The sequence below is a fragment of the Sebaldella termitidis ATCC 33386 genome (assembly GCF_000024405.1).
GTDB classification, from domain to species: domain Bacteria; phylum Fusobacteriota; class Fusobacteriia; order Fusobacteriales; family Leptotrichiaceae; genus Sebaldella; species Sebaldella termitidis.
In genome coordinates, this window is record NC_013517.1 from 576,714 (window position 1) to 692,056 (window position 115,343).

The 115,343-nt window shown below is 34.1% G+C and carries 117 protein-coding genes and 1 riboswitch (1 of these 118 only partly in view); of the genes, 85 read left to right on the forward strand and 32 right to left on the reverse strand.

Annotated features, from left to right (window positions below):
* The first annotated feature begins 139 nt into the window (after positions 1-139).
* Positions 140-574: an OsmC family protein gene (locus STERM_RS02590; RefSeq protein ID WP_012859997.1), complete on the forward strand. Its 435-nt coding sequence runs from the start codon at positions 140-142 to the stop codon at positions 572-574.
* A gap of 268 nt (positions 575-842) precedes the next feature.
* Here the strand turns inward: STERM_RS02590 and STERM_RS02595 are convergent, their stop codons facing one another.
* From STERM_RS02595 to STERM_RS02605, 3 genes are all read right to left on the reverse strand, one after another.
* Positions 843-2,360 (reverse strand): retropepsin-like aspartic protease, encoded by a 1,518-nt coding sequence (locus STERM_RS02595; protein ID WP_012859998.1) that lies wholly within the window; start codon positions 2,358-2,360, stop codon positions 843-845.
* A 76-nt stretch (positions 2,361-2,436) separates the two neighbouring features.
* Positions 2,437-3,714, reverse strand: coding sequence for a sensor histidine kinase (locus STERM_RS02600; RefSeq protein WP_012859999.1), 1,278 nt, complete (start codon positions 3,712-3,714; stop codon positions 2,437-2,439).
* Positions 3,708-4,400 carry a response regulator transcription factor gene (locus STERM_RS02605; protein WP_012860000.1) on the reverse strand — a complete coding sequence of 231 codons (693 nt, stop codon included), beginning with the start codon at positions 4,398-4,400 and terminating at the stop codon, positions 3,708-3,710. The genes STERM_RS02600 and STERM_RS02605 overlap by 7 nt, the downstream gene beginning before the upstream one ends.
* 345 nt (positions 4,401-4,745) lie before the next feature.
* Here STERM_RS02605 and STERM_RS02610 point away from each other — a divergent pair, with 345 nt between their 5' ends.
* Positions 4,746-5,975, forward strand: a complete 1,230-nt coding sequence (locus STERM_RS02610; RefSeq protein WP_012860001.1) for a DUF3829 domain-containing protein — start codon at positions 4,746-4,748, stop codon at positions 5,973-5,975.
* 55 nt (positions 5,976-6,030) lie between these two features.
* Entirely contained in the window at positions 6,031-6,387 is a 357-nt protein-coding gene (locus STERM_RS02615; RefSeq protein ID WP_012860002.1) for a hypothetical protein, read from the forward strand.
* 85 nt (positions 6,388-6,472) lie between these two features.
* Here STERM_RS02615 and STERM_RS02620 read toward each other — a convergent pair whose 3' ends face one another.
* Entirely contained in the window at positions 6,473-7,393 is a 921-nt protein-coding gene (locus tag STERM_RS02620; RefSeq protein ID WP_012860003.1) for a hypothetical protein, read from the reverse strand.
* A gap of 262 nt (positions 7,394-7,655) precedes the next feature.
* Between STERM_RS02620 and STERM_RS22625 the strand changes: the two genes are divergently transcribed.
* Positions 7,656-7,784 carry a hypothetical protein gene (locus tag STERM_RS22625; RefSeq protein WP_012860004.1) on the forward strand — a complete coding sequence of 43 codons (129 nt, stop codon included), beginning with the start codon at positions 7,656-7,658 and terminating at the stop codon, positions 7,782-7,784.
* Positions 7,785-7,993: 209 nt separating this feature from the next.
* Here STERM_RS22625 and STERM_RS02625 read toward each other — a convergent pair whose 3' ends face one another.
* Complete coding sequence (locus tag STERM_RS02625; protein WP_012860005.1) at positions 7,994-8,350, reverse strand: winged helix-turn-helix domain-containing protein; 357 nt, start codon at positions 8,348-8,350, stop codon at positions 7,994-7,996.
* Between the two features lie 251 nt (positions 8,351-8,601).
* On the opposite strand from STERM_RS02625, the gene STERM_RS02630 reads away from it, so the two are divergent.
* The 5 genes from STERM_RS02630 to yedE all read left to right on the forward strand — a co-directional run bounded on the left by STERM_RS02630 (position 8,602) and on the right by yedE (position 13,065).
* The gene (locus STERM_RS02630) at positions 8,602-9,588 is read left to right on the forward strand and encodes a methionine ABC transporter ATP-binding protein (RefSeq protein ID WP_012860006.1); all 987 of its coding nucleotides are present in this window, start codon (positions 8,602-8,604) and stop codon (positions 9,586-9,588) included.
* Positions 9,588-10,256, forward strand: coding sequence for a methionine ABC transporter permease (locus tag STERM_RS02635; protein ID WP_012860007.1), 669 nt, complete (start codon positions 9,588-9,590; stop codon positions 10,254-10,256). The genes STERM_RS02630 and STERM_RS02635 overlap by 1 nt, the downstream gene beginning before the upstream one ends.
* A gap of 11 nt (positions 10,257-10,267) precedes the next feature.
* The gene (locus STERM_RS02640; RefSeq protein ID WP_012860008.1) at positions 10,268-11,089 is read left to right on the forward strand and encodes a MetQ/NlpA family ABC transporter substrate-binding protein; all 822 of its coding nucleotides are present in this window, start codon (positions 10,268-10,270) and stop codon (positions 11,087-11,089) included.
* The gene (locus tag STERM_RS02645; RefSeq protein ID WP_012860009.1) at positions 11,079-11,897 is read left to right on the forward strand and encodes a DUF169 domain-containing protein; all 819 of its coding nucleotides are present in this window, start codon (positions 11,079-11,081) and stop codon (positions 11,895-11,897) included. The genes STERM_RS02640 and STERM_RS02645 overlap by 11 nt, the downstream gene beginning before the upstream one ends.
* Before the next feature lie 94 nt (positions 11,898-11,991).
* Complete coding sequence (gene yedE, locus STERM_RS02650) at positions 11,992-13,065, forward strand: YedE family putative selenium transporter (RefSeq protein WP_012860010.1); 1,074 nt, start codon at positions 11,992-11,994, stop codon at positions 13,063-13,065.
* Positions 13,066-13,139: 74 nt separating this feature from the next.
* Here the strand turns inward: yedE and STERM_RS02655 are convergent, their stop codons facing one another.
* Positions 13,140-13,475, reverse strand: a complete 336-nt coding sequence (locus STERM_RS02655) for a MerR family transcriptional regulator (RefSeq protein WP_012860011.1) — start codon at positions 13,473-13,475, stop codon at positions 13,140-13,142.
* Positions 13,476-13,665: 190 nt separating this feature from the next.
* Between STERM_RS02655 and STERM_RS22630 the strand changes: the two genes are divergently transcribed.
* From STERM_RS22630 to STERM_RS02665, 4 genes are all read left to right on the forward strand, one after another.
* The gene (locus tag STERM_RS22630; RefSeq protein ID WP_012860012.1) at positions 13,666-13,794 is read left to right on the forward strand and encodes a hypothetical protein; all 129 of its coding nucleotides are present in this window, start codon (positions 13,666-13,668) and stop codon (positions 13,792-13,794) included.
* A 52-nt stretch (positions 13,795-13,846) separates the two neighbouring features.
* Positions 13,847-13,975: a hypothetical protein gene (locus STERM_RS22635; protein ID WP_012860013.1), complete on the forward strand. Its 129-nt coding sequence runs from the start codon at positions 13,847-13,849 to the stop codon at positions 13,973-13,975.
* A 175-nt stretch (positions 13,976-14,150) separates the two neighbouring features.
* The gene (locus STERM_RS02660) at positions 14,151-14,438 is read left to right on the forward strand and encodes a DUF2316 family protein (protein ID WP_012860014.1); all 288 of its coding nucleotides are present in this window, start codon (positions 14,151-14,153) and stop codon (positions 14,436-14,438) included.
* Complete coding sequence (locus tag STERM_RS02665) at positions 14,435-15,226, forward strand: MBL fold metallo-hydrolase (RefSeq protein WP_012860015.1); 792 nt, start codon at positions 14,435-14,437, stop codon at positions 15,224-15,226. The genes STERM_RS02660 and STERM_RS02665 overlap by 4 nt, the downstream gene beginning before the upstream one ends.
* 180 nt (positions 15,227-15,406) lie before the next feature.
* Here STERM_RS02665 and STERM_RS02670 read toward each other — a convergent pair whose 3' ends face one another.
* Both STERM_RS02670 and STERM_RS02675 read right to left on the reverse strand, forming a co-directional pair.
* On the reverse strand, positions 15,407-16,153 hold the full coding sequence (locus tag STERM_RS02670) for a nucleoside phosphorylase (protein WP_012860016.1): 747 nt from the start codon (positions 16,151-16,153) through the stop codon (positions 15,407-15,409).
* A gap of 99 nt (positions 16,154-16,252) precedes the next feature.
* Positions 16,253-17,506: a voltage-gated chloride channel family protein gene (locus tag STERM_RS02675; protein WP_012860017.1), complete on the reverse strand. Its 1,254-nt coding sequence runs from the start codon at positions 17,504-17,506 to the stop codon at positions 16,253-16,255.
* 105 nt (positions 17,507-17,611) lie between these two features.
* Positions 17,612-17,690, reverse strand: a riboswitch (Fluoride riboswitch).
* A 365-nt stretch (positions 17,691-18,055) separates the two neighbouring features.
* Between STERM_RS02675 and STERM_RS02680 the strand changes: the two genes are divergently transcribed.
* From STERM_RS02680 to STERM_RS02695, 4 genes are all read left to right on the forward strand, one after another.
* Positions 18,056-18,613 (forward strand): nitroreductase family protein, encoded by a 558-nt coding sequence (locus tag STERM_RS02680; RefSeq protein WP_012860018.1) that lies wholly within the window; start codon positions 18,056-18,058, stop codon positions 18,611-18,613.
* Between the two features lie 261 nt (positions 18,614-18,874).
* The gene (locus STERM_RS02685; protein ID WP_012860019.1) at positions 18,875-20,254 is read left to right on the forward strand and encodes an MATE family efflux transporter; all 1,380 of its coding nucleotides are present in this window, start codon (positions 18,875-18,877) and stop codon (positions 20,252-20,254) included.
* Positions 20,255-20,483: 229 nt separating this feature from the next.
* Complete coding sequence (locus STERM_RS02690) at positions 20,484-21,485, forward strand: ROK family protein (protein ID WP_012860020.1); 1,002 nt, start codon at positions 20,484-20,486, stop codon at positions 21,483-21,485.
* A 58-nt stretch (positions 21,486-21,543) separates the two neighbouring features.
* Positions 21,544-22,386, forward strand: coding sequence for a Cof-type HAD-IIB family hydrolase (locus tag STERM_RS02695; RefSeq protein WP_012860021.1), 843 nt, complete (start codon positions 21,544-21,546; stop codon positions 22,384-22,386).
* Between the two features lie 150 nt (positions 22,387-22,536).
* On the opposite strand, the gene STERM_RS02700 is transcribed toward STERM_RS02695, so the two are convergent.
* The 4 genes from STERM_RS02700 to STERM_RS21020 are packed head-to-tail and all read right to left on the reverse strand — an operon-like array spanning position 22,537 to position 24,442.
* Complete coding sequence (locus STERM_RS02700; protein ID WP_012860022.1) at positions 22,537-22,806, reverse strand: hypothetical protein; 270 nt, start codon at positions 22,804-22,806, stop codon at positions 22,537-22,539.
* A gap of 35 nt (positions 22,807-22,841) precedes the next feature.
* Complete coding sequence (locus STERM_RS02705) at positions 22,842-23,210, reverse strand: hypothetical protein (protein ID WP_012860023.1); 369 nt, start codon at positions 23,208-23,210, stop codon at positions 22,842-22,844.
* Between the two features lie 25 nt (positions 23,211-23,235).
* On the reverse strand, positions 23,236-23,508 hold the full coding sequence (locus STERM_RS02710) for a hypothetical protein (protein WP_012860024.1): 273 nt from the start codon (positions 23,506-23,508) through the stop codon (positions 23,236-23,238).
* Between the two features lie 52 nt (positions 23,509-23,560).
* Positions 23,561-24,442 carry a lysozyme inhibitor LprI family protein gene (locus STERM_RS21020; protein WP_012860025.1) on the reverse strand — a complete coding sequence of 294 codons (882 nt, stop codon included), beginning with the start codon at positions 24,440-24,442 and terminating at the stop codon, positions 23,561-23,563.
* Positions 24,443-25,275: 833 nt separating this feature from the next.
* Here STERM_RS21020 and asrA point away from each other — a divergent pair.
* The 8 genes from asrA (at position 25,276) to STERM_RS02755 (ending at position 36,862) form a co-directional block, all read left to right on the forward strand.
* On the forward strand, positions 25,276-26,301 hold the full coding sequence (asrA, locus tag STERM_RS02720) for an anaerobic sulfite reductase subunit AsrA (RefSeq protein ID WP_012860026.1): 1,026 nt from the start codon (positions 25,276-25,278) through the stop codon (positions 26,299-26,301).
* Positions 26,294-27,094: an anaerobic sulfite reductase subunit AsrB gene (gene asrB / locus STERM_RS02725; RefSeq protein WP_012860027.1), complete on the forward strand. Its 801-nt coding sequence runs from the start codon at positions 26,294-26,296 to the stop codon at positions 27,092-27,094. Before asrA ends, asrB begins: the two co-directional genes overlap by 8 nt.
* A 9-nt stretch (positions 27,095-27,103) precedes the next feature.
* Positions 27,104-28,072: a sulfite reductase subunit C gene (asrC, locus tag STERM_RS02730; protein WP_012860028.1), complete on the forward strand. Its 969-nt coding sequence runs from the start codon at positions 27,104-27,106 to the stop codon at positions 28,070-28,072.
* 475 nt (positions 28,073-28,547) lie between these two features.
* On the forward strand, positions 28,548-28,754 hold the full coding sequence (locus STERM_RS02735; RefSeq protein WP_012859797.1) for a hypothetical protein: 207 nt from the start codon (positions 28,548-28,550) through the stop codon (positions 28,752-28,754).
* Positions 28,755-28,762: 8 nt separating this feature from the next.
* Positions 28,763-29,041, forward strand: coding sequence for a hypothetical protein (locus STERM_RS02740; protein WP_012860029.1), 279 nt, complete (start codon positions 28,763-28,765; stop codon positions 29,039-29,041).
* Positions 29,042-29,057: 16 nt separating this feature from the next.
* On the forward strand, positions 29,058-29,324 hold the full coding sequence (locus STERM_RS02745; protein ID WP_012859799.1) for a hypothetical protein: 267 nt from the start codon (positions 29,058-29,060) through the stop codon (positions 29,322-29,324).
* A gap of 12 nt (positions 29,325-29,336) precedes the next feature.
* On the forward strand, positions 29,337-36,179 hold the full coding sequence (locus tag STERM_RS02750; RefSeq protein WP_012860030.1) for an autotransporter domain-containing protein: 6,843 nt from the start codon (positions 29,337-29,339) through the stop codon (positions 36,177-36,179).
* 89 nt (positions 36,180-36,268) lie between these two features.
* Positions 36,269-36,862 (forward strand): TetR/AcrR family transcriptional regulator, encoded by a 594-nt coding sequence (locus STERM_RS02755; RefSeq protein WP_012860031.1) that lies wholly within the window; start codon positions 36,269-36,271, stop codon positions 36,860-36,862.
* Between the two features lie 218 nt (positions 36,863-37,080).
* On the opposite strand, the gene STERM_RS02760 is transcribed toward STERM_RS02755, so the two are convergent.
* Complete coding sequence (locus tag STERM_RS02760) at positions 37,081-37,377, reverse strand: hypothetical protein (protein WP_012860032.1); 297 nt, start codon at positions 37,375-37,377, stop codon at positions 37,081-37,083.
* A gap of 170 nt (positions 37,378-37,547) precedes the next feature.
* Positions 37,548-37,922: a winged helix-turn-helix transcriptional regulator gene (locus STERM_RS02765; protein ID WP_012860033.1), complete on the reverse strand. Its 375-nt coding sequence runs from the start codon at positions 37,920-37,922 to the stop codon at positions 37,548-37,550.
* Positions 37,923-38,365: 443 nt separating this feature from the next.
* Between STERM_RS02765 and STERM_RS02770 the strand changes: the two genes are divergently transcribed.
* Both STERM_RS02770 and STERM_RS02775 read left to right on the forward strand, forming a co-directional pair.
* The gene (locus STERM_RS02770) at positions 38,366-39,634 is read left to right on the forward strand and encodes an ammonium transporter (protein ID WP_012860034.1); all 1,269 of its coding nucleotides are present in this window, start codon (positions 38,366-38,368) and stop codon (positions 39,632-39,634) included.
* A gap of 11 nt (positions 39,635-39,645) precedes the next feature.
* On the forward strand, positions 39,646-39,981 hold the full coding sequence (locus tag STERM_RS02775) for a P-II family nitrogen regulator (RefSeq protein ID WP_012860035.1): 336 nt from the start codon (positions 39,646-39,648) through the stop codon (positions 39,979-39,981).
* 154 nt (positions 39,982-40,135) lie between these two features.
* Here the strand turns inward: STERM_RS02775 and STERM_RS02780 are convergent, their stop codons facing one another.
* Positions 40,136-41,305, reverse strand: coding sequence for a replication initiation protein (locus STERM_RS02780; protein ID WP_012860036.1), 1,170 nt, complete (start codon positions 41,303-41,305; stop codon positions 40,136-40,138).
* Positions 41,306-41,737: 432 nt separating this feature from the next.
* Here STERM_RS02780 and ptsG point away from each other — a divergent pair, with 432 nt between their 5' ends.
* Entirely contained in the window at positions 41,738-43,477 is a 1,740-nt protein-coding gene (gene ptsG / locus STERM_RS02785) for a glucose-specific PTS transporter subunit IIBC (RefSeq protein WP_012860037.1), read from the forward strand.
* A gap of 59 nt (positions 43,478-43,536) precedes the next feature.
* Here the strand turns inward: ptsG and STERM_RS02790 are convergent, their stop codons facing one another.
* Positions 43,537-44,352 carry a Cof-type HAD-IIB family hydrolase gene (locus tag STERM_RS02790; RefSeq protein WP_012860038.1) on the reverse strand — a complete coding sequence of 272 codons (816 nt, stop codon included), beginning with the start codon at positions 44,350-44,352 and terminating at the stop codon, positions 43,537-43,539.
* A 185-nt stretch (positions 44,353-44,537) separates the two neighbouring features.
* Here STERM_RS02790 and STERM_RS21025 point away from each other — a divergent pair, with 185 nt between their 5' ends.
* Positions 44,538-45,575, forward strand: a complete 1,038-nt coding sequence (locus STERM_RS21025) for an ROK family protein (protein WP_012860039.1) — start codon at positions 44,538-44,540, stop codon at positions 45,573-45,575.
* A 21-nt stretch (positions 45,576-45,596) separates the two neighbouring features.
* Positions 45,597-46,493, forward strand: coding sequence for a PHP domain-containing protein (locus tag STERM_RS02800; protein ID WP_012860040.1), 897 nt, complete (start codon positions 45,597-45,599; stop codon positions 46,491-46,493).
* A gap of 392 nt (positions 46,494-46,885) precedes the next feature.
* Here STERM_RS02800 and mgrA read toward each other — a convergent pair whose 3' ends face one another.
* Positions 46,886-47,896: an L-glyceraldehyde 3-phosphate reductase gene (gene mgrA / locus STERM_RS02805; RefSeq protein WP_280109823.1), complete on the reverse strand. Its 1,011-nt coding sequence runs from the start codon at positions 47,894-47,896 to the stop codon at positions 46,886-46,888.
* 164 nt (positions 47,897-48,060) lie between these two features.
* Positions 48,061-49,392, reverse strand: coding sequence for an alanine/glycine:cation symporter family protein (locus STERM_RS02810; protein WP_012860042.1), 1,332 nt, complete (start codon positions 49,390-49,392; stop codon positions 48,061-48,063).
* A gap of 182 nt (positions 49,393-49,574) precedes the next feature.
* Between STERM_RS02810 and STERM_RS02815 the strand changes: the two genes are divergently transcribed.
* Positions 49,575-50,354 (forward strand): class I SAM-dependent methyltransferase, encoded by a 780-nt coding sequence (locus tag STERM_RS02815; RefSeq protein WP_012860043.1) that lies wholly within the window; start codon positions 49,575-49,577, stop codon positions 50,352-50,354.
* 112 nt (positions 50,355-50,466) lie between these two features.
* On the opposite strand, the gene galT is transcribed toward STERM_RS02815, so the two are convergent.
* From galT to STERM_RS02840, 5 genes are all read right to left on the reverse strand, one after another.
* On the reverse strand, positions 50,467-51,996 hold the full coding sequence (gene galT, locus STERM_RS02820) for a UDP-glucose--hexose-1-phosphate uridylyltransferase (protein ID WP_012860044.1): 1,530 nt from the start codon (positions 51,994-51,996) through the stop codon (positions 50,467-50,469).
* Positions 51,997-52,005: 9 nt separating this feature from the next.
* Entirely contained in the window at positions 52,006-52,983 is a 978-nt protein-coding gene (galE, locus tag STERM_RS02825; protein ID WP_012860045.1) for a UDP-glucose 4-epimerase GalE, read from the reverse strand.
* 138 nt (positions 52,984-53,121) lie between these two features.
* A complete protein-coding gene (locus tag STERM_RS02830; RefSeq protein WP_012860046.1) occupies positions 53,122-54,114 on the reverse strand; it encodes an aldose epimerase family protein in 993 nt (330 codons plus the stop codon).
* 31 nt (positions 54,115-54,145) lie between these two features.
* Complete coding sequence (locus STERM_RS02835) at positions 54,146-55,312, reverse strand: galactokinase (RefSeq protein ID WP_012860047.1); 1,167 nt, start codon at positions 55,310-55,312, stop codon at positions 54,146-54,148.
* 407 nt (positions 55,313-55,719) lie between these two features.
* A complete protein-coding gene (locus STERM_RS02840) occupies positions 55,720-56,886 on the reverse strand; it encodes an ROK family transcriptional regulator (protein WP_012860048.1) in 1,167 nt (388 codons plus the stop codon).
* Between the two features lie 413 nt (positions 56,887-57,299).
* On the opposite strand from STERM_RS02840, the gene STERM_RS02845 reads away from it, so the two are divergent.
* The 11 genes from STERM_RS02845 to STERM_RS22015 all read left to right on the forward strand — a co-directional run bounded on the left by STERM_RS02845 (position 57,300) and on the right by STERM_RS22015 (position 66,837).
* Positions 57,300-58,007, forward strand: coding sequence for a MotA/TolQ/ExbB proton channel family protein (locus STERM_RS02845; protein ID WP_012860049.1), 708 nt, complete (start codon positions 57,300-57,302; stop codon positions 58,005-58,007).
* Positions 57,976-58,398: an ExbD/TolR family protein gene (locus STERM_RS02850; RefSeq protein ID WP_012860050.1), complete on the forward strand. Its 423-nt coding sequence runs from the start codon at positions 57,976-57,978 to the stop codon at positions 58,396-58,398. Before STERM_RS02845 ends, STERM_RS02850 begins: the two co-directional genes overlap by 32 nt.
* Before the next feature lie 23 nt (positions 58,399-58,421).
* Positions 58,422-60,416 (forward strand): TonB-dependent receptor, encoded by a 1,995-nt coding sequence (locus STERM_RS02855; RefSeq protein WP_012860051.1) that lies wholly within the window; start codon positions 58,422-58,424, stop codon positions 60,414-60,416.
* On the forward strand, positions 60,406-61,401 hold the full coding sequence (locus tag STERM_RS02860; RefSeq protein WP_012860052.1) for a FecCD family ABC transporter permease: 996 nt from the start codon (positions 60,406-60,408) through the stop codon (positions 61,399-61,401). Before STERM_RS02855 ends, STERM_RS02860 begins: the two co-directional genes overlap by 11 nt.
* Positions 61,402-61,403: 2 nt before the next feature.
* Positions 61,404-62,183 carry an ABC transporter ATP-binding protein gene (locus tag STERM_RS02865; protein WP_012860053.1) on the forward strand — a complete coding sequence of 260 codons (780 nt, stop codon included), beginning with the start codon at positions 61,404-61,406 and terminating at the stop codon, positions 62,181-62,183.
* Positions 62,184-62,242: 59 nt separating this feature from the next.
* The gene (locus tag STERM_RS02870) at positions 62,243-63,115 is read left to right on the forward strand and encodes an ABC transporter substrate-binding protein (protein WP_012860054.1); all 873 of its coding nucleotides are present in this window, start codon (positions 62,243-62,245) and stop codon (positions 63,113-63,115) included.
* A gap of 9 nt (positions 63,116-63,124) precedes the next feature.
* A complete protein-coding gene (locus STERM_RS02875) occupies positions 63,125-63,916 on the forward strand; it encodes a hypothetical protein (RefSeq protein WP_012860055.1) in 792 nt (263 codons plus the stop codon).
* A gap of 15 nt (positions 63,917-63,931) precedes the next feature.
* Positions 63,932-64,690, forward strand: coding sequence for a HugZ family heme oxygenase (locus STERM_RS02880; protein WP_012860056.1), 759 nt, complete (start codon positions 63,932-63,934; stop codon positions 64,688-64,690).
* 30 nt (positions 64,691-64,720) lie between these two features.
* Positions 64,721-65,968, forward strand: a complete 1,248-nt coding sequence (locus STERM_RS02885; protein ID WP_012860057.1) for a coproporphyrinogen-III oxidase family protein — start codon at positions 64,721-64,723, stop codon at positions 65,966-65,968.
* A 1-nt stretch (position 65,969) separates the two neighbouring features.
* Positions 65,970-66,470, forward strand: coding sequence for a flavodoxin family protein (locus STERM_RS02890; protein ID WP_012860058.1), 501 nt, complete (start codon positions 65,970-65,972; stop codon positions 66,468-66,470).
* 175 nt (positions 66,471-66,645) lie between these two features.
* Entirely contained in the window at positions 66,646-66,837 is a 192-nt protein-coding gene (locus STERM_RS22015; RefSeq protein ID WP_169305385.1) for a hypothetical protein, read from the forward strand.
* Here STERM_RS22015 and guaD read toward each other — a convergent pair.
* Both guaD and ligA read right to left on the reverse strand, forming a co-directional pair.
* Positions 66,834-68,117, reverse strand: a complete 1,284-nt coding sequence (gene guaD, locus STERM_RS02900; RefSeq protein WP_012860060.1) for a guanine deaminase — start codon at positions 68,115-68,117, stop codon at positions 66,834-66,836. The two genes, STERM_RS22015 and guaD, sit on opposite strands and share 4 nt — an antisense overlap.
* A 267-nt stretch (positions 68,118-68,384) precedes the next feature.
* The gene (gene ligA / locus STERM_RS02910) at positions 68,385-70,394 is read right to left on the reverse strand and encodes an NAD-dependent DNA ligase LigA (RefSeq protein WP_012860061.1); all 2,010 of its coding nucleotides are present in this window, start codon (positions 70,392-70,394) and stop codon (positions 68,385-68,387) included.
* Positions 70,395-70,599: 205 nt separating this feature from the next.
* Between ligA and STERM_RS02915 the strand changes: the two genes are divergently transcribed.
* The 4 genes from STERM_RS02915 (at position 70,600) to STERM_RS02930 (ending at position 72,844) form a co-directional block, all read left to right on the forward strand.
* Positions 70,600-70,917, forward strand: coding sequence for a hypothetical protein (locus STERM_RS02915; protein ID WP_012860062.1), 318 nt, complete (start codon positions 70,600-70,602; stop codon positions 70,915-70,917).
* Positions 70,918-71,055: 138 nt separating this feature from the next.
* Positions 71,056-71,499 carry a D-aminoacyl-tRNA deacylase gene (gene dtd, locus STERM_RS02920; protein ID WP_012860063.1) on the forward strand — a complete coding sequence of 148 codons (444 nt, stop codon included), beginning with the start codon at positions 71,056-71,058 and terminating at the stop codon, positions 71,497-71,499.
* Between the two features lie 17 nt (positions 71,500-71,516).
* On the forward strand, positions 71,517-72,122 hold the full coding sequence (locus tag STERM_RS02925) for a C40 family peptidase (RefSeq protein ID WP_012860064.1): 606 nt from the start codon (positions 71,517-71,519) through the stop codon (positions 72,120-72,122).
* 122 nt (positions 72,123-72,244) lie between these two features.
* On the forward strand, positions 72,245-72,844 hold the full coding sequence (locus tag STERM_RS02930) for a hypothetical protein (protein ID WP_012860065.1): 600 nt from the start codon (positions 72,245-72,247) through the stop codon (positions 72,842-72,844).
* 105 nt (positions 72,845-72,949) lie between these two features.
* Here the strand turns inward: STERM_RS02930 and STERM_RS22640 are convergent, their stop codons facing one another.
* From STERM_RS22640 to gpmA, 5 genes are all read right to left on the reverse strand, one after another.
* Complete coding sequence (locus STERM_RS22640) at positions 72,950-73,078, reverse strand: hypothetical protein (RefSeq protein WP_012860066.1); 129 nt, start codon at positions 73,076-73,078, stop codon at positions 72,950-72,952.
* A gap of 116 nt (positions 73,079-73,194) precedes the next feature.
* The gene (locus tag STERM_RS02935) at positions 73,195-73,686 is read right to left on the reverse strand and encodes an NUDIX hydrolase (RefSeq protein WP_012860067.1); all 492 of its coding nucleotides are present in this window, start codon (positions 73,684-73,686) and stop codon (positions 73,195-73,197) included.
* A 161-nt stretch (positions 73,687-73,847) separates the two neighbouring features.
* The gene (locus tag STERM_RS02940; protein ID WP_012860068.1) at positions 73,848-74,348 is read right to left on the reverse strand and encodes a nitroreductase family protein; all 501 of its coding nucleotides are present in this window, start codon (positions 74,346-74,348) and stop codon (positions 73,848-73,850) included.
* Between the two features lie 11 nt (positions 74,349-74,359).
* Positions 74,360-75,163 carry an aldo/keto reductase gene (locus STERM_RS02945; RefSeq protein WP_012860069.1) on the reverse strand — a complete coding sequence of 268 codons (804 nt, stop codon included), beginning with the start codon at positions 75,161-75,163 and terminating at the stop codon, positions 74,360-74,362.
* A gap of 94 nt (positions 75,164-75,257) precedes the next feature.
* A complete protein-coding gene (gpmA, locus tag STERM_RS02950) occupies positions 75,258-75,947 on the reverse strand; it encodes a 2,3-diphosphoglycerate-dependent phosphoglycerate mutase (RefSeq protein ID WP_012860070.1) in 690 nt (229 codons plus the stop codon).
* Positions 75,948-76,327: 380 nt separating this feature from the next.
* Here gpmA and STERM_RS02955 point away from each other — a divergent pair, with 380 nt between their 5' ends.
* From STERM_RS02955 to STERM_RS02970, 4 genes are all read left to right on the forward strand, one after another.
* Positions 76,328-76,735: a hypothetical protein gene (locus STERM_RS02955; RefSeq protein ID WP_012860071.1), complete on the forward strand. Its 408-nt coding sequence runs from the start codon at positions 76,328-76,330 to the stop codon at positions 76,733-76,735.
* A 157-nt stretch (positions 76,736-76,892) separates the two neighbouring features.
* The gene (locus tag STERM_RS02960) at positions 76,893-77,150 is read left to right on the forward strand and encodes a hypothetical protein (protein WP_012860072.1); all 258 of its coding nucleotides are present in this window, start codon (positions 76,893-76,895) and stop codon (positions 77,148-77,150) included.
* A 462-nt stretch (positions 77,151-77,612) separates the two neighbouring features.
* Positions 77,613-78,326: a YaaA family protein gene (locus tag STERM_RS02965; protein ID WP_012860073.1), complete on the forward strand. Its 714-nt coding sequence runs from the start codon at positions 77,613-77,615 to the stop codon at positions 78,324-78,326.
* 177 nt (positions 78,327-78,503) lie between these two features.
* On the forward strand, positions 78,504-79,127 hold the full coding sequence (locus STERM_RS02970) for a GyrI-like domain-containing protein (RefSeq protein WP_012860074.1): 624 nt from the start codon (positions 78,504-78,506) through the stop codon (positions 79,125-79,127).
* 74 nt (positions 79,128-79,201) lie between these two features.
* On the opposite strand, the gene STERM_RS02975 is transcribed toward STERM_RS02970, so the two are convergent.
* On the reverse strand, positions 79,202-80,413 hold the full coding sequence (locus STERM_RS02975; RefSeq protein WP_012860075.1) for a uracil-xanthine permease family protein: 1,212 nt from the start codon (positions 80,411-80,413) through the stop codon (positions 79,202-79,204).
* 172 nt (positions 80,414-80,585) lie between these two features.
* Between STERM_RS02975 and STERM_RS02980 the strand changes: the two genes are divergently transcribed.
* The 5 genes from STERM_RS02980 to STERM_RS22020 all read left to right on the forward strand — a co-directional run bounded on the left by STERM_RS02980 (position 80,586) and on the right by STERM_RS22020 (position 88,518).
* The gene (locus STERM_RS02980) at positions 80,586-84,170 is read left to right on the forward strand and encodes an LPS-assembly protein LptD (RefSeq protein ID WP_012860076.1); all 3,585 of its coding nucleotides are present in this window, start codon (positions 80,586-80,588) and stop codon (positions 84,168-84,170) included.
* Positions 84,171-84,187: 17 nt separating this feature from the next.
* Positions 84,188-86,092, forward strand: coding sequence for a threonine--tRNA ligase (gene thrS / locus STERM_RS02985; protein WP_012860077.1), 1,905 nt, complete (start codon positions 84,188-84,190; stop codon positions 86,090-86,092).
* 259 nt (positions 86,093-86,351) lie between these two features.
* Positions 86,352-87,674 (forward strand): PhoH family protein, encoded by a 1,323-nt coding sequence (locus STERM_RS02990; protein WP_012860078.1) that lies wholly within the window; start codon positions 86,352-86,354, stop codon positions 87,672-87,674.
* Between the two features lie 123 nt (positions 87,675-87,797).
* Entirely contained in the window at positions 87,798-88,283 is a 486-nt protein-coding gene (locus tag STERM_RS02995) for a hypothetical protein (protein WP_012860079.1), read from the forward strand.
* Between the two features lie 82 nt (positions 88,284-88,365).
* Positions 88,366-88,518, forward strand: coding sequence for a hypothetical protein (locus STERM_RS22020; protein WP_169305386.1), 153 nt, complete (start codon positions 88,366-88,368; stop codon positions 88,516-88,518).
* Positions 88,519-88,548: 30 nt separating this feature from the next.
* Here STERM_RS22020 and STERM_RS03000 read toward each other — a convergent pair whose 3' ends face one another.
* Complete coding sequence (locus tag STERM_RS03000; protein ID WP_169305387.1) at positions 88,549-89,109, reverse strand: hypothetical protein; 561 nt, start codon at positions 89,107-89,109, stop codon at positions 88,549-88,551.
* A 431-nt stretch (positions 89,110-89,540) separates the two neighbouring features.
* On the opposite strand from STERM_RS03000, the gene STERM_RS03005 reads away from it, so the two are divergent.
* The 30 genes from STERM_RS03005 to STERM_RS03145 form a co-directional block, all read left to right on the forward strand.
* The gene (locus tag STERM_RS03005; protein WP_012860081.1) at positions 89,541-89,891 is read left to right on the forward strand and encodes a hypothetical protein; all 351 of its coding nucleotides are present in this window, start codon (positions 89,541-89,543) and stop codon (positions 89,889-89,891) included.
* A 20-nt stretch (positions 89,892-89,911) separates the two neighbouring features.
* A complete protein-coding gene (locus STERM_RS03010) occupies positions 89,912-90,520 on the forward strand; it encodes a peptidylprolyl isomerase (protein ID WP_012860082.1) in 609 nt (202 codons plus the stop codon).
* Between the two features lie 335 nt (positions 90,521-90,855).
* Positions 90,856-91,098, forward strand: coding sequence for a type B 50S ribosomal protein L31 (locus tag STERM_RS03015; protein WP_012860083.1), 243 nt, complete (start codon positions 90,856-90,858; stop codon positions 91,096-91,098).
* A 76-nt stretch (positions 91,099-91,174) separates the two neighbouring features.
* Positions 91,175-91,798 carry a uracil phosphoribosyltransferase gene (gene upp / locus STERM_RS03020; protein WP_012860084.1) on the forward strand — a complete coding sequence of 208 codons (624 nt, stop codon included), beginning with the start codon at positions 91,175-91,177 and terminating at the stop codon, positions 91,796-91,798.
* A gap of 326 nt (positions 91,799-92,124) precedes the next feature.
* The gene (gene rfaE2, locus STERM_RS03025; RefSeq protein ID WP_012860085.1) at positions 92,125-92,616 is read left to right on the forward strand and encodes a D-glycero-beta-D-manno-heptose 1-phosphate adenylyltransferase; all 492 of its coding nucleotides are present in this window, start codon (positions 92,125-92,127) and stop codon (positions 92,614-92,616) included.
* On the forward strand, positions 92,606-93,058 hold the full coding sequence (gene tsaE / locus STERM_RS03030; RefSeq protein WP_012860086.1) for a tRNA (adenosine(37)-N6)-threonylcarbamoyltransferase complex ATPase subunit type 1 TsaE: 453 nt from the start codon (positions 92,606-92,608) through the stop codon (positions 93,056-93,058). The genes rfaE2 and tsaE overlap by 11 nt, the downstream gene beginning before the upstream one ends.
* Positions 93,039-93,728, forward strand: coding sequence for a tRNA (adenosine(37)-N6)-threonylcarbamoyltransferase complex dimerization subunit type 1 TsaB (tsaB, locus tag STERM_RS03035; protein WP_012860087.1), 690 nt, complete (start codon positions 93,039-93,041; stop codon positions 93,726-93,728). The genes tsaE and tsaB overlap by 20 nt, the downstream gene beginning before the upstream one ends.
* Positions 93,718-94,761, forward strand: coding sequence for a signal recognition particle-docking protein FtsY (gene ftsY / locus STERM_RS03040; RefSeq protein WP_012860088.1), 1,044 nt, complete (start codon positions 93,718-93,720; stop codon positions 94,759-94,761). Before tsaB ends, ftsY begins: the two co-directional genes overlap by 11 nt.
* 31 nt (positions 94,762-94,792) lie before the next feature.
* Positions 94,793-95,797, forward strand: a complete 1,005-nt coding sequence (pta, locus tag STERM_RS03045; RefSeq protein ID WP_012860089.1) for a phosphate acetyltransferase — start codon at positions 94,793-94,795, stop codon at positions 95,795-95,797.
* Between the two features lie 17 nt (positions 95,798-95,814).
* On the forward strand, positions 95,815-97,008 hold the full coding sequence (locus STERM_RS03050; RefSeq protein ID WP_012860090.1) for an acetate/propionate family kinase: 1,194 nt from the start codon (positions 95,815-95,817) through the stop codon (positions 97,006-97,008).
* A 188-nt stretch (positions 97,009-97,196) separates the two neighbouring features.
* A complete protein-coding gene (locus STERM_RS03055; RefSeq protein ID WP_012860091.1) occupies positions 97,197-98,063 on the forward strand; it encodes a transporter in 867 nt (288 codons plus the stop codon).
* Positions 98,064-98,678: 615 nt separating this feature from the next.
* Positions 98,679-99,155 (forward strand): NADH-quinone oxidoreductase subunit NuoE family protein, encoded by a 477-nt coding sequence (locus STERM_RS03060; RefSeq protein WP_012860092.1) that lies wholly within the window; start codon positions 98,679-98,681, stop codon positions 99,153-99,155.
* Positions 99,156-99,170: 15 nt separating this feature from the next.
* Complete coding sequence (gene nuoF / locus STERM_RS03065; protein WP_012860093.1) at positions 99,171-101,015, forward strand: NADH-quinone oxidoreductase subunit NuoF; 1,845 nt, start codon at positions 99,171-99,173, stop codon at positions 101,013-101,015.
* 24 nt (positions 101,016-101,039) lie between these two features.
* Positions 101,040-102,803 carry an NADH-dependent [FeFe] hydrogenase, group A6 gene (locus STERM_RS03070; protein ID WP_012860094.1) on the forward strand — a complete coding sequence of 588 codons (1,764 nt, stop codon included), beginning with the start codon at positions 101,040-101,042 and terminating at the stop codon, positions 102,801-102,803.
* Between the two features lie 205 nt (positions 102,804-103,008).
* Entirely contained in the window at positions 103,009-104,109 is a 1,101-nt protein-coding gene (locus STERM_RS21030; RefSeq protein ID WP_012860095.1) for an OmpA family protein, read from the forward strand.
* A gap of 64 nt (positions 104,110-104,173) precedes the next feature.
* A complete protein-coding gene (locus STERM_RS03080; RefSeq protein WP_012860096.1) occupies positions 104,174-104,599 on the forward strand; it encodes an adhesion protein FadA in 426 nt (141 codons plus the stop codon).
* A 34-nt stretch (positions 104,600-104,633) separates the two neighbouring features.
* Positions 104,634-105,017, forward strand: a complete 384-nt coding sequence (locus STERM_RS03085) for an adhesion protein FadA (protein ID WP_012860097.1) — start codon at positions 104,634-104,636, stop codon at positions 105,015-105,017.
* A 110-nt stretch (positions 105,018-105,127) separates the two neighbouring features.
* Complete coding sequence (locus STERM_RS03090; protein WP_012860098.1) at positions 105,128-105,976, forward strand: hypothetical protein; 849 nt, start codon at positions 105,128-105,130, stop codon at positions 105,974-105,976.
* A gap of 157 nt (positions 105,977-106,133) precedes the next feature.
* Entirely contained in the window at positions 106,134-106,343 is a 210-nt protein-coding gene (locus tag STERM_RS03095) for a hypothetical protein (RefSeq protein WP_012860099.1), read from the forward strand.
* 9 nt (positions 106,344-106,352) lie between these two features.
* Entirely contained in the window at positions 106,353-106,643 is a 291-nt protein-coding gene (locus STERM_RS03100; RefSeq protein WP_012860100.1) for a hypothetical protein, read from the forward strand.
* Positions 106,644-106,655: 12 nt separating this feature from the next.
* Entirely contained in the window at positions 106,656-106,925 is a 270-nt protein-coding gene (locus tag STERM_RS03105; RefSeq protein ID WP_012860101.1) for a hypothetical protein, read from the forward strand.
* A gap of 216 nt (positions 106,926-107,141) precedes the next feature.
* Positions 107,142-107,594: an NADH-quinone oxidoreductase subunit NuoE family protein gene (locus tag STERM_RS03110; protein ID WP_012860102.1), complete on the forward strand. Its 453-nt coding sequence runs from the start codon at positions 107,142-107,144 to the stop codon at positions 107,592-107,594.
* 72 nt (positions 107,595-107,666) lie between these two features.
* The gene (locus STERM_RS03115) at positions 107,667-108,227 is read left to right on the forward strand and encodes a tetratricopeptide repeat protein (protein ID WP_012860103.1); all 561 of its coding nucleotides are present in this window, start codon (positions 107,667-107,669) and stop codon (positions 108,225-108,227) included.
* Positions 108,228-108,359: 132 nt separating this feature from the next.
* Positions 108,360-109,190 carry a tRNA lysidine(34) synthetase gene (locus STERM_RS03120; protein WP_012860104.1) on the forward strand — a complete coding sequence of 277 codons (831 nt, stop codon included), beginning with the start codon at positions 108,360-108,362 and terminating at the stop codon, positions 109,188-109,190.
* A 317-nt stretch (positions 109,191-109,507) separates the two neighbouring features.
* Positions 109,508-109,723, forward strand: a complete 216-nt coding sequence (locus STERM_RS03125; protein WP_012860105.1) for a FeoA family protein — start codon at positions 109,508-109,510, stop codon at positions 109,721-109,723.
* 1 nt (position 109,724) lies between these two features.
* Entirely contained in the window at positions 109,725-111,944 is a 2,220-nt protein-coding gene (gene feoB, locus STERM_RS03130) for a ferrous iron transport protein B (RefSeq protein ID WP_012860106.1), read from the forward strand.
* Positions 111,945-111,963: 19 nt separating this feature from the next.
* The gene (locus STERM_RS21540) at positions 111,964-112,113 is read left to right on the forward strand and encodes a FeoB-associated Cys-rich membrane protein (protein WP_012860107.1); all 150 of its coding nucleotides are present in this window, start codon (positions 111,964-111,966) and stop codon (positions 112,111-112,113) included.
* 324 nt (positions 112,114-112,437) lie between these two features.
* Positions 112,438-113,781, forward strand: a complete 1,344-nt coding sequence (glmU, locus tag STERM_RS03135) for a bifunctional UDP-N-acetylglucosamine diphosphorylase/glucosamine-1-phosphate N-acetyltransferase GlmU (RefSeq protein WP_012860108.1) — start codon at positions 112,438-112,440, stop codon at positions 113,779-113,781.
* Positions 113,781-114,737 carry a ribose-phosphate diphosphokinase gene (locus STERM_RS03140; RefSeq protein ID WP_012860109.1) on the forward strand — a complete coding sequence of 319 codons (957 nt, stop codon included), beginning with the start codon at positions 113,781-113,783 and terminating at the stop codon, positions 114,735-114,737. Before glmU ends, STERM_RS03140 begins: the two co-directional genes overlap by 1 nt.
* Positions 114,730-115,343, forward strand: the 5' portion of a protein-coding gene (locus STERM_RS03145) for an L-threonylcarbamoyladenylate synthase (RefSeq protein ID WP_012860110.1). 16 nt of this gene lie beyond the right edge of the window; 614 of the gene's 630 nt are visible here — the first part of the coding sequence; it begins with the start codon at positions 114,730-114,732; the stop codon falls past the right edge of the window. Before STERM_RS03140 ends, STERM_RS03145 begins: the two co-directional genes overlap by 8 nt.

Sequence of the window (115,343 nt, forward strand, 5' to 3'; positions counted from 1 at the left end):
GGTATAACCAGATATCTGTTTATATTATAAACAATGTGGTAGGATATGTCCAGATGAAAGGAAGTGATTATAATGTAAGAAATTAGCAAAGAAATATAAAACATAAAATTTATTAACTGTAATAAGAAAGGAGCAAAAAATGAATGAGCATAAAACAGAAATAGAATTAAATCTGATAAATGATAAGGTAAAGTTTTTGGGGAAATCAGGAGAAAATCAGGATATAACAATTGATTATGTGCCGCCTTTTGGAGATGGAGAGGGATATACCGCATTAGAATTGTTTCTTATAAGTTTTGCTTCATGCCTTAGCACAACACTTCTGGCACTTATAAAAAAAGAGCTGCAAAAAAATGTAATTTCTATGAAAGTAAAGGGGTATGGTGAGAGAAGAAAAGAGCATCCTAAAAATTTTTCAAATATTTGTTTTAAATATCATATAGTTTCAAATGATTTGACAGAATCAGAGCTTAGAAAGTTAGTAACTTTATCTGAAACAAAATACTGTCCTGTCTGGTCAATGATAAATGAAAATGTTAAGACTAATGTTGAATTTATAATTGAAAAAGGTTAATCTATATATTTTAGGAGGAAATTTATGAAAATATTTTCTATTTGTAAAAAATTTTTTTGTAAAATTTTTAACAGATAAATATTACTTATATAAAAAGTGACTGTGACAGTCATAAGAAAATACACCTTTAATGGCTAGTCTGAACTAGCCTTTCGAGGTGCATTTTAATATACAGAATTGCTTAATTTTTACTCCGGTATTTTTTACATCTGTCTGTTTTATGTTCCTAAATATATCTTTGGCTTCTGTGATATACTCAAAAAAATTATTACTGTGAAAAAATCATTTTCATTCTGTCAAAATCAATTGTCCAGCTGTATTTTTTTAAGAAATTATGACTGACAAGACCGTCTATAATAAATCCTCTTGATTCCTCAAAATTAAAGGCAGCTTCTAAAGCACCGTGTTCAGCCCAAATATTTTTTTCAGCCGGAAGGTCGCCTAGTCTGAACTGATTAATCCTGAATTCGCTTACTTCAAAATCACTGCCGCCCAATCCGCCGACATTATCTAAATCATCCGGCTTTTTTTGAGCTTTCAGCATAGGAATTCCGGTAAATGACATTGTTTGTTCCAATAGGATAAGTCCTGTTTTTTCACTTGCCAGCCCGGAATCCATAAAGAAGTTTAACGATTCCTTTCCGTTAATAGACCCCTTGGCAGTCATAAAATGAGATGTTGCAAGAGTAAACGGAACGTCTTTCGTTTTTTTATACTTAGATGTATATTGCTGTAAAAGAGTACGTCCGGCTTGATTTCTCGGTCTTAAAATAAGTCTGCTGTTTGGATAATCCATTGTTGCTAAAAATTGTTTCAGGACAGCTGTTGTTATAATACCGTCAATTTCAATTTCATTATTATAAATGGCTGAAAATTGTTTAATGGGTGCTAATATAACAGGAACAGATTTTATTGTAACTCCGTTCAGTGATATGGAATCCAGCTTTCCATATCCGGTTTCGACAGATATTCCGCCTGCATATGTTCCTTTGACAGTAGAAATAGTTTTTATATTCAGGGAAGATGCAACGGTTTCATCAAGATAAAATATATCTCCTCCTGTGTCGATTATTGCATTGATTTTTCGTCCGTTCACTTCCATCGAAACAGCCGGAAGATATTCATCGGCAATAAACGGGACGACTGCTTCTGATTTACCGTTCCAATTAATATTATACGGCTTAGTTTCCTTAAAAGCCTCCATGACTTCTTTTAATGGTTTGTCACCGTCTTCTTCCAGAGCAGCGGTGAGATTTTTGGCTTTATTAAACTGGTTTGTCTGATAGTAAGTATATAATAAACCTGTTTCAGCTTTTAAATAATAATCCTTAAAGTTTCTCATTCTTAATTTATTAAATAAATCTTCTGCCCCTTTATAATTGCCGGTAATATATTCTATCTGTCCTGAAAGATAAACAGCCTCCGGTATGATTTCATTTCCTTTGAGCATTGGAGAAATAATTTTCTTTGATTCGGAAAAATCTCCCAGCTGAAAAAGTTTTCTGGCATATGAAAGCCTTGTTTCATTGTCATCAGGATTTTTAGTGAGTCTGTTTTTCAGTCCGTCTGTTTGAGCCAGAATATTTTGCCGGGTAAGTGCTTCCGGCGATTCAGCCTTTGGATGTTTGGACAGACTGAACATGTCAGATTCAAAAAAACGGGTATCTGCTGTCTTACCTTCAGATGTATCTGATTTTAAAGATTGACAGTTTACCATTGTACTGATTATAAAAGAACAGCATAAAAGCCGAAACAGGTATTTTTTTAATATAATATTTTTATTCATTCTCATTCTCCTTAAAAAGTTTTTATACTGTGATATTATCATATGAACCTTTAGGAAACCTTGAATGAATATAAAATCAAACAGGTATTTTGACTGTGAATATTGTTTTTTTATTTTCTATGCTGATAACTTCTATACTGCCGCCAAGTTTTTCTATGCCGGTTTTTGCTATGGACAGCCCCAGACCATGTCCGCCGTCTGTTCTGGATGTATCAGAACGGAAAAAACGATCGAAAATTTTTGGCAGATCATATTCTGATATGCCGCGTCCGCTGTTTTCTATTTTTAGCAAAACAATGGATTTTGTTTTATCCAGTAAAATATTAATTGTTCCGTTTCGGGGTGTATACCGGACAGCATTGTCAATAAGAATATGAATGCATTGTTCTATCAAGGCAGGATAGGTAAAGGCAGTTACTTCCGCAGGAATATGTCGTTCAATAGTAATATTTTTATCATCAGCAGTGATTTGGAATAAACTGACTGTATTATTCAAAATATTGCCTATATTAACAGCGGATTTATTTAGCAGTGTATTTTCTGTTTCTGCTTTGGAAAGTGCGAGCATGCTTTGCACCAGACCGGACATTCTCTTCACTCCTTTAGAGGCATAATCAATCCATTTCAACTGACTGGCAATTGTTTCATCTTTATTTGCATATAAGACATCAAGATTTGCACTGATAATACTCAGAGGAGTTTTTAGCTCATGTGAAGCATCCGCTATAAAACGCTGTTGGTTTTCCCATGTTTCTTTCATAGGCTTTATGGCACGGTTGGAAAAATAGACACTCATAATATAAAATGCGGCAAGTAAGACACTTCCCATTAATAACAAAGTATTTCTCAGAATTATTAAGCTTTTTTTTGCTTCGGTCACATCAACAAAGCGGATTTGATAAGTTTCACCGTTTGACACAGATTCATTATCCAAAATAAGCAGAGCTGAAGCAGGAGTTATTTTATACTGCCACAATCTTCCGCTGATTTTTACAGTTTTATTTTTATGCTCTTTCCATGCTCTGCGGGCAGCCAGTTCGTAATCTTCAAGGGGCAATTTTAATGCGGAATCTATTACCAGTACTTTTCCTTCTTCATTTGTAAGCAGGTTAAAGTAGATTCCTCTGTCCGGAAATATTCTGTTGATAATAACAGCATCTGTTTTTTCACTGCCTAATGCGACACTGCCTGCAGCCATAACCTCCAGCTCTTCATGAAAGTTTAGTTTGTCATTTATCTCAGAAGCAGTTTTGAAATATGAAATAGCGTAAACAGCAAGAAACGCAGTGATGAGGGCAGTACTGGTAAGTCCGAACATCAGGAACAAAAATTTATTTCTAAGCTTTATCAGCAAGCTGATTCCTCCTCCGGGTATTTTATAATATATCCTATTCCTCTGATTGCCTTTATTAAAAGCACGCTGCCTGCCTGCTTCAGTTTTTTGCGTAATAAGGATATATGAATTTCTGCATGATTATCTTCTGCTTCAGAGTCATAGCCCCATAATTTTTCTATGATAGTTTCTTTAGAAACAGCAGTATTTTTATTTGTAATAAGTAATTCCAAAGCCTGTGATTCCTTTAATGTAAGGTTTATTTTATTATCCCGGCAGGAAAGCAGCAGCAGATGAGGATTCAGACTTATATCCCCGAATTTCATGATTCCGTCAAAAATCAGTTCTCCTTTTCTTCTCGTTAATGCTCTTAGTCTTGCTAAAAGCTCCTCCATTTGAAAAGGCTTTTCCAGATAATCATCTGCTCCGAAATCCAGACCCTGTACCTTGTCTTCTGTCTGGCTTTTGGCAGTCAGTAAAATGACAGGAACAGGTATCTTAGACTCTCTTAATAATTTCAGTACACTAAGACCGTCTCTTTTGGGAAGCATTATATCAAGAATCACTGCATCATATATTCCTGATAAAGCACAATCCAGACCATCTTCCCCGTCAGCTGCTATGTCAACACTGTAATTATTTTTTCTGAGAACCTGTGCAACAGCCTCTGCAATCATAATCTCGTCTTCTACTATAAGTATTTTCATATCGAACCCTTTCTTTAGAGTATATTTTTAGGATTTATCTGAACATAATTACTCATATCCGTTAATAATTAACATTAAAAAAATTTATCTTTCGACCATTATAGCATTCTCTTTTCTTATATATCAACCGGTTTTTATAATAAGGAAAATGGACTATTATGTCTTCTCTTCTTTTTATCTTTTAGTCTATATTAATTCTGTTAAGATTTTATGTATTTTTCAAATATTATGATATAATTAATAAATAAAATGAAAAACGGCTGTTTTATTATATAATATTTGCCGGGGAAATTTGGGAAACAGCTGAAAACTGACTAGTGCAAAATAAATGGAGTGTAGAATTTAATGGGGATATTCGATTTTTTTAAGAGAAAAACAGATATAGAAGAATATTATGAAAAAAGGGAAAAAGAAAAGAGAAGGGAAAGATACAGAAATTTTAATAATTATACAGAAATACCAAGAAAAAATACAAAGCTTTACGAAAGAAACGAGACTGATAAAATCAGCAGGAGCTTTAAGAAGAAAAGGCTAATAGCATTTTTAATAATTACAGGTATAGCCTTATTTCTTTTAAATACTTTCAGGTATGAAAGTTATTACGCTGAAGATTATGATTTTGTGTTAATGGAGCAAGGGAAAACCTGTAAGCTGAATGATAATATTTATATGGGGAAGGACAGGCTGACCGGCAGAGTGTACATAAATGCAGATGAACTCTGGAAAATTTTTAAAATAGAAGAATTTGAATATGAAGCTGTCAGAGACAAAGATTTTAAATGGGAGTATTTTGATGAAGAACCTGTGAGGATAACAGTAAGCAGTAATAAAAAGAAAGCAACACTAAACTATATCAGCAAGAGAAAAATTCTTTATGCAGATCAAAAAATATTTTCTGTCTGGAGCTGTCCGGATATAACTGATATTAATAATTGTAGAATACAGAAAAGATACGGCGTATCTTATAATGAACTGAAAAAAGAATTTTATATGACTTTGGATATAAAAGCGGATAAAAAGAAAAAAATAATTTATTTTATAAAAAATGATAATGGTTCTTGGAAAAAAGCAAATAAAGAGATGGAAAAAATGAGAAAGAAAAAGGCAGCTGAGGAGAAAAAATATAATAATTATATTCGTTTATATGACCGGCTGGAGTTTTATTCCGAGGATTTTGATTACTATTTTTCTGGTGCCGGCAGAGAAGAAAAGTTTACAGATAAATATAAAAGAATCAGGTTCAGATTAGATCAAAACTATATAAATAAACTGGAGAATACAGTAAAAGAAGAACCTGAAATACCGGAGGCAGATATTGCAGCCAAAAATCTGGTCTTAGTTTTGAATGAATTATTAATTCTTTTTGATAAAACAAAAAGTTATTATAAAAATGCGGAATATTTGAATGACGGGTATGAGGGGGCACAGAAACTGCATACGGAAATTTTAGAAGGATCAGAAAGGTATAAAGCATCTGTCTGCGATTTTCGAAGAATTTTAGAAAAAAATGGAATGCAGGAGGTAACAGAGAGCTGGTATAATAATGTGGAGGAGTATAAAATAGACTGTTATTGAGAATAAACCTGTAAATAAATTTCAAAATAAAAAAATATCAAAATGGAGGGAAAAAATGAAAATACCAATTTCACTGATAATAATCAGTGTATTAATTATTATAACGGGGGTCTTAAGAATTTTTGTAGGAATATTCGGAATGGCGTATATTGAAAACCCCGGAATGTATCTTACTGTGGCTTTTTATTTAGACAATTTATTATTCGGAATTTTGGCTGTTGTATCAGGTGTTTTGATACTGCTGAGTAAAAAGCAGGGTATGATAATTTATACTATATCTGTTGTTTTATTATTCATATTTTATTTAGCTGTTTCAGGAATATTAAGAGCAATAAATTATACAATACTTCCGGTAATACTTTTGATTATATTAATAATAATAGTGAGAGTAACAGGATATTTTAAAAAATAAATACCGCGCTCAAAGCAATGGAATTTATTAAAATAATTCCGGAAAATCCGGCTGTTATTACAATTATTTCTGCTTATTTTTAGGATTATAATTTTCCAAATCCTTGAAGATAAAGCATATTAGCAATAATTAAGCCGGATTTCCACCAATTTTTACTGACTGCCCATTCCTGCGGAAAATCTTTCCATTTCCATGGAATATCCCATGAACCGTCTTCTAACTGAGTTTTGATGATATATTCACATTCATACTCCGCAATATCTTCATTATTGATGTAAAAAATACTGTTACTTGAGTTAAAAAACTGAGACGGCTTACAAATATATGAAGTTTTCCATTCTGTAGTATCTCTTGTAAGTAAATTATTAACCTGTTCTGTTAGTTTATTTTCAAGTGCCTGCAAATTGATGATTTCATTTGTTTTTGTCTCTGTGCAGTATTGCAGGAATCGGATATAGCAGGATATTGTGTGCATATCATTTTTTCTTTCATCAGACAAAAGCTGTGCAGCAGCTTCTTTTGCTATCCGGCAGCCCAATTGAAAAAGTCTGCTGTTTTTATCTGCAAAGCGAATTATGAAACCGGCCAGACAGACAGTAGGATTATAATTAGTACAAGTAATATTATTATCATCTTTGGCATACCACCATTGTGCATGCGGGAAATCATTGTTGCTTTTTACGATATTATACCAAAAGTGTCCGTCAAAATCTCGGCCGCTTTGAAGATAATCCAGTATTCCTTTTATAATTTTGTGATTACTGTCAGAAAAATTAATTTTTTTCAAAATTTCTGTAGCAGCCCATGTTTGAACAGGCGAAGAATTTGGATTCCATGAATCTGCCTCCAGAGCATGACCAAAGCCCCCGTCTTTATTTTGATAGAAGGATAGTACCGCCAAAACATTTTCTTTGCTGCCATTTTCAAAATGATACTGCCATTGTGCTAATTCAAGAGGGCGTGCATTTCGATAGATAAATTCTCTTGCTTTTTCCATAACTGACATAGCATTTCTCCTTTCTTTCAAATTTTAAGTTATCCTTTGATTAAGAGTTTTATATGAAAACTATAGCATAAAATATTTAATAAATCTATCTGGTGCTTTCAGAGCTGATTAATCAGATAAAGATAAGGAAATAATTATATTGAAAAAATCTAATGAATTTTAGAAATTCTTATGAAATTCTAAGGAAAAAGACACGAAAATGCCATATTGATATTATATAATAATCATAACCAAAAACACACTATATTTAGGAGGTAACAACATGAAAAAACTGATTTTAGTTTCGGCTTTATTTGCTCTCACAACATTTTCAGTAATGGCAGATGCAATAACTTATGATACGCCTGAAGAAATAATAGGGAGAATTCAAATGGAAATGAAGCATAAATAATATAAACGGGAAGATGTATCACGAATACACCTTCCCGTTTTAATTTATACATATTTTTAAAATATACTTTAGTAATTTAACATTATATTTGAAATAATCTTTATATTTTAGTCAGCAGATTATTGGCTGCAAGTCTTTGAAGCTAAAATAAAGCCAAATTTCAAAAAAAAATAGAATTATAAAATGTCCTTTGGAATTTCCGGTAATCATTATTCAAATTCTTTGAAAGATTTTTTTATGAGCTCTAAAGCATACTTTTTTACATCTTCCTCTACCGCATTAAACTGGTAAACAAAAAATTTGCCAAACTGGGTCAGTTCAGAGCCTCCGCCCTTAGTTCCGCCGATAGACTTTTCAATTAATTTTTTCCCCAGCTTAGCCTCCGCTCTTTTAATAATATTGAGAGCTTTTTTATAATTCATTCCGATATTTTGGGCAGCCTTATTAATGGAACCAAGCTGGTCAATTTTTTGAAGCAGTTCGGAGATACCGCTTCCATAAGTAACAATATTGTCTATTTTGATTCTTATCCTTATATCAATATCATAATAATCATTATTATTCATAATTTCCCTCACAAACAGTTATAATAACATAATAGCAGAAAATTAAAGAACTTTAAAGCGAAAAAAAATTCATTGACTAAATAATAATACAAGGTATAATAAAGTGTTGTGTAAAAAAGGCATAACGATAGATGCAATAAAATAAAGATTAATTATAAAAAAAATACGAAAATTATTTGAAAAAAGAAAAACTTATGATATTCTTTAATAGTTCGGTTTAATGAATTTAAAGCCGCTAAACATAAAGGAGGATGACTAAAATAATTAATGTACAAAATGTAACAAAATCTTATAACAAACAGATAATTTTAAAGCAGATAAATATGACCGTAAAACCGGGAGAAATATACGGACTCATAGGACTTAGCGGTTCCGGAAAGTCAACATTGCTGAGATGTATAAACGGAATAGAAAAGTTTGACAGCGGGGAAATACATATTGAGAATGAGTTAATCTCTTATGATGACAGTATAAAAAGCAGAAGGATCAAAAAGAGAATCGGAATGATCTTTCAGAATTTTGCATTGCTGGAACGTAAAACAGTTTTTGAAAATATAGCTCTGCCGTTGAAGTGCTGGAAGGAAGAGAAGAATAAAACAGAGAACAGAGTAAAAGAGCTTATGGAATTTGTAGGGATAAGTCATATAGCCGGGAAAAGACCCTCACAGATCAGCGGCGGACAGAAACAGAGAGTGGCAATAGCACGTGCTCTTTCATTATCTCCCAAAATTTTATTATGCGATGAGGCAACCTCAGCTTTGGATCCTAATACTACGAAGTCTATTTTGGAGCTTTTGAAAGAAATAAACAGGAAACTAAATATTACTGTTATTATTGTTACTCATGAAATGGAAGTAATAAGATCTGTCTGTGATAAAATGTCAATAATAGAAAATGGTGAAATTAAGATATCCGGTGATACACAGGAAATATTCCTTATGAATCCGGAACCTCTTCAGAATGTCACAGGTAAAAAAAGAATACAGCTTTCAGAGGATAAAACAGTTTTGAAAATAAGCTTTACTTCTCAGGAAGATACTGCTGTCCTGTCATATATGCCACAGGATCTGAAAACAGGATTTTCTATTTTATCAGCAGATATTGATAATTATAATGAAAAAACAACAGGTAATGTTTTTATCTCTTTCAAAGCAGAAAATAAAGCGCTGATAATGAATTATCTGCTGGAAAAGAAAATCATGTTTAGTGAAATATTTGACAAAGAAGGTGATGAATAATGAATTTTTCATCAACAAGATTATTTGAATATATTCCTAAAATTATTGTTCCGGCTTTATTTGCCACATTAAGAATGCTGCTGTTTTCCATGCTTATTTCAGTTATATTTGGAACAATAATCGGAATTATATTGACAGTAACAGGGTCGGGTGATTTGAAGGAGAATAAAAAAATATATAATACTGTTGGTTTTTTCGTAAATACAATAAGAGCTTTTCCGGTTATTATCCTAATAGTGGCAATTACTCCGCTGACTAAATTTATAGTCGGAACATCAATAGGAGAACAGGCGGCCATTGTTCCGCTGAGTATAGCAGCTACACCTGTTATAGCAAGACTTATACAGAATAGCTTTGACGAAGTAGACAGGGATCTCATAATAGCGGCTAAATCCTTCGGAGCGAGTACAATACAGATTATATTTAAGGTTTTATTTGTTGAGGCTCTTCCGTCTATTATTTCCGGACTTACAACAACAACGATTTTATTTCTGGGGTCGATTACTCTGGCAGGAGCCGTGGGTGCCGGAGGACTTGGAGCCGTGGCTTTGACATATGGTTATCAGCGTTTTGATGATGCTGTAATGTACACAATAGTATTTATATTATGTATTCTGGTTTTTTTAATTCAGGGTACCGGAAGTTTATTATATAAAAAATTAAAATAGGGAGATTGTTTATGAAAAGAAATTTTTATTTATCAAAAGTAATAGTTATCACAATTCTGGTTTTAGGATTACTGGGATGCGGAAGCAAGAAAGAGGAGCCGTCATCGGAAGAGAAAAAAGAGGTAAGCATAGCAGTAACAGAAATATCAGAGGTATCTCTAAAGGCAGCGGAGAGTGAGTTTCAAAATAAAGGATTTAAAGAAAAACTCATTCTGGTTGATTCAAATGTTGCATTATTAAAAAGTATAAATGACGGAAGTGTAGATGCAGGAATGGCTGTGCATAAAGCATTTATGGAAAAATTTAACAGGGAAAATAACGGGGATCTGGTTATGGTTCAGCCATATACATATTATACAGGGATCGGACTGTATTCGGAAAAGTATAAATCGCTGGATGAAATACCGCAGAAAGCAAGAATTTCTATTATGAATGATGCAATGAATATGGATAAGGGCCTTAGAATGCTGGAGGATGCAGGATTAATAACCTTGGATAAATCAAAAAATGATCAGTATACACTTTTGGATATAAAAGAAAATCCTAGAAATATAGAGATTATCGAAATGGATCAGGCACAGACGGTAAAAAGTCTGGAGGAGCTGGACGGAGCTGTTGTCTTTTTTACACATATGAGAAATGCCGGAAAAGACTACACGACTTATTTATTCAGGGATCAGGACGCAAAAGATTATCCTATTGCTTTAGTGGTAAAAAAAGGAAATGAAAATGCACCTTGGGCAGTAGCTTTGGCGGAATCTTTGAGATCGGAAGAAGCTGCGAAAGTAATAAAAGAATATTTTGGCGGAGTGTTTACGACATATGAGGACTAGAATAAAAGCCGGCGAATCAGATGAATGGCTGGAAATACTGCTGGAACTAAAAAGAAAAGCTGTAGGAGTACGTTTTTTATTTGACAGAAATGATTATGAAAAAAGCAGCTCTGCTGGTAGAAACGGCACTGTTCCATACTGTACAGCCGTGCGAAATGCATCAGAAGGAAAAAGCATAAAGCTTCATCTCGGTAATTTTGCATGTCTGGCTGCTGCCAGAGGACTGGGACTAATGGAAAATGATGAAATCAGCAGGTCAGGGAAAAGACACAGCGATATGGGTGTTTATGAAAATGTACTTGTCAGCAGAAATATTGCAAAAGATATGGTTTATTGCGGACATTTCGTTTATGGTGTAGAAATCAGGCCGTTAGAGGATTATAAGGAGCATAATCCGGATATAATAATTATTATTACCAATCCTTATAATGCAATGAGAATAGTACAGGCACATGCATATACCAAAGGACAGCTGAAAAATATAAAAATGGCAGGTATGCAGGCAGTATGTCAGGAATGCACGTCCTATGTTTATGAACGAAATGAAATAAACTTATCTATGCTGTGCTCGGGGACAAGATGTGTAGCACAATGGAGCAAAGAGGAGATGGGAGTGGGGATTCCTTTTCAGCAGATTAATGATATTATTTACGGACTTGTGCAGACTGTAAATCCTATGGAAAATAACCATGATAAAAAATTAATTCAGGAAAAGCTAAAATCAGCAGGAAAAGATCTGGAATTTGAAATTGAGTATAATAAAAATTATTATACAGGAGTATTTGTAAGCAGTAATTCTAAAAAATAACGAATTTTGGATATTAATTCCGGTTAGAATAAAAAAATTCAAAATTTTTGTTAATGGATATACATTAAACTTATAAAATGGAGGTTTTAGAAAAATGAAACAATTGACAAAAAAATCTATGATTTATACAATAACAGGAATTATTTTTGCTTTGATTATCTTTTATTTGACTTTTACAGGAAATCCTAAAAATATGGGTGTTTGTGTAGGGTGTTTTATAAGAGATACTTCTGGAGCTGTTAATTTACATAATGCAAAAGCGTTTCAATACATAAGACCTGAAATAATCGGGATGATTTTCGGAAGTTTTATTGTATCTTTATTAATCAGAGAAAAATTCAGTGTTCATTTATATCCGGTTATTTACTTTTTCGGCGGGGTATTTACAATGATAGGAGTACTTATTTTTCTGGGATGTACTGTAAGAGTTTTTGTTCGTCTCGGCGGCGGCGACCTGAATGCTGTATTTGGTTTATTAGGCATGATAACAGGTATAGGGACAGGAACGTTTTTTATAAAGAAAGGTTTTTCACTGCCTGAAAAGGAAAAAACTTTTAACAGTAAAAGCTACACATACATCATGCCTGTGATTTCTGCTATATTGTTTTTATTACTGATTTTGAAGCCGGGCTTTGTTTCCTTCAGCGAGAAAGGAATTGGTTCCCAGCACTCGCCGATTATTCTGGCTCTTATCGGAGGGCTTATTATAGGAATATTGACAAACTATTTTGATTTGGGATTTAACTCGGGATTTAGAAATTTATTAAGCGGGAAAATGGAAAATCCACAGATATTATTTCCGGTTTCAATAATTGTTTTTCTTCTGATATTGAATTTTGTATCGAAAAATTTGAACATAGGATTTGCAGATCAGCCGGCTGCTCATTCTTTTCAGCTTTGGAATTTTTTAGGACTGTTTATTGTGGGATGGATAGGATCTTTGCTGCAGGGGTGTCCGCTGCAGCAGCTGGTGAAATCAGCCAAAGGAAATTTGAATTCTATATTTTTTATAACAGGAATGTTTTTGGGAGCCGGATTTCTACATAGAATAGACGGAGTATCCACACCTAAAGCAGTTCCGTTTAACGGAAAAATATCACTGATCGCAGGATTAATATTTATGCTGGTTATTTCTGTTTATTACAGCAGAAAGAAAAATAATGCATAGCTGTTAAACAGAATATATTAAATAATTACAGGTGTTTATTACTTCATGGGAAGCAGTAAACACCTGTTTTAATATTACTTTTTATAATTATTATCATCACTCATTAATTCTGAGAAAGTTTTGAAAAATGTTTCTATATTTTTCTCGACTTTTGCAGCGGCAGCATCTAAAGTGTAGCCTTCCTCCACTAACTCTTTTATTGATAATATTTTTTTTATATTAAGATAGTTATATTTTCTTGTCTCTCCGTCAGAACCTTTTTCTGATTTAATAATTCCCTTTTCTTCCCAATAACGTAGTTTTCTCGTAGGAACTCCTGTGATTTCCGAAACCTCTCCTATTCCGACGATAAGCTTTCTTAATAACTCAGAATCAATAAGAACTTCTTTTCCTTGTTTTTCATTTTTCATAAATAATCTCCCTTTCCAACTTAAATTCACAACATCTTATGTAATTATTTTACAATAAAAGAAAAAAAATTGCAAATTATTCTTGACATTATTTTGTAAATAAGTTACAATAATTTTATTAAAGTTACAGTTGATGTAATTTTAAACACGAAAAAAGATTAAATAAAATGATTACATAAGGAGGTACAGTATGAAAAAGACATTACTAATTCTTACGCTAACACTGGCAGCATCATACACAGCATTAGCGGAAGCCGTGACATATGACTCATCAAAAGAAATAATTGAGAGAATACAGTTTGAAATGAGACATAAATAAATATCTGAAATATAAATGAAAATATAAAATAAACTATATAAGGAGGAACAACATGAAAAAAACACTATTAATTTTGACATTAACACTGGCAGCATCATACACAGCTTTAGCGGAAGCTGTGACATATGACTCATCAAAAGAAATAATTGAGAGAACACAGTTTGAAATGAGACATAAATAAATTTATGTAAAAAGATAAAAACAGAATAAAAGATTTTAGTTTTGGAGGTATGAGTTTATTCATACTTCCTTGCTTAAATAAAAAAGAGAACAAATATAAACATCATAAAAATAATTGATGAATACATAAAATAAGCCGGGCAGTTAAAAAAATATATAAATTGGAGGTTTAGCTTATGAGTTTAAATATCGAACAAAAAAAACAAACCAGTATAGAATTACATGAAAATTATAAAATTTCAGGATTAACACCGGAAGATATTCAGTCTGATTTAGGTCTGGATCCGAATCAGCTGGAAAATATACTGAATATCAAATCGATATCAGATCCCACTGCTGTATGGCGTTTACGGGATTATATGGAAGAAAAGATAACGGAACAGGGGAAAACTCCTTATCCATACTCTGTGCTTATAGAAAATATTTATTTTCCCTATAAAAAAGAAAAAAAGTGGGAAGAATGAAAATCAAGACAGCGGGCGTAATGATATTGCTGGTTACAGTTGCATGCGGCAAAATTGAAGAAGGGAAAAACTTTATTTCATATTCTTCAAATGAAACTGTGATACAGGGCAATGATAAAATGTCTGGAGAAGTAACCTTACTTTCGGGGAAAGCATCAATACAGGGCGAAGTACGAAGCTTTCAGAATAAAGGAAGATTTTCCAGTACAGTTCACGTTCTAAGTTCTGAAAAAGGCAATATTCTTATTGATCCGGGACATTATTCAGAGGAGCTTTCAAGGTATGCGGAGTCAATCGGCGGGCTGGATGCAATATTAATTACACACGGACATTGGGATAATATATATTCCTTAGATGAGGCTGCCGCAGCTAATCCAAACGCTAAAATATATATACATGAACTGGATTATAATTTTCTGCGTGATCCTGTACTAAACTGTTCGGATATAAACGGATTTTCCCTGATGCTGGACACAAAGCCTCTGACTTTTACAGAAGGTACATATACAATCGGAGGATATACATTTGAAATTATACATACGCCGGGGCATACCTGCGGCTCGAGTATATTTTACTTTGAAGAGGAAAATGTACTGTTTGGCGGGGATACCATAATGTCTGAACTCGTAGGCAGTGCAAAACATCCCACAGGTAATGAAAAGGAAAGAGAAAATACGATAAAAAAGTTTAAGCAGCTGAAATTTTCCGATGATATGAAAGTTTTTGGCGGTCATAGGAAAAATACTGTCTATAAGGAATTGATGAAAATAAATAAGGATCTGCAGTAAAAATAAAGGCAAAAATACTGTAAATAAGAAAAGCCTTCTGTGATAAAACAGCAATATCATAGAAGGCTTTTTTTATATTTTCTATATCATACTAAGATTCTTAATCTTTAGAAAAATATTTTTTAGAATGAATAATCTTTCTACAGAGATAAGCTTAAAAAATGAAAGAAACTACTAAAATTATGACTTATCCCTCTCAATTAATAATTTAATTCCTTCGCATGCAGTACGTATAGCTTTATCTACAGCGGATGCCTGATCTTCAATATCGGAAAAAGCCATAATGCCGCCGGCTCTTACATTTCGTATAGATGAAATAACAAACAGTGCTGCTGACTCCATTTCGGAGCACATTACGTTACCGGCTTTCCAGGCTTCGATTCTGTCATGAATACGATTTTTCGAAGGGACAGTATCTGTAAAAACCTGACTGTAGAAAGAATCTTTACTGTGTGTAATCCCTTCGTCAAAATTAAGGTTAAGCTTTTTAGCCGCATCTGCAAGTGCCCCTACTATATGACGGTCTGCTACTGCAGGATATTCTATTGGTATATACTGGCGTGTAGTTCCTTCATCACGCACTGCTGCTGTAATAATAACTCCTGTTAAGTCCGGATTCTGTGATTTTTCAGAAACCCGTCCCGAAGTTCCTACTCTGATAAAAGTATCTGCTCCGCATGCTATTAGTTCCTCAAGGGCAATTGCTGCAGAGGGACACCCCATACCGGTAGAAGTTACTGATACTTTTTCTCCGTTCAAAAATCCTGTCCATGTCTTATGCTCGCGATTATGAGCTATAAGTACCGGATTATCAAGATATTCGGCGATTTTATCAGTACGGAACGGATCTCCCGGCAGCAGCACATAACGTCCTACATCACCTTCCTTGCAGTGAATATGATAAAATACCCCGTCTCTTTTTAACAATATGACTCCTCCTTTATAATTTTATTTTTAATGTTTCCTGCTTTCTTTTATAAAATATAACCTCATAACTCTTTGGATGTCAATAAATATTTATATGTTTTATAAATCCTCCAGTTTTTTTCCTCTGTCGCTTACCAGCTTAAAGTGCTTATACCAGCCTACTTTCTGCGAATCATATATACCTGTATGTCCTGAAAATAAGTATGCGACAACACATGATACTGCTGCATAAATTCCTATTTTATCGCCAAACAGCTCCATCGCCATTACAATACACGCAAGAGGAGTATTTGCAGCAGCTGAAAAAACAGAAACCAGTCCCATTCCTGCCATCAAATCCATAGGAAGTCTTATTATCCGCGACAGTGTATTGCCTAATGCAGAGCCTATGAAGAATAAGCAGGTTACCTCCCCGCCTTTATAACCGGATCCCAGAGTTATAAGCGTAAATAGTATTTTGAAAATGAAAACTTCAGCAAATATCTGGCTGGTGAAGCTTTTGGATATTATTTCCAGTCCAAGACCGTTATAATCATAGGTTCCTAATAATTTTGTAAGAAATACTATAATGATTCCGCCGATAACTGCACTGTAAGGTGAAAATTTTATATATTTTGAAAAAAGGGATTTTATAAAATTCAGCCCGAGTGAAAAGATTTTTCCTGTTAAGCCGAAAATAACTCCTGCCAGACAGGCAAAAATTATATTTTTTATATTTATTTCAGGGAAAAAATTTATTTTATATATCGGGTGTACTATGCCCCACCAGTTTTTTGAAACCACGTCGGCTATTACTGCCGAGAGAAAAGCAGGTATCAGGGCTTCATATTTTAAACGTCCCAAGACAGCAGCCTCAAGACCGAATACCGCCCCTGCCAAGGGTGTCCCAAAAACAGAGCCGAATCCTGCCGCCATTCCGGAAATGAGGATTATTCTTCTGTCTGATTTGTTAAATTTGAAAATAAGGCTTAACTGGTCAGCGATGGAAGAGCCTATTTGTATTCCGCTTCCTTCTCTTCCAGCCGAACCGCCGAAAAGATGTGTGATAACAGTTCCGAATAAGATCATGGGAGCCATTCGAAGCTTTATTACTTTTTTGGGGCTGTTTATTTCATCTAATATTAAATTATTTCCTTTACTTACTTCCTTGCCGTAAAAGTAATAAATTAAGCTGACGATAAAGCCTCCGGCCGGTAAAAAATAAATTAGAAAAGGATTATATTCTCTGGTTTTAGTTGCCCATTCAAGCATTAACAGAAAAACTGCCGATGCACTTCCTGAAAGTATCCCTATAATTAAAGAGAATGTAAACCATTTTATCAGATATATGACTAAATCAAGTTCTTTTTTCATTTTTATTCCTCATTTCTTTTGTTAAAAATATTTCAGCTGCAGCGGTTAAGAAAATAGTAACGATTTGGAAGCACTGATATAAAAAAATAGCTTCCACAATAAAAGAATACTGCAGAAGCTATTAACAATCTATAATTGTAGTTTTAGTTTTTATACTACGGAGAGCTTCATCTCCTTTTTTAATATAACATATATTTATTTAAAACTCAAATAGTATTTACAAAAAAAATTAGATTCAGGCTGATCATGAATCAGCTGCTGAAGGATATTTTATTGATGATTATTTCGATTATATATGCTATTATATAATTGTATTTTAATATTATATGCAGCTAAGAATTAAGCGACAGTCAAAGTACCGATCCTAAGGTACAGGGTGTGAGACAGTATGTGAAAAATCCGGTTAATAATCCTGATATAATACCTGCAGGACTGCAAACTGTGGATTGTAAAGGGTATGACGGTTTTACACTAAGTATTGTAAATAAATATAAAAAAGAGTAAAATAGATAATGAAAATAATAGATAATGAGAGGAGAGTAATGAAATATGGATACAATAGAATGTATTAATTCGAAACGAAGTATCAGAGCATATGAGGAAACTCAAATTCCTTATGAAACAGTCATGGAGCTTCTGACATTGGGAACAAAGGCATCTACAGGCTCGAATCATCAGCCGTGGGGATTTGTTGTAATTCAGGATGCCCGGGAGATTGAAGATTTATCAAAAAATATAAAAGCCTATCTTTTGGAAAATCTTGAAAAATATCCTTATTTATCACAATATGAAACATGGCTTCAAAGTGAAAAGTACAGTATCTTTAATAATGCATCTACTCTGATTGTAGTATATGGAAATACAGATTCCCACTGGTATATATATGACTGTACACTGGCAGCGGGAAATATAATGCTTGCAGCATACAGCAAAGGGATTGGTACCTGCTGGATAGGTTTTGCAGAATATTACTTTAATACACCGGAATTCAAAAAGAAATACAAAATCCCGGAAAATTATGAGCTGGTCGCACCATTGAGCTGCGGTTATATAAAAGGAACTGTAAAGCCGCCTGAGAGAAAACCGCCCGTTGTTTTTAACAGATAAATAATTACTGATGTGATGCCAAGGCAGAGATGTATAAAATCTTTTTTGAATACAGCTCTGTCTTTTTCTGTCCTGAATGTTTAAAACTTGACAATGAAAAAATACTGTGGTATAGTCCTTCTATAACGCGGAGGGTATATTAAATTATGCTGGATAAGCGAATATTTCTTTGCAGTGAACAGTTCATTGCGAAAAGGATTATTGGCTTATCCTTTTTATTTTTGAACTGTTATTTGCTAAAAAAATAAAGGAGGAGTAATAATGACTGTTACAAAAATAAAAAACGGAAGTATGTCGAAGGAATTTATAAAGTTTGTTATTCCGGCAATTATCAGCATGGTCGTAACTTCGATGTATAGTATTATCGACGGTATTTTCGTGGGACGGGGAGTAGGTGAAAATGCTCTTGCTGCTGTAAATATTGCCTATCCTCTGATCATGCTTCATATTGCACTTGCTATGCTTGTGGCAATAGGCGGTGCCAATGCATTTTCCATTAATAAAGGCAGGGGAGATATAAAAAATGCCAACAGAATATTTTTGCAGAGTATGATTCTGATAGTCGGAATCAGTGTTATCCTTAATGTTTTGATACTGGTATTTCCAACACAGGTCAGCAGACTTCTGGGGGCAGATGACATGCTGCTTCCTTATGTGCGTGATTATATAAAATGGGTAGCGTTATTTGCAGTTATTTATATGCCCGGACTTGCACTCAGCATTTTTATCCGGAACGATGATGCTCCAAAGCGTGAGATGACAGGAACTTTAATCGGAGCAGTAACCAATATAGTACTTGACTATTTGTTTATCATGGTATTTGATATGGGTGTTTCCGGAGCTGCGATTGCTACAGGAATAGGGCAGTTGGTTTCGACATTTATTTTTATGACACATTTTACAAAGAAAAACCGGTTATTGAAAATAGAAAAAGTAAAATTCTACATTGATGATATAAAATATATATTTATAAATGGAAGTCCGTCATTTTTGATGGAATTCAGCCAGGCAGCAGTAGCTTTCAGTTTTAATATTGTTCTGCTGTCACGTATCGGAGCTCTGGGAGTATCAGCTTACAGCATTGTTATGTATATATGTTCAATATTTAATATGATACTTATTGGTCTTGTGCAGGGAATACAGCCGATTATGAGCTTTAATTACGGGAAGGGCAACAGAGAAAATATCCAAAAAGTTTATAAAATGGCGGTAAGGACATCATTATGCCTGACGGTTATCGTATATATAGCAGTATTTATTTTCGGAAAAGCATTATCAGATATTTTTATACGAAATAATACGCAGGTTACAAATATGGCCTTGAATATGATGAGATACTATTTTCTGGCCTTTTTCCCAATTGGTATTTCGCTGATTAATATTTTATATTTTCAAATAATAAGACATGAAAAATGGGCTGTTTTTCTTTCATTTATAAGGTGTATAGGCTTCGTTCAGCTGTCGCTTCTTATAATGCCGGAATTGTTTGGAATTACAGGTATATTTCTTTCGTTTTTATGCGGCGAGCTTGCCAATTGTTTTATTTCCGTCATACTTTATAAATATGCAGAGAAAAGTCAGAGTAATACAGTAAAAATTTCAGATAAAAAAGTTTTATTCAGAAATATTGAAACAGATTAGAAAAATTATTATAAAAATTGAAATAAAAAATACAGAATACAAAGAAAAAAATATATTTTTTAAAATTAAGCTGTTTAAAAATAATAAAGACAGCTTAATTTTTTTATGAATATATATATAACTGTATATACCGTAAAATATTTTTTTCTTTACAAATTAATATCTGAATGATATAATTAAGAAACTTAATTAAGTGTATTAATTATATTGCCGGAAAGGAGATATCTTAGTGAATGATGCAGGAAATAATTATTTAAAAGAAAGAAACTTGAAAATACTGAAAAGGATTTTATTTGAGAAAAAAACAGCTACAAAAACGGAATTATCGAATATTTCCACTTTAAGCACAGTAACTGTAAATTCACTTGTTAAAGTTCTGGTGGAAACCGGTGAATTTATTGAAGGTGAATTAATACAGCAAAAAATGGGGAGACCGGCTGTTATTTATTCATTTAATTATAACTTTCAAAAATATCTTCTTCTTTCAATTCAGGAGGAAAAAAATAAATTATATATAAATACGGTAATAACCAATATGGCCGGCGAAATAACAGACAGAAAGCTGTATTCCTTTGAGAATATCGAAATGCAGGCGATAATAGAAATTATAGACGAAGCAGTTAAGGGAAATAACAGCATAGCAGCGATAGGGATATCTATTCCCGGGCAGACTAAAGATGAGAAAATATTTGTAAGCTGGAATGAGAAGCTGAACGGCTGGAATTTGAAAAAGGAAATAAGCTCAAAATATGATATTCCGGTAAAAGTAGAGAATGATGCCAATTTAGTAACTGTAGGTTACTGTATAAAAAATAATATATACAGCAGAGAATCTGTGGTAGGTATATATTTTCCAAAAGACAGCCTTCCCGGAGCCAGTATATTTTGGGACGGAAAGATTTTTACGGGGAAAGACGGTCTGGCAGGAGAGATAAAATATCTTCCCGACTTTATTAATTACAGAAAGATAACTTCGGTTGACAGTGTCATAGAAAAGCTGATTAATACCATTGTTTTGTTTAACAGTATTACAGCACCTGGACTGTTTATAATTTATGCAGAAAATATAAATGAGGATGAATTTCAGAAGAGGGTATATGATAATGAAATCATAAAGAGACAGCCTAATGTACCGGTTATAAAGGTGGCGGATACTTTCGGGGAAGATATAATTACAGGTCTGCAATGGCTGGTAGCATCAGATATTGATGTACAGGAAAGTGTCGATTAATACACAGGAATTTTTTCAGAAATAAAAATCATAATATAAAATCCGGGAGGTATATAAAATGGGAATAAAAGCTATTGTTATGGATGTTGACGGGACATTAACAAATGACAAAAAGGAAATCACGCCGAAAACGAGAGAAGTTTTGCTGAAAGCACAAGAACAAGGAATTCTACTGATTTTAGCTTCGGGCAGACCGACAACAGGCTTGGTTGAAATGGGGAAAGTGCTTGAGATGGATAAAAACAACGGACTGTTTATTTCATATAACGGTTCAAAGGTAATAAATTTTCAGACAGGGGAGGAATTATTTAATGAGCCTCTGAAGCTGGAAGACGCTAAAGCAGTATTGGAGCATATGAAAAAATTCGAGATAAAACCAATGATTGATAAGGGCGATTATATGTATGTAAACGATGTTTATAACTGTATGATTAGATTCAGAGGGGAACCCTTTAATGTTATAAAATATGAATCAAGAGGCGGCAATTATAAATTATGCGAGATTGATGATCTGGCAGCATTTGTGGATTACCCGCTGAATAAGATACTTACTGCCGGCGAGCCTGAGTATCTGCAGGAGCACTATATTGAAATGATGGAGCCGTTTAAAGATAAGCTGAATTGTATGTTTACAGGACCATTTTATTTTGAATTTACTGCGAAGGATATAGATAAGGCAAAAGCACTGGATACTGTGCTGAAGCCGCTGGATATAACAGCTGACGAAGTGATTGCATTTGGTGACGGGCATAATGACATCTCTATTATAAAGTATGCCGGAACAGGTGTAGCTATGGAAAATGCCGTAGCTGACCTGAAAGAGGCGGCAGATGAGATTACTTTGTCAAATGAACAGGACGGAATTGCGGAGTCTTTATTAAAGCATATTTCCAATCTTTGATTGAAATTAATGTATATAATATCAGATACGGAGTAAATATTAAGAACCGAGGATCAGGCTGAATGCTGAGATCCTCGATTTTACTATGGGAATTTGATAATTGTGAAAGGAAACATATTGCTTTTCAACAGAGTAAATTATTGGTTATTATCAATATAAATATTTGTATTTTCTTAAGTACATACCAGATGTATCATAACCTATTATTTCTTCAAACCAAATCTTATATGTGCTTCCTTTTTTTAGAGCACGCGCTTCTTTAGCTGTAATATAAAATCCAAATTCTTTTCCGCTCTGCTTACTTCTACAAAGCATGAAAGGAATTTCGGGAGATACTGAAGTAACAGTACAGGCTTCTATAAATCTTGCAAATCCTGTTAAATTAATAATAAAAAATAGAAAAACAAGAAATTTTTTCATATAACCTCCTTTTAGTAATTTGTTTTTTATTTGTCTTAATATTCAAGAATATCACTCAGACTTATTTTTTCTTTCCCGTCAGTTATTACATAGATATTAACAGGAGTAACTTCTATATAATCACCGTCATTTTCAACAGGAATATGCACCACATGATTTTTGAAAGCTGCTGTTATTACCTTTCCATTCTTTGTATTTCCCTGAACCTCCCATTTTATTTTCTCTTTGTTTACATCCTCGCCGGAAACTGCCGTGAGAATTTCTTTTGTCAAATCCTCGACAGAATTGGAATTTAGTAACTTATTCGGTAAAATTATACTTTTTGTTGTTTCGATATAATCTGAGTTAGTACCGCAGCCGATAAAAAATAATGCCGTTAAAAAAAGTAAAAAATATTTTTTCACATAATCACCTCTAATCTAATAATTTTTAATATAAAAAAGTAGAATTTTCCAAAATATAGCTTCCGTATTCTTCATGGAAAAAAATCTTATAAACTCTTCCGATTTTATGGTACTCTGTCCATGCATATCCGTTAACTCCGCTTGGCATATGAAATGTAAATATCTTACCGCTCTCCAGACTGCGGCAGCGAAAATTATAATTATTCAGATTTCTGGAAAGAACCCTGCATTCATTAACAAACCTTGAAAATGAAAAACTTGATAATAACAAAAAAAGTACTAAAAATTTCTTTAACATACATCCTCCTAAAATTTTATATATTATATGGGTATACCGAAAGGCATACCGGTTACAAACTGTCATAAATTCTGGATAATTCCAGTGTTCTCTTTTTTGTTTCCTCTAAAAATACACTTCTCCCGGTGACTCTGCCCATTGAACCGCCTTCAAATTCAGCAGCTGCTTCATTTATTTTGGAGTCTCTCATTTTTATCCAGTTCCGCTGTTTGTCTCTTAATGAAATCTGTTCCTCTTTTGAAAGTTTTTCCATTAAAAGCTTATAAATAATATTAAGCTCTGTATCCCATGCTCCGGAAGCATAATTTATAGCAGCAGTCATATCAGCAGTTGACTGTGAATAGGACAGCATATCATCTAATTCCTGATCAACAGGCTTCATTTTTGCAATCAGATTTTTTTCATAATTTGTATTTTTGGAGACACTCTTTTTTTTCTTTATATTTTCATCTGAAATCAGGTCACTTTCCAAAACTAATTTCCAGTCTCCGTTTATATTTTCAAAAATAAGGTATGACGGGTAGTCATTTGTTCCGTTTTTCGTGGTTACTTCTTTCAAAAAATCAACCTTAACCTGTCTCTCTGAAAGAATTTTATATTCAATATCCCCTTTTATTTCCTGACCATAAATATTATTTTTTTCAAAAAACTTCTTTTTGTCTGAAATATACTCTGCTTTGGTAACTGTTTGCTGATAATACTCTATTTTATCAGCCAGTATTGATTCTAATGCTGTAATATCCTTGTTGCTCGTGGCACTATTCCATTTTCTGACTATTTTTTCTATCTTCTGATTAACTGAATCAGCTTTATTTTTTTCTATACTGTCTGTCTGCTTTGTTTTTTTATCTAATATCTTGTTAAAGATATTGTTCTTACAGGAAATTAAAGAAAAAAATAAAAGAAAAAGAAAAATTTTTTTTGATTTAGACAACTATAACCCTCCTGTTCTGTTTTTTATTTTTCAGATTTAAATTCAATATTAAAAATATATCTTTCGCGATTTTCTGGATCAGTATACATGATTAAACATACTCTGCTTCTATAATTATTTTTTATTATCATCTCCTCTCATAATAAATATTTCATTTTTTCTATTTCTGATTTTTCTCTATATTTTATTTTAAAAAAATTATAGATTAATTTTATAAATTAGATTTTTTGCTTAAAATGTTCGTATATTATAAATTTCACGAACAAAAAAATAAGAATTATGCTGATAAATATAAATTTTCTTTTATATTCCGGTCATATTATTTTTATATTAAATTTGACATTGTTAGTTAATTTTAGTATAATATATTGACTTAAATATTCGTAAAATTTATAAAATACGAATTTGATTTTTTGAAAAAATATATTAAATTTTATAATTGCAACACTGAATTTATTCAGCTGATAAACCTTCATCCGACTATTTGTCCATTCTATATTTCTTCTGTTATTAATCTCCAATCCTGAATTTAATTAACAGCAGCAATTCCTGATATACCCGAATTTATTAAGATAATCTTTTGGATACATACTTTGAAAATAGCTTTTAAATATGTATTTATTAATGTAGTGGGATTTTTTATAATACATAAAGTAACAAGCGTAATTTATGAAAAAAAATAAGGGTATTTTTAATAGATCAATCATTCTAAAAAATATTATAAAAATAATGTTTCGTATCATCAGTTACATTATTTTTCATTTATACATGCTAAAATTATAAAAACTTTACTGTATAAGTTTAGTAGATACAGCGGGAAGAAAGGAGATTTTATGAAAATTAGCTTAACAAAGGAAGACTTTAATATTGCTTTGGAAAAACTGAAAAAAGATTACAGAATTTTTGCTCCGAAACTTTTACCTTTTAAAGGAACTTTTTCTGATACACCAGTAATACGGTATGAGGAAATAAATTCATTTGAAGAGATCTGTTTTGACCAGAAATCGGATTTTTCACCAAAAGAAGTTCTTCTGCCGATTACTCAGAGAATGTTTTATTTTACAGAAAATGACTATAAAGAGCCTGATGTTGATAATAAGAAAATTCTATTATTTTTAAGAAGCTGTGACTTACATTCTGTAAAAAGAGTTGATGAAATTTATTTGAGAAATAAATTTTCTGATAAATATTATGAAACATTGAGAAACAAAGTAAAATTCGCAGTTATGGGATGTGCCGAATCATTTGAAAATTGTTTTTGCGTGGATATGGGAACTAATAAAACGGATGAATATGATATGGGAGTGAAAACAGACGGCGAAAAAATATTTTTAGATATAAGAACAGAGGAATTTTTAACGGAATTTTCCGGAAATGAAGAGGAATTCGGGATGGATTTTGTGAAAAAAAATAAAGTTCATGTTTCGATACCTGAAAATATTAATCTGGAAGATGTAATAGACTTGGATTTATGGCGGGAATATGACAGCAGATGTATAGCCTGCGGAAAATGTAATTTTGTCTGTCCGACTTGCACATGCACCACTACACAGGATATCTTCTATAAAGAAAACAGCAGTAACGGAGAACGTAGAAGAGTATGGGCGTCATGTCATGTAGATGGTTTTAGTGATATGGCAGGCGGACACAGCTTTAGACAAAAGCACGGGGACAGAATGAGATTTAAGGTAATGCATAAGATTTCGGACTTTAGGAAAAGATTTGGATACCAGATGTGTACAGGCTGCGGAAGATGTGACGACGGCTGTCCTGAATATATATCTTTTTCAAACTGTATAAATAAATTAAATAAGGTATTGAAAGAAAAAAGCGCCGGTCTGGAGGGAAAAGATGAATAATATATATTTGCCTGAGGCTTCCGAGATACTTTCAGTAGAGAAAGTAACTCCTATAGAATGGCTTTTCAGGGTAAAATTTGATAAAAAAGTGAAAAGCGGGCAGTTTATACAGATTTCTATTCCAAAAGTCGGGGAAGCACCTATTTCCATAGCTAATTTTAATGAAAGAGAAGGCTGGATAGATTTTCTCATAAGAAAAGTAGGAAAAGTAACTGATGAAATATTTAACAAGCAGGCAGGGGAAAAATTATTTTTAAGAGGGCCTTACGGGAACGGCTTTTCAATAGAGAATTTTGAAAACAAACACTTGGTAATAGTAGCCGGCGGAAGCGGTGTAGCTCCTGTAAGACCGATTATAGAGCATTTTTATGAAAACAGGGAAAAGCTGAAGTCTTTTAGAATGATAGCGGGTTTCAAAGATCTTGAGAGTGTAATATTCAAAGATGATTTCACAAGATGGAGAAAAAAGATAGATGTTCTGGTAACTCTGGATAAGGCATGCAGCCTTGAGGGAATATGTGACGGACTGGTAACCAAATATATACCGGAAACTATACTTCCGGCTGATCTCATTGATGTAGAGTATATAATAGTGGGACCGCCTGTTATGATGAAGTTTTCGTGTCAGGAGGTTTTGAGACGGGGATTATCGAAAGAACAGATATGGGTATCCTTTGAAAGGAAAATGTCATGTGCAGTAGGCAAATGCGGGCATTGTAAGATAGACGAGACATACATCTGTCTTGAAGGGCCTGTATTCAGATATGATTTTGCGGAAAAACTGCTGGATTAGGAGGGAATTATGGATATAAACAGAAAAAAAGTCACTAAAAATGCTTTCAGAGTCACTAAGATAAGAGATAAAACAGCTCTCAGAGTAAGGGTTCCCGGAGGGGAAATATCCGGAGACCTTATGTCAGTAGTGGTAAATATAGCAAATACTTACGGTAACGGACAAATACATATGACTACAAGACAGGGATTTGAAATACTGGGTATAAACTGGGAAGATATGGATAAGGTAAATAAAATGCTGCAGCCTCTTCTTGACGGACTTGAAATAAATTATGACAAAAAAGGGGACGGGTATCCTGCGGCCGGGACTAGAAATATAGCAGCCTGTGTAGGAAATAAGGTATGTCCTAAGGGACAGTACAATACTACTGAATTTGCACGAAAGATAGAAAAGGCGGTGTTTCCGAATGATTTTCATTTCAAAGTCGCATTGACAGGCTGTCCTAATGACTGCCAAAAGGTAAGAATGCATGATTTCGGAATAATAGGTATGACTAAGCCTGTTCTTGATGATACGAAGTGTGTGTCATGCGGAATGTGTGTCAGAAAATGCCAGAAATTATCTACAGGTGCTATTAAAGCTGAAAACTACAGACCTGTCAGAGATCATGACAGATGCATAGGATGCGGGGAATGTGTGCTGAACTGTCCTACCGGAGCCTGGACAAGAGATGAAAAAAAATATTTCAGACTAGCGGTAATGGGAAGAACAGGGAAAAAGAATCCGCGTCTTGCCGAGGATTTCGTTCTTTGGTGTAATGAGGAATCAATAATAAAAATAATACTGAATACATATGAATATGTGGATAAATATATAGACAGATCACTGCCGAAAGAGCATATAGGCTATATAGTGGACAGAACTGGTTTTATGGAGTTTAAAAAATGGGTTTTAAAAGATGTAGTGTTTCCGGATATTGCCGTTGTCAAACAAATGATAAACTGGAGCGGAATAAAATATCCCGGAATAGAATAATATACTATAACAGCTGTTATTTAAAGAGAAAAGGCATATTTAGCCGAATATTGGAAGAAATTAACGCATAAGTAGGATTTAGGTGCTAATTATCATTAATTTTAACAAAGGGAAGAATTTTTTTGATAATAAAAAAAATGATAAAGAGAATTTTTTATTAATATAATTGACAGAAAACTATTTTCATATCTTGAAAATAGTTTTTTTATTTTATTAATATATAATAATGTGAAAAAATTAATTATACGAATTATTAAAAAAACAGACGTATTTGTAAAATTTTACGAATATACTGATATAAATATTCTACTAAATTTTAGCTTTAAAGTCAATTTTAATAAAAAAAGAATAAAACAATAATAATTTGTCCGACTTATCAATGTTATCTAAGGCATTTTTTTTTAATTCGTAAAATTTTACAAATGCGAATATTTAAATACATATATAAATATTGTTATTTTGGAAAGGAGGTTTAATGAAAAAGATCATAATTTTGATGTCTATTATTGGGTGTTTTTCACTGGCAGCCAAAAAGAACGAAAAAACTCCTGAGATACCTGATATGAATGCACAAATGGAGAAAGCCGATAAAATAGAAAGCTATAGAGCCAAAAAAGATGTAGCATGGCATAAAACAGAATATAACAAGGTACTGAAATATCTTAACAAATCCAGAAAGTAGGAGACAGAATGAAAAGGATAATTTTGATTTTTTCACTGTTAACACTGTCATTAATGGCTTTTGGCGAGGAAGTAAAAGTAGACAGATCAGTGGAAGAAAGTATAACAAAAGACTATGATCAGGACGGAGTTTATTCCTCATATGAAAAAGCTTTGAGAAGAGCTCAGGAGTCAGTATATGTAAAGCTTCCTGAAAAAAGAGGGTACTGGTATACAATACTGGACAGAGTAAAAGCAGAGGAAGAGGAACTGATGCCGGAAGAAATTAACAGAATGAGAAGAAGGTAGCACTTAGGGAGGAAAAATGAAAAAAACAATAATCTTGATATTTTTGACAGTAATGGGAACGATGCTTTATTCAGCGCCGACTTATGAATATAAAAGAGAATTAAGGGAAGGTGCAAGAGGAAAGTGGACAAATCTGAGAAAACATCTGAACAGCGGTCAAAGACTGGAAAAAGAGCTTATAAAAGTAGATAAACAGATAGATAAAAAAGTAAATGAAATACAGGAAATAGAAGATTTATTATTCAGAATAGAACAGTACAAGGCAGCAAATAATATAAGATAACAGGGAGGAATAATGAAAAGAAATAAGAAATTATTAGTATCATTTCTAGCACTGAATGCGATACTAACATCTTATGCACAGGCAGAAACAGTACAATCGGCAAGATATGAACGAATGTATAACAGTATAGTAAAAAATATGGAAAAAGGAAGTCCAAACGAGCAGACCTACCAGACGATACAGAGAATACTGAATCAAAAAAATAAAGAATTAAAGGATTTGTATTTACAGGGAGATTATATAGTAAAGCCGGAATATCTGGAATGGCAGGTATTTTTTACAGGGTTTTATGAAGAATATAATGAAGGAGTGGATAATTCCAAGGAGAATGCAAAATATCACTCAAAGGTAACAGGATATTATGATGCGAGCGGGAATTATGTGACAACGAGCGGTAGCATAAGCGGACTGTCAGGAAAGCCTTATCAGCCGCTGCAGCAGCCGAAGGATATTAATTTAGGAGTGAGTATTCCGTTGAAAGGGTTGACAAGGGAGCCTATAAATCTTAATTTGACAGGAGTTTCGGGTCCAAGCTTTAATCCGATATACTCAATACCGAATGATCCTACTAAAACTATTACTGCTAATGTAGATGTAGATACATTTTCGATAAATATACCGGTAATAACTATTCCGCCAGTACCAACTATACCGTCATTTTCTGTTACAGTTCCAAGTACAGGAAATGGTGATGACAGTTTTAATAGCCTGGGAAATGCCAGTACATCGGATCCTGGAGGAATAACATCATTTGTAGGGAATTATAATTTTTCAGATGGGGAATTATCAGGAGTATGGAATACAAATGGTAATATATCGTCATATTCATATGATAATCTTACAGGAACATCTAACTGGAGGTCAGGATCAGATTCGATGTCCAGTGCAACAAGTTCCGGTACGATAAATGTAATAGGTAATGTACCAGCTTTATATGAGATTACAGGTGCTGATAATGTAACTTTTGGAAATAATTTTAAAATAAAGATTACTAGTAATGTTGCAACTGGTTATACTGGAACATTACCGCATCTTATTCAGTATGATCCTCATGGGACAAGAAGTACTTACAAACCTTTTCCAACTGATTATTACGGAAACGCACCAACAACATCTACAATATGGGACTCATATGGAGAATTAGTAAATAAGGGTACTATAGAAGGTGAAGGGAATTCCCTTTTGATGATAAGTCTTCAAATGCATGGAGGAAATTTTAGTCCAACTGTTAAAAATGAGAATATAATTCGTGGATTATATGTAGGTGGCGGGTATGGTGGTAATGGTGGTGAAAGACACGTAGCCTTTTCATTTACTACAGCTAGAAATGGAACAGCAACAGACGACAGAAGATTAGAGTTTTATAACAGAAGTACCGGAAAGATAGAAATGCAGGCACGAGAAAGTATTGCACTTAATTATGCCAATCAAAGTAAAGGTCATTTATCAGTATATAATGAGGGAGATATTGTTTTATATGGAAATAGTAGTGTAGGAATAAAAACTGCACAAGCAACAGCTAATACTTTGACTACTTCAAAAATTGTATTAAAGACTCCGATTAGAATAAATGGAGATTCCAGTGTAGGTGTGGAATTAGCACAGGTGATGGATGACGGGTATGATACAAGTGCTAATCCGTCATATATAGCCAACACTTATGATAAACAGCCAGCAGAAATAAGAGTAACTATAGGTGATGAGGCAAATCAATATGCAGGAAATATATCTGGGATAAATCCAAGTACATCACTGCCGTATGATTCCAATTTTGTGGAAGGAGCAGTAGGATTATTTGTAAATCATGCGTCATTAGATTATAGATTAAAGGAATATGAGCTTAAATTTGGAGATTATGCTAAAAATAGTGTTTTGGCATATATAAATAATGGAAAATTGACACTGGATAATATAAAGTACCCTACAATTAATATAGAAAATGGTGCAGATAATGTAGGTCTTGTTGTTACTGGTACAAGCTCTGAATTAAATCTGTACCCTGATATAAAAGTAGGAACTGCTTCTTCAGCAGTGGACGGAACAGTAGCATTGATAGCTAAAGCCGGAAGTAAAGTAAATCTGCTGGGGGCTAATACTATAGAAACAAATGGGGAAAAATCTCACGGATTGGTAATTCTTGATACAGGAACAACATTGAGTACAGGAACTGTTACAGGAGGAAGTTATAACTTCAAAACAGCAGGAGAAAGCAGTGCTACACTTTATGTGAAGGATGGGACATTGAATCTTGGATCTGCCAGTAACATCAATATTTCTGCTGTCGGTAATAAATCAATAGGTGTGTATAACAACGGCGGAACAGTTACCTTAGGAGCTGCCGCAAGTACAGGAACTTATGAAGTAGGTACAAACGGAGTACTTTTATATAATTCAGGCGGAGGGACTCTCTCTACTGCAGGGTCTAGCTTTTCTGTGGGAAGCGGATCAATATTCTCTATAGCTAGTGGAGCAGGAACAACAACTAACTTTACAAGTCCAAGTACATTAAATCTGCTGTCAGGGTCAACAGGATTCATAGTAGACGGTGCATTAGGAATTCCTACTTATTTTTCTACATATTATACAGGTTTGAATACTAATATGGATGTTGTACTTACATCAGGAGCTACATTAATAGCTCTTCAGAATGCTAATTCGACTTTGTCATCTCTGAGCTTTGGTTCGATAGGATCGAATTTTAAAAGTGTAACATTAAACGGCGGAAATATGGCTTCACTTTTGGAAGGAACACTTACAATTGATCAGAATGTAAATCTTGACAATGCTGCAGATGCATATAATACAATTGAAAAATCACTTATAGGTCTTACTGTTAATGCCCCTGTTACTATCACAGGAACACAGGCAAATCAGGTAGGACTGGCAGATAATTTTTCTTCTGTAACAGCAGTGACATATAATAATATGATAAATAACGGGACAGTAAGCCTAAGCGGAAATGGTTCCGTGGGAATATATACAAATAACGGGAATGCAACAAACAACAATGTTATTTCTGCTGTCGGAGCAAACAGCTTCGGAATATATGGAGAAAACGGAACAACTACGTTAAATTCAGGAACAGGAAATATAACAGTAGGAGATCAGGGAATAGGTATATATGGCGTAAGTTATCAGAATCCTGCTGCTCCGGGACTGCACGGCGGAGGAACAATAAATATATCAAATGCAGGAACTATCACAGGAAACGGCGGTTCAGGAACAATAGGAATATACTCGCATGTAAATAAAGCCGGAGGATTAAAGACTGATGCCTCAGTAACATTAACAGGGGGAACAATAAATCTTGGAAGTGTTACGGGAGCAATAGGGGTTTATGTCAATAAAGGTCAGGTAACTGATGCAGGGTCTATAATAACAGTAGGAAATAACGGAATCGGAATTTATGCCAAGGATGCAGATCTGAATCTAAACGGGACGACTATAAATCTTCATGGAAATAATGCTTTAGGTATGTATTTGGAAGGAGATACAAATTTATTCACGGGAAATGGAACTATAGATATAAACGGGCAGAATGTGGTGCTGTTTTATATGGATACAGCAGCAGGAAATACAATAAATAATAACTTTGTGGTTACTTCAACAGCAGGTTCTACATATACTCTGGGTAATATAAAAGGCGGAGCTTTTGAATATACTGGAAACAGTGTGCTTGCTTCAAACGGAACACTGGTATCAGGACAAAACTCAGCAGTTTATCTAAACGTATCTACAATTACCGCACCGGGAACAACAAATGTAGCAGCAGTTTCACTTAACGGTCAGTATAGTGGAGGGCTTCCTGCCGGCATGACTCTGGGAATGGACGGAGAAAATAACGGAAGTATTGCATTGGAAGACAGCTCAGTAGGAATATACGGTAAAAATGGATCAAGAATAAGTAACAGAGGAACTATAACAACAGGTAACAGCTCGGCTGGATTAGTAACATCAGGACTAAACTCGGAAGTAAAAAACAGCGGATTAATAACAATGGGAGCAGCTTCACACGGAGTTTATCTGCAGGACGGGCTTATAGTACAAAATCAGGCATCTGGAAATATATTAAGTGCAGGAGCAGGGTCTATAGGGATGTTTGCTGATAATAATGCCGCTACAGTAATGCAGGTAATCAACGATGGTAATATTGACCTTACAGGTGACGACTCATTGGGTATATATGCAACAGGTACAAACAGTCAATTAATAGACAATAATTTGGGAGCATCAATAAAGGTAGGGAATTCTACAAATGCTTCAGATCCCGGTATAGGAATATACAGCGGTGCAGCAGGAAGTACTGTAAAAAATGACGGAACAATAACTTCTGGAGTAAATTCTATAGGAATTTATAATAATCAGGGGACTACAACTATAAATGGTACAGCTGTACATAATATAGATAATTCAGGAGTAGGAATATATGCTACAGGAGGAATTGTTAATTTAAATTCAGGTTCTGCATTTAATATGGGAACAAACGGAGCAGTGGCAGTATACGGAATAAATTCCGGAGTAACTAATTCAACAAATCTTAATATAGGAAACAGCAACTACGGATATATTCTAAAAGGCGGATCACTGACAAATGCAGCAGGAACAAGTGCATCTATGGGAAGTGACTCTGTGTATATGTACAGTACAGAAGGAACAACGGTAACTAATGACGGAACTTTGATAATGTCAGGAGCAGATAACGTAGGCTTCTATATGGCACAGGATCCGACAAGCGGAGCAGGCGGAGCTATCATGATTAATAATGCTGGAGGTAATATTTCAGGAACTGTAGGGAATAATAATGTCGGAATATATAATTATGGCGGTACAGTGGATAACTACGGTAATGTGGCTGTGGGCGATTCGGATATTGAATTTATAACAGGGACTACAGATGTAGATGTCAAAGCCAGCAAGTATTCAGTTGGGATTTATGGAGAAAATGCAACAATTATAAACCGAGCAGGAGCTAATATATCAGCAGGCTACGGCGGATATGGAATAGTGGCTAAGGGCGGAGCTGCGAGCAACTTTGGAACAGTAACAACTACAGGTGATTATTCTACGGGTATGTATACAGAAAACGGAGTAATAACAAATGAATCAGGCGGAATTATAAATGTTTCAGGTAATAATACAATAGGAATGGCAGGAAAAGGAGCCGGTTCACATATAATAAACAATGGAGTAATTAACATAACAGGTAATGACGCAATAGGTATGTATGGTAATCTTGGAACAGTAATAACGAATACAGGGACAATTAATATAACAGGGCTAAACAGCCAGATATTCGTATCATCAGATCCAAGTGATGCTGCACATACAGTAGGAGCAGGAACAGCTACTATAAACGGAGGAACTGCAGCAAATGTAATAAGCTCAATAGGAAATGTTCATGCCCTTCCTGCACTGATAAATGCTGGAATCATAAAATCAAGCGGTGTACTGGCATTAGATGGTGTACAGGTAATGATAAAACCAGACCCTACAACAAAACAGCCGTCATCAGATCCTAATTATGATTTTGAATTATCTGGAACATCAATAATAGCAGATGAAATACTGACATCAAAGCCGATAGTAATACTTCCCGGATTTGCAGACGGTACAAATGCTAATGTATATAAGCTGGAAGGATTAATAAAGGCATCATCAGGACAGTATGATTTCATAAGCGGATCGTTATTATGGGAAGCAACACCAAAAGCAACAGGAACAGGTTCAGATGTATATATGTCAAGAAAAGCATTTACAGATTTCACAGACGGATTATGGTTTGAAGACTTCGGAACAGCTTTGGAAAATAACTATCTGACAGCAACAGGCGATGGAGTAACAATATATAATAAGACAGGCTATATAACAAATGAAACAGATTTCAGACATATAATGGGAAGTCTTGCAGGAAATGTATATGCTAATATAAACCAAAGAGAAGACGACATAGCCAAAACATTTGAAAATTCATTGCATTTATTACAGGATTCAACAAATAATACAAAAGAAAATGTAAAAATAAGTGTAATAGCAGGAAAAGGTAAAAATAAAGAAGAAACAGACGGTGTAACAGGGTATGACTATACAACAACAGGAGTACTTGCATTAAGAGAAGTGGAAAGAACATATAAACATACATTCGGATATTCATTAGGATATGTTCATACAGGCTTTGAATTCAAAGACGGAAATGAAAGTGAAGAATGGGTAGATACAATCCAGCTTGGAGTACATAATAAGTATAGATCAAATGGATGGAAAGTAGTAAATGACCTGACAGGAAGAGCAAGTATCCATAATGTGGACAGAAATATAGACTGGCCTTCACCGTTAGAAAGATCAGAAATGAACGGAACATATGAAACATACAGTATAACAAGTGACAATATACTAGGGAAAGAATTCGGATTAGGGAAAAAAGCGAGTATAATGCCATATGGAGCATTCAGAGCAATGTATGTGACAAGACCTACATTTAATGAAAGCGGACTGGAAGCCCTTGAGGTGGAAGGAAATGATGCATGGAGTGCTAAGCCTAGAGCCGGGGTAGAGCTGAAAGGAGCAATACCTTTAGGAGCTAAGACAGCATGGCAGCTGAAAGGAACACTTGACCTTGCATACGAATATGAGCTTGCAGACCTTAATGAAAGAGAAAAGGCAAGACTGATAGCCATAGAAGACGGTTATCATAAATTATCGAAGCCGGAAGATGAAAAAGGAACATTCAGAACAAAAGCGGCAATAGGAGTAGAGGTAGAAGACAGATACGGAATATTCCTTACAGGAGAGTACTCAACAGGAAATGATAAGGAAAATGATTACAGAGCAGGAGTAACTTTAAAGGCAGTATTTTAATTAATAAAAGGAGAAAGTAGAGGGTTTCCGGAAAAAACCTGGTATGTTCACACCGGAAACACTCTTTTCTTATCTCTGAAAGGATAAGAATGGATAAAAAGGATGTAATTAAAATAACGTTGGAACTGATAAAAGAGAAGAAGCTGGAAAAGACCTCAATAGGGGAAATAGTGAAAAAACTGGATTCAAGTCCGGGAAATCTGTATTATCATTTCAAAAGTAAAAATGAGATTTATAAAGAAACAGCGGATTATTCTTATACTGAAATAATAAAAAGCCTGAATAATGTAAAATCAGAAAATAACAGGCAGAGTTATTTATTCAGACTGACAAAAACACTGATAAAATTTTTTGAAGAGAGGGAAGATATATTATATTTTCTGATGAGTATAAGAGGCTCATATTTCTTTGATAAAGAATCAGGTCAGCAGAATTTTTTAGCAAAATTTCAAAAAATACTATCTGAGGAAAAACCAAATACTGAACAAGAGAAACAAATATCATTAAAGCTGAATATGTTTTTGGGCTCTGTATATGAAGTGCTGTATGTAAATAAATTAGTAAATAAGAGAAATTTAAATGAAGAAGAAATAAAAGAGATGTGTATGTCATTCTGGGGAAACATAGAAATGGAAAATTATAAAACATGTGAGCAGAATAGTCTGAAAGTAGGATTATCTTAGAGGCTTGATGTTTTATGAATTCTAATAATTATGCAATTATCAAAATGAAAATTTTATTTTCACAGGCTGTATTAAAAGTAAAGTTTCTTTTAACACAGCCTGTTTATTATAAATCCGGATATCACAGGAATTATAAAATCACTGTCAGATCCGGTTAGTTTTTTATTGTTATTAATTAATATTCACAGTTATTTTTTAGAATCAGACTTAGTGGGAATCTATACTGCTTCATATATTCTGACATCAGGGTCTGTAGTCCAAAGGTCTTTTAAACCAACGAAAACATCATTTTGGAACATTTCGCTTTTTAAGTATTCCCCGGCAGCTTCCACACTTGAAAATCCGTGTAAAACCTGAATATCTTCCGTTCTGATTAAAAGATCCTTACTAAGAGCTCCGTTTATTTCTGAGAGAAAGGGCTGTTTGAAAGCTGTATAAACTTTAGCGGCAGCAGCTCTGTTTTCCTCTTTTATATTCATAGTTATTTCAAGAAATGCTTTTACTTGTGTCTGCATTTTGATTCCTCCTAATTATATTTTTTGAGATCGATCTTCTTAAATATACTGTATCAGCAATACTCGAAAAAATAAAGTATTAATAAATTTATTAGTAACTATGTTTTTTAATAGTATGAAATAAAAAATGATCTGAATCAAAACGATTTGGATCATTTTTTGAATTAATATTAAAATTGACTGCATGTCTTGCAGGAAGACAAAATCTTCTCTTTGTCTACCTCTGTATAATTTTTTGACCATTGACAGATATACTGAAGAATAGGTAAAACGGAATCTCCTTTTTCTGTAAGGGAATATTCCACTTTAGGAGGCATTTCATTGTATTGCTTTCTGTTTATCAGCCCGTCGGAAATCATTTCTTTCAGCATAGCAGCAAGAACAGCATCAGTAACATTCGTGAGCTCCCGTCGAAGAGCATTATAGCGGATAATGCCATTAGCAGCAATGACACAGATAATCCGCGATTTCCATTTTCCTCCGAAAACATCCAGACCATATTCAATAGGACACCATATTTCTTTTTCCAGTTTATGTTCATACATAGTTATTCATTCCTTTAAAAATTAAATATTTTTATACCTGCCCCAAGTATAATACAGGAAAATTTAAAATACAAGAAAAAATTCAGCAATTCAAATTTTATTACTGAATAAAAAATAATAATTTATTTACGAAAGTTATCATAAAAATAATAAATATAAATTTGACTAATCGATATATATGGTATATTATTTATCTGTAATAATTAGAAAAAGGAGCAATATTATGACTATATATAAAATAAACAAATTTGATAATAATAACAATAATAATAATTATACAAGGCTTGGTGTATTTTGAGATAAATTATCTTAATAATTACGAGCCATTTTGGATTTTTAACAAATGGCTTGTATCTGAGATCTTCCTGATATAAGTCAGGAAGATTTTTTATTTTTCGTTATTCACTTTATGAATATAAATAATACAGAAAGGAGTGATCAATATGAAAAAAATAGTTTTTTTAATGTTGATTCTTGTGTCATTTTTATCTTTTTCCAATACTGCTGATTTGGTACAGACAAATCTGAATTGGACATGGACGTTAATCGGGGGGATACTGGTATTTTTTATGCAGGCGGGTTTTGCCATGGTAGAAACAGGTTTTACCAGAGCAAAGAATTCCGGAAATATTATAATGAAAAATACAATGGATTTCTGTATAGGAATACTCACATACTGGGCAATCGGATTTGCTTTTATGTTTGGAACAGGCGGAGGTTTCCTGGGATGGGGCAATTTTTTCGGAGGAGGATTGGACGGCTGGAACTGGACATTTTTCATTTTTCAGGGTATGTTCTCTGCAACAGCAGCAACAATAGTTTCTGGAGCAATTGCTGAAAGAGCTAAATTTACGACTTATCTGATTATCACCTTCTTCATTTCAGCCTTTATATATCCTGTATACGGGCATTGGGCATGGGCAGGACTTTACGGACAGAGCACAGGCTGGCTTGAGAATCTGGGTTTTATAGATTTTGCTGGTTCGGCTGTTGTACATTCCATAGGCGGCTGGGTATCTCTGGCAGGAGCTATGATACTGGGACCCAGAATAGGAAGATATACGAATAAGACTGTAAATGCAATTCCGGGACATTCATTAACACTTGGTGCTTTGGGTGTGTTTATACTCTGGTTTGCATGGTATGGTTTTAACTGCGGCAGCACAACAACAGGTACATATGAAATAGGATTAATAGCGGTTAATACTGCACTTGCACCAGCAGCGGCAGCACTTTCGGCACTTGCGTTTTCATATAAATTATATAAAACTTTTGATATAGGTCTGGTATTAAATGGAATATTGGCAGGGCTTGTGGGTGTGACTGCGGGATGTGCAAGCATAGAACCGTGGGCTGCTGTTGTTATAGGTCTTACATCAGGAATAATTGTTATAGCTTCAATAAGACTGCTTGACCGCTTTGAAATTGACGATCCTGTAGGGGCAATATCTGTACACGGAGTATGCGGTGCGTGGGGAACAATATGTGCAGGAATATTTTATGCCGAAAGCTTATTCGATCCTAAAATAATCGGAATACAGGTCTTGGGAGCAGCAGCTGCATTTCAGTTTGCCTTTCTGATGGGATGTTTTATTTTCACAGTTCTAAAACATACGCTGGGAATAAGAGTGTCTATACAGGAAGAGATCAGGGGTCTTGATTTATCGGAACATGAAGCGAGATCTTATCCTGAATTTCAGGAGAGAATATAAAGGAGGCAATTATGAAAATGATTATAGCTATAGTAAAACCTGAAAAATTTTCTGAAGTAAAAAATGCTCTCACTGATTCGGGAATAGAAGGCATGACAGTAACTGAAGTAAAAGGCTTTGGGAAACAGGGAGGACATAAAGAGATTTTTCGCGGAACTGAGTACAAAATTGATCTTTTAAATAAGGTGAAAATAGAAATTTGTGTAGAAGATTCAGAAGCTGAGAATGTAATAAATACAGTACTGAATAGTGCCAAAACCGGTAAAGCCGGAGAAATAGGCGACGGGAAAATATTCGTAATTGACGTAGAAAAGTCAGTTACTATAAGAACGGGAGAAACTAACTAATATATATAAAATTACTTGTAAGGTTAATCTCTGAAAAAAGGCTGGTTTTATAAATGCAGGCAGTAAGAGATAATACTTCTAGCGCGGTATTATCTTAAGCTGCCTATGGATATAATTTTTATACAGCCTTTTTTCTTATAAAAAATAACAGAATTCAGATAAGGTCCTCTCTGATAAAAATCTGTATAGAGCTGCTTTTATTCTGTAAAAATTCTACAAATATTTCAAAATCTTCATTTTTATAAGTAAAAAAAGAACCGTCCTCAAGGTTTTTAATTTCATTGATTACTTCAAAGGAATAGAGCTCTTCCAGCGAAGATGTAATATACAGAATGCTGTTGATATATTTATACAGATCATTCTGGAGTGTTACGGAATTTTTATAAACATGATATTTTTCAAAAAAACTGATAAATTTGCTTTCCGGCTTTATATTTTTTAAATTAGAGGAATAAAGATCATAAAGCAGTGCCTTTCTCAGATGTGCATCAAAATTCTGGATATTTTTCAGGCTGTTAATGTAGGAGACATTATTATTAACATAGCTGAGCCCTCTTTTTTCCAGATAATTAAGTATAAGATTATAAACATTTTCATAGTTAATAATTTTTGATTTTACAGTATCTATAATTTCCTTTGTCTTTTCAAAAATATTTTCACGATATGTACTTTTAAAAGTAAAATTAATTACTGAGCCGGAATGTGCCGGTTTTTCATATTTTACCTCAAGATCGGTATATTTATTTATATTTTTCACTATTTTTTTCAAAATATACTTTTCAAAATCATAAATTCTGTTATAGGAATCTTCCAGTCCGAATAATTCCTTAAGCTCTGTAACAGTGACAGAAAGTGTGTTTGCCGGAAGAATATTATTTAAATGATTATATAAAATAAGAGAAAGGTTTTTTTCCATAAAAATAAATTTTTTAAAATTAAAGTGGGAAAAAATATTTTCTTCTGTAAGAAACAATTTCAGCTCTTCGGCAGTAAAAATATATATTTTTTCTTTCTTTTGAAAATAGGAAGATACAGGTGAAAAGGCTCCGCTGTATATCACAGCGTCTTCTTCCGTAATAGAGTAAAGAACCTTTTTGTCGGTAATTTTGTGAAGAAAGTCCTGCAGTTTTGAATCAGTATCCAGATTCAGCACCTTTATCAGATCTTTAGAGTCAAGACTTATATATGGTGAAGCAAGATCAAAATTAAAAATCAGAAGCTCGAAAAATTCCTTCTCGCTTTTGGAAAAATTCTTATTTAGCTTTATGTTTACAATAAAATTTTTCGATTTTTTTGTTGGGGTAAAATTAAATATATCAATCATTTTTTTTATTCCTTTCAATATCAAAAAACAAAAATTTATTAAAAATAAAAATTTCAAAAGTCAGTGTTTTATATATATTCAGAATTATAACATAAAAAACGAAAAAAAATAATAGGTAATATTCTCATATAAATAATTATTTTATAATTTATATTTATTTTTAAAATAAGTAAAAATGAGAAATTTTATTGTAAAGTGTAAAGTGGATATAAAAAAAATATTGACATAACAAATGCTATTATATATACTAATATAAGATGAATTGATATGCTTTTGAAATATAGATAAGAAAAATTAAAACACTTTTATGTTTAATGTTTATTTAAAATGATTGGATTGGAAAATCAGAAAAAATAAAAATTAAGATAATAAAAATTTGTTGAAAATCAGGGAATTAAAAGTGTTTTATGATAATTTTTAGGAGGAAAATTTATGGAAAAGAAAAAAAATGCTTTATTTGGAAAAATGTTTGCCATATTGCAAAAGATAGGAAGATCACTTATGATTCCTGTGGCAATTCTTCCGGCAGCCGGTCTTCTTCTAGGAATCGGAGCAGGTCTGCAGCAGAGTGAACTTATTGCAAGACTGCCTTTTCTGGGAAATCATTTTATACAATATGGTGCGTTACTGATGACTCAGGCCGGAGATATAGTTTTTGGGAATCTGCCGTTATTATTTGCCATCGGTGTAGCAATCGGTTTTGCTAATAATGGTGATGGTGTAGGAGCACTGGCAGCTGTTTTGGGATTTTTGATCATGAATGTAATAGCAGGAATAGTTTCTAATGCAGGGGCCGTATTATCAGGAGTAGATACGATAAGAACAGCACTTCAGCTTAATACAATACCTAATATGGACTTCAGCAGTATGGACAGTATATATAAAGCCGGCGAGTATATACTGCAGAATAGCTCACAGTTTTCAGATACGCTTGTAGGAGCGGCTACAAGTATCAAGGGTCTTACAGTAGGACAGCTTTACGGTTATACAAGGGTAATGGGAATTCCTACATTACAGACAGGAGTTTTCGGCGGTATAATAGCAGGTCTTCTTGGTGCTGCAATATTTAATAAATATTATAAAATAGAACTTCCTCAGTTTCTGGGATTTTTTGCAGGGAAAAGATTCGTGCCGATAATGACATCAGTGTTTGCAATACTGCTTGGTCTGGTACTTCCTTTTGTATGGCAGCCTATACAGTATCTGCTTACATTATGTTCAGATCTTGCGAATAACGGTAATACAAATGTGTCTACATTTATTTTCGGGATTATTGAAAGAGCGCTGATTCCTTTTGGTCTTCACCATGTATTTTACTCGCCTTTCTGGTATCAGTTCGGGGAATATACTTCCAATGCAGGACAGATAGTGAATGGAGATCAGAGAATATGGTTTGCAATGTATGCTGACGGAGTTAAGAATTTCAGCAGTGCTTCATATTCCGGAGCAGGAAAATTTATGACAGGAAAATTTGTATTTATGATGTTCGGACTTCCGGCGGCGGCTCTGGCAATGTATCATGAAGCCAAAGATAATAAAAAGAAGCTTGTGGCAGGTGTATTATTTTCAGCAGCTCTTACCTCATTTTTAACAGGAATAACAGAACCGATAGAATTTTTATTTCTGTTTATAGCACCGGTATTGTACGGTCTTCACGTTTTACTTGCAGGTTTGTCTTTTATGATTATGAATATGCTTCAGGTAAGAATAGGAATGACATTTTCCGGCGGATTTATAGATTATACATTATTCGGAATATTTCCGGGAATTACCGGAGGATTTCAGACAAGATGGTATTTAGTTCCGGTTGTGGGAGTATTTTATGCAGTAATATATTATTTCTTATTTAGATTTTTCATTAGAAAATTTAATTTGAAAACACCGGGACGTGAGGACGACACAGAAGTTTCACCTGTAGGAACTATATCGAAGTCTAAAAGTGAACAGGCAAAAGCAGTATTGGAAGCACTCGGAGGAAAAGAAAATATAAAAAGTCTGGATGCATGTATTACAAGATTGAGAGTAACAGTAGCAGATACCAAAAAAGTAAATGACGACGAGCTGAAAAAACTAGGTGCAAAAGGTGTACTGAAAGTCGGAGAAGAAGGGGTACAGGCTATATTTGGAACACATTCCGAGATATTGAAGGATGAAATAAAGACATTACTATAATTATATATAAAACTAAAAAAATAAGGACTGCCGGCAGAATACCGCACAGTCCTTTTGTTTTATAAGTCTAAAAATTTTTCCAGAGCTTCTGTAAGTCCGTTTTCATCATTGTTTTTTTCAGTAATATAATCAGCATATTTTTTGACATGCTTGTACGCATTCTGCATGGCAACACTGTAGCCGGCTGTTTTTAACATTTCTATATCATTTTCAGCATCACCTACAGCAAGTACAGAAGTAAGCGGAACATTCAAATATTCGGAAAGCCACTTTAAGGCAACTGATTTATCAGAAGCGGCAGGAAGAACTTCAAGGAGCATGTCAAGGGAAAACATTGTTTTTATAGTGTCGCCGATTTCACTTTGCTTAAGAATTTCGGCGGCATATTCTAACTTTTTATGTTCCCCTACCAAAAGTATTTTCATGAATTTTTTTCCTGAAAGGTCTTCTATATCATTAATAAGCACCTTTGTCTGATGATTGCTTTCAGCTTCAAGCGTAGTTATTTCATTATCCTGAGTTACATAAATAAACTCGTCTTCATGAAGGCAGAAGCAAAGATCAGAGATATTCTGCAATATCAGATTGTAGATTTTTTTTATTATTTCAAAATCCATGATCTTTGTGTAGATATTTTTTTTATTTTCTGTATCATAAACAATGCCGCCGTTATAAGCAATAAAGTATCTGATTTTATCTGTGAGTCCGGCATCGCCTATTTTCAGATTTATACCATAAACAGGTCTGCCTGATGCAAAAATGAATTCTGCTCCTGTATCAATGACCTTTTTTATTGTTTTTATATTTGCTTCCGAGATATTTTCATCTGTTCCAAGACTTGTACCATCCATATCTGCTGCTACTATTTTTATCATTATGAGCTCTCCTTGCTTAAGAAATTTTGTATATACATTATACACTATAAAATATTTTATTGTAAGATATTTGAATAAGATAAAATTATAAAAGAGATTGACTGAATTACTTTTTTATAGTAAAATAAAATATACTTTTAAAAGATTATTTTAAAAGTATATTTAAAAAGTTTACGAGGTATAAGATGGATAAAACAACTAAAATAACAGGAAAACCCAAATTTATGAAAGAACTGAATATTTCGGAAATAAAAAGGGCTATTCTGAAAAATCCTATGATAACAAGATCAAATATAGCATCTTTGACAAATATCAGCCTTACGACAGTGGGGAATATTCTGACAGAGCTGATAAGAAATGAAGATATATTTACAGGTGGATATGAAGAGTCAAGCGGAGGAAGAAAGGCGGAAAGATATTATTTTAATAAGGAAAAGTATCATAGTCTGTCATTTTGCATAGATAATAAAAGTATTAAATACATAATTTCGAATATTCTGAATGAAGAAACAGAGCATGGTGAACTGGAAGTAAATGACAGAGCTGTTCGGGAAGTTATTACAGAGTTTACAGAATACACACTGAAACAAAAAGATATAAAAGCTATAGCTCTCGGAGTTCCCGGAATTGTAAAGGACAGCAGCTACTTAATCAAGGGACCGGACGGGGAATGGATAAAAAATGATATAGGGGAATTTCTCCGGAATAAATTCGGCATACCGGTAATTCTGGAAAATGACCTGAATTCTACAGTATTAGGCTTTAGTATAAATTTTGCCGGTAAAAATAAAGATAAGGAACTGAAAAATCTGAGTTCTGTATATATAGATTTTTCAGATGACTGTACTGGTGCGGGAATTATCACAAATGGCGAAATTGTACGGGGGAAATATAATTTTGCCGGTGAATTTGGTTTTATTCCTATGGACGGGGGCAAAACATTAGACGATATTATAAATGATGAGTGTGGAAATGAAGAATATGTGGAAACTTTGGTAAAACTGATTCTGATAATAAATTATACAATAAATCCCGGTATTATTATTATGAGAGGAGAAAGATTCAGGGAAGAGCTTCATAATTTAGTGGTAGAAGAATGTAAAAAGCATATGCCGGAGGGAAGCTTTCCGGAAATCATATTCAAAGAGCACAGCTTTGATGATTATTTCAGGGGGATAAGCAGTCTCGGAGCAGAGTTAATGCACAAAAATATAGGATTATAAATAAAAAACGGAGGGAAAGAAATGATAAAAAATATTATTGATCTTCATATGCATAGCGGGTATAGCGATGATGGAGAATTTAAGCCGTCTGTACTGGTGCAGATGTGTAAAGATGCAGGGCTGAAATATATAGCTGTAGCAGACCATAATTCGGTTAAGGGGGTGGAAGAAGCTGTAAATAAAGGAGAGGAGCTGGGAGTAAAAGTAATTACAGCAATAGAAATAGACTGTACATATGAAGGAGTGAATCTTCATGTGCTTGGATATTATATCGACTATAACCTGAAAGAATTCGGAGAACTGGAAGAAAATATACTGGAACAGGAGAAAAAAGCAAGTCCTGAGAGATTAAGACTTGTGGAAGAAACAGGAATATATGTTAATCGTGATAAGCTTAGCAAAATTGCAAAAAATGGTATTATAATAGGTGAGGATATAGCCGAGGCATCTGTTTATGAGCCTGAAAATAAAGAGAATCCTCTTATAAAGCCGTATCTTGAGGGCGGTTCCAGAAGTGACAACCCTTATGTGAATTTTTACTGGGATATATGTGCACAGGGAAAGCCGGCATATGTACCGGTTCATTTTATCTCTTTGAAGGAAGCGGTAGATTTGATAAATAAAGCCGGAGGTATACCGATTCTGGCACATCCGGGTAATAATATACATGAGGATAAAAAGCTTCTTGACGGAATTTTGGACTCTGGGGTAAAGGGAATGGAAGTATACAGCAGTTATCACAGCAGTGAGCAGATTGAATTTTATAGAAATGAAGCAGAAAGCAGAAACTGTCTGATGACATGCGGAAGTGATTTTCACGGTAAGATTAAGCCGGCTATAGAATTGGGCGGCTGTAGATGTGACGGGAATACTGAAAAGAAGATAATAGAAAATTTTATTTTGAATATAAAAAAATAATACAGATAACACGGATATTATCTGATTAAAAATGGACAGTCTGCTGTGCCGGTTTTCTATAATTGAAAGATTTTAGAAAACCGGCAGTTTTTCAAAATGCATATTTAGATGAAAAAATTTAATCGACAAAAGCTTTTATTTAATGTATAATAATTAAACACACTAAATAATAATGGTTTTTATCTGATATTATCCGGTGTATTAAGTTGTTTGATTAATTGAATTATAGAGGAGTTAGCAGATATTAATAAAGCTCTTTTAGAGTTTTATATATACTCAATGGTTTTAGTCAAAAAAAACAGAGCATGCATGTTTACATACTCTGTTTTTCTATTATTGTAAAATAATATATTCTGTTTATTTTTAGTCAGATATCAGATAATAAAATTTCTTCAGCCTTTCAGAATTTTTTCTATAGCTTCCAGCTCTTCGACAGTAAACTCAAGATTATCCAATGCATGAACATTTTCTATGATCTGGCTGGACTTACTGGCACCTATTAGTGCAGATGTTACTTTTCCACCCCGTAAAGTCCACGCAAGAGACATTTGAGCAAGGCTTTGATTTCGTTGTTTTGCTATTTTATCAAGTTTTTTTACTTTTTCTATTTTATCAGCAGTTATGCTATCGGAATTCAGTGAAATTTCCCACGCTTTCCCGGCTCTTGAGTCTTCGGGAACACCGTTTATATATTTATTTGTAAGAAGTCCCTGTGCGAGCGGACAGAAAGCTATACTGCCTATTCCTTTTTCTGTAAGTACATCCTGAAGTCCGTCTTCTATCCATCTTTCAAACATGGAATATCTGGGCTGATGTATAAGACATTTTATTCCCAGCTCTTTAAGTATTCTGTCTGCTTCCCTTGTCTGTTCTGCGGTGTAGTTGGAAATACCCACATACAGAGCTTTACCCTGACGTACTATCTGTGCAAGAGCCTCCATAGTCTCTTCAAGAGGAGTATCAGGATCAAATCTGTGTGAATAAAATATATCTACATAATCCAGTCCCATTCTTTTCAGACTCTGATCAAGACTTGAAATCAGATATTTTTTTGAGCCCCAGTCTCCATATGGTCCAGGCCACATTGTATAACCGGCTTTTGAAGAAATAATAAGCTCGTCACGATACGGCTTCAGGTCATCAGCGAGCATTTTTCCAAAATTCTCTTCTGCGGATCCCGGAATAGGACCGTAGTTATTGGCAAGATCAAAGTGGGTGATTCCCAGATCAAATGCAGTTCTTATCATTTCACGCATATTTTCATATTTATCCATGGTACCGAAATTATGCCAAAGCCCTAAAGAAATAGCAGGCAGTTTTAATCCGCTTCTTCCGCATCTGTTATATTTCATGGAAGCATATCTTTTTTCATCAGCTAAGTAAAGCATTACATTCATCTCCATTCAGTAACATAATATTTCAGCTGCTGTCTAAAAACGGAGAATTATACAAGATGTCCGTTTCAAAACACTTCTGATAGTATAATAATACATGAATTTTGTGAGCTTGTAAAGATAATACCGTAAATAAAAACCGGAAGATTATCTTCCGGGTAAAAAAAGTATATTTATTTATTTAAAAATCTGTTTGTTTCGCTTTTAACCACTTTAGCAAGAAATAAAAGACCTATAAGATTTGGAAGTGCCATCAGACCATTGGCAATATCCGAAAATACCCATACTCCTTTACTAAAGACTATTCCCAGATAAATAGCAAGAGTAAAAATAATCCTGTAAATCATAATGGATTTTTCTCCTGCAAGATATTCCAGAGCTTTTTCGCCGTAATATGCCCAGCCGAGTATTGTAGAATAAGCAAAAAAGATCAGGCTTATAGTAACTATAATTCCGCCGATATCGCCGGGCAGAAGTATACTAAAGGCTTTTTCCGTAAGAACTGCACCTGTACCTTCAGTGGCACCGCTCATGACTATAATCAAACCGGTCATCGTACAGACAATAATTGTATCAATAAAGGTCTGTGTCATAGAAACAAGAGCCTGTGAAACCGGATCATTTGTTTTTGCAGCAGCAGCGGCAATAGGCGAGCTTCCTAGACCAGATTCATTGGAGAATATACCACGGGAAACTCCTTTTTGTATGGTTTTACTAAGTAAGGCACCAAATGTACCACCGATGGCTGCCTGAGGAATAAATGCCGATTTGAAAATTAAGACAAATGCAGGAATTATTTTATCATAATGCATAAATATAATAACAAGAGAACTTACCACATAAAAAATAATCATTGTAGGAACTATAGCAGATGTAAAACGTCCTATTCTCTGAATTCCTCCCAGAATAACAGAACCTGTAAGAACAAGAAGAACGATCCCTGTTATTCTCGGATCTACATTAAAGCTTGTTTTCATTGCAGATGCTACTTCTGAAACCTGAACGGTATTACCTATACCAAATGAAGCAATAACTGCAAATATTGCGAATGCTACTCCCAGAAACTTTGAATTAAGTCCTTCCTGAAGATAATACATGGGTCCGCCTATCATATTCCCATATTCATCGACTTTTCTATACTTTACCGCAAGGACAGCTTCGCTGTATTTAGTCGCCATTCCGAAAAAACCTGTCATCCACATCCAGAATAATGCTCCGGGACCGCCTACGGATATTGCTCCGGCAACTCCGGCTATATTACCTGTTCCCACAGTACCTGCGAGTGCAGTCATCAGTGCCTGAAAATGTGAAATATCTCCCTCTCCGCTGTTCCCTTCTTCTTTTCTTTTGATAAATGCTAAATATAATGAATGACCCAGCTTTCTGAACTGAAGTCCTTTTAACAGAAATGTATAATATATTCCTGTTCCGAGTAATAGTATAATGAGGGGCAACCCCCAGACGAAGTCATTAATTTTATTTAACAACTGAATAAAATTCTCCATAAATATTTTCTCCTCTTAATAAGTAATCATGTTCCTTAAATTCTATCATATTTTATGTATTTATAAAAATAACAATAAATTATCTTAGGATAAGTTTTATATATGTGATGAAAAAGATAAAATTTTGGGGACTTACACTTTTTATATTAAAATGGTATCATACAAAGAAACTGGAGGTATTTATGGATAAAAGAACTGAAGAGGTACTGGCAAAATCACTCACAGCGGAAACAACAGAGCTTTTAGAGTATATTCCGTATCTGCTGCAGGATTTGTGGGAAATAGGCAGCAGTCCTGAAGATATGGAAGAATTGATAAAGAGAAATATAAAGCATTGTGAAAAGTTCAAAGTACTTGATCTTGCATGCGGAAAAGGTGCTGTTTCTGTAAAATTAGCTGAAAGTATGGGATTTCATGTAAAAGGAATTGATATAATAAGAGAATTTATAGAATTTGCACAGGAAAAAAGCGAAGAATATAATGTTTCTGATTTATGTGAATTTCTTACAGGTGATATAAATGAAGCGGTTGCTGCGGAGAAAAATTATGATATTGTTATTTTCGGAGCTGCGGGTAATGTACTTGGAAATCCAGAAGAAACTATGAGGAAATTAAGCAGGACTGTGAAAAACGGCGGTTTTTTGCTTATTGACGAAGCTTATCTGATTAATTCGGCAGAAGATATAAAGTACAGAAATTATGAATATCTGACTTACGATGAATGGCTTGAAATATTTAAGAAATCTGGTCTTGCTTTAGTCGATGAAATAACGGCGGATATGGAACAGATATCCCATGATAATACAGATGTAGATCTTATAGAAAAAAGAGCAGAAGAACTGATAAGAAAGTTTCCGGAAAAAGAGAGCATATTTAAAGGATATGTTCGCAGCCAGAAAAATGAATGTGAAGATCTTGAGGAAAATATAAAAGGGATAACATGGCTTTTACAAAAATTATAATTATAAACTATAAAAAATCCGGATTTTAATTTTTCCGGATTTTATTAATTTATACAGGTTGTCTTATTGAAAAAAATTTCTTTTGAATACTTCTCAGAAATCAAAACAGTTTCTATTTACACAGGTCTAAAAATTTATGAAATCCTTTGTTTCCTGCGGCTGTATCCTTGAAAACCCCGCAGTCTTCCAATACCAGTGAAAATGTTTCTCCTATGGCATTATTAATTATTTTATCAATATTCTCAGAAGTTATATTCTGGCTCATAATAAATTTTTTACACCATTCTGTATGTTTTGCCGTCTCCGGATTATTAGCGATTAATTCCGGCGCATTTTCACAGAAAAGATATTTTTTGATAATGCTCATTTCTTCGCTTAGTCTGCCTGGAAGAACTGCAAGTCCCATTACTTCTATAAGTCCTATGTTTTCTTTTTTTATATTATGATATTCGCTATGCGGATGAAATATTCCCAACGGATGCTCTTTTGTTGTTCTGTTGTTTCTGAGAACAAGGTCAAGTTCAAAGCTGTTATCCCTGAATCTGGCAATAGGTGTAAGGGTATTATGTCTTTCTTCGCCGGTATGTGAAAGTATCCCGTTGGCTTCATCAGAATAATTTCTCCATTTTTCGAGTATGATATCGGCGAGATTCAGCAGATCCTCTTTTGTGCCTCTCAGACGAATAACAGACAGAGGCCATTTTACAATGCCGGCTTCTACTTCCGGAAATTCTTTAAAGAAAATTTCTTCTTTTATTTCTGCAACAGCCATGGGGAAGATATAATTTCCGCCTTGAAAATGATCGTGTGAAAGTATGGAACCACCCACAATAGGAAGATCAGCATTAGAGCCTATGAAATAATGAGGAAACAATTCTACGAATTCCAGAAGCCGCTCAAAACAGTCTTTATCTATTTTCATCGGACGATGCACGGCAGATAAAACAATACAGTGTTCATTATAATAAATATAAGGCGAATACTGCAGAAACCATTTTTCATTTTTTAGCTCCAAAGGAATGATTCTGTGGTTTTGTCTTCCGGGATGGTTTATCCTTCCGGCATATCCTTCATTTTCTTTACATAAAAGACATTTTGGATAAGAGCCTGACGGAGTATTTTTAGCCATTGCAATTTCCTTCGGGTCCTTTTCAGGTTTTGAGAAATTAATGGTAATATCCAGCTTTCCGTATTTATTTTCATACTTCCAGCGTTTGTCTTTTTTTATTCTGTCAGTTCGTATATAGTTGCTCTGCTGAGATAAAGCATAAAAGTATTCGGTTGCTTTAGTACTGTCTTTTTTATAGAGCTCGTAGAATTTGTCTGTAATTATTGAGGAACGGGGAATTATACGACCCATTATTTTGGAGTTCAGAAGATCCTGAAATGTAACTCCCGTATTCTCCATTTTATTATTTTGAATACACCAGTTTATTATATTATTAAGTATTTCTGAAGGATATTCCGTTGATTCGAGTTCTTCCTTCAAAGAATATAGTTCAGTTTCGGAAAGCTCCTGAAAATCATCCATTTCCAGAACTTCCAGAATTTCATTTCTTATAAGAATTCTGTCTTCATCTTCAATAAGGGAGTGTTTAAGTCCGTAATAAACCAGTTTTTCTATTTCATAAAAAATATTCATTTTTTTCTCCTAATATTTTCTGTTAAGTTCCCACTTCCAAGCAGAACTTATAATAGAGTCCAAATTATATTCCGGTTTCCATCCCAGCTCTTTTCCGGCTTTTTCCGAATCAGCCACAAGAACTGCCGGATCTCCGGCTCTTGGTCCCTCTTCTTCTACCGTAAAATCAACACCGGTAATAGCTTTTGTTTTTTCTATTATCTCTTTTACGGTAAAGCCTTCTCCGCTTCCCAGATTATAATTCAAACTCATATTTTCATTTTTCATTTTTTCCATCCCCAGAATATGGGCCTTGGCAAGATCGTAAACATGCACAAAATCTCTTACGCACGTCCCGTCTTTGGTGTCGTAGTCTGTTCCGAATATTTTTATACTTTTTCTTCTGCCGCTTGCAGCCTGTAAAATCAAAGGGATCAAATGTGATTCTGGATCATGGCTTTCGCCTATCAGTCCGTTTTCATCAGAACCGCTTGCATTAAAATACCGGAGGACAGTACTCTTTAGTCCGTAAGCATTATCATAATCTTTTAGAATTTCTTCTACCATGAGCTTGCTTTTTCCATATGGGTTTATAGGCTTCTGCGGATGTGTTTCGCTTATTTTTTCAGTTTCAGGTTCTCCGAATGTAGCGGCAGTAGAGCTGAAAACAAAGTATTTTACATTGCTTTCCACCATAGCGTCCAGAAGCTCCAAAACCTTAGAAACATTATTATTGTAATATTTTGCAGGAGCAGTGACAGATTCACCGACTTCGATAAAAGCGGCAAAATGCATCACAATATCTATTTTTTCATCAGAAAAAACTTTTTTCAGCCTTTCCTTATCTCCAAGATCTCCGTTAATTAATTTTACGCCTAGTATTTCTCCTGCTTCTTTATGTCCTTTTGACAGATTATCATAAATTATCGGGGTATAGCCTTCTTTTTTTAACAGGTTAACTGTATGTGAACCGATATATCCGGCTCCGCCTACTACTAATATATTCATTTTAAAAAATCCTCCCAAAAATTTTTTGAACTGTAAATATTCCTTATTTTTCAGTACTTTACTATGAAGAATTCTATTTCAAAAACTACAGATAAAGCTGTGCGGCTCAGAGGCTGAAGAAGTCAGGATACTGTCAGCTTACATGATGCTGAATTTGAAAACAGTTTTACTTCTGTAAGTATCATTTTTTTTCAGTACAGGTACTTTGAATCCGCTGAAGTTAACCGCATTGGGAATGTGCTGTGTTTCCAGACAGGCTCCGAGGAAACGCCGGGAATTAATACCGCCTGTAAGCAACATATTTTCTCCCATTTTAGTGGAGTTATAGAATATTACAGCCGGAGCATCAGTATTTACAGTCATTTTTCTACCACTTATTTTATCATATAATTCTATATTTTGGGAATTGTTTAATATAAAGGCGTGGTCATACGCCCCGGAAGCATTCTGAATCTGTTTGTCCTCGGGATCAATATTTTTTCCTATATTTTTGATAGTATTAAAATCAAAAGGACTTCCTTTTACATTTTTTATAACATCGGTAATCATTCCGCTTTCATCGATTTCTACAAAGGAATCAGAAGGAATTTTCAGATCATGCTCCAGCGAAGTTCTTTTATAATTTCCGCTGAGATTGAAATATGAGTGCTGTGTGAGATCAAGCAGAGTGTCTTTATCAGAAACTGCTTTATATTCCACTACCAGCTCATCTTCGTTTTCGATACGGTATTCTACTTCAATCTCCGCGGTTCCCGGATATCCTTCTTCTCCATCCCCGCTTGTGTAAGATAAAAGAATACCGCTCTCGGTATAGCTGAGAACTTCCCAGAAAACCTTGTTAAATCCTTTGCTTCCGCCGTGAAGATTATTATTCCCGTCATTTTTGGCAAGAGTATACTTCCTGTCATTAAGTATAAATTCCCCGTTTTGTATTCTGCCTGATGTACGTCCTATTAAAGAGCCGAGATAATCAGGATTTTTATAGTATTCTTCTATGTTTTCATATCCCAGTACTACATTCTCAAAAATTCCGTTTTTATCCGGAGTTTCGATTTTTCTGATGATTCCGCCCAAATTTAGTATTTCAATTTTCAATTTCGGACTTTTTAGTTCAAAAATTCTTAATTCCATAATTTCTCCTGTTCTGATATGTGATAAAGTTTTAGAGTATTTCATGTGCGCCGTCGCCTGAATGGGCGATATAAAAATCTGCAGTCAGACCGGTTTTTTCCTGATATTCTTTTCCTGTATTTTTTATAAAATCATCAATATTTTCATTTTTTACTATGCTTACAGTACAGCCGCCAAAACCTGCGCCTGTCATTCTTGATCCGATAACACCCTTTTGTTTTAGTGCGGCCTGCACGAGTGCATCAAGCTCCGCCCCGGCTACATCATAATCATCGCGAAGTGAATCATGAGACGCGATCATTAGTTTTCCGAAATTTTCAAGATCATTATTTGTGAGATATTCCACGGCTTCAAGAGTTCTCAGATTTTCATAGACAGCATGTCTGGCTCTTTTTTCATTTGTCTTGTCAGTGATAAGATGTTTATATTTTTCGAACTCTTTTTCTGTAAGATCACCAAGGCTTTTTATATTCAGGACTTTTTGGAGATCGTGAAGGGCAGCTTCGCACTGGCTTCTTCTTTCATTATATTTAGAATCGGCAAGGGTTCTTTTTTTATTGGTATTGGATATAATAATGCTGTAACCGTCAAGTATCAAAGGGACATATCTGTATTTCAGAGTATTGCAGTCAAGGATAACAGCAGTGTCCTGTTTTCCCATGCCAATGATAAACTGATCCATTATTCCCGAATTAACACCGATATATTCATTCTCAACTTTTTGTGACAGCTTTATCAGCTCTATCATATCAAAATTAAGATTGTATATATTCTTGGCAAGTATGCAGGAAACGAGTTCTATGGAAGCAGAAGACGAAAGACCTGCGCCGTTGGGGATATTTCCGTAAAAGAGAATTTCCAGTCCGGTATCAAAGGCTGCACCACTTTGCTTCAGATGATGAAAAACGCCCTTTGGATAATTTGCCCAGTTATCTTCAGGGTTAAAGTCCAGATTGCTCAGATCAATTTCTATAATTCCCGTATTTTCAAAATTCAGGGAAAAAAGTCTTAATTTAGGCTCGGAAATTTTTCTTGTGAGAGCATAAGTTCCTTGTGTAATAGCACATGGGAAGACGTGTCCGCCGTTATAGTCGGTATGTTCTCCGATTAAATTGACCCTGCCCGGAGCAAAAAATACTTTTTCATTTTTATTATTGAAAATTTCTGTAAATTTTGCTTTTAATTCGTCTAAATTCATATTTTCACCTACTTTATATTTTATATATTTATAAAAAAATTCTATATTTATTTTGTCTGAAAAAAATTTGATATCAGACAATCTGCTTCTTTTAATTATAATTCATAAAATTTATTTTTCAAAAAAAAAGAACTCTGTTTTAAAGTTCTTTTTTAACTTTTAATCAAAATAAAAAAAATCTGTTTTAGACTGACACCTGCTGTATCTTGTTTGCTTTTGGCTAAGCAGCTGTTCATGTTTTACTGCTGCGTCAGCTGGTGATAATACATCAGAGGGCAGACGGACGATATCATTTGGCTGATTCCAAATAAGATATAATACCAGTCTGCGAAAAAACTTATTTAACTATATTGATAAAATGAACTAAATATTTGCAAAAGCCGTATATTCAATTCTCGATAAAAAATCTATTTTATCAGCTTTCTTCCCTTGAATAAATTAGTGGTAACGAGGGAAAAGGCACCGTATATTCCTATAGAGTCATATAATTTAGCAGGAACTGTATGAAGATCTTTTTCAAGACCGTCAAGGATATTCTTTTTTATTCCTTTATTCAGATTGACAAAGAAAAGCGAATCTGTATTGACAATTCTTCCTGCTACTATAACCAGCTTTATATTGAGTATATTCAGAAGATTTCCCACTGCTTTCCCTATTTCATAAGAAGAATTTCTTACCACGCTGAAATATGGCTCTTTTTTTTCAGCTGCCATTTTGTATATATCTTCTGTTTTCAGGGAGATATCTACCTTCTCCTGTATTTTTTCCAGTTCGGTAAGAACTTTGTTTTTTATTGCTTCGTCGGAGCTTTCTGCTTCAAGACATCCGTATTTTCCACAGCTGCATCTTCTTGATGAATTTTCCACAGCAGTGATATGTCCGATTTCTCCTGCACTGAAGTCAGAGCCTTCATAGGTTTTACCATTCAGAAAGATGGCTCCGCCGATTCCATTGCTTATATGTATGACCAGAAAATTATCGGTATTCTGTGCCCGTCCAAATTCATGCTCTGCAATTGCCATGGCTCTCACATCATTATCAATGATTACAGGCAGAGAATACTTTTTTTCTATAAGCTCCTGTATATTCAGGTTTTTCCATCCGAAATGTGGGGAAAATATAGATATTCCTTTTTCTCTGTTAACAGTGCCGTGAAGTGCAAGACCTATGCCGAGAATATCATCTTTAGAGTATTCTTCAAGGACATTATCTATTTCCTCAAAGAGTATACGCAGAATTTTTTCCTGACTGCGGATATAAAAATTTCTTCTTTTCATACAAAGAAGTTCTCCGTCGAGATAGCTGAGTGCAGTTTCTATAAATTCGGGACCAAAATTTATCCCCAGAATCATTTTATATCTATGGTTTATCTTGAGACTTTTTTCCGGTCTTCCGCCAGTAGATTTCAAAATGTTATTGTTTTCAATAAGTTTCAGTCCGCTGAGTTTTTTTATTATTTTGGTAACAGCGGCAGGTGTGAGTTCAAGGCTTCCTGATAGTTTTATTCTGGAAATTTTATTGTTTGTTCTTATTTCCTCGAGAGCCTTATAGTCGGTAATATTCAGCTTTTTCAATACAATCACCTACAATGTCAGATTTTGTTAAAAAATTCTATTCTCCACATAATTATAACACATTTAAATTCTAAGAAAGAGAAAATTTATAAAAATACACAGGAAATGCAAATAATAATGCAATTTCTTTTATTCAAAATATTTATGCCGAAAATGGCTGTAGATATATTGTATATATGGAAATTTATTATACTTTGATTATATAAATATATTTATATTATTAGTAATGTTTAGCTTATCAATGTATTTAGTTTTTAAGTTTAGATATACAAAAAATGTTTTTTATATACATATTTTAAAGGATAAAAATAAAAAACATTGACATTTATTTTGATTATCAATATAATTGATTTAAGTAAAAAAGTATATATAAAGAAAATAATTTGTTGTTCAAAATAAAAAGGAAGTGGGAAATGAAAGTAGTAAATTATTTAATTGTCGGCGGTATTTTCATGTGGCCGATATTGATGGCTCTGGTATGCGGAATGGCAGTGCTGCTGGAGAAAACATGGTATTTTCTGAAAAATGAAAAAGACATGACTGATAAGTTTAAGAAAAATCTTATAAAACTTATTCAAAACGGAAATAAAAAAGAGATTATAGATTTTTGCAGTACAAAGAAAAATTCCGTTGCCAAAACAATAAAAAATACTCTGGAAACATTTGAAGAAGATGAAGGGGGAGATTTTGACCCGCGTTATCTGGAAGAAATAGCCAAAGAAACTACTCTGGAACAGATTACCAGACTGGAGAAGGGAATGTGGCTTTTGAATATAGTGGCAACTGTATCACCTCAGCTTGGACTGCTTGGGACTGTAACAGGAATGATAATGGCATTTAAAGGTCTTTCGGGAGCAGGCGGAGCTGATTCGACAATAATAGCGGCAGGGATATCAGAAGCTCTTTATACTACAGCTTTTGGTTTGATAGTAGGAATTCCGGCACTTATTGCATATAACTTTTTTGACAGAAGAATAGACAGTGTACTGATAGAAGTGGAACGAATGACTGTATATCTTACGAACAGCATGCAGAATAAAAACAACGGAATAAAAAATTCCTACAGAGTTTTTAATCAAGGAGAAGTCTATGAGAAATATGAGACGCAGAAGAAGAACTAGAGGACCGGAAATTTCCATGCTGAATTTGATTGACATAATTTTCACGATGCTTATTTTCTTTATGGTAGCGACGACATTCAATGTATACAGTAATCTGGGCATTAACGTACCTGATTCGGAAATGAAAAAAACAGAAACAAAGGAACAAAAAGTAGAAATTTTATTAAATAAAAATAAAGAATATTTTTTAAAGACTGACAGTGCTGTAAGAAAAATAGATGTAAACAATCTTGAGGCTGAGGTGTCATTTTTGAAAAATACAAAGGAAAAAAACATAACTCTTACTGCGGATAAAGAGCTGGAATACGGGATGATAATAGAGCTTATGGGAAAATTAAAAAATGCGGGGATAAAGGATATTAATCTTAATATACAAGCTACAGGTGTATAATAAAAATTCATATAGGAGGAAAAATGTTTAAGAAAATTGCAATTTTATGTTTATTGGCTATTGCTCTTCTTGCCAATGCAAATGAGGAAGTCACTGTTACAGGTGAAATCAGAATGGACGAGAATATAACAACAACTACAGGTTTTGAAAGTACAGTAAAGGAGCAGGTAAAGAATGTTACTGTAATTTCAAGAGATGATATAGAAAAGAAAGGATATAAGAATCTTCAGGAAGTACTTAGAGATGCACCCGGTATTACATTTGTAGATGCCGGAGGCGGAGCAAGTATTGATATGAGAGGTCAGGGAGATAAAGCTGTTTCTAAAGTAAAAGTACTTGTAGACGGAGTAATGATGAATCTTCTTGATACTTCACACGGAGTTACACCTATTAATACAATAGGAGTATCAAATATTGAAAGAATAGAAATAATTCCCGGAGGCGGTGCCGTGCTGTACGGAAACGGAACTGTAGGGGGAGTGGTTAACATTATAACTAAAAAACCTACTGAAACAGGCGGAAGAATAGGTGCGGAATATGGTTCGCACTATGATAAAAATGCTAATGCCTATCTGGGATTTAAGATAAATGAGCAGCTGTACCTAAACTTTGATTACAGCGGAAGAGACGCACATACATACAGAGATAAGGAAGAATTCAGAAATGACTACTGGGCGGCAGGAATAAGATATGATATAAGTGACAGACAATCATTGGCGTTTAAAGGAAGCAGATTCACAGAGGACGGGACTTCGGTAGGAGCTCTTACACAGGCTCAGATGGATCAGAACAGAGAACAGGCAGGTTCGTCACTTACAAATTATGATGAAACAAGAACTGAATTTGTACTGGATTATGGAATAAATGTACTGGATAATCTTAGATTTGACATTACAGGATATTGGCAGGAAGATGAGACTAAGACAAAACAGGATGCTAAAATGGGGTCAATCTCTTATACTTCAAACGGATTATTTGATGATGAAAAATTTGGAATAAACCTGAAGGGTAAATATAATTATTCAAAAGGGGAATTAATATTCGGTTACAACTATCTGGACAATGATATGAAAAGACAGAGTCATTCAATACTTGCATCAGGTGCAACAATGAGTAAAACAACAGTAGACCTTGGAAAAGTGACAAACAGTCTTTACATCTTAGAAAAGCATAATATTTTGGATAACTTGCAAATCATCGGCGGATTCAGAGAAGAGTGGGCTAAATATACTATAGACAGAACAGACGGTACTTATGCGCTTAACAAAGATGATAATGACAGTAACAGTGCATGGGAACTGGCTTTAAATTATCTTTACAGAGATACGGGGAATGTATATATGAGATATGAACACGGATTCTTATCACCTACACCAACACAGCTGACAAATAAAGATCCGTTAACAGGATATTACTTAAATGACCTGAAATCGGAAACTTACGATACATATGAAATAGGAATGAAAGATGTAGTTTTAGGATCTTATGTTTCATTAACTGGATTCTATACTAAGACAAAGGATGAAATTTCACAGGTGTTTACTACCGGTCATGGTATGGGATGGGAATTCTATAACCTTGATGAAACTGAAAGATACGGAATCGAAGCATTTGCAGAGCAGTATTTCGGACCTGTAACAATAAACGAATCGATAGCTTATATAGATGCCGAAATTACTTCCGGAAGTAAAAAAGGACAGAATATACCTTATGTATCTGATATCAAAGCAACTATAGGCGTAAAATACGAAATTATCAAAAACCTGAATGCAGGATTAAACTTTAACTATTACGGAGATGCCGAAGATGCTGCAGGAAAGAAAGTAGATGCTTACAGTACTACAGACTTCGTAGTAAGCTATGACTTTGAAAACGGAATTGGAATTATAGCCGGAGTTAATAATTTATTCAATGAAAAATATAATACATACCAAAGTACAAGCACAAGTACCGGGGTAACTGAATATAAACCCGCAGACGAAATTAATTATTATGTAGGAGTGAGATATGCATTCTAGTACTAGAAGGATTTATATTATCTTGATAGTTCTGTTGTTTATGATTTCTATATTCTCTCTTTCCACAGGAAGTGTCCAGATTCCGAAAACCGGAATTATAAAATATTTCCTTGGAATGGGGGGAGATTTAAGTGATTCAATGAAGACAATACTGATAAGTGTAAGGCTTCCAAGAATTTTGATGGCTGTACTGATAGGAATGCTGTTATCCAGCTCGGGAACAGTAGTACAGACAGTTTTTCAGAATCCTCTTGCAGATCCTTATATAATAGGTATAGCAGCTAGTGCCACTTTCGGGGCGGTACTAGCCTTTGTCTTTAATTTGCCTGATATTATGTACGGGGTTCTGGCTTTTGTAACATCTGTAATAGTTTCCATTATTATTTTCAAATTATCAAAATCCGGAAATAAGTCTGATATTACCACGCTTCTGATAATCGGAATCGCAATATCGTCTTTTCTGGGAGCCTTTACATCTTTTGCAATGTACCTTATAGGTGAGAATTCATTTAAGATAGTAACATGGATGATGGGATATCTGGGATCGGCAACATGGGAAAAAATAGTAATTTTATTGTTTCCCCTGATAGTATCTGTATTTTATTTTTTTGCCAAAAGACACGAACTGGATCTGCTTCTCAGCGGAGATGAAGAAGCACATGCTTTGGGAGTTAATGTAGAAAAACTGAAAAAAAGAATGCTGGTGGTTGCTTCGTTAATTGTGGGATTTTCTGTAGCATTTACAGGAATGATAGGTTTTGTGGGACTGATAGTGCCGCATACGATGAGACTTCTGACTAAGAGCAGCAGCAATACAAGACTGATACCCCTTGCTTCCATTGGAGGAGGAGTTTTTCTGCTTTTTTGTGATACTATTGGAAGAACCATAATTGCACCTGTAGAAATACCAATCGGGGTTGTTACATCATTTTTCGGTGCACCGTTCTTTTTATATCTTGCTATGAGAAGTAAAAAGGGAGGATAAAAGTGAAACATAATGTAAAAGTAAATAAGCTGTCATTCAGCTATAATAACAATAATATACTGAATGAAGTGAATATTGACATAAAAAAGGGAGAGTTCACGGGAATACTGGGACCTAACGGCTGCGGCAAATCAACGCTTCTAAAAAATATACTGAGATATTTACAGCCGGAAAACGGGGTTATAGAAATTAAAGATAAAAATATAAAAGATTATAAACAAAAAGATCTGGCGAAAACACTGGGTTTTGTACCGCAAAAATCGTCTCTTTCCATGCCGCTTACCGTAGAGGATGTTGTTTATATGGGCAGGGTAGCGCATATGAAAAACAGCTGGGCGGGCTTTAGTGAAAATGATAATAAAATAGTAGATGATGTAATAAGAATATTAAAGCTGGAAAAATTCAGAAAAAGACCTGCTTTTTCATTATCAGGCGGTGAATTTCAGAGGGTTCTTCTGGCACGGGCTTTGGTTCAGGAGCCGGAAATATTGCTTCTTGATGAGCCTACATCAGCTCTTGATATTAATTATGCTCTTGAGATAATGAGACTTACCTCGCATTTTGTAAAAGAAGGCAGACTTACCGGAATAATGGTACTGCATGATTTGAATCTTGCGGCAATGTACTGTGATAATATAATATTTTTGAAAGACGGAAAAGTAAAGTATACAGGAAGTCCGACAGAGCTCTTTACTTCGGAGGTACTGGAGGAAATATACGGCTTTAAATGTGAAATAGTAAATAACGGTGATTATCCTTATGTATTACCGCATAAATTATAACTGTGCCTTTGCAGTTAACTGAATGGCATAGAGCTTTTAGACAGAAAAAGGAGGAAGAAATGTACAAAAAGAGAATAATAATGTTTCTTATGATAGTTTTGGGTGCACTGGGATTAATTTCCTGCGGAAAAGAACCAGAGGCAAAAGAAGAAGCTGTAAAAGAAACTACAGTATATAAAAAAATAGTTGTGCTGGATCCGGCAGTAGTAGAGATGTTATACCTTCTGAATGCCGAAGACAGAATAGCAGCAGTAGCACATTCACAGACAACAGGTATATGGCCTGAGGATAAAACTAAGGATCTGCCTGATGTGGGAACTTTGGCAAAGCCTTCTCTGGAAAAAATAATTTCCTTTTCACCTGATCTGGTGGTATTAAGTATACATTCCACAGGTCTGGCTAAAGATCTGGAAGCACACGGTATCAAAACTGTATCTTTTCCTGCCAACAGTTTTGATGATATATTTAATAATTTTCTTGAGGTGGGGAAATTAATAGGAAAAGAAAACGAAGCACAAAAAATAACAGCAGAAAAAAAAGAAAAACTGGAAGAAATAAAGAAATCAGAACCGCTTAATAAAAAAGGCGCTTTTATATATTCTGCTTCACCTATGATGGCTTTCGGAGAGAATTCACTTCCGGGAGAGGTTTTGAAGATTTACGGTGTAGAAAATCTTACAGATAAGGTAAAAGGTGAAAGACCAATACTGACACCCGAATATGTCATAGAAGAGAATCCTGATTTTCTTCTTGTAGGACTCGGAGTAAGCAGCGAAGATGAAATAGTAACTGCAAATCCGCAGTTAAAAGATACAAATGCAGTAAAGAATAAAAATATAATAAAAGTAAATTCACAGGCTCTGCTTAGAGGCTCGCCGAGAATAGTAGACGAAACTATGAATCTGTATGAAGAAATCAAAAATTTAAAGTAGAGGTATAAAATGAAATTTTATGTGATTTCAATTATATTAACCGTTACAGCTTTATTTGTTCCGGTAATACAGCCCGCAATAGCAGGCGCAGGTGAAGATACAATAGCTGTAAGTCTCGAAAGTCTTGAATCAATGGATGGAGATGATGCCGGCGGCGGTAACGGCATGGAGTTACCTGAGGGTGGTGGAGGCAGCGGAGGCATCCCTCAGACGGAACAAAAACAAGTAACTCAAAAACATGAAGAAGTTACAAAAAACATACAGACAGAAAAATCTGTAAATAATAACAAAACAGCAAGTACAAGTGAAAATTCTTCCAATGTAACAAAATCAGCTGGTTCTGAATCAACCGGGCAGGATAATACAGGCAATTCCGGTGTTAATGGCGGAAGAGCCGGAAGTCCCGGAGGAGACGGAACCGGAGGAACACCCGGCGGAAAAGGAAAAGAAGGAGGAACCGGAAGTAAAGGTTCCGGCAATAATCCGATCGGTAAGAATCCTGATCCTGCACCAAAAACAACAACCAATTATGGATGTGTAAACGGGAAAGGATATAAAATGGTAACAAAACCCAAGATCAAATTAAACAGGGCACAGACACTGACTATACCATCAGGGACAAGGGTTACTGTAAACGGAGCTTTTAGTGCAAACGGTTCTCTGAATGTTTCAGGAGTCAGCGGAGGAAATGCCGAGGCACAGAGATTGGCAAGAAATGCAGCCTCAGGAATAAAAGTAAATGTAATAGACAAAACAATAACAAAATGTAATGTGACAATTACATATACTCTGGCTGAATAGAACAGGAGTGATAAAATGAAAGATACAATAATAAACCACATGAACCATGATCATATGGATGCTCTTATGGTTCTGGTGAGGTATCATAACGGAAAAGAAGATGTGAATAATGCAAAAATGCTTGATGTAGATAATAGAGGAATGAAAATTCTTGTAAATGAGGCAGAGGAGGTTTTTGTACCTTTTGGTAAGGATACGGAACTGTCTGAAGTAAAAGACGAATTGATAGATATGTTAAAAACAGCAAGAACAGCACTGGGGATAGAAAAAAAGCCGGGCGGACATATGAATGAGGCAGTAAAATATATCTCTGAATTTGGTTCTGTAGTATTGGGAACAGTAAATGCAGAAAGTGAACCGAATGTAACTTATGCTCCTTATTTAAGATATGAAGATAAAAATTATATTTATATAAGTAAAATAGGTGTACATTATGATAATTTGAAAAATAACGGTAAGCTCGAGCTTCTGTTTCTGGAAGATGAGACAAAGGCGAAGGCTGTCACTGTAAGACAGCGTGTAAGATTCAAGGCACAGGCAGTTTTTCTGGAAAGAGATGAAAAATTCGGGAAAATAATGGATGCTTTTGAAGAAAAAGCCGGAAATACAATGAAAATAATGAGAGATATGACCGACTTTCATCTGGTGGAGCTGATATTTTTGGAAGGCAGCTTTGTAAAAGGGTTTGGGCAGGCATATACTATATCTGAAAGCGGTGAAATGGAACCGCTGACTTCGGATAAGCTTGGCAGAACACATGAAAGCAAAGAATAGAACAAATGGAGATAGAGAGAAAGGAAAAATATGTTTGAAAAGCGTTTTAAGTCACATCATGATGTAAAATCAATCATTGGTGCAAAATTTAAATCATCTAAAAGAATGGGAACACCAGAAGAGATAAAAGTTCTTTTTGATTCGGAACCGAAAGATGAAACAGGAATTTTATATATTCATACTCCTTTCTGTGATAAGATCTGTTCATTCTGTAATTTGAACAGAAAGCAGCTGGACAATGACCTTGAGGAGTATACAGATTTTTTAATAAGCGAGTTTGAAAAATACGGGGCTACTAATTATATGAGACACAAAAGGCTGGAAGTAGTTTACTTTGGCGGCGGGACACCTACTATTTTTAAAGCCGGACAGCTTGAGAGAATATTGGAGTCTATAAATAAAAATTTTATCCTGAAAGATAACTGTGAATTTACTTTTGAAACAACACTTCATAATCTTACGGATGAGAAGCTGGAAGTAATGGAAAGACTAGGGGTAAACAGATTAAGTATAGGAATACAGACTTTTTCCGATAGGGGAAGAAAAATATTAAACAGAACTTATGATAAAGAAACAGCAGTGAAAAGGCTGGGAGAAATAAAAGCAAAGTTTAAGGGACTTGTCTGTGTGGATATTATTTATAATTATCCTGACCAGACTCCTGAGGAAGTGAAGGAAGATGCAGAGATAGTGCATAGTCTGAATATAGACAGTTCGAGTTTTTATTCACTGATGATACATGAAGGTTCGAAAATGTCAAAAGATATTAAGGATGATGTTTTTCATCTGGATTATAAACTTGAAACTGATAAGGAACTGCATAATACATTCATGAATACACTTTTGGATACAGGAGAGTATGAAATACTTGAAATAACTAAAATAAATAAAAAGGGCAGAGATAAGTATAAATATATTACACTGTCAAACAAGGGAACAGATATTTTGCCGGTGGGACTCGGAGCAGGAGGAAAACTGGGGAATTATGAGATGTTCAGAATGAATTATGAAAGGCAGTTCTTTTCATACAGCAGTGACGAAGAACAGAGGATAAAAAATTTAAGCGGATTATTCCAGTATCCGGAAGTGTACTTTGAAGACATAAAGAAATTTGTGCCGGATAATACTTTTAATAAAATCTATAAATTGCTTGAGGGGATGAAAGAAAAGGAATTAATGGATATAAACAAGGATCATATAGAATTAAAAGGCGATGGTTTGTTTTGGGGAAATACAATAGGGCGTGAAGTAATTTCAATTAGTTTAGAGGAGGAATAAAATGAAAACACTTGTAACATATTCAACATTGACAGGGAACACAAAAAAAGTAGCAGAGGCTGTGTTTGAAGCAGTCAGCGGTGAAAAAGAAATAATGGATATAAAAAGCATAAAAGAAACAGACGGATATGACAGAATACTTGTAGGATACTGGGTTGATAAAGGTGATGCAAATGAAGAGGCTAAAAAATTCATGGAAACACTGAAAAATAAAAAAGTAGGAACATTTGGAACTTTGGGTGCATATCCTGATTCAGAGCATGCACAAAAGTGTGTGGAAAAAATAAGTGAAGCATTAAAAGCAAATGGTAATACAGTAGTTGCAGAATTTATATGTCAGGGCGCGATAGATCCTAAAATAATAGAAACAATGAGAAAAATGGGATCGAACGGACCGCATGCACCTACGCCGGAAAGAGAAGCAAGATGGGCTGAAGCAGCAAAGCATCCAAATGAAGCAGATTTTTCAGCTGCCAAGGATGTTTTCGGGAAATTAGATTAAACATATTGTTTGGAAATAACTGTGCTCTCTTAATAAATATTATATAAAGACTATTTAACTTTCAGTAGTAAGAATGGAACCTAAAAAATACAGAATATACTGTAAAATTTTTGAAGGTTCCTTTTTTATGTAAAGAAGCAGGCTGGAAATGAAAATATTATGCAAAAAAAGATATATGAAAATGAACAGAAAAATTTCAAAACCGGAGACAGATAACCTCACATTTATCAAAGTATTTTGCAGGAATATAAAAACAGGGATAAAAATCCCTGTATCTATTAATTTTATTAAGTTTTCTAGAGTTTCTACAGAAATTGGGACACTCTCTGGAAACACTTTAAAGGTCAGAATATTTTCTTGGACTTAAAATCTCTCTCTGTTTATCTCTTTCCCCGAAACAAACATTTTTATAATATCTTCTTTTGCACCGAAATAAATATATTTTTCAAGTCTTTCCTGAATAGTTTTATTGCTGCCTCCGCTTAGTTCATTATCATTTATAATCAAAGCATCGAATTCATAATCTTTCTCAAAGCTCCCGACTTTTCCGAAAAACTCTCCTCCGCCTTTTGTAGCCATAAAAAAAGCTTCTGAGATGCTCAGGGAATGAAAAGTCCTGTCAGCATAAACACTGTACATTTTTGAAGCATGTATAGCGGAAATAATTGTTTCGGGTATGGATATAGTATGACCGCCGGCAATATCAGTTCCTATTCCCACTTTTACGTTATTATCCAAAAATTTTCTTATAGGGGCTATTCCGCTGGAAAGATTAAAATTTGAAGTAGGACAGTGAGCTACAAAAACTCCTTTTTCCTTCATTAATTTTATTTCGTCATCGGTATTATGAATACAGTGAGCCATTATCGTAGGTCTGTCGCCGAACATTTTGTAGTGGTTATAGACTCCTGCATAAGTTTCTATTTCTTTGTGCAATTCCTTTACCCATTCAATTTCTGACAGATTTTCCGACAGATGTGACTGAACAGGAACATTATATTTTTCTGAAAGCTTTGACAGACCATCCATCAGCTCAGGGGTACATGTGGGAATAAATCTGGGAGTAATGATAGGCTTTATCATGCTGTCAGGCTTATTATATTTTTTTATAAAATATTCAGTTTCTTCAAGAGATTTTTTATAGTTTTCAGTTAGATATGAAGGAGAATTCCTGTCCATATTTACTTTGCCTATATATGCCCCAAGACCTGATTCCAGAAATAAGTCAGCGAGAATTTCGGTAGATTCTAGATGAAGTGAGGAGAAAACCACACTTCTTGCAGTTCCGTGCATATATAATGCCTTTATAAATTTTTTATAAATTTCTTCTGCATATTTAGTATCGCTAAATTTGGCTTCTTCAGGAAATGTGTAGTTTTCAAGCCACGGTAGAAGCTCATTGTCATAGCCCAGTCCCAGATTTTCAAACTGCGGGGCATGAAGATGGATATCCACAAATCCCGGAATAATAAGATTTTCTGAAAAATCCAAAATTTCAATGTCAGAATATTCTGCCGGGAGCTCCTGAACAGTTTCTTTAATTTTATTATTTTCAGTTATGATGTATCCGTTTTCAAGTGTTGTAAATTTATCGGGAGATTCACAGAATATGATATCACCCTTGTATATTTTTATTTCTTTTATCATAAAAAACCTCCATAGCAAGTTTATGATTTTTTTAATTGGCAAATATATGAAAAATCTGAAAGATCAAAGTCAGCATGAAACATCTAATTATATAACAATTTCAGAAAAAGTCAATATTTACAATAAATCGGACTGTTATTATATTCAGATGGAGAAAATATATTTTTTGTTATAATTATAAAAAATATTTAAATAAAAAGAGATTGGAATGGATTTTGAGGAAAATTAAAAGGGACAGTATCATTTTTGATACAGCCCCGTATAATTTTACTCTTCTTCCAAAAATTCTTTTTCAAACTGCTCTTCATTTAAAACAATAACACCAAGATCATTTGCTTTTTTCAGCTTGCTGCCTGCCTTCTCGCCGGCAATGAGGTAATTCAGATTTTTTGATACACCTGAAAGATACTTGCCTCCCTTTGCCTCAATGATATCTTTGATTTCGTCACGTGTATATTTTTCAAGCTTTCCAGTGGCAAGGAAAGTTTTTCCTTTTATAGGGTTATCTTCGATAAATACCTCTTCTTCCTCAAACTGCAGACCTGTTTCTTTCAGTTTACTAATAAGATTCCAGTTATTTTCATCATTTAAAAACATATTTACGGATTTTGCCACTTTATCTCCTATGCCTTTGACCTCCAGAAGATCTTCCGTTTCTTTGGATTTTAAATTATCAATATTTAAGAATTCCTTAGCAAGAAGATTGGCTGTAAATTTTCCCACAAATGGTATGCCGAGAGAATATAACACTTTACTGTACTCTCTTTTTTTACTTTCTTCAATACTGTTCAGAAGATTATCCACACTTTTTTTGCCCATTTTTTCAAGCTTTTCCAGTTCCTCACGATATTCATGAAGGCTGTAGATATCTACGATATCTTTTATTTTACCGAGCTCGATAAATTTTTCTATTATTTTTTCCCCGAGTCCGGTGATATTCATGGCATCTCTTGATACAAAATATTCTATTTTTCTTTTAATAATTTCAGGACATGCCGGATTGATACATTTAATGGCTACCTGATCTTCTATTTTTATGAGCTTATGCCCGCAGCTGGGACAGCTTTCAGGCATTTCTATTTCTTTTTCGCTGCCGGTTCTCTCGCTGATAACAGGCTCTATAACCTGCGGTATGATCTCGGCTGCTTTCTCTATGTATACAAAATCACCGATTTTTATATCTTTTCTTTTTATTTCGTCAAAATTATGCAGGCTTGCTCTTCTTACCACAGAACCGGATAATTCAACAGGCTCCAGTTCGGCAACCGGGGTAATTACTCCTGTTCTTCCCACCTGAAAAGTAATATCAAGCAGCTTCGTCTTGGCCTTTTCAGCAGGAAACTTATATGCAATGGCCCATCTCGGACTTTTTGTAGTAGAGCCGAGAGCACTGTAATAAGCGAATTCATCAAGTTTAATAACAAGACCGTCTGTTTCAAAATCAAGTCTTTCTCTTTCAACATGCCATTTTTCGATTGCTTTTTCAAGGAGTGAGAAGTCTTTATATATTTCAAAAACCTTTGTAGTTTTGAAGCCGAGTTTTTCAAGATACTTTATACTGTCAGAATGCTTCTGGAGATTATAATTCTGGGCATTTACCAGAAAATACAGATAACAGTCCAGCCCTCTGTCTTTTACGATACTGCTTTCCAGCTGTCTTATAGTCCCCGAAGCGGCATTACGCGGATTGGCAAAAACATCCTCGCCTGCTTCCTCACGCATTTTATTTACTTTATTAAAATTAGAAATAGGAAGAACAATTTCTCCTCTTACTTCAAGAGTAACCGGTTCTTTCAGGATTTGCGGGATAGAGTCAATCTGCATGATATTTTCTGTAACATCCTCGCCTATTTCGCCGTCACCTCTTGTAATTCCTCTTACCAGCCGGCCGTTTTCATACTGAATGCTTATACTGAGTCCGTCAAGCTTCAGCTCAAGAACATATTCTATTTTTTGGTCTTCACCGATGACTTTTTTTATTCTCTTGTCAAAATCTTCTATTTCGCCGATATTATATGTATTAGACAAGCTGAGCATAGGCACCTTGTGCACTACTTTGGAAAACTTTCCGCTTGCTCTTCCGCCTACTTTTTCAGTTACGGAAACGGTATCCTTTAATTCGGGATACTCTTTTTCGATGGATTCCATCTCTTTTAAAAGCATGTCATATTCATAATCTGTAACAAGCGATTCATTTTTTTCATAATAATGTTCATTATATTTTCTAATGAGATCCTTTAATTCCTCATAGCGCTTTTTTATGCCTGTTTGTTCCATTATACTCTCCTTTTGTAATTTTACATTTTACTATATTTTACTATATTTTTTCCGTAAAGAGAAATATTTTATTTATATCCTACAGTTTGACTGTACAGCAAGAGTAAGATATAATTATATTGACTAAAATAATGAAAAAAGACTATGGAAAACAATAAATTAAAATGTACAGCTATAATCAAAGAAGGTGCTAAAAAGGAGGAGTATGGATAAGAAGATCAATGGTAAAAAAATATTATTTTTTATAATAATCATTGCAGTCTGTATTATTACGCAGAAATTTGTACTGGGGATTATATTGATAATATTTTTAATAAACAGCCTGAAAGGTAAAAGCAGGAATAACGGAAATGCAAGAACCGGAAAACAGGGAAGAAAAAATTATTATAATCAGCCATCAGCATTATCAAAACAAGGCGGTCAAAGAAATTTTCCCGTAAATTCAGTAAAAACCGAGGAACAGAAGCAAAGGGAAAAATGGGCAAAACGCAGGGATAAAGATCCGTGGGAATGGGATGAATAAAAACCGGCAAAGACATTTTTTTAAAAATGAAAATTCGAATGTAAAACTATCAAAAAATCATAAAATTTTACTGAGAATATTGACTTAATCTTATTTTAGTATTATAATTTATATTATTTAGAAAGGTAAGTTATTATATTGAGAATAGTAGTACAGAAAGTAAAGAAAGCAGAAGTTGTAATAGATGAAAAAACTTACAGCAGTATCGGACACGGCATTGCAGCATTTGTCGGAATAAGCAGAACAGATACAATAACAGATATAAAGTATAGTCTGGAAAAATTAATTAATTTAAGAATTTTTGAAGATATGGAAGGTAAGTTGAATTTATCTCTTCTTGATGTAAAGGGCGAACTTTTAGTAGTAAGTAATTTTACTGTTTATGGTGATACGAAAAAAGGGAGAAGACCGAGTTATATAGAATCGGCATCTCCGGAAGATGCTGAAAAGCTGTATGATTTATTTTTGGAAGAATTATCAAAATATAGTATACCGTATGAAACCGGGAAATTCAGGGAGCATATGAATGTTATCCTTGAAAATGACGGACCGGTAACATTGATAATAAATAGTAAGGATTAGTTTCAAAGGAGGAAGGCATGAGAAAGTTTTTTATTTTTTCAGCAACTTTATTTATTTTTTGTTTTTTTATAGGCACTTCAGCAAAGACAACCTCTTCCAGCACAAAGAAAAGTACTGCGGCCGGAGATCCCGGTGTATATGATTCAGAATATGTACATGATGAAAAGGTAATTACAAAAAAGGTTACACAGCTTAAAGATGACCAGCAGGTAATACTAATGTCAGGAACATTTGATCAGCTTAATGATATCATTGTGGAAAATGAGCTGTTAAAATCATTTGAGAATTGGAGAGGAACCAGATATTCATGGGGCGGAGATTCTAAAAGCGGGATAGACTGTTCAGCTTTGACAAGAAGGGTTTACAGAGAAGTATTTGAATTTGAGCTGCCGAGAGTATCGGTAGATCAGGCACAAAGAGGAGTTCACATCTCAAAGTCGGAATTAAGACCCGGAGATATTTTATTTTTCAGACCGGAAAACAGGGTTAACCATACTGCAGTTTATGTAGGGAATTCTCTGTTTATAAACGCTTCATCATCACAGGGAGTGGTATTGTCGAGTTTGGAGAATAAATACTGGGGGAAATATTTTAAGTATGGTGTGAGAATTGCCGAAAAATAATTTTTGAAATAAATGAAAGCTGTCTGAGATACAGGCAGTTTTTTTTATAAAATTAAATATGATAAGATTACAAAGTAAATATGCTAGGATATAGGAGTAAAAAAATATATAAGGAGGGTAAAATGACTGATAGACAAAGAAATACCCTAGTGGTCGGATGTATAATTTTTGGTATTTTGGCTTTGGGGAGTGTTGGAACAGGAATAATAGTGACTGCCTTAGGTCAGACAGGGAATACGGCAAGAACAAGAACTGTACGTTCCAATAGAACTGAAAAAGCAGCAAGTCAGCAGCAAAGCAGCAATGAAATACAGACAAAAGTATTTGAAGAAAAAGAAAGAATAGAGAAAAAAATACAAGAATATGAGAATATCCACCTGCCTAACTGGTATAAACTTGTGGAAGCGCTGGAGACAAGCGATATTACTGATTCTTATAAATATGCAGAGACAGCTAAAAGGCAGACAAAGGAAATTTTGGATGATATTCCCGATGTAGAATGGGGAAATACCGGTGATAAAGAATTTGATATACAATGCGAACAGTTGAGGAATAAAATGCTGGAGGTTTATACTGCCAAATACGAATCAATAGTAAAATTAATAATTTTTATAGAGAATCCTGATTCTCCCGAAAAAATGACCGAGGCAATAGTAGCCGTGGAAGAATCGGCAGATATATGGGAAGATTTTATAGATGAGGTTTCCGAAGTTATTTACTAACTGCCAAAATATCTGCCTGGGATAAAAAAAGAGATACAACGACAAATCTGTCATTTTGTATCTCTTTATAATATTCATAATTCTGGTAAAACTTGTTTTCAGCATTTATTCCGCACTGTATCTTCTCATCATTTCCTCAGTTCTGTCTTCATCAGGATTAAAAGAAACAGAAGTACATGAAGTTACAAATAAAATTCCTGTTATAAGGGTAATCAGCATTATTGTTTTTTTCATATTGTCCTCCTAATATTATAATAAAAATTATATTGTTGTTATTCTTTCCAAGTATTATTCTACAGGATAAATGTGTTAAAACAGTGTCAGAATTTAATTTTTTTAATAAAAAATGATTATTTTTCTTTTGTAATAATGTGTTCAATTCTATCAGGAATTTTTGTAAGCTTTTCTTTGAAAAAAACAGGAAATACTTTTAATTTTTCTAAACCGTCAATGGGTATCCAGTACATAAATTCCCTGCCTTCAAGGCAGCAGCTGTTACTGTTGAGCTTTTGGGTTCCCATAGGCTTCATCAAAAAGTAAAAGGCTGTCTCATGACATCGCAGCCCTTCAAATATACCATTGCCTGTAAAAAAGTTTTCATGAATGAATACCAGTCTGTCTACTTCATATTTTATGCCTGTTTCTTCATAAACCTCTCTTATAACAGCTTCCTCAGCTGTTTCGCCTAAATGAACCCCACCGCCTACCGAATAATAATAATCGGATTTTTCATTGCCTGCCAGCAGAATACAGTTATTTTCAATTATAATAGCTGCTGCCCGGTAACGAAACCAGTTTTTATCTCTTATAAAGCAGCAGTCGAGAGCTGTGTCATTTTCCATATGAAACCTCCGTAATTTTATAAATTTCTAAAATTATTATTTTTGTGTAGAACTGGATATATTGAATTTAACATATCCGCCAGTCTAAAGTAAATGCAGAAAAATAAAAAAGACTGTTTCATATCTAAAATGAAACAGTCTAAAAGTTGACCAATAAAATACTAGTATTTGTCCCAGTGAACAGCTGCCTCCTTATAACGGTCGGTAAAAGTATTTTTTTTATTGGAATAACCAAAACATACCACAGCAAAAGGCATTATATTATCAGGAAGACCAAAAATATCTTTCAAAGAGTCAATGCGTTCCTGTGTAGGATGAACACCAAGCCATACTCCGCCAAGACCTTCCTTTACAATTTGCAGCAGCATATTCTGCGTACATGCACCCATATCCTGCTGCCATTTATCAGGAACAGTCATTTTGTCCTTGTTTCCAAGCAATACAATTAAAACGGCAGCTTTGGCAGCCAGCTTTGAAAAAGGACTCATTTGGGAAACTTTTTCTTTATCCTCCTGTGATGTGACAACTATGAATTCCCATGCCTGCTGATTTCTGGCACTTGGAGCCTGCATGCCTGCTCTCAGAATCTGTTCTATTTTTTCATTTTCGACAGGCTTATCCAGAAACTCTCTTATGCTTCTTCTTACAAAAATACTGTTCATTTCTTCACCTCCTAAATATTATCCGGATCACGTCCTATTCTTATACCGGTATTTAACTCAGCTATTTTTTTCATGTCCTCATTATCAAGCTCAAAGTCAAATACATTTAAGTTATCTTTTATTCTTTGCTCATGGGTAGACTTAGGGATAGTGACTACTCCGTTCTGTACTGCCCATCTTATACCGATTTGTGAAACAGTTTTGTTATGTTTTTGAGCAATTTCTTTTATAAGCTCTTTGTCAAAAATCTGCCCCTGCATAAGAGAACCCCAGGCTTCTGTTAAAATTCCTTTTTTTGTACAATAATTTCGAAGTGCTTCCTGCGGGAACTGAGGATGAAGCTCTACCTGATTTATCATAGGAGTTATCTCAGCATCTGTAAGCAGATCATCCAAATGGTGTTCTTTAAAATTACTTACGCCTATTGCCTTCACTCTTCCGTCTTTATAGAGTTTTTCCATAGCTTTCCATGATTCTTTGTTTTTATTCTTAGGCCAGTGGATAAGATACAGATCAAGGTAATCCGTGCCAAGTTTTTTCAGGGATACATCGAAGGCTTTCAATGTGCTGTCATAGCCCTGATCATCATTCCAGAGTTTGCTTGTAAGAAATATTTCATTTCTCGGGATGCCGGATTCTTTAATTCCGAGTCCTACTCCGTCTTCATTTCTGTATACAGCAGCAGTATCGATATGTCTGTAGCCAGCAGCCAGTGCATATTTCACACTTTGGGCAGCTATGTCATCCGGTATTTTGAATGTACCAAAACCTATCTGGGGTATTTCGACACCATTTGCCATTTTTAAACTGATCATTTGCTAATCACTCCTTTGCGGTCTTTTGTAATTTATATCTCTCCTGTTTTATTAAGTATTGCCGGAAACTGTGTAAGTATTATAAAACAGGGGTTTAATCTTCAAGGTAATATTTTTTCAAAACTTTAAAATTATCATCAAGTTCATAAATAAGAGGAACACCTGTAGGTATTTCCAAATCCATGATCTCGTCATCGCTTATATTCTCGAGATACTTTGCCAAGGCACGAAGACTGTTTCCATGCGCTGCAATAACTACTTTTTTTCCTGATTTCAGTGCAGGGGCAATTTCGTCTTCCCAGTAAGGCATCACTCTTTCAAGGGTTACTTTCAGATTTTCTCCTGAAGGTAAAATACGGGAATCCAATCCTTCATATCTCCTGTCAAATTTTGACTGTCTTTCATCATTTTCGTCTAAAAGCGGAGGGAGTACATCATAACTTCGACGCCATATATGAACCTGCTCGTCACCGTATTTTTCCGCTGTCTGAGCCTTATTAAGCCCCTGAAGAGCTCCGTAGTGTCTTTCATTCAGACGCCATGATTTATAAACCGGTATCCACAGCTGGTCAGTTTCATTTAAAACAAAGTAAAGTGTTCGAATTGCTCTTTTTAAAACAGAAGTGTAAGCCACGTCAAAAGTAAAATTGTGTTTTTTTAGCAGCTGTCCGGCTTTAATAGCTTCATTTATACCTTCATCGGATAAATCAACGTCAGTCCAGCCTGTGAAAAGATTCTTTTTATTCCACTCACTTTGACCATGACGAATAAAAACTAAATACATAATTGTTCCTCCTTAAATAAGTTAAAGAAAATTATAGAAAAAAGCCTCTATATATAATATATTTTAACATGAAACCACAAACTTGTATATAGAAAATTCCCTTCCAAATCTCCTAAAGGATATATAATTTATATTATATGAAATAGGTTTTCTGCCTTGTGTTTCCTAATATCATTTTATCTTTTGTAAAATTTTTTGAATGAAGAAATAAATTATAATCACATAAAAAATATAAAAATCTTTATTTATCGTTTATTTACTTGAGAAAAAATAAAATATAGACATAAAAAAAATAATTCAAAAACTTCATTGAAATAGATAGTTAATTATGATATAATTTTGTCGTTATTAGAATTAAAATTATTTGGAGGTAATAAAAAATGAAAAAAATGTTATTAGTTTTATTAACTTTAGGAGTTATTTTTTCATGCGGGAAGAAAGAAGAGCCTAAAGCTGATGATGCAGCTACTGAAACACAAACAGAAACTACAGCAGAGCCTGCTAAAGAAGATGCAGCAGCAACTGAAGGAGCTACATTCAAAGATGCAGAAGTACAAAAATATGTTGATGACTATAAAGCTTATATTAAAGAAGTTTCAGAAGCTGTCGCAGCAAATGATGCAACTAAAATTGCAGATCTAGGAACTAAAGCACAAGAATGGGCTACAAAATCTCAAGAAATTACAACTAAATTAGCTAATGATCCTGAAGAAGCTAAGAAATTCGGAGAAGAATTAACAAGATTAAGTCAAGAATATGCTGATGAAATGGCTAAAATGGCAAAGTAATAATTATAAAAGAAAAGAAAGAACTGTTTACGGACAGTTCTTTTTTCTATATATCGAAATATAATTTAATAAAATAAGCTGGGAGAAGGAGAATATGAGAACAAATGAAAAAAAATAAAGTTTTGAGAATAAATGTAAGCTGTTTATAGATGCTTTTTTGGATTTTAATGAAACAGTAAGGTCAAATGAAGGACTAAATGAAACAAAGCTTGAAAATGTCTGTGCTCTGCTGGAGAATTTGAAAATAGAAATACAGGAAAGAAAATCAGTACCGTTAAATATAGCAGATGTATTTATAGATTTGTACAGTTCTATAGAAGCTTCGGCGTACAGACATGAAGAGGAAATGAAAAATAAAATTCTTTTAGCTGCGGATAAGCTGGCAGATACAGCCAGAAGCGTAGTTTGTGAATAAAAAAATACTTTGTTTATACAGATATAATGAATTGATATTTTCATGAAACAGTGTTATTTATTCAGTTATAGCAGATAAACCGCAAAATTTAATAAATAAAAAAGACCGGCTAGATTCCGATCTTCTTTAAAATAAGGGGAGAATGAAGAAAAAATTATTTCTTTATTTGTTAGTATTATAGTCTAAAAAACTTAGATTACGCTTATTTTATTCTTTATTTTAATTTTGATTTTTAAAATAAATAACTGCTGAAAAAATCAGCAGCTATTAAGGGGGTTATGAAGAAAAATATTCTTTTTATTGGTATGCTGTAATTATAAAACTGACAGCTTAGATTGTTCTTATATTTTTCTTTATATTTGTTGTCAATTAAATATGAGTCTTCAAATGAAAATGCACTTTCAGAAATTTGATATTTGTAGTAAAATATAAGCGTAATTATAATATGTGAAGAGGTGAGACATGAAGATAATACTATCTCCGAGTAAAACACAGAAAATCAAAAAAATAAATGGCTTTGATCTAAAAGATATAATGTATGGAGAGCATACAGCCGGACTTGTAAATATTCTAAAGGGTCTTTCAGGCAAGAAACTGAAAAGAATAATGAAGACGAGTGATAAATTAACAGAAGAGATACTGGACACTTATTGTAATTTTTATGAAAATGAACGCGGACATGCAGCAGCGAGCTATACAGGTGTTGCATTCAGGGCACTGGACACGGAAAACCTTTCGGATAAGGATATTGAGTATTTGGAAAAGTCTGTGGTAATCCTGTCAGCCTTATACGGAGTACTGACACCTCTGACTGGAATACAGCCTTACAGACTGGACATGACCATGTCTGTGCTGGACAAAAAGTCACTATATGAATACTGGAAGGAATGTATTGATAAATATTTTGAAAAAGAAGACTTGATAATAAATCTTGCTTCAAAGGAGTTTTCAAAAATGATAAAAAAACCTCTGACAGATATAGAATTCTACGAAATGAAAAACGGAAGTCCTGTTCAGGTAAGTACGAATTCCAAAAAAGCAAGAGGTGAGATGGCGAGGCATATAATTACACAAAAGATATCATCAAAAGAAAAAATAAAAGAGATTAGTTTTGGCGGTTATAAATTTGATAAAAATGCTTCCGGGGAAAACAAGCTTGTTTTTATAAAGAGTTAATGCAGTAAGATGAGATAATATTGCTGCGGCTGTTTTTCAAATTATTCTGATATTTTTGATTTCCGGGAAATTTATTAATATGACATGGTGTTGTCATCATAGAGAAGATAGAATATAAATAGATTAATATAGATCTGACTGATTATGTATAGGACATTATACCGGAGGTGTGAAATTGTGAAATATGAATGGAAAAAGCAGGAAAAGGAAATCTACCTGCCGAAAGGAAAGCCGGAACAGATATTTATAAAAAAATTTCGTTATCTGACTCTTGAAGGAAGCGGAAATCCTAATGAAAGCCTTTTTTCTGAACTGACAGGAGCTCTTTTTTCACTGTCTTACACATTGAAAATGCTGCCCAAAAAAGGAATAACACCGGATGGCTATTTTGATTATGCGGTATATCCTCTTGAGGGAATATGGGATTTAGATATAGACAGTGACTTTGACGAAACAAAACTTGATAAGAATAAACTGGTCTATAAAATAATGATAAGACAGCCGGATTTTATAAATAAAGAAATTATAGAAACAGCGGCAGAAATTTTGAAAAAGAAAAAAACAGTCATGTATATTGATAAAATAAAATTTGAAGAGATAGAGGACGGTCTTGCTGTACAGATGATGCATACAGGTTCTTATGACAGTGAAACCGAGAGTTTTGAAAAAATGAAGAATTTTTGTCTGGAAAATAAATTAAATATACGAAGCAAGGCGCATAAAGAAATATACATATCAAATCCAGAAAGAACGGCACCGGAAAAGCTAAAAACCGTACTCAGATATTTTGTGAAAAAATAACAATATATAAAAAAATCTCCCTTTTAAAAGAGCTTTTACAGCAGGCTGTTTTATCAGGGAGATTTTTACCGCTTTTAGATATCTGACGGAAGAAGTTTATTCAAAATTACTCCGAATAATGCTGAAACAGCCAGTCCAGATACAGAAACCGTATTCCAGATAACAATGTTGTCAATGGAAATTCCCAAAACCAGAATAAGGGATGATAAAATCAGGTTTCTTGAATGGCTGAAATCAAGATTGGCGTCAATAAGCGTACGGACACCTATAGAAGCTATCATACCAAACAGAATGATAGAAACACCGCCCATAACAGGCTGCGGCACGGTCTGAAGTACTGCGCCGAATTTTCCCATTATACTGAGGAATATGGAATAACATGCAGCAATTCTGAGTATTGAAGGATCATAAACCTTTGTTACTGCAAGAACTCCTGTATTTTCCCCGTATGTAGTATTAGCAGGTCCGCCTATAAGACCGGCAGCAATTGTTGCCAGTCCGTCACCAAGCATAGTTCTGTGGATTCCGGGATTTTTGAAAAAATCTTTTCCTACTACTGCCCCGTTTGTGGTAATATCTCCGATATGCTCTATAAATACTACAAAGGCAATAGGAGCTATAGCTATTACCGAGCTGAGCCTGAATACAGGTACAGCAGTAAGGTCGCTCAGAGCCTCTTTGGAAAAACCGATCCAGTTTGCAGCATGAATGGGAGTAAAGTCTATTATCCCGAAGCACATGGAAACCAGATATCCTACAATTACCGAGATAAGAATGGGAACCAGTTTGAAAAATGATTTCCCGAGTATTGAGACTACTATCATTGTAACGAGTACTGACAGGGCTATAATAAGACTTTTTACCTCGAATTTTCCGTCGGAATATCCGGACATGGAGAGTGCCACAGGGCTCATTCTAAGACCTATGACCATGATGATAGGGCCTGTTATTATAGGCGGGAAAAATGATTTTACTTTCTCTACGCCGAATACCTTGATAATGATACTCATAAAGACATATACAAAGCCTGCACATATAACGCCGCCTTTTACCGCACCAATACCATCCTGCTTAAGTACAAGAGTAAGAGCACCGATAAAAGCGAAGCTGGAACCTAAAAATACTGGTACGATCCGTTTGCTGACAAGATGGAAAATCAGAGTTCCCAAACCGGCTGCCAGCAGAGCAAGAGAAGGATTGAGACCTGTAAGAAAAGGAACTAGTACTGTTGCGCCAAACATGGCCAACACATGCTGTATACCAAGAATAAGTTTTTTTGCATTCATTAAATTTACCTCCCGGAACATTTTCAAAAAATATTATATTCCATAAAAAGAGAAAAATAAAATATATTTAATATATACATATATAAAAAAACTACAAAGAGAAACTATTAAAATGCAAATAAATGTGATATAATTTGAAAAAATATTATACATGTTAGATAAGGATAGATATATGAAGCTTAGGTATAAAATATTAGCGTTTTTTCTTTTAGCAGTTAGTTTATTTTCAGAAGAGATAGTTATACAGGTAGAAACAGAAAAATCGATTATAAATATAGAGAATGAATCCATGGTAGCATCTGGAGGAATTATCCTTAAATACGGGGACATGACTATAAGAGCCGATAACATGAAGAAGCTGGAAAATCAGAATCTTATAGTAGCATATGGAAATGTCATGTTTACACAGGGACCAAGCCAAATACTCGCTAAAGAGATCGTTTTTGATCTGGATTCTAAAAATGCGAGAATTATAGACTCGAAAAGTGTTACTGAAGAAGGGATAGTTTTCGGCGGAGAAGAGACTATAAGCGAAGGCTCGGAAAAATTCACGATAAAAAATTCATGGTTTACTACAAGTCCTTATAATAATCCATCTTATAAACTGAATGCTAAGAAACTGGTTATATTTCCGAATAAAAAACTGGAGGCTCACGGGCTTTCACTGAATGTAAAAGGGAAAGACATAGTCAGCATACCTTACTATGTGACATCCCTGAAACCTGAAACACAAAGAGCCACTCTGTTTCCTTATATAGGAGGAGATTCTGACAGAGGTCTTTTTGTAATTCAGGGATTCGATTATGACAGAGGCAAGCTTTTACAGGGATTTGTAGATTTTGAATTAAGTACAAAAGAAATTCTGGCACTCAGATTTTCAAATGACTATGAATTAAGTCCGAATAATAAGGGAAACCTTTTTGTAAAAAGATTTGTACTTCCTGTAAGCGGTAATGAAGATGAGTGGAATGTCAACTGGTCGCACAATTTTATAAGTATACCAAAAAATCCCAATGCAGAGGACAGAAAGTTTTATGAGCTGGGATATGGAATATGGGATCTGAATTACAGAAATCTGACCACGAATCAGATGTACACAATAAACGGTAAAAGTCTTGATGATAACTATATGTCATTTAAAGAGCAGTATAAATATATTGGAACATATGATTTTAAAATAGATCAGGAAATAGGAAAATCAGGGGAATTTAATCTGGATTATTACTGGACCCAGAACATGGATGCCCTGAAGGCTTTGACGGCAATAAATGATGATATTGCTGAGAATGATAGTATAGATCCGAGAAAAACAGATGTGGATCTTTTCAAGAGAATGACCTATAAGCAGGAAGATAACGGTCTGGGATTATACCTGCATAAGGAAAGGTTTATAGATCTGAATCCCGGGTATATCGGAGATACTCATTCATATAAAAATGCAGACGAATATTCCATAAATTTAAAGAGTCCAAAGATAAAGCTGACCTACAGTAAGACAGATCAGGATGAATATCAGCCGATTTTCGGACTGAGGCAGAGAGCATACGGGGATCCTAATACGATAGATACCTATACTGACAGGATTTTACCGACGACAGCATATGATTACAATAAAACATATGATGTAACTCTGGGAAATTATTATCCGTTAAAAGAAAATGACTTCTTCGGTTACAAGAGAAAAGATGCTTTTAATAACTTAACAGATAATCTGTTTGTAGGGGGAGAGGTATACAGATCAGAAATAAAAAAGAAAACCTATGAATATGATTACACTACGGATAACCCAAATTACAGAAATTATATAGTACAGCCCGGCGTGGATGATTACAGCAGAATTTACAAGCTGTATGACGATGGCAGCAAGATAAGAAGAGTAAGAGACATTATTTATGAAAAGTATCAGGGAGCAACAATAAGACTTGGAAACGATAAAATTGATCTTCCTATTGCGAATTCATATTTTAGCTTTGGCTATGAAATGGATAACAGAATATACGACTCTACTCCTGTTCCTGTATTTGATGAGGACAGAAGAAAGGTAGAGGATACTGATTCCAAAACCGGATATAAGGTACTTACAGATTCTACGGGAGCAGCAATAACCCAAAAGCCTACAGTGCAGGTAAATAAATTTAATTTCGGGCTTTTTACCACACTATATGATAATACAAGATTTTCAGATAATAAGTATGACCTGAAGATTACAAATAATATACCCTTGTTTTTCCAGCTGACCGATGCGCATAATTCTATGTACGGCGGTAATGACATAATCAATACGCCTGCTAATATTTTCAGATTTAACGATGATTTTAACGTATATCTCGGAAATATAAATTTAAATTACAATTTTACAAAACAAATGGATAAGCACTGGAAAGACAACTGGACAAAACAGGATTATACAAGAAATTACATAAAAGCAGGTATAGGGGACAGAAGATATTTAAGCTTTGATTTTTCAAAAAGTAATTATTATCCTTACGAGGATTTTAAATATGAGGAAACAACAAACAGAGACATTACATATGGATTTAAGACGGTAAAAGACAATAATGTACAATATAAATACCGTGAATACCTGTATAAAAATTATTCAAATGACACATGGGCAGGATGGGATCCGAATTCTGTAAAGGAATTAAACAGAGAAAGAGTATTCGGAGTAAATTATAACGAATGGGGATTTGAATATTCCAATATAAAAGATAATATTCATGATGTCTTCGGAAATCAAATGGATCTGAAGCTGGAAAGCAACAGACACAGAGTAGGGTTTGTGTATGATACTGCAAGAATGAAGGAAAAACCCTTTGATTCAAACCATTTTTTCAGAGTAGCATTTGAGTTTGGAAAAGATAAATACAGAGATCCCAATAATACACCGACTATTTTTACTGATGATACATATGTGGATAAAAGAGCAGGAAACAGACTTATTTTTGTTTACAGATATGAAAACGACAAAGCATCTGTAATTCAGACAAGGAATACTGATCTGCAGTCTACAGGGCTTACAAGTGATGATTTGTTCAACAGATATCAGAGTAATGAGCTATTTGTTACACGTGAGGAAGAAGCAATATATGATACAGTTGTAAGTGATACGCGTGAAAAACAGGATAAATATAATCTGAATAATCTGGACAGAATTTTACAGGCACAGAGAAAAAATAAAAGATACTTTGAGTTTGGTATAGAGCTGGAAAATGACTCACAGTACTTTCATGATAATACCTCAGTAGGAAATTATTTTGATTCAATAACTGATATTGTCTTTAAGGCAGAAGTAGGTTATCTGGAAAAATTTTATTTCAGATATAAATACAATATGGAAAGACCTGACGTAGACCAGAGAGATAATCCCGCAAGACTTTCCTCATATAACTTCAGACAGCATGAGTTTGAAACAAAATATATGTTTAGCAAAGATCCTGATAATCCGTGGTGGATAGGTTACAAACTGAACTATACACAGGACGGGGCACCAAAGTGGGATGAGCCGGAAGAATATGAAAGTTCATCAGCAGCAACAAGAGTAAATAAACCGACTTTGAATCTGATCACTTTATCTCACAGATTTGAGAATCTGGAATGGGAAATAGGAGTGGGAAGACAGTGGGATAAACCTAAAGATAAAGGTTTAGGATATTACAATGTAGTTGTGCTGAAATTCGGGGTTACTAACTTCCCTGATAAAAATTTGCAGTATGAATACAGCGGAGGAACATCTTCATTTGGAGCAGGGCTTTAATATTGAAAGGAGAAGAAATGATAGAAATAATATTACCGGATAGCAGTATAAGAACTCTTGAGAATCCGGTTTCAGTTTTGGAATTTGCAAAAAGTATAGGTTCGAGCCTCGGGAAGGCAACAGTGGGAGCACTTGTAGATAATGTGCAGGTAGATGCTTCATATATATTAGATAAATCTGCAAAGGTAGAGTTAATAACTATAGATTCCGAAAAAGGAACAGAAATATTAAGACACAGTGCTGCACATATAATGGCACAGGCAGTACAGAGACTGTTCCCCGGAACAAAGGTGACAATAGGACCGGTTATAGAAAACGGATTTTTTTATGACTTTGATCCTGAGAATCCTTTTACAGAAGATGATCTGGCAAAAATAGAAAATGAAATGAAAAAGATAATAAAAGAAAACTATAAATTTGAAAGAACAGAAATGAGTGCGGCAGACGCCAAAAAGATGTTTCTTGATATGAAAGAGGACTACAAGATAGAAATCATAGATGATCTTGGTGAAGAAAAAGTAAGTATTTACACAATAGGAGAGTTTAAAGATCTGTGCCGCGGAACTCACCTTCCGTCAACAGGATATCTTAAGGCTTTTAAGCTGATGTCTACTGCAGGGGCTTACTGGCGTGGTGATTCTAATAAGAAGATGCTTCAGAGAATATACGGAGTGGCATTTTCTGCCAAAAAAGAGCTTGACGATTATCTGATAATGATGGAAGAAGCTGAGAAGAGAGATCACAGAAAATTAGGAAAGCAGCTTAACCTCTTTTTCCTTGATGAGCACGGACCCGGATTTCCGTTTTTCATGCCAAAAGGAATGGAAGTAATAAATAAATTACAGGAAATCTGGAGAAGAGAACATAAAAAAGCAGGATACAAGGAGATAAAAACTCCTGTTATGCTTGATAAAGAATTATGGGAAATTTCAGGACACTGGTTTAACTACAGAGAAAATATGTATACTTCGGAAATAGATGAAAAAGAATATGCAATAAAACCTATGAATTGTCCCGGAGCAATACTGGCATACAAAAATAACCTTCACTCATATAAGAATTTTCCGTTGAAATACGGAGAGATGGGACTTGTTCACAGACATGAATTCAGCGGAGCACTTCACGGACTTATGAGAGTAAGAGCATTTACACAGGATGATGCTCATGTATTCTGTACAGAGGATCAGATAGAGGATCAGATAATGGAGATTATAAATCTCTATGACAGATTCTATAAATTATTTGGTTTTGAGTATAACATAGAGTTATCGACTAAGCCGGATAAGGCAATAGGTTCTGATGAAATATGGGATATTGCGGAAAGAGATCTTACAAATGCACTTGTAAAAATGGGAATAGATTATAAGCTGAATCCCGGGGACGGAGCATTTTACGGACCGAAAATAGATTTCAAAATGAAAGATTCAATAGGAAGAATATGGCAGTGCGGAACTATACAGCTTGACTTTAACCTTCCTCTGAGATTTCATATGAGTTACATCGGACCTGACGGGGAAAAGCATCAGCCTGTAATGATTCACAGAGCAATGTACGGAAGTATAGAAAGATTTATGGGAATACTTATAGAGCACTATGCAGGGGCGTTTCCGATATGGCTTGCACCTGTACAGGTAAGCATACTGACTATTTCCGGAGAGCAGGCAGAATATGCATCTGATCTGTTCAAAAAATTACAGAATATCGGAATAAGAACAGAACTTGATATAAGAGATGAAAAAATAGGTTATAAAATAAGAGAAGCCAATGCAGAACAAAAAATACCGATTCAGCTGATCATAGGAAAGAATGAAGTGGCTAATAATGAAGTTAATATAAGAAGATTCGGTTCACAGGAAAGCAATACAATGAAGGCAGAGGATTTTCTAAAATTAATAGAAGAAGAATCAAAAATAGTATTTTAATCATATAAAAACAGTTGAAAAAATAAGATTGGCAGTATCCCGGAGATTTCCGGGATATTTTTGTTAGCAGAAATATCAGGATACAAAGTTTTTGATTTAAAATGATCTTAACATCGGGGAAATAAAAAAAGTATTGTATTCGCCTAAAAGTATTGATAAAAACGAGATCATATGTTAATATTATCTTGATTACAGCGTGCAGCAGTTAACATAGGAGAAGACATACATTGATCAAATTCGAAAGCAGAAGGAGAAATGCATGAAAAAAATCTTTATATTAGATACAAATGTATTAATACATGACCCTAATTGTATTTTTGACTTTAAGGATAATGATGTTTATATCCCCATTTACGTAATAGAGGAAATAGACAGATTAAAGAACTATAATGATTATGTGGGAAAATCTGCAAGAGAAGCATCAAGAAATATAGATTCCCTGAGAGAAAAAGGAACTCTGGCGAATGGTATAATAAACGAGGAGGGCGGAGAATTCAGAATACTTCTGGGAGATCACGAGCTGGAATATCTTCCTGATGCATTTTCCAAAACGTCAGCTGACAATAAAATAATTGCTATGGCTTTGAAGCAAAAAAATGAAAATAAGGATACAGAAGTCATTCTTATTTCCAAGGATATGAATGTAAGAATAAAGGCCGATGTTCTCGGGCTTGATACAATGGACTACGTAAAAGACAAACTGGACATAATAACGCTTTATTCGGGGAACAGAACAATAGAGCTGGAAAGCAGTAAATTTGATCTTATATATAAATCTCCGGTGGTAAACTACTCTCTTTTGATCGATGAAGAGCCGCTTGCCAATGAAATGTTCAAATTTACATGCGGAGGAAAAAGTGTACTGGGAATTTATAAAAAAGAAAGAGGGAAAATAGAAAAGACTGTATTTTCCGAATCCCTGCTCTGGGGAATTAACGGAAGAAATACAGAGCAAAAGGAAGCAATAGAATTATTAATGGATCAGAGAATAAAAATAGTAAGCCTTATGGGTGTGGCAGGAACTGGTAAAACACTGCTGGCTATAGCATCTGCCCTTGAGCAGGTAGTAGAAAGAAAGCTTTATAAAAAGATATTTATAGCAAGACCTGTTATTCCTATGGGAAAGGATATAGGCTATCTTCCGGGAAGCGAAAAAGAAAAAATGCGTCCGTGGATGCATCCTATCTATGATAATATAGAATTTCTCGTTACTAATAAACAGACTGCAAACAGCAATGATACCGAAAAGGTAATAGTCGGGCTTGAAAGCATGGGACTTTTGAAGGTGGAGCCTCTCACATATATAAGGGGAAGATCTATACCGCAGGGATTCATCATAATAGATGAAGCACAGAATCTTACACCTCATGAAATAAAAACTATAATAACAAGAGTAGGAAAAGATACTAAGATAGTGCTGACAGGTGATCCTTATCAGATAGACAGCCCTTATCTGAATGAAAACAGCAACGGTCTTTCATATATGGCAGAAAGATTAAAGGACGAGCCTCTTGCAGGACATATGACGCTTGTAAAGGGAGAGCGTTCTGATGTATCGGAGCTGGCAAGTAAATTATTGTAATAAAGAAAGATTATTTTAGGGCAGAAAGGAAAAAGACTTTCTGCTCTGATTTTAAAAACAGATGTATTTTCAGTATATTAAATTTTTAGATATTTAATAAAATCAAAAATAAAGGAGTAAAAAATGAAAAAAGCTATATTGTTATTTATAATAATATTTTCTGCGGCAATAAATGCAAAAACATTAACAAAATCAGAAAAACAAGAAGTACTAAGGCAGTTTTCGGTTTTTCAGAAAGCTTTGGAAGCTAAAGACGGGAAGATTTTAAAGGGAATGATTAACTTTCCTGTGGAAATTACGGCTTATGGAAGAGATTACGAGGAGGCTGTGAAAGAAAGTGAATTTATGGAAAGCCTTAATGAAGTTACAGAAGAGCTTGGGGGTATCTCATATATGAATGTAAATATTGAGTCCGGCTCTGTTTCAGATTATCTGAAGAAGGGGCATGCATGTAATATTAAGTACACAGGAAACTTTAGAGAAAATGAGCTGCACATTACGGAAACATTTGTACCGGGAGAAATTACCTCATGCGGTGGTTATACAACTTATAAATTTAAAATGTATAAAAACAAACTGAAGCTTTTTGATGTGGAAAGAAAATACTAAGCTCAAAAATTGTTAACAAAAATAAGAAATTATTTTAAAGGTAACGAGACAGAAGAAGATAAAAAATGAAAATACTATTTCGATGATCATATGTTGTCATATTATTATATGGAAAAAATATCTTAAAACTGGACGTATATGGAATGATCGTGTGGAATTGGAATATACTGACGAAGGGGCAGTGTATGAATTTAAATTTGAAAAAAACAAGCTGAAATTATATCTGATGGAATGATTAGTATAAAAAAATAAGGGCATTATACCCTTATTTTTTATTAAATATATTAATGAGTTTCTTTTTTTCTTTTTCTGTTTTTTCACCAAATCTGTCGCTGAACAGAATACTGAATTTTTCCGAAAAATCAATGACATGTTCATAAATAAGCTCGAATTTTTGTTCAAGCATATTTGTTTTTTCTTCGATATCATTAACTTTTTTGCTTAGAATTTCACCCATATTTATACTTTTTTCAAGCTGGGATAAAATAAGGTCAAAATTCTCGTCTATTTTATACTTGCTTATAGTATCCAGTTTATTAAATACGTTAATATTAGCATTGTCAAGAGACACAAGTCTTTCTCTGATGAGTTTATAATCAAATTCATTGGTAAGCATAATCAGATTGTTGATCTCTTTCTGAATTTCTCTGAGCAGCTTGGAATTAACTTCCAGTGAGTTAGAAACCTGATTTTTGGTAATGCTGCTTTTTTTTGTCCCCAGATTTTCTTCGATAATATAAAGCTTATTATTCTCCTTGACAGTAGTAAGCTGGTTATTTTCAATTCTGTTATAAATAGTTCTGCGCGAGACTTTACGCGAACTCATATATTCCTTGACTGTTAATTTCAAACATATCACCCCTCAAAACTTATACACTACTATTATATAGATATTTTTAATTTTGTAAAGTTAAAAATTCAAATTTAATAATTTATATGCAGACAGTGTAACAATCAGTTGGTCTTTAGATAAATACCGATGCCTGTTTTACTGTATGCAGGCAGTATAATTAGGAAATAAAAAAAATCACATACAGTTCACAAAAATATGTGATAATAACATATTGACAGAACAGTGATATGACAAGTTTACCTTTAAGCAGATGTTACTGATAATTTTACTGATCTGTTATTGCAATAGTTTGATTTACAGGTAAAAAAATATTCCGGAATAATTTTTATTTTTTATAGTAACGATAAAAATTGAAATTTAACCATTAATATGGTATCATTTATAAAAAATGTATGGAGTGAGGAATGGCAGTAATAAAATTTCAAAAAAAGGAAGAACCGGAAATTCTTTTTGGCATAAAACTTCCGGAGATAGTAAAGAACCTGTATTATGAAATAAAAAACAGGGACAGATTTCTTGCAGTACTAAAGGAGACTTTTAATATTAACGAGGATAGATATCTGAAAATAGTAAATGCCAGAGATTTGAAAGGAAATGATACTTTAATAGTAGTAATCTTTGATAATTTTTATTCAAAGAGAAATGTTGCCAGATATGATTACGAAATAGAAGAATTTGATTTCAAAATTTATGAATTTGATTACAATTTAGAGGTTAACGTAGAAAAAATTATAGAACAAAACCATAAAAATTAGTTTTTAGGAGGAAAAAGAAAATGAAAAAAATTTTAGTGATACTTACATTATTTATGCTTTCAATGTCCAGCTTTTCATTTGGATGGTTCAAAAGCAACAAACCAAAAAATTATAGCTTAGAAGCAACTATAAGAACGAACAAAGGTGACATAAACGTATTTTTATATCCGGAAGCAGCCCCTTTAGCAGTGTTAAACTTTGTGAATCTTTCGAGAAGAGGATTCTATAACGGACTGACTTTTCACAGAGTACTTCCGAATACACTTGTTCAGGGCGGAGATCCGAACGGTGACGGAACAGGAGGACCTGGTTACACATTTGATGATGAAATAGCAAAATGGCTGAATTTTGATGATCCGGGAATGCTGGCAATGGCAAATTCAGGACCAGATACAAACGGAAGTCAGTTTTTTATAACAATAAATCCTTTGGATCAGCTAAACGGGAAATATACTATTTTCGGTGAACTAAAGACAAGAGCGGATTTAAGTGTTTTGAAAACAATAAGACAGGGCGATGTAATTAACAGCATAGAGATAAGAGGAAAAGATTATGAAGAGTTCCTGATGCTTTATGCAAATCAGCTGGATGAATGGAATGCAGCACTAAATGCAAAATTTAGACAGTAAATAATATTAAAGGGTGTAAGTTATTACACCCTTTTTGTATGGCTATAAAAAATAGAATAATAAAAAATAATGTTTTGAAAGAAAATAATATATAATATGAATAATACTGGATATATGAAAAACAGACATAAGGTTTTGACGGAAACTGCATTTGGTTAATTTTTAGAAATGCAGTATCAGAGCCTTACAGCAGAAAATTATACGCTAAATCTTCTGAGATCTGCTTCCAGAAACTGTCTGTTGAAATGTTCAGAAAATACCTTGAAAAAAAAAAAAACATATGATACAATAATACGAACTATGAAAATTTTAAAATGTTGGAAAGGAGTACAAGGATGAGAAAAGATATACATCCAGACTACAGATTAGTGGTTTTTGAAGATACTAGTAATGGATTTAAATTTTTAACAAAATCTACAAAGGCGACAAGAGAAACAACTGTTTGGGAAGACGGTAAGGAATACCCGGTTGTTAAAGTTGCTACAAGCTCTACATCACATCCATTCTATACAGGAAAATCTAAATTTGTTGATGAAACTGGAAGAGTTGATAAATTTAAGAAAAAATATAATTTATAATAAACAGAGGGAGCTATTAGGTGTAATAGTAATCTCTGCTTTTTTTATGAAAATACAATGAGGGAGTGAAATATAAATGTCTGTTATCGAAATAAAACATCCGTTAATAGAGCATAAACTGACTAATCTAAGAAACAAGTACACAGATACTAAGTTATTCAGAGAAAGCTTAAATGAAATAGCAGGGTTAATGACTTATGAAGCTACAAAGGATTTGGAAGTAAAGGAAGTGGAAACGGAAACTCCGCTTCAGATGACAATAACAAAGGTTTTGAGCCAGCCGGTGACTTTGGTTCCTATATTAAGAGCAGGACTGGGAATGGTAGAAGGAATACTTCAGTTTGTTCCTACTGCAAAAGTAGGTCATTTAGGGGTATACAGAAATGAAGAAACTCTTGAACCTGTTTATTATTACGCAAAAATGCCTTCGAATGTGGCAGAAAGCAAGGTTCTGATAGTAGATCCCATGCTGGCGACAGGAGGTTCGGTTAACTATACTATAGATTATCTGAAAGGCGTCGGTGTAAGCAACATATCATTTTTATGTATAATAGCCGCTCCGGAGGGAATCGCAAAAGTAGTGGAAAGACATCCTGACGTGGATATATATGCAGCATGTATAGATGAAGGATTAAATGAACATGCATATATATATCCGGGACTCGGAGATGCCGGAGACAGAATTTTCGGAACTAAGTAAAAGAAACATCTGGATTTAAAGAAAAAATATATTGAAAATAAATATATGAAAAAGGGACTAAACTCTGGTCCCTTTCGTCTGTTTTTTTGAAAAAAATATTATTCAGAGAATATAATAAATTTTTATAATACATGCGAACTGTTAATATATAACTATTTGTCAATGAATAATAAAAAATTAATCATATAAAATAATAAAAATTTATAATTATCTCTGAAAAAAATATGTTATACTAAAATAATGATATTGGTGTAATGTCCTTTTTATTTTTACTTAAAGGATATTAAAAATAAACAGAACATTATGCCAAAAAAGAGGAGTTTAGAATGAGAAATTTACTGGACAGGGAAAATGTGGAAAAGTTTATTTCCGATTTAAAAAAACAGAATAAGAAAGTAGTTTTTACAAATGGTGTGTTTGATATACTGCATGTAGGGCATCTTACATATCTGGAAGAGGCAAAATCATTTGGAGATATTCTGGTAGTGGGAATAAACAGTGATTCATCAGTAAAGGTGAATAAAGGAGATAAAAGACCAATAAACAGCGAACAAGACAGGGCAAAAATGATACTTGGACTGAAACCCGTTGATTATGCTGTTATTTTTGACGAAAAAACTCCTGTGGAAATAATAGGGAAAATCAAACCGGATATTCATATAAAAGGCGGGGATTATAAAAAAGAAGAGTTGCCGGAGACTGAAATAGTAGAAAAAAACGGCGGAACCGTGGAAATTTTATCTTTTGTGGATAATAAATCTACTACGGGAGTAATAGAAAAAATATTGGATGTTTATGGGAGTAAGAATGGAAAGTAAAGTTTTGACTTTTGAAGAACTGGACAAGCTTGCGGAAAATATTGCACGAATATTAAAAAGAGGCGACAGTCTCGCACTGATTGGAGATCTGGGAACGGGAAAAACCACTTTTACAAAGAATATCTGTAAATATTTTAACATTACTGAAAATGTGAAAAGTCCTACTTTTAATTATGTTATAGAATATAATTCTGGTGATATTCCAATATACCATTTCGATGTATACAGACTGGAAGAAGCATCGGAAATATACGATATAGGCTATGAAGATTATCTTGGCGGTGAAGGAATATCCATTATAGAATGGGCTGACAAAATATCGGACGAGCTTCCGGAAGATACACTTTTTTTAGAGCTGGCCTATGATACTGAAAGAACAAGAAAAGTATCGGTATATAAATTAATAAACGGAGAAAAAAAATATGTTGATATTGGGAATTAGTGCTACAACCAAAACAGGAAGTATAGCTATATATGATGAAGACAGGGGACTTCTGGGAGAAGTTACTGTAGATATAGAAAAAACTCATTCAGGAACACTTTTGGATAAAATTGATAAGCTCCTTGAATGGACATCAAAAAAAATATCAGATATAGATGAAGTAGCGGTGTCAAATGGTCCGGGATCATTTACGGGAGTGAGAATAGCAATAGCTACGGTAAAGGGTTTGTTCTTTGTGAAAAAAATACCTGTTTACCCTGTAAACGAACTCGATGCACTTGCTTATCAGGTGAATATGCCTGGTGAAAAAGTCGTATCTGTTATTGATTCAAGAAAAGAAAAAATTTATTATTCAATATCAAGAATAGAAAAAGATGGTTTGAAACTTCTGGAAGGGTATCATGTAGCAAAACTGGATGACCTTCTGGAAAAGCTGCATGCTGAAAATTGTGATTATTATTTTTCAGGAGACGGAGCCTTTAATTACAGGGGAAAAATCAGTGACAAGCTGGGAGAAAAGGCAAAATTTCCTCTGTATTCAAATATAAAAATAAAAGCTTCCACATTAATACTGATCAGAAAAAATTATGAAAAAGCAGACATCTACAGTCTGAAACCATATTATCTGGAAAAATCTCAAGCAGAAAAGGAGATAAAGAATGGCACTTAAAGATTTGTTCAAGCTGAAAAAAAATAAAGCTGAAATTGATGAAGATAAAAATGCCGATGCATTGGAAGAAAACATCGGGGAGGCAGTGAGCGAAGAAGTTAGTAAACAGGCTGAAGAATACACTGCTGAAAAGCCGAAACCTCTGAAAGAAAGACTTGTAAAGACTAAAAAAGGATTTTTTACAAAGCTGAAAGAGGTTTTTACAGGAAAGCCGATAGATGATGAAATGTATGAGGAGCTGGAAGATCTGCTGATACAGTCGGATCTTGGTTTTGATATGACATTAAGAGTAATAGAGGAATTGGAAGAACGTGTGAAAAAAGCTAAAGTGAAGGATTCAGAAGAGGTATATGAAATATTAAAGCAGATTCTGAGAGAAAAAATTTCCAGTGAAAACAGTGCTTTGGACATAGTGGACGGGAAATTAAATATAATCCTTGTAGTGGGTGTAAACGGAGTAGGAAAAACAACCTCTATTGGTAAAATAGCAAGCAAGCTGAAGCAGAAAAATAAGAAGGTAATAATAGGAGCAGCTGATACTTTCAGGGCGGCGGCAATAGAACAGCTGGAAGAATGGGGTAAGAGAACCGGTGTGGAAGTAATAAAACAGTCGCACGGAAGCGATCCCGGGGCAGTAGTTTTCGATACAATAAGTACAGCAAGAAGTAAAAAATATGATGTAGCAATTATAGATACAGCCGGAAGACTTCACAATAAATCTGATCTGATGAAGGAGCTGGAGAAAATAAATAAAATAATCATTCAGCAGTCTGGTGAAGATAATTTTGAAAAATTACTTGTAATAGACAGTACGACCGGTCAGAATGGACTCCAGCAGGCAAAGCTGTTTAATGAAATCGTTGATTTATCAGGTGTGATACTTACCAAATTTGACGGTACCGCAAAGGGAGGAATTATTTTTGCGATATCAGATGAGCTGAAAAAGCCTATAAAATATCTCGGAGTTGGTGAAGGGATAGAGGATCTGCGTGAATTTAATGCCGATGAATTTGTTAATGCAATTTTTGATTAAATATATATAAAACATTAAGGAGTGATGGAAATTGTCAAGTTTGATGGAACAAATTAAAAGCAAGGCTAAAGACCTCAGAAAAAAAGTAGTATTACCCGAAACAGAGGATACAAGGGTAATAGAAGCAGCTGCACAGCTGATAAAAGAGGGGACAGTAAAAGTAGTATTGGTAGGTGCGGCTGATGAAATAAAAGCCAGTGCCGAAAAATTAGGGGTATGTGTAGAAGGTGCAGAAATATTAAACCCGAAAGAATATGCTCAGATGGATGACTTTGTGCAGGAACTTTTTAAATTAAGAGAAAAAAAAGGAATGACATTGGAAAAAGCCAAAAAAATACTGGAGCATGATAATCTTTACTTTGGAGCAATGCTTGTAAGAAAAGGATATGCAGCGGGAATGGTAGCGGGGTCGAATTCGCCGACAGCAGATGTTCTGAGAGCAGCAATACATGTAGTAGGTACAAAGCCGGGTCTTAAAACTGTATCAAGTTCCATGATTATGATAACAAATACACCTGAATACGGTGAAAACGGAGTTCTTATTTTTGGTGACTGCGGTGTCATACCAAAGCCTACTTCTGAACAGCTTGCAGATATAGCAATTTCAAGCGCTGAAAAAGCAAGAAGTCTGGTAGATATAAAAGAGCCAAAGGTGGCGATGCTGTCATTTTCAACTTATGGAAGCGCTTCTTCGGAAGATGTAACCAGAGTGCAGGAAGCAGTAGAAATCTTAAAGTCAAGAAATGTTGATTTCAAATTCGGCGGAGAATTACAATTTGATGCGGCAGTGGTGCCGGAAGTATCACGTAAAAAAGCTCCTAACAGTGAGGTAAAAGGAGAGGCTAATATTTTGATATTCCCGGATCTGGGTGCTGGAAATATAGGATATAAAATAGCACAAAGACTTGCCAAAGCGGAAGCTTTAGGTCCGTTAATACAAGGTCTGGCAAAGCCTATACATGATCTGTCAAGAGGATGCAGTGTACAGGATATAGTAAATGTAGCGGCCATCACGGCAGTAGAATCAGAATTATAATTTTTTAGGAGGAAAAAATGAAAGTTTTAGTGATTAACAGTGGAAGTTCTTCGTTAAAGTTTGAACTGGTAGATATGACTAAGGAGGAGACTCTTGCAAAGGGAATTTGTGAAAGAATAGGAATAAATGATTCAAAATTAGTTTATAAAAATATAGTAAAAGATACAAAAAATGAAATATCAGAGGACATGCCGAATCACAAAGTAGCAATTGATCTGGTATTAAAAGCCCTTCAGGATTCTGAAAGCGGGAATATAGCCGATGTAAACGAAATAGATGCAATAGGCCACAGAGTGGTACACGGCGGGGAATATTTTAAGGAATCGGCATTAATAACTGACGAAGCTTTGAAAAAAATAGAAGAAGTAGCAGAGCTTGCCCCTCTTCATAATCCTGCTAACATTATGGGAATAAAAGTAATGCAGGAGCTGCTTCCGGGGAAACCAAATGTAGCGGTATTCGATACTGCATTCCATCAGACAATGCCTTCAGAAGCATATATGTACGCCCTTCCGTATGAAGATTATACAGAACTAAAAGTAAGAAAATATGGATTTCACGGAACGTCTCATAAATATGTAAGTGAGAGAACAGCTGAATTAATTGATAATAAAAATTCAAAAATAATTGTGTGCCACCTTGGAAACGGAGCGAGTATTTCAGCAGTTAAGAATGGTGAATCTATAGATACTTCAATGGGTCTTACGCCTCTTCAGGGACTTATGATGGGGACAAGATGCGGAGATCTTGATCCTGCAGCTGTATTATATATAATGGAAAAAAGAGGAATGGACTCAAAACAGATGGATGCAAGAATGAATAAGCAATCAGGAGTTCTGGGGATATTTGGAAAAAGTTCGGATTTTAGAGATCTGGAAGATGCCAATGCTTTAGGAGATGACAGAGCTTATCTTGCACACCACATGTTTACATACAGAGTAAAATCATATATAGGGGCGTATGCAGCAGCATTAAACGGTGTAGATGCCATAGCTTTTACAGGCGGTGTAGGAGAAAATGATTCAGCTGTAAGAAGAGACATATGCAACGGGTTAAAATTCCTCGGAGTAGAGCTGAATGAAGAAATAAATGAAAAAAGAATCAGCGGAGATGTAGAATTAAGCACTGCAGCTTCCAAAGTAAGAATATTCAAAATAGAAACAGCAGAAGAATTAATGATAGCAAGAGATACATACGCTTTAGCAAAATAATGAAAAAAAAGGAAACAGTGATGTTATTTTATACCATAACACTGTTTCTTTTTTATTAAATATTAATTGACAAAAATTATCAATTTTGATAACATTTGTATATAGAATGGTTTTTTAAATGGAATATTTTAAATATTTGGAATTAATAACGGCAGAAAACAATTTTGGATTATTGGGAGTGGTATGAAATGATAATATTGGCAGATGAATCTGGAACTGCAAGGATTACAGCAAGAGGAATCCTCGTTTTATTATTGGTGATGTGCTTTCCTTTTCTAACAATGAGCAACAGAGAGGAAGTTAAAGCGGCAGCGGTAAATGACAGAAATCAAAGTGTAGATGAGATTTCAAAAGAATTGTCAAATCCTGTGTCTTCTTTATATATTTTTCCTTTTGAATACGATTTTGACGGTGATGTAGGACCGAATTACGGAAAAAGAAATACTTTGAATATACAGCCTGTAATACCTGTAAATCTTGGTAAAGACTGGAAAGTAATAATAAGAACAATAATTCCTCTGATACAGCAAAATGATATATACGGAGATACTTCGCAAAAGGGTGTGGGAGACATTGAACAGAGCTTCTTTTTTGCACCGCAGAGCAGTTCGTCGCAGGGAGCAAATAAGCTTATATGGGGTGTGGGACCTATCGTAAATATTCCATTGGGCAATGATGATTTCAGCTCTAAAAAGTGGGCTTTTGGACCTGCTGCTACGCTTGTGGTACAGACAGAAAACTGGACTTTCGGAGGTCTTGCAGAGCAATTATGGTCAACAGGCGGTGAAGGTGACAGAGATATTAACGAAACATCAGTTCAGCCATTTGTGGCGTATCATATAAAAGGCGGGTGGACGGTAAGCGGAAATGTGGAGCTTGATTATGACTGGGTAGATAATGAGCTCAGTGCCCCTTTGGAAGTGGGAGTGGGAAAAATAGTGAAGCTGGGCGGAGTAGTACCGTTAAGTATTGGAATATCTCCGCGTTACTATCTGAAACGTACTGATATGGATCCAAGATGGGGCGTAAAATTGATGTTTGTAGTTGTATTATAATATAAAAATATATAGTTATAAAAAACGGGTCAAACAGAATACCCGTTTTTTTAATCTGGTATTATTCGTTATTTTATTGATTACTCAATACTGAAGCTCTGTTTAGTTATAAGGAGTGCTATTATCAGCCGGATGAATTACTGTGCTTTTGTTTTTCAGGCTGCTGAATATTCAGTAAATAATAAATGATTTTGATAATTGTTAACAGATTCAGTAATGATTATCAAAAAAAATTAATGTATTGAATATAATAGATAAAAATAGATTGTGAAAATATTAATTTTTAAATAATTGCATATATAAATGAAAAATAATTTATTCGATAAAATAAAATGAAATAATCGGAACAAAATAATTGTCTGTATTACTTTTGAATAAAGTCGTAGAAAGATTTTAACATATAGAAAACTAATGATAAAAAGTTGTTTTTGAAAAAATATATATAATTAAAGGGAAATACAAGATTTAACTTGACTTAAAAGCTATTTAGTGTATAATATCGTTATGTAAATTTTCTTTGTGAAAAAATTAACTTAGTAAGATAAACAAAATGTTTAATATCAAAAAAAATTTAATATAAAAATATTTGATTGACAAAATAAAGGAGGAAAAGAAATGTGTGCAAACAAATTAAAAGAAGCAGGTTTTAGAGAACTTGATGTTTTTATTGATTCGCTGGAAACTAAAAAAGGATCTCTGATTTCTGTTTTGCACAAAGCTCAGGGGATCTTCGGATACTTGCCTAGGGAGATTCAGGAGTATGTTGCGGAGAAATTAAATGAATCTCTGGCTAATGTTTACGGAGTTGTTAGTTTTTATTCATTTTTTACAATGGTGCCGAAAGGGGAACATGCAGTTTCAGTATGCATGGGAACAGCTTGCTATGTAAGAGGAGCGGATAAAGTGCTGGGTGAATTCCAAAAAGAACTAGGAATCAAATCAGGAGAAACAAGTCTTGACGGTAAGTTCTCAATAGATGCTTTAAGATGTGTAGGTGCCTGCGGTATCGCACCAGTGGTATTAGTTGGTGAAAAAGTGTATAAAAAAGTAGAAGTAAAAGAAGTAAAGAAAATTATAAATGAATATAAATAATTTAGGAGGGAACTTATGTCACGTGTGACTTCTATAGAAGAGTTAAATACTTTAAAAGACAGTATTAATAAAGGCAGAAAATACAGCAAGCAAGTTCTTATATGCGGTGGAACAGGTTGTATTTCCTCAGGCAGTAATGATATAGCTGCTAAAATGGAAGAAAGAGTGAAAGCTCTGGGAAAAGAAGATGAAATAAGAGTAATAAAAACAGGATGTTTTGGGTTTTGTGAAAAAGGTCCGATAGTAAAAATGCTTCCTGATAATACATTTTATACAGAAGTAACACCTGAAGATGTGGATAAGCTGGTAGATAAACATCTTATAGGTGATGAAAAAGTAGAGGAGCTATTATATGTAGATCCTGTTTCTAAAAAGAGAATAAGTGATTCAGATCATATGGATTTCTACAAAAAACAGGAAAGAGTAGCTTTAAGAAACTGCGGACTGGTAGATCCGGAAGATATTGATGATTATTTTCTGCATGACGGGTATACAGCGCTTCATAAAGTAACTGGAATGGAGCAGCAGGCAGTAATAGATATTATAAAAAATTCAGGTCTTAGAGGAAGAGGCGGAGCCGGTTTCTCGACAGGAATGAAGTGGCAGTTTGCACTAAATAACAAAGCAGATCAAAAATATGTAGTATGTAACGCCGATGAGGGAGATCCGGGAGCATTCATGGACAGATCAATCCTCGAGGGAGATCCGCATTCTATAATAGAAGCTATGGCAATCTGCGGATATGCTATAGGAGCAACTAAAGGTCTTGTATACATAAGAGCAGAGTATCCTCTGGCTATAAAAAGACTTAAAATAGCTTTGGAAGAAGCAAAAGAAAGCGGAGTTTTAGGAACAAATATATTTAATTCAGGTTTTGAATTTGATATTGAAATAAAATACGGTGCAGGAGCATTCGTATGCGGTGAAGAAACAGCACTTATCCATTCAATGGAAGGACACAGAGGAGAACCTACAACAAAACCTCCGTTCCCGGCAGAGCACGGATATAACGGATACCCTACAAATGTTAATAACGTAGAAACTCTGGCAAATATACCTGTTATTATAAACAAAGGAGCAGACTGGTTCAAATCATTCGGTACAGAAAAATCATCAGGAACAAAAGTATTTGCTCTTGCAGGAAAAATAAATAACGTAGGACTTATAGAGGTACCTATGGGAACTACTTTGAGAGAAGTTATTTATGAAATCGGCGGAGGAATCAAAGACGGGAAAAAATTTAAGTCAGTTCAGACAGGAGGACCTTCTGGAGGATGCCTGACTGAAAAACACCTTGATGTAGCAATAGATTTTGACAGTTTGATGGAACAGGGATCTATGATGGGATCTGGCGGAATGATAGTTATGGACGAAGATGACTGTATGGTAGCAGTGTCGAAATTCTATCTGGAATTCACAGTAGAAGAATCATGCGGAAAATGTACTCCGTGCAGAATAGGAAACCAAAGACTTCTTGAAATACTGGAAAAAATAACAAAAGGAAACGGAACGGAAGATGATTTAAGAAAATTAAAAGAACTTTCTAACGTAATAAAAGATACTTCATTATGCGGTCTTGGGCAAACAGCGCCAAATCCGATATTATCTACATTAAATAACTTCTGGGATGAATATGAAGCACACGTAAAAGATCATAAGTGTCCTTCAGGTCAATGTACTGCACTGCTGAAATATGTGATAAATGACAAATGTATAGGATGTACTGCCTGTGCGAGAGTTTGTCCGGTATCATGTATAGAAGGAAAAGTAAAAGAAAAGCACGTTATCGAGCAGGATAAATGTATTAAGTGCGGTGCATGTTATGACAAATGTAAATTCAGTGCAATAGACAGAATATAATTAAAGATAGGGAGTGAAAGTTCAATGAGTCAAAAACTTGTAAATGTAACAGTTGATGATATAAAAGTACAAGTTCCTGAAGGAACAACGATATTAGCTGCTGCAAAAAGTGCAGGAGTAAACATTCCAACATTATGCTATCTGAATCTGGCAGATTTTGGATGTGTAAATAAAACAGCTTCATGCAGAGTCTGCGTTGTTGAAGTGGAAGGAAGAAGAAATCTGGCTCCTTCTTGTGCAACACCTGTTAATGAAGGAATGATAGTAAAAACTAATACAATAAAAGCCTTGAATTCAAGAAAGATAGTATTGGAACTATTACTATCAGACCATCCTAAAGATTGTCTTGTTTGTCAGAAATCCGGAGAATGCGAACTTCAGGATCTGGCACATGAATTCGGGATAAAAGAGATAGCTTATGAAGGTAAAGAATCTACATACAGAAAAGATATATCAAAGTCTATAATCAGAGATATGGACAAATGTATAATGTGCAGAAGATGTGAAACAATGTGTAACGAAGTTCAGACAGTAGGAGCTCTTTCAGGAGTAAACAGAGGTTTTGACGCAGTTGTTGCCCCTGCAATGGAAATGGATTTAAATGATTCAGTATGTACTTACTGCGGACAGTGTGTTGCCGTGTGCCCTACAGGTGCATTAGTAGAAAGAGATGCTACATGGGATGTATTATCAGCACTTGCTGATCCTACAAAAACAGTTATTGTACAGACAGCACCTGCAGTAAGAGTAGCACTTGGAGAAGAATTCGGATATGCTCCAGGAACTTCCGTAACTGGTAAAATGGTTTCATCACTTAGAAAATTAGGTTTTGACAGAGTTTTTGATACTGATTTTGCAGCAGATTTAACAATTATGGAAGAAGCATCTGAGCTGTTAGACAGACTAACACGTCATTTAAACGGTGATACAAGTGTAAAATTACCTATTTTGACATCTTGCTGTCCGGCATGGGTAAAATTCTTCGAGCATAATTTTAATGACTTATTAGATGTACCGTCAACTGCTAAATCACCAATGCAGATGTTTAGTGCCGTGGCTAAAAATGTATTTGCCAAGGAACTGAATGTGGACAGAAAAGATCTGATAGTAGTTTCTGTAATGCCTTGTCTTGCTAAAAAATATGAGGCAGGAAGAGAAGAATTCTCTAAAGACGGAGATTTTGATACAGATATAGTTCTTTCTACAAGAGAGCTAGCAAGATTAATAAAACAGGCTAATATAAATTTCAATATTCTGAAAGACGAAGAATTTGATAATCCTCTTGGAGAATCAACAGGAGCAGGGGTAATTTTCGGAAGAACCGGAGGAGTTATAGAAGCTGCTCTTAGAACAGCCGCAGACTGGTATACAGGAAAAAGCCTTGAAAATATAGATTATGAAGCTGTAAGAGGTTTTGAAGGTGTAAGAAGTGCAGATGTAAAAGTCGGAGATCTGGATCTAAAAATAGGAATAGCTCATGGTCTTGGAGAAGCAAGAAAGCTTCTTGAAGAAGTAAGAGAAGGAAAATCTATGTATCATGCAATAGAAATAATGGCATGTAAAGGCGGATGTATCGGCGGCGGAGGTCAGCCTTACCATCACGGAAACACTTCTATACTGAGAAAGAGAACAGAGGCAATAAAAATAGAAGATGAATCTAAAGCAATAAGAAAATCACATGAAAATCCATATATTAAAAAACTGTACAATGAATATTTCAAAGAGCCGATGAGCCATCAGGCACATGAGCTTTTACATACTAAATATTTCAAAAAACATAAAATCTAATAAAAAGCAAAAAGCTGTTCAAATTATTATGAGAACAGCTTTTTGTATCATTTTATGTAGAAAGTATATAAATTATATTTAATAAAAATCAAAATAGCAATGTTTAAAAGTACTATTTTTATAAAAAAATTTGCTTTTTAGTATAAAATTTTGTATAATTTATACGAACATACCAAAACTAAAATAATAAGTAGGAGGAAGTCAAATGAAGAAAGGGATGAAAAATCTTTCGCTTCTTTTGGGAGTAGCTGTAGCATCACAAGTTTCAAGCGCTATAACAGTGGATTTGAAGCCTGGTGTATTAGGTTACAGAACAATAACAAAAGATGAATTTGGAGAAAAGCCAAATAGTTTTGAGCCTGGAGCAAGTATTGGTCTGGAAATTATGTCAGGGAAGCCTGAAGACGGTTTTAGATGGGGACTTGGTTCTGAGTATCAAACTGAATTGAATGGTAAAAGAGGATATAAGGCATTTTCATCAGTACCGGTTTACGCAGTATCAAGAATAGGAATCGGACATAGTTCTACAGGGAATGCATTTTACATACCGGTAAGATTAGGGTATCAGTTTAACTTTGAAGACAGAGACACTATAAAAGAAGCAAAAGACGGATTTTATTACGCAGCAGGTGTGGGTAAACAATTCGCACCGTGGTTTAATGCTGAACTTTTATATGAAGGATCTACATATAAATTAACAGATAATAACGATAAGAATCACAGCGGAACTGAAAGTCAGGTTTCACTTAAATTAGGTTTCACTTTTGGAGCAGGGGAAAAGAGAGATTATCCTGTATTACCAGCTGCAAGACCAGTTGAACCAATAGTAGTAACACCTGAGAAGCCTGCACCAATAGGAAAAACTATGGACTTAACAGTTTCGGGAGCATACTTTGATTTTGACAAAGCAACAGTAAAAGAAAATGCTAAGCAAGAGATAAGAGGAGCTGCTCAGCAGATCAAAAATCTGAACCAAAACAACAACCTAACAGGTGTATTAGATATAGCAGGACATACAGATTCTAAGGGAGCAAAAGAATACAACCAAAAGCTGTCTGAAAGAAGAGCGGCTGCAGTTGCCGATGTTTATACACAGGTTATCGGAACTGGAAACGGAATTAGATATAACGTAGCAGGATATGGTGAGGACAGACCAGTTGCACCAAATACACTGCCTAACGGTAAGGACAATCCTGAAGGAAGAGCAAGAAACAGAAGGGTTGAAGTTAAATTCTATCCTGATAATAAAATTATCAGAGAAAACAACACAAATTATGAACTGGATGTTGAGTCTCAAATCAAATAAAATATTGACAAACATCAGTAATTATTGTAAAATTTAATAGTATAAATATATCAAGGAGGAAAATATGAAAAAGATAGGAATTATATTAATGATATCTTCAGTAGTAGCTTCAGCAGCTGCTAAAACAACAAAAACTACAACTACAGCACCTACAGCAACAATGACATTCGAACAGAGATACGATGCAATATCTAATCAATTAGATGCATTAAGAGCAAAGGATGATCAAAGATTTCAATTAGAGCAACAAAAAGCTGATAATGCACAGGCAGAATTAGATAAGCAAGTAGAAATGAGAGATGAATTACAGGCTAAATATGAAGAGGCTGCTCAATTAGCTAAAATTTCTTATTACAAAAATACTTACGGACCAGTAGCTAATCAATACAAAGATCTATTAGGAAAATTAGATTCTTCAATCAAAGAAAACCAAAAAATTATAGACAATTTTGAAAAATTAAGCGCAGCTAGAGACGCTTACGCTCAATAATTTTTTAAATAATAAAAATTTTTTAGGAGGAAAAATGAAAAAGATAGTTTTAACTGGATTATTTATAGCAGCTTCATTATCATTTGCTGCAACAGCTACTGATATAGAAAGACAGGCAGCAGCTATTGACCAACAAATACAGGTTATAGAAAACAGAACAAGCCAAACATTAGCAGCTGAACAGCAAAAAGCTGAAGTAGCTACAGATAACGTAGCTAAATATTCTGAATTATTAGAAAATGTTCAGGATCAATTAGATGTAGTAGCTGGAGAAAGAAAAGTAAGTTTTTATGAAAAAGAATACCAAGGAGTAATTTCTTCTTTAACTTCTTTAAGAAATGACTTACAAAAATCTATAACTGCAAACCAAAAAGTTGTAGATGCTTACGAAGAGTTTAGTGCTATAGTAGGAAATTAATTAATTTTTTATATTTATAACAGATACTCCTCCACATAGGAGTATCTTTTAAGTTATATATATGCGGGAAAGTTAAAAAAGAAGAAAAGTATTTATAGAAAGGAAGATCTATGGATAACGCAAAAGATTTTATATCTTTAACGGAAAAAGAAATAGAAAAATATAAAAGCAGACCTAATGAAATAGCTCAGGTGCTGGTAGATAAAGCTTTGTTATATGAAGCAAAACAGGCTGAAAGAACAGAAGCAGAATTAAAAGAAATGGATTTCCTACAGGAAAATGCCCTTGTAAGATTTTATGTTCAAAAGAAACTGGATGGTACAGTGGCAGTTACAAATAACGAGATCCAAAGCTTTTATAATGCAAACAGAGGCTTGTTTGCAAACCAGAATGAGAGTAATTCTGATAATATAGCTGCACAGATCTATAACTTCTTATACAGACAAAAGCTGGTTGCCAATGAAACAAAAATGATACAGGATATCATAGCTAATTTTCAGGGTGAACTTGTGCTGAGCAATGATGAAGTAAAATATATGAGTAATAATTCTGTAAGAATTACTGCAAAATATTTTGATAAAATAATGCTTGAAGAGATGAAAAAGGAAGATTTTTTTACTACTGAGGCTGACGAAATAGAAGAGATTAAAGATAAAGTACAGATAAACTATTATATAGAAAAAAGTTTGTCAGGAAAGGTGAATGTAACTGAGGATGAAGTTAAGAATTTCCATGAAATGAATAAGGAATCATTCCTAAACTTCACCATAGCAGATGCATATACACAAATTTACAATTTCTTATTTCAGCAAAAAATAAACAACGACAGACTTGAAATAATGAAAAAAGTTGTAGATAAATATAAATTAAATGACATAATAAAAGATTATGATAAAAAAGGTCTGATAAATCTCGGGAAAATAAAAATGACAAAAAAAGATAAACCGGATGCTGAGTAAGAAAAAATCACTGATATTGAATCAGTGACTTTTTTTTCTGGGTTAAATCAGATAAGAATACAGTGTATTAGTTAATGTTTTATATTGAATTAATTTAATATATATGTTATTATATATTGAAAAATGCTTTTTATTTAATTTATATAAGGAGGAGAATATGAAAAAAATCATAATTGGTATTATGCTTGTATTAGGTGCAGTTTCATTTAGTGCAAAAAAAGATAAAGCAGCACCTGAAATGCCTGATATAAGCGCACAAATGGAAAAGGCAGATAAAATAGAAAATTACAGAGCTAAAAAAGATGTGGCGTGGCATAAAACAGAGTATAATAAAGTACTAAAATATCTTAATAAAACAAAAAAATAGGGAGGGTGCATGAAAAAACTATTATTATTATTTTTAATGGGTTTAATGACTGCTGCAGCATACAGTGCTGAAAATGGAGATGTACAGGTAAGTAAAGCAGTAGAGGACAGTATAACGAAGGACTATGATCAGGACGGAGTATACTCTTCATATGAAAAGGCATTAAGAAGATCACAGGAATCAGTATATGTAACATTACCTGAAAAAAGAGGATACTGGTATACAATACTGGACAGAATAAAAGCAGAAGAAGAGGAACTAATGCCGGATGAACAGGCAAGAATGAGAAGAAAGAGATAAAAGGAGGAGAAAATGAAAAAATTAGGAATAACAGCAGTATTATGTGTATTTACAGGAATGATAGCAGGTGCAGCTCCAACTTATGAATATAGAAGAGAGTTAAGAGAAGGTGCAAGAGGAAAATGGACAAATCTAAGACAGCATCTGAACAGCGGGACAAGATTGGAAAAAGAACTTACAAAGGTAGACAAGCAGATAGATAAAAAAGTAAATGAAATACAGGAAATAGAAGATTTATTATTCAGAATAGAGCAGTATAAAGCGGAAAATAACATAAGATAACTGGAAATTGAAATGGTTGCTGTTAATTCAGAGCCATTTTTTTATTTATAAAAATTACACTATTAAAGTTTTAAAATTATAAAGTGTACTGAATACAAACACTGTTAAAAAAACAATTATATCATCATAACTCTAATCTTTGAAAAAATTTTGTTTCAAATAGTCTTCAAATGTAGTATAATTGAGATATGAATTATTTCAAAAGAAAGTGCTGATATGGAAAATATAAAAGATTTAATTAATAATTATCTGTTAGTAAAAAAGGATGATACTGATCTGTTTGATGTTCTGCACTTTGTACAATCCCAAATAGGCTGTATACCTGAAGATATACAAAAATTTATTGCTGCAAGAATGTGTCTTGAATTATCTGAAGTTCATGAAGTGATAGAAATTTCGAGCTCCTTTCAGGAAAAGAAACAGATATCGGTTACTGTATGTTCCGGTTCCGGATGTACAATGAAAGGCAGCATGGAAATACTTGGCATAATTTCCAAAGAATTAGGAGTAAATTTAAATGATGAAGATAAAAGTGTTTTTTTAACTGTGAAAAACTGTTTTAAGGCTTGCAGTTACGGAGTTAATATAGAGGTTAACGGAGAGCTGTTCCATAATGTAACAGTTTCTACACTAGGCAGAGTACTGGAGAAAATAAAATTTTACTATTAAAAAAAAATATGTTAGAATATTTAATAAAATTAATCAGAGAGTGTTAGAATAGAATAATGGAGAGTGTATTAAATGTTAAAGACATTAATATTTAAAGAAATCAGATATGATGACAATATAGAAGAAGCGTTAAAACTATATAAGGCAAAAGTAATCAATAATTCTAAGGATACTGAAGCACTGCAGAATTTGGCTACAATCTATCATGCACTGAAGAAGGATAAGGAAGCTATAAGCATTTACGAGCAGCTTGTGAAGCTTAAACCTGATGATTTTGAAATGCGGGCATTTTTAGGTTACTTATATTATGAAGTAAACGATTTGGATAAGGCAGAGGAAAATTTGAATATAGCATTAAATTATGACCCTATGGAACCTTTTATATTATTTCTTTTGGGAAATATACACTCAAGAAAGGGAGAGATCATAAAAGCAATAGAGAATTATGAATTTGCAATTTTCCTTGATCTTGACATATACATTGCACATATAGATTTTGCAAGAAAATATGAAAATATGGGAAGATTTAAGAGAGCTATAGAGGAATATAAAGCAGCTTATGATATAGATTCGAGAGATGAAGCATTAAAAGAAAAGATAGCTGAATTAGAAAAAGAATGTCGAAATTGTTAATTTATAAAAAATGAAAATGTGGATACTCCACATTTTTATTATGTAATTTTGGTTTCATGAAAAATTGTAGTGAAAAATCAATATAATTTTGGGAAAAGACATACTGGTTATATTTGATTGCAAGGAGTAAAAATGATAAATTTAAAATGTGATGCGGTTTTGCCGGAATGTGATATGAAACCGCTTGAAGATATAGAAAACAGTATAACTGCCGAGTATAAAAAATCTATATGGGCAAAATTTTTGAAAGCTGTTAATGAATTCGGACTTGTAAAGGATGGAGATAAGATTGCAATTGCAATTTCCGGAGGGAAGGACAGTCTTTTGCTTTATAAGCTTTTTCAGCGGTTAAAAAAGGATAAGAGAAGAAACTTTGAATTCAGGGCGGTTAATCTAAATCCCGGTTTTAAAAAAGAAGATCTGGATAATTTTAAAAATAATCTTTTGAAGCTGGATATTGATTGTGAAATTTTTGATACTAATATTTGGAAAATAGCAAATGAAAAGGCTAAGGATTATCCGTGTTTCTTATGTGCTAAGATGAGAAGAGGAATTTTGTATAAAAAAGTAGAAGAATACGGCTATAATAAACTTGCTTTGGGTCACCATTTTGATGATGTTATAGAGACTACACTTATAAATATTTTTTATTCGGGTTCTGTGAAGACAATGACTCCCGAGGTAGACTCTACATCAGGAAAATTAAAAGTGATAAGACCGCTAATATATGTAGAGGAAAAAGATATAATTAATTATACAAAGAAGAACGGTATACTTGCAATGAACTGCGGGTGTACTATAGAAGCAGGAAAAACGTCAAGCAAAAGAAAGGAAGTAAAGGATCTTCTGAGTGATCTTGAAGAGAAGCATCCTGGGATAAAAAAAAGCGTGTTTAATTCGATGCGGAATATAAATCTGAATTATGTATACGGTTATGAAAAAGAGAAAGAAAAAAATTTATGATAAACTAAAAGAAAGTAAAATTTTATAGTTTTATAAATAAAAATAGATTTAAAAATACAAGTCTGAAAATGGAAAAATCAGAAATTGTATTTTTTTTTATTGAATGAAAAATTTTTTAATTAGTAATATCAATGTTTTGAGAATAAAAATTAAAATTTAGAATAATTAATAAAATGTAATCTTTACAATTTTATAAATATTTCACAAAAAACCTTGTAAAATAAAGGCTTGACAAAGGTTTCAAAAAGTTATAGAATTATTTTGAGTATAAAAACAATTTATAGTTAGTGAATCAAATTTGTGAGGAGTTGGGAATTATGACATTGTTACAAGCAAAAGCAGGGGACAAATTCAGAATTAAGGAAATAAAAGAAAAAAAACTGAATATGAGACTGTTGAGTTTAGGGGTATGTAATGGGGATTCTTGTTTCATGGAAAACGCAGCAAATGGAAATATACTTATGAAAACTACTGAAACTAAAATAGTGTTAAGCAATAATCTGGCACAAAAAATTGAAATTGAGGTAGTATAAGATGATAAAAATAGCATTTGTAGGAAACCCAAATGTCGGAAAGACTGCCTTAATTAATAAGATTTCAAATGCAAGTTTAAAAATGGGAAACTGGCCTGGTGTTACGATCGAGAAAAAAGAAGTATTTTTTAAATTTGAAAATGAAGAAGTTAATCTAGTCGATCTTCCGGGAATATACAGTTTAACAGCTAATACACCTGAGGAACTGGTTTCCAGAGATTTTATACTGGAAAATGATGTTGACGTAATTATAAATGTGGTGGAGTCTACCGCATTGGAGAAAAATCTCTATTTGACAGCTTTATTAAAGGAAATAGGGAAACCAATGGTCATGGCTTTAAACTATCATGACGAATTTAAAAAATTAAACTATCAGCTGGATAAAGAAGTTTTTGAAAAGCAAATAGGTATGGAAACAGTATTCACAAGCGGGAAAACTGGAGAAGGTGTAAATGAGATAATCTCCAAAGCCGTGAAACTGGCAAAGCTTCATAAAGATCAGGCTCATATACCGTATACGCTGGCATTTGATAATGCAATAGAGGAAGATATTACAAGCGTAAAAAAAACACTGACAAATAATAAAGAATATAATAAATTGACAGAAAAATACCCTATTGACTGGATTGCCATAAAAGCACTGGAAGAAGATACTAACTTTTTAGCAACGGTAAAAGTGAATTACGGAATAGACTTAAGAAATACAGCTGAGAAAGAAATAAAAAATTTAAAAGACAGATATGATATGGATCCTGCCGATGTAATAGCAAGAGCGCGATACGGAGCAATAAGAGGTATTGTATCAGCAAATCTGAAAAAAAGTGATATTAATAAATTTGCCATGACAGATAAAATTGATAAAATATTACTAAATAAATTTTTTGGGATTTTATCATTTTTATTAATTGTGTATGTAATGTTTGTATTGATTTTTGACGGAAGTGCCCCGTTTATAGACTGGGTAGACGGATTTTTCAGTAATTATATCATAAAATATGTAGGGAAATTAATAGAAGGAACTCCGGGATGGCTGAACAGTTTCATACTTGACGGAATTCTGGCAAGTGTGGGTGCCGTTCTGACATTCGTACCTCTGATGTTCTTTATCTATTTCTTTATGTCAATACTTGAAGAAAGCGGATATATGGCGAGAGTTGCTTTTTTGATGAATAAAGCAATGAATAAAGTAGGATTATCAGGTAAGGCATTTATACCAATGCTTATTGGTTTTGGATGTACAGTTCCTGCAATTTATTCTACAAGAACACTTGAAGATGAGAAAACAAGAAGACTTACAGGATTTATTACTACATTTATGTCATGCGGTGCAAGGCTGCCAGTATATTCATTGCTTGCAGCAGCATTTTTCAGCAAAAATGCTGCATTAGTGATAGTTTCGATGTATGTAATAGGTGTTTTGTTTGCTCTTATTATGGCATATATATTAAAGAGATTTGATTATTTCAAAGGTGATAATACAGAATTATTAATAGAGCTTCCTCCATACAGAATGCCGAGCTTTAAAGTGGTATGGAATAATATGTTTTCAAAAACTATGATGTATGTAAAGAGAGCTACAACAATAATTCTTGGAATATTAATAGTAATATGGTTTTTCGGGTATTTCCCTAGTGAAGGGAACATACAGGAATCTTATCTTGCAAAAGCGGCAAAGGTTGTTCAGCCTGTGTTTAAGCCTACAGGATTTGCAGACAGATGGGAGCCTGTGGCATCGCTTGTTCCGAGTGTAATAGCCAAAGAAACAGTAGTAGCATTTTTCGGACAGGTATTATTACAGCAGCAGGAAGAGGAAGCAGTAGAAGGTGAAGAGGAAGAAGCAGAAGAGTATAATTTCCTTGCTGATACTTTCGGACAGGTAAAAGATCTGGGTGTAGCAGCAATAGACTCAGTAAAAGCACTTGTCAATGCAGTTACTTTCCATGTAGGAGCATTTGAGCCTGCTGATGAAGAAACTCTTCAGGAAGATGCCGGAGGAGATATCATACCGGCAGTAAGAAGCTTATGGAGTGATGATTTAGGACCTGTAAGAGCATATTCGTTTATGCTGTTTGTACTCTTGGTTGTGCCTTGTGCAGTTGCCCTTGGTGCATTAAAACAGGAATTCGGATGGAAAATGATGCTGATGGAGACTGCAATACTTTTAGTACTGCCTTATGTGGTATCGACTTTATTCTTCAATATAGCAAAATTAATTATGTAAAAGCAAGGAGACTGATAATATGAAAACAGCAATAATATTATTGATTACAGCTGGAATTGTATATAAAGTATTTTCAGTGATATACAAAGAATACAAAAAAAATAAAAATTTTTGCGGAACTAGCTGTGCAAGCTGCAGCTGTTCGGAAGCTTCACATAAAAAACATTAGTGTATCTGCGGATTAATATTCGGAATAGCAATATATGCTAATGTCAACATACTATGAAAAATGCCGTTATGCGGCATTTTTCAGTTAGTGAAATTTTTGGTTTTAAGTCAGATAATATTGTGCAGAAGTGATAAAATGTTCAGCATAATTTAACTAAAAGCAAGCAAATCATATACCGGAATAAAGGAAAAAAACTTTATATCTAAAAAAATTCATAATAATTGAATTGACATGAACAATTATGTTATAATGAAATATAAGTTTTTTTGGCAAAATTAATATTTTAACAATTATTTAATCAAAATGAAAAGGAGTATATGAAAAATGATATCTGTCATATTGGCGGCCGGCAAGGGGACCAGAATGAAATCTGAACTCCCCAAGGTAATACATAAGGTCAATGGTGTACCAATGCTGCAAAAAGTTTCTGATGTACTTGAAAAAACAGGAGTACACAAAAAAATATTCATTCTGGGACATATGAAAGAAAAGGTTTTGTCTGTAATGGGTGATATTGATTACATTGAGCAGGATGAACAACTGGGAACAGGACATGCGGTTCTTATAGCAAAAGATGAAATATTAAAAAGTAAGGATAACGTTCTTATTACATATGGTGATTCACCATTAATTAAAGCTGAGACCTTGAGAAAAATGGAGGAAAAATTTCTGAAGGACAGCCTTGATTGTATACTATTATCATGTGAAGTAAACGATCCTTTCGGATATGGCAGAATAATACTTAACGAAAAAGAGCAGATAATTGACATAATAGAGGAAAAAGAGGCCTCTGATGAAATAAAAGAAATAAAAGAAATAAATGTAGGTGTCTATATTTTCAGATATGATAGTCTGGTGGATGCTTTAGACAAGATAGATAACAAAAATGAAAAAGGGGAGTATTATCTTCCTGATGCAATAAAAATACTTGTTAACGGCGGAGGAAAAGTAGAAAGCTACAAAATTTTTGATGAAACAGAGATTCTGGGTGTAAATTCAAAAGCACAGCTGGCAATAGCCGGAAGAATTCTTAAAAACAGAAAAAATGAAGAGTTAATGGATGAAGGTGTAATACTTATTGATCCTGAAACTTCATATATAGAAGATAATGTAGAAATAGGTCAGGATACAGTAATATATCCCAGTACTGTAATTCAGGGAAAGACTAAAATAGGGAATAACTGCATTATATATTCAAATACGCGTATAATTGACTCAAATATAGGGAATAACATCACAATCGAAGCTTCTCTGGTAGAGGAAACAGTTGTGGAGGATTATGCAACGGTAGGACCGTTTGCACATTTAAGACCGAAAACAGTTCTGAAGGAAAGAGCTCATGTTGGGAATTTTGTAGAAGTAAAAAATTCGGTTTTGGAAAAAGGTGTTAAAGCAGGTCATCTAACATATATTGGTGATGCTGAGATAGGTCAGAATACTAATATAGGGGCGGGAACCATTACATGTAATTATGACGGACAAAAGAAACATAAAGTCAAAATAGGGGAAGATTCTTTTATTGGAAGCGATTCTATAATAGTAGCTCCGGTAAATATAGGTAAAAATGCAGTAACAGCTGCAGGATCGGTAATAACAGAAGATGTAAATGATAATCAAATAGCTTTTGGAAGGGCAAGACAAATAAATAAAGAAAGAGGGAAGGATTAATGGAAAAAGATTTTCAAATCTATGCTGGGTCTTCAAGCAAAGCTTTGGCAAGACAGATAGCTCAGAAATTAGGTGTAGAACTGGGCTCGGTAGATTTAATCAAATTTGCGGACGGGGAGACATTTGCAAAAGTTAATCAAAGTGTGAGAGGATGTATGGTTTTCATAGTTCAGTCGACTTCAAAACCAGTAAATGAGAGCATAATGGAGCTTTTGATCTTTATGGATTCATTAAAAAGAGCATCTGCCGCTGAGATAATCCCGGTAATACCTTATTACGGATATGCCAGACAAGACAGGAAGGCAAGTCCGAGAGAGCCGATTACATCGAAACTTATTGCTGATATTTTAACAGTAGCGGGAGCCTCAAGAGTGGTGACTATGGATCTGCATGCAAGGCAGATACAGGGATTCTTTGATATTCCGGTGGATCACATGGAAGCACTCCCTATTCTGGCGAAATATTTCATTAAAAATGAACTTGTGGGTGATGATATCGTAGTAGTGTCGCCTGATGTAGGCGGGGTAAAAAGAGCAAGAAGTCTGGCTAAATGGCTTCATGCACCACTTGCGATAATTGATAAGAGAAGAGCTAAAGCCAATGTATCTGAAGTTATGAATATAATCGGAGATGTGGCCGGGAAAAAAGCTATACTTATCGATGACATGATAGACACAGCAGGAACTATATGCAATGCTGCGTATGCTCTTAAAGAAAAAGGAGCTACTGAGGTATTTGCTTGTGCTACACATGCAATTTTATCTGATCCGGCAGTAGAAAGACTAAAAGCTGCTCCGTTTAACAAAGTAATAGTAACAGATACAATAGAACTGCCTGATAATAAAAGATTTGAAAATCTGGAAATATTATCTACAGATACTATGTTCTCAGAAACAATCAAAAGAATAGTAAATGATCAGGCGATAAGTGACTTATTTGAGCTTCCTCATGAATAAACAGAAAATAAGTGAAGAGTCGGTTCAAGAAATAGTAAGCTGTCTAAAAAATAACGGGATAGCAATCTTTCCTACAGATACAGTGTATGGAATAGGGGCAGTATACAATAATCCCGAAGGGATAGACAGAATCTATGAAGCAAAACAGAGGGACAGAAGTAAACCAATAATAGCGTTAATAAGTGATATTTCTCATCTTCATAAATTAATCAGCTTTGAAGAAGAAGATCTGGGGAATATTTCAGAAATAATGAAAAAATACTGGCCGGGAGAGCTGACTATTGTATTTGATAACAGCAAGTATAATGTAGCGGAAGATAATACAATAGGTGTAAGAATTCCCGGTGACGAGATACTGTTGAGGATAATAGAATCCTGCGGAGGAATAGTGTTTACTACCAGTGCAAATATATCCGGGGAAAAATCACCTGTAAAAACCCAGGATATATCTTATGACATTTTAGAAAAAACAGATTTTATATTAGACGGCGGAACTATATTAAATGGTGTTCCGTCGACTGTAATAAAATATTCGGCAGGAAAGATAAGTGTCTTGAGGGAGGGGAATATAAAGACCGGAGAAATTTTAAAATTATTTATGAGAAG

Bases quoted from the DNA above. Each gene is read 5' to 3' on its own strand.
- asrA (WP_012860026.1), top strand. From the start codon at position 25,276: ATGAAAATTAGCTTAACAAAGGAAGACTTTAATATTGCTTTGGAAAAA.
- STERM_RS03140 (WP_012860109.1), top strand. From the start codon at position 113,781: ATGGAAAAAGATTTTCAAATCTATGCTGGGTCTTCAAGCAAAGCTTTG.
- STERM_RS03090 (WP_012860098.1), top strand. From the start codon at position 105,128: ATGGATAACGCAAAAGATTTTATATCTTTAACGGAAAAAGAAATAGAA.
- STERM_RS03060 (WP_012860092.1), top strand. From the start codon at position 98,679: ATGTGTGCAAACAAATTAAAAGAAGCAGGTTTTAGAGAACTTGATGTT.
- STERM_RS02610 (WP_012860001.1), top strand. From the start codon at position 4,746: ATGGGGATATTCGATTTTTTTAAGAGAAAAACAGATATAGAAGAATAT.
- STERM_RS03100 (WP_012860100.1), top strand. From the start codon at position 106,353: ATGAAAAAACTATTATTATTATTTTTAATGGGTTTAATGACTGCTGCA.
- tsaB (WP_012860087.1), top strand. From the start codon at position 93,039: ATGTTGATATTGGGAATTAGTGCTACAACCAAAACAGGAAGTATAGCT.
- STERM_RS02875 (WP_012860055.1), top strand. From the start codon at position 63,125: ATGAAATTTTATGTGATTTCAATTATATTAACCGTTACAGCTTTATTT.
- STERM_RS02850 (WP_012860050.1), top strand. From the start codon at position 57,976: ATGAGAAATATGAGACGCAGAAGAAGAACTAGAGGACCGGAAATTTCC.
- STERM_RS02815 (WP_012860043.1), top strand. From the start codon at position 49,575: ATGGATAAAAGAACTGAAGAGGTACTGGCAAAATCACTCACAGCGGAA.
- STERM_RS02880 (WP_012860056.1), top strand. From the start codon at position 63,932: ATGAAAGATACAATAATAAACCACATGAACCATGATCATATGGATGCT.
- STERM_RS02780 (WP_012860036.1), bottom strand. From the start codon at position 41,305: ATGATTGATATATTTAATTTTACCCCAACAAAAAAATCGAAAAATTTT.
- ligA (WP_012860061.1), bottom strand. From the start codon at position 70,394: ATGGAACAAACAGGCATAAAAAAGCGCTATGAGGAATTAAAGGATCTC.
- upp (WP_012860084.1), top strand. From the start codon at position 91,175: ATGTCTGTTATCGAAATAAAACATCCGTTAATAGAGCATAAACTGACT.
- STERM_RS02810 (WP_012860042.1), bottom strand. From the start codon at position 49,392: ATGGAGAATTTTATTCAGTTGTTAAATAAAATTAATGACTTCGTCTGG.
- STERM_RS02885 (WP_012860057.1), top strand. From the start codon at position 64,721: ATGTTTGAAAAGCGTTTTAAGTCACATCATGATGTAAAATCAATCATT.
- STERM_RS02620 (WP_012860003.1), bottom strand. From the start codon at position 7,393: ATGTCAGTTATGGAAAAAGCAAGAGAATTTATCTATCGAAATGCACGC.
- STERM_RS03015 (WP_012860083.1), top strand. From the start codon at position 90,856: ATGAGAAAAGATATACATCCAGACTACAGATTAGTGGTTTTTGAAGAT.
- asrB (WP_012860027.1), top strand. From the start codon at position 26,294: ATGAATAATATATATTTGCCTGAGGCTTCCGAGATACTTTCAGTAGAG.
- STERM_RS02700 (WP_012860022.1), bottom strand. From the start codon at position 22,806: ATGAAAAAATTTCTTGTTTTTCTATTTTTTATTATTAATTTAACAGGA.
- STERM_RS02940 (WP_012860068.1), bottom strand. From the start codon at position 74,348: ATGAACAGTATTTTTGTAAGAAGAAGCATAAGAGAGTTTCTGGATAAG.
- STERM_RS02685 (WP_012860019.1), top strand. From the start codon at position 18,875: ATGACTGTTACAAAAATAAAAAACGGAAGTATGTCGAAGGAATTTATA.
- STERM_RS02760 (WP_012860032.1), bottom strand. From the start codon at position 37,377: ATGCAGACACAAGTAAAAGCATTTCTTGAAATAACTATGAATATAAAA.
- STERM_RS02790 (WP_012860038.1), bottom strand. From the start codon at position 44,352: ATGATAAAAATAGTAGCAGCAGATATGGATGGTACAAGTCTTGGAACA.
- STERM_RS02735 (WP_012859797.1), top strand. From the start codon at position 28,548: ATGAAAAAGATCATAATTTTGATGTCTATTATTGGGTGTTTTTCACTG.
- STERM_RS02630 (WP_012860006.1), top strand. From the start codon at position 8,602: ATGACTAAAATAATTAATGTACAAAATGTAACAAAATCTTATAACAAA.
- STERM_RS22630 (WP_012860012.1), top strand. From the start codon at position 13,666: ATGAAAAAGACATTACTAATTCTTACGCTAACACTGGCAGCATCATAC.
- STERM_RS03095 (WP_012860099.1), top strand. From the start codon at position 106,134: ATGAAAAAAATCATAATTGGTATTATGCTTGTATTAGGTGCAGTTTCA.
- STERM_RS02775 (WP_012860035.1), top strand. From the start codon at position 39,646: ATGAAAATGATTATAGCTATAGTAAAACCTGAAAAATTTTCTGAAGTA.
- STERM_RS02755 (WP_012860031.1), top strand. From the start codon at position 36,269: ATGGATAAAAAGGATGTAATTAAAATAACGTTGGAACTGATAAAAGAG.
- asrC (WP_012860028.1), top strand. From the start codon at position 27,104: ATGGATATAAACAGAAAAAAAGTCACTAAAAATGCTTTCAGAGTCACT.
- STERM_RS22015 (WP_169305385.1), top strand. From the start codon at position 66,646: ATGAAAATGAACAGAAAAATTTCAAAACCGGAGACAGATAACCTCACA.
- STERM_RS03115 (WP_012860103.1), top strand. From the start codon at position 107,667: ATGTTAAAGACATTAATATTTAAAGAAATCAGATATGATGACAATATA.
- STERM_RS03080 (WP_012860096.1), top strand. From the start codon at position 104,174: ATGAAAAAGATAGGAATTATATTAATGATATCTTCAGTAGTAGCTTCA.
- STERM_RS02855 (WP_012860051.1), top strand. From the start codon at position 58,422: ATGTTTAAGAAAATTGCAATTTTATGTTTATTGGCTATTGCTCTTCTT.
- STERM_RS02935 (WP_012860067.1), bottom strand. From the start codon at position 73,686: ATGGAAAATGACACAGCTCTCGACTGCTGCTTTATAAGAGATAAAAAC.
- yedE (WP_012860010.1), top strand. From the start codon at position 11,992: ATGAAACAATTGACAAAAAAATCTATGATTTATACAATAACAGGAATT.
- galT (WP_012860044.1), bottom strand. From the start codon at position 51,996: ATGAATATTTTTTATGAAATAGAAAAACTGGTTTATTACGGACTTAAA.
- STERM_RS02955 (WP_012860071.1), top strand. From the start codon at position 76,328: ATGAAAAAAATGTTATTAGTTTTATTAACTTTAGGAGTTATTTTTTCA.
- STERM_RS02655 (WP_012860011.1), bottom strand. From the start codon at position 13,475: ATGAAAAATGAAAAACAAGGAAAAGAAGTTCTTATTGATTCTGAGTTA.
- STERM_RS02750 (WP_012860030.1), top strand. From the start codon at position 29,337: ATGAAAAGAAATAAGAAATTATTAGTATCATTTCTAGCACTGAATGCG.
- STERM_RS02995 (WP_012860079.1), top strand. From the start codon at position 87,798: ATGAAAAAAGCTATATTGTTATTTATAATAATATTTTCTGCGGCAATA.
- ftsY (WP_012860088.1), top strand. From the start codon at position 93,718: ATGGCACTTAAAGATTTGTTCAAGCTGAAAAAAAATAAAGCTGAAATT.
- STERM_RS02615 (WP_012860002.1), top strand. From the start codon at position 6,031: ATGAAAATACCAATTTCACTGATAATAATCAGTGTATTAATTATTATA.
- STERM_RS03055 (WP_012860091.1), top strand. From the start codon at position 97,197: ATGATAATATTGGCAGATGAATCTGGAACTGCAAGGATTACAGCAAGA.
- rfaE2 (WP_012860085.1), top strand. From the start codon at position 92,125: ATGAGAAATTTACTGGACAGGGAAAATGTGGAAAAGTTTATTTCCGAT.
- thrS (WP_012860077.1), top strand. From the start codon at position 84,188: ATGATAGAAATAATATTACCGGATAGCAGTATAAGAACTCTTGAGAAT.
- STERM_RS02845 (WP_012860049.1), top strand. From the start codon at position 57,300: ATGAAAGTAGTAAATTATTTAATTGTCGGCGGTATTTTCATGTGGCCG.
- STERM_RS21025 (WP_012860039.1), top strand. From the start codon at position 44,538: ATGGATAAAACAACTAAAATAACAGGAAAACCCAAATTTATGAAAGAA.
- STERM_RS03110 (WP_012860102.1), top strand. From the start codon at position 107,142: ATGGAAAATATAAAAGATTTAATTAATAATTATCTGTTAGTAAAAAAG.
- STERM_RS02625 (WP_012860005.1), bottom strand. From the start codon at position 8,350: ATGAATAATAATGATTATTATGATATTGATATAAGGATAAGAATCAAA.
- STERM_RS02965 (WP_012860073.1), top strand. From the start codon at position 77,613: ATGAAGATAATACTATCTCCGAGTAAAACACAGAAAATCAAAAAAATA.
- STERM_RS02945 (WP_012860069.1), bottom strand. From the start codon at position 75,163: ATGATCAGTTTAAAAATGGCAAATGGTGTCGAAATACCCCAGATAGGT.
- STERM_RS02640 (WP_012860008.1), top strand. From the start codon at position 10,268: ATGAAAAGAAATTTTTATTTATCAAAAGTAATAGTTATCACAATTCTG.
- mgrA (WP_280109823.1), bottom strand. From the start codon at position 47,896: ATGGAGATGAATGTAATGCTTTACTTAGCTGATGAAAAAAGATATGCT.
- STERM_RS22020 (WP_169305386.1), top strand. From the start codon at position 88,366: ATGATCATATGTTGTCATATTATTATATGGAAAAAATATCTTAAAACT.
- STERM_RS03050 (WP_012860090.1), top strand. From the start codon at position 95,815: ATGAAAGTTTTAGTGATTAACAGTGGAAGTTCTTCGTTAAAGTTTGAA.
- feoB (WP_012860106.1), top strand. From the start codon at position 109,725: ATGATAAAAATAGCATTTGTAGGAAACCCAAATGTCGGAAAGACTGCC.
- STERM_RS22625 (WP_012860004.1), top strand. From the start codon at position 7,656: ATGAAAAAACTGATTTTAGTTTCGGCTTTATTTGCTCTCACAACATTT.
- STERM_RS03010 (WP_012860082.1), top strand. From the start codon at position 89,912: ATGAAAAAAATTTTAGTGATACTTACATTATTTATGCTTTCAATGTCC.
- tsaE (WP_012860086.1), top strand. From the start codon at position 92,606: ATGGAAAGTAAAGTTTTGACTTTTGAAGAACTGGACAAGCTTGCGGAA.
- gpmA (WP_012860070.1), bottom strand. From the start codon at position 75,947: ATGTATTTAGTTTTTATTCGTCATGGTCAAAGTGAGTGGAATAAAAAG.
- galE (WP_012860045.1), bottom strand. From the start codon at position 52,983: ATGAATATATTAGTAGTAGGCGGAGCCGGATATATCGGTTCACATACA.
- STERM_RS22640 (WP_012860066.1), bottom strand. From the start codon at position 73,078: ATGAAAAAAACAATAATGCTGATTACCCTTATAACAGGAATTTTATTT.
- nuoF (WP_012860093.1), top strand. From the start codon at position 99,171: ATGTCACGTGTGACTTCTATAGAAGAGTTAAATACTTTAAAAGACAGT.
- STERM_RS02870 (WP_012860054.1), top strand. From the start codon at position 62,243: ATGTACAAAAAGAGAATAATAATGTTTCTTATGATAGTTTTGGGTGCA.
- STERM_RS02740 (WP_012860029.1), top strand. From the start codon at position 28,763: ATGAAAAGGATAATTTTGATTTTTTCACTGTTAACACTGTCATTAATG.
- STERM_RS02590 (WP_012859997.1), top strand. From the start codon at position 140: ATGAATGAGCATAAAACAGAAATAGAATTAAATCTGATAAATGATAAG.
- guaD (WP_012860060.1), bottom strand. From the start codon at position 68,117: ATGATAAAAGAAATAAAAATATACAAGGGTGATATCATATTCTGTGAA.
- STERM_RS02695 (WP_012860021.1), top strand. From the start codon at position 21,544: ATGGGAATAAAAGCTATTGTTATGGATGTTGACGGGACATTAACAAAT.
- STERM_RS02925 (WP_012860064.1), top strand. From the start codon at position 71,517: ATGAGAAAGTTTTTTATTTTTTCAGCAACTTTATTTATTTTTTGTTTT.
- STERM_RS02680 (WP_012860018.1), top strand. From the start codon at position 18,056: ATGGATACAATAGAATGTATTAATTCGAAACGAAGTATCAGAGCATAT.
- STERM_RS22635 (WP_012860013.1), top strand. From the start codon at position 13,847: ATGAAAAAAACACTATTAATTTTGACATTAACACTGGCAGCATCATAC.
- STERM_RS03070 (WP_012860094.1), top strand. From the start codon at position 101,040: ATGAGTCAAAAACTTGTAAATGTAACAGTTGATGATATAAAAGTACAA.
- STERM_RS02975 (WP_012860075.1), bottom strand. From the start codon at position 80,413: ATGAATGCAAAAAAACTTATTCTTGGTATACAGCATGTGTTGGCCATG.
- STERM_RS02665 (WP_012860015.1), top strand. From the start codon at position 14,435: ATGAAAATCAAGACAGCGGGCGTAATGATATTGCTGGTTACAGTTGCA.
- STERM_RS03105 (WP_012860101.1), top strand. From the start codon at position 106,656: ATGAAAAAATTAGGAATAACAGCAGTATTATGTGTATTTACAGGAATG.
- STERM_RS02890 (WP_012860058.1), top strand. From the start codon at position 65,970: ATGAAAACACTTGTAACATATTCAACATTGACAGGGAACACAAAAAAA.
- STERM_RS03120 (WP_012860104.1), top strand. From the start codon at position 108,360: ATGATAAATTTAAAATGTGATGCGGTTTTGCCGGAATGTGATATGAAA.
- STERM_RS02980 (WP_012860076.1), top strand. From the start codon at position 80,586: ATGAAGCTTAGGTATAAAATATTAGCGTTTTTTCTTTTAGCAGTTAGT.
- STERM_RS02800 (WP_012860040.1), top strand. From the start codon at position 45,597: ATGATAAAAAATATTATTGATCTTCATATGCATAGCGGGTATAGCGAT.
- STERM_RS02930 (WP_012860065.1), top strand. From the start codon at position 72,245: ATGACTGATAGACAAAGAAATACCCTAGTGGTCGGATGTATAATTTTT.
- STERM_RS02915 (WP_012860062.1), top strand. From the start codon at position 70,600: ATGGATAAGAAGATCAATGGTAAAAAAATATTATTTTTTATAATAATC.
- STERM_RS02645 (WP_012860009.1), top strand. From the start codon at position 11,079: ATGAGGACTAGAATAAAAGCCGGCGAATCAGATGAATGGCTGGAAATA.
- STERM_RS02635 (WP_012860007.1), top strand. From the start codon at position 9,588: ATGAATTTTTCATCAACAAGATTATTTGAATATATTCCTAAAATTATT.
- STERM_RS02595 (WP_012859998.1), bottom strand. From the start codon at position 2,360: ATGAATAAAAATATTATATTAAAAAAATACCTGTTTCGGCTTTTATGC.
- STERM_RS02605 (WP_012860000.1), bottom strand. From the start codon at position 4,400: ATGAAAATACTTATAGTAGAAGACGAGATTATGATTGCAGAGGCTGTT.
- STERM_RS02660 (WP_012860014.1), top strand. From the start codon at position 14,151: ATGAGTTTAAATATCGAACAAAAAAAACAAACCAGTATAGAATTACAT.
- ptsG (WP_012860037.1), top strand. From the start codon at position 41,738: ATGGAAAAGAAAAAAAATGCTTTATTTGGAAAAATGTTTGCCATATTG.
- STERM_RS03000 (WP_169305387.1), bottom strand. From the start codon at position 89,109: ATGAGTTCGCGTAAAGTCTCGCGCAGAACTATTTATAACAGAATTGAA.
- STERM_RS02710 (WP_012860024.1), bottom strand. From the start codon at position 23,508: ATGTTAAAGAAATTTTTAGTACTTTTTTTGTTATTATCAAGTTTTTCA.
- glmU (WP_012860108.1), top strand. From the start codon at position 112,438: ATGATATCTGTCATATTGGCGGCCGGCAAGGGGACCAGAATGAAATCT.
- STERM_RS21030 (WP_012860095.1), top strand. From the start codon at position 103,009: ATGAAGAAAGGGATGAAAAATCTTTCGCTTCTTTTGGGAGTAGCTGTA.
- STERM_RS02835 (WP_012860047.1), bottom strand. From the start codon at position 55,312: ATGAATTTAGACGAATTAAAAGCAAAATTTACAGAAATTTTCAATAAT.
- STERM_RS02860 (WP_012860052.1), top strand. From the start codon at position 60,406: ATGCATTCTAGTACTAGAAGGATTTATATTATCTTGATAGTTCTGTTG.
- STERM_RS02745 (WP_012859799.1), top strand. From the start codon at position 29,058: ATGAAAAAAACAATAATCTTGATATTTTTGACAGTAATGGGAACGATG.
- STERM_RS02830 (WP_012860046.1), bottom strand. From the start codon at position 54,114: ATGGAATTAAGAATTTTTGAACTAAAAAGTCCGAAATTGAAAATTGAA.
- STERM_RS02675 (WP_012860017.1), bottom strand. From the start codon at position 17,506: ATGAAAAAAGAACTTGATTTAGTCATATATCTGATAAAATGGTTTACA.
- STERM_RS21540 (WP_012860107.1), top strand. From the start codon at position 111,964: ATGAAAACAGCAATAATATTATTGATTACAGCTGGAATTGTATATAAA.
- STERM_RS03125 (WP_012860105.1), top strand. From the start codon at position 109,508: ATGACATTGTTACAAGCAAAAGCAGGGGACAAATTCAGAATTAAGGAA.
- STERM_RS02770 (WP_012860034.1), top strand. From the start codon at position 38,366: ATGAAAAAAATAGTTTTTTTAATGTTGATTCTTGTGTCATTTTTATCT.
- STERM_RS03005 (WP_012860081.1), top strand. From the start codon at position 89,541: ATGGCAGTAATAAAATTTCAAAAAAAGGAAGAACCGGAAATTCTTTTT.
- STERM_RS02765 (WP_012860033.1), bottom strand. From the start codon at position 37,922: ATGTATGAACATAAACTGGAAAAAGAAATATGGTGTCCTATTGAATAT.
- STERM_RS02990 (WP_012860078.1), top strand. From the start codon at position 86,352: ATGAAAAAAATCTTTATATTAGATACAAATGTATTAATACATGACCCT.
- STERM_RS03085 (WP_012860097.1), top strand. From the start codon at position 104,634: ATGAAAAAGATAGTTTTAACTGGATTATTTATAGCAGCTTCATTATCA.